Source organism: Adlercreutzia sp. ZJ141, assembly GCF_011038965.1.
Classification (GTDB): domain Bacteria; phylum Actinomycetota; class Coriobacteriia; order Coriobacteriales; family Eggerthellaceae; genus ZJ141.
The window spans coordinates 1-109,654 of record NZ_JAAKEB010000009.1; the positions used below are offsets into that span (position 1 = coordinate 1).

The window sequence follows — 109,654 nt, forward strand, 5'->3', positions numbered from 1 at the left end:
CGGCTCGCGAGAGTCAAGGGCGGTACGACTTGAACGAAGTGAAAGGCAGCGCCTTTAGACGCCGCCGGTCGCCCTCGGCCTTATAGGCCTAGAGCAAACCACCCCTTTGAGGGGTGGTTCATGATTGGGTGCGCCGAGCATGCCCGCCGGATGATCCGAACCAAACTGATTCTTCTCTATAAGCTGCCATACTCTTCTTCACAAGGAGCACTGACGCTTCTCCGCAAGCTGCCAAGCGCAGATGTAAGCATCGAGTGTGAACGAAATGAGCAGCGCTTGTGAAGCTCGTTTGGCGCGTGGGATGCTGTGTTAAACTTGCGCCCGATATTTTGCCAGAACGCGCGGTTGCGGGAGTCTTCCGTGGTCGCGCTGCAGCAGAAGGCGCCCGGTTCGAACTTCGTTCCGGGCGCCTTCGCGCAAAGTAAAAGGAGCAGACTATGACGGCACCCGTCTTGGTAGTGGGGCACAAGAATCCCGATAACGACTCGATTAGTTCGGCGGTGGGCTATGCCTATCTGAAAAACGAGCTTGCGAAGCGGGCATGCGCCGAAGGGGAGACGCCCGAGTTCGAGTACGTTCCCGTGCGCTTGGGGCCTCTGCCGAAAGAAAGCGAGTGGGTGCTTGGTCAAGCGGGCATCACCGCGCCCGAGGCCATCGGTCATGTGCATGTGCGTGTTGGCGATGTAATGACGCAGAATCCGTATTCCATCTCGCGCGATGCGACGCTGCTCGAGGCGGGTCGCATGCTGCGCCAGTGTAATGTGCGCTCGCTGGTTGCCACGAAGGAAGACGGCAGCTACCGCGGTCTTATTACCACGCGTATGATCGCCGAGCGCTACATAGCCGCCACCGACAAGATGAACGCCGACGGGTCGAACAGCATGGCAGTTGCTGGTGACTTGATCTCGTCGCTTGGTCAGATCGTGTCCGATGTGCTTGAAGGCGAAGAAGACGTGCTGGTGTTCGATAAGGAATGCCTGTTGAAAGACGCAGTGGACGATCTGATGGAAAGCTCGCTGCGCGAAGCGGTGGTGCTCGATGACGACAGTCATTGCATCGGTGTTATCACTCGTAGCGACGTGGCTCGCGGCTACCGTCGCAAGGTTATCTTGGTGGATCATAACGAGCGTCGTCAGGCGGCACCCGGCATTGACGAAGCCGAGGTGCTCGAGATCGTCGATCATCATCGCATCGCCGATGTTTCCACCGCCAACCCCATTCTGTTTTTGAACATGCCCGTCGGCTCCACGGCCACCATTGTGTCGCTGGAATACCAGCGCTACAGTGTGAGCATTCCTGCCGGCATCGCCAAGGTGCTGCTGTCGGCACTACTTACCGATACGGTCATTTTGAAGTCGCCTACTACGACCGACATCGATCGTGAGCAAGCAAACTTCTTGGCCGATGTTGCCGGAGTCGAGGTGGTACCGTTCGGTCTTGACCTGTTCCGTGCGCGCAATGGGGAAGAAAGCCTTACGGTTGAGCGCATTGTGGGGGCTGATGCTAAGGAGTTCCAATTCGGCGACGCAACGGTGCTTATTGCTCAGCACGAAACGGTTGACCTCGCTTCGGTCATGGAGCGCGAAGACGAGATTCGCGAGCATATGCGTACGCTCAAAGACCAGCATGGCTACGAGTTCGTGCTGCTTATGGTTACCGATATCTTGGCGGAAGGCAGCCAGTTCATGTGCGAAGGCAACCGCCGTGTAGTGAACCGCGTATTCGGTATCGACTGCAAGGGTCAGGGCGGCACGTGGATGCCGGGCATCTTATCGCGCAAGAAGCAGGTTGCGGCGAAGATTCTCGGAGCGTAGGGGAGCACCGCGCCGTGCGGTGCCGCGTTTCGTTCCGCACTCGTTTTACGCCGTACGAAAAAAGAAAGGAAGCGTCTCATGAAACCCGACCGTCTGCTCGACTTGTTCTGCGAGCTTGTGCGCATCGAAAGCCCATCGCGCCATGAAGGTGCTTTTGCGGCGCGCTGCAAGCGAGAGCTGGAAGAGTTGGGGTTTGTGGTGCGATTCGACGATTCCGCCCAAAAAACTGGCTCTGATGTGGGCAATCTCATCGCCGAGTTGCCGGGTACGGCTGCGGGCTCTATCGTGTTGTCGGCTCACATGGACACAGTGGTTCCCTGTGCTGGCATCGAGCCGCTGGTGGGTGACGATGGTGTTATCCGCTCTGCGGGCGACACCATTCTATCGGCCGATGACAAGTCGGGCGTTGCGGGCATTTTCGAGGCGCTGCGCAGTGTGCTCGAATCTGGCGTTCCTCGGCCACATATCATGGTACTGCTGTCAACATGTGAAGAACTCAGCTTGCTCGGTTCAGGCGCGCTCGATGCTGACGTGCTGCCAAAGGGTGCTCCGGTGTACGTGCTCGATGCCGATGGTGCGCCGGGCACTATTATCGCTGCGGCACCGAGCCATCATACGTTGCGTGCAACGTTTACGGGCAGGGCGGCCCATGCGGGCGTCGAACCCGAAGCCGGCGTGTCTGCCATTCAGATGGCCGCAGCCGCCATTGCTGCTATGCCGCTTGGTCGCATTGACGAATGCACCACAGCCAACATGGGGCTTATTGAAGGCGGCCGCGAGGTGAATATCGTGGCCGACCAGTGCTGGCTGTCGGGTGAATGCCGCTCCTACTACGCCGATCGCGCGCTTCGCCTTCGCAATGACATCACCCAAGCGTGCAAGCACGCTGCGGCTTCGTTTGGTGGGCAGGTTGATGTGCAGTGGAAAGACGACTACGAGGCGGTGCTCTACAACGAGGATGATCCCTTGGTTCGTGACATAACAAACGCCGCGCGCGCTGCGGGCCTCACTCCGCGCATCCATCGGTCGGGTGGCGGGGCCGATGCGAACAAGTACGCTTCATACGGTGCTCGTGCAATCACGCTCGGCACCGGTATGACGAACTTCCACACCACCGACGAGCACATTTCCGTTGCCGACCTGCAAGGCGTTGCCCTTCTCGTTGAGGCGCTCATCGCCGAGGCGGTGCAGGATAAGAAAGAATAGGGAAGCACGGCCAGTTCGCTCGCTTATCTGGCGGCGCCTGCCAGCTCGGTTGCGTACTTCCAGACATCAGCCTGCTTATCTGGCGGCGCCTGCCAGCTCGGTTGTGGACTGTCAGTTCGCCAGCTTTTGCCTGCACAGCACCTGCACACCTGCTTTGGTGTCGATTTTGAAGAAATGGTGAACACGTGCGCGTCGCATTTATCCGGTTCATTCTCCACCTGCGAAAACGCATTCCTGTCGGCATAGATACGCCCGGATGCGTGGCGTTTGACAAGCCTGGTGGGGCAGAGTAAAGTACCGCCTTGCGCCTTGAAGGAGGCGTGTGTTTTCGTGTGCGCAATGAAAAAGCTTACATGAAATGCGTTGGGAAACCAGCGAAAAGGTCGTCAGGTAGAAGAAGGAGTGAGTTTTGCCTACCATTAACCAGTTGGTCCGCAAGGGCCGCCAAAAGCAGGTTGATAAGAAGAAGACACCTGCTCTGAAGGGCAACCCGCAGAAGCGTGGCGTGTGCACCCGCGTGTACACCACCACCCCGAAAAAGCCGAACTCGGCTCTGCGTAAGGTTTGCCGTGTTCGTCTCGTGAACGGCATGGAGGTCACCGCCTATATCCCCGGTATCGGCCACAACCTGCAGGAGCACTCCATGGTGCTCATCCGCGGCGGCCGTGTGAAGGACCTCCCCGGCGTTCGCTACAAGGTTATTCGCGCCGCGCTCGACTGCGCTGCCGTGAACAACCGCAAGCAGGCTCGCAGCCGCTATGGCGCCAAGCGCCCCAAGTAAGTAAGCCGTTAAGCCGCGCGGGCTGCGGAAACGTTTGACCGGAAGGGCCGGATCAAGCGGCAGCCTAATGGATGGAAATACATCCCGAAGCGCGCAGGAATGTAAGGAGAAAGCATGCCGCGTCGTGCAGCAGCAGTCCGTCGCGAAACCCAGCCGGACGCAAAGTACAACAACCGTCTTGTCACTCAGCTGATCAATAAGATCCTGCTGGATGGCAAGAAATCCGTCGCCGAGAACATCGTCTACGGTGCCTTCGACATCGTTGCCGAGAAGACCGGTGAGGATCCCTTGGCCATGTTCAAGAAGGCCATGGACAATGTTCGTCCCACGCTTGAGGTCAAGCCCAAGCGCGTTGGCGGCGCAACCTATCAGGTGCCGATGGAGGTCAACTCTCGTCGCGCCACCACACTGGCCATCCGTTGGATCGTTGACTTCTCGCGCAAGCGCAAGGAGCACACCATGAAGCAGCGTCTTGCAGCCGAAATCATGGACGCCGCCAACAACACCGGCGCTTCCGTGAAGCGTCGCGAAGACCTGTACAAGATGGCTGAGTCCAACCGCGCCTTCTCGCATTATCGCTTCTAGGGGGAACGGAATGGCTAAAATTAACCTCCAGGACACGCGCAACATCGGCATCATGGCCCACATCGATGCGGGCAAGACGACCACGACCGAGCGCATCCTGTACTATACAGGCAAAACTCACAAGATTGGTGAAGTACACGACGGCGCTGCCACCATGGACTGGATGGTTCAGGAGCAAGAGCGCGGCGTGACCATCACCTCTGCTGCCACCACGTGCTTCTGGAAGTATCCCGGCGGTGCTAAGGATGGCAAGGAATACCGTTTCCAGATTATCGACACCCCCGGCCACGTAGACTTCACGGCCGAGGTTGAGCGTTCGCTGCGCGTGCTCGACGGCACCGTGGCTGTGTTCGATGCGGTGGCTGGCGTGCAGCCGCAGTCCGAAACCGTGTGGCGTCAGGCCGAGCGCTACGGCGTTCCGCGCATCGCCTTCATCAACAAGTACGACCGCGTCGGCGCCGACTTCTTCCATGCCATCCAAACCATGCGCGACCGCTTGGGCTCCAACGCCATTGCCGCGCAGATTCCCATGGGTGCAGAAGATCAGTTCTGGGGCATCATCGACCTGGTTACCATGACTGCATGGGACTTCAAGGCCGACGACAAGGGCATGACTTACCCCGAGCCGATGGACGCTATCCCGGCCGAGTTCGCCGAGGATGCTGAACTCTATCACCAGGAACTGCTCGAGGCTGCCGCCGACTGCGACGACGACCTCATGGAAAAAGTTCTCATGGAGGAAGAGGTCACGGTCGAGGAAATTAAGGCCGCGCTGCGCAAGGGCGTCATCGAGTGCAAGGTCAACCCTGTGTTCGTGGGTTCTGCCTACAAGAACAAGGGTGTGCAGGAGCTGCTCGACGCCGTTGTTGATTACCTGCCCAGCCCCCTCGACGTTCCTGCCATCAAGGGAACCAACCCCGACACCGGAGAGGAAGAGGATCGTCCGGCCGATCCGAAGGCGCCGTTTGCGGCTTTGGCCTTCAAGATCATGACTGACCCCTACGTGGGTAAGCTCACCTACCTGCGCGTATACTCCGGTTCGCTTGATGCGGGCAGCTACGTTATTAACGCCTGCAAGGACAAGAAGGAACGTATCGGCCGTCTGCTGCAGATGCATTCCAACCAGCGTGTCGATATTGATACCTGCTCTGCGGGTGACATTGTTGCTGTTGTGGGCCTGAAGGACACGTCGACTGGTGACACGTTGTGTGCCGATGGTGCTCCGGTTATCTTGGAGTCCATGGAGTTCGCCGATCCGGTTATCGACATCGCCGTCGAGCCGAAGACAAAGGCCGAGCAGGACAAGATGGCTGTCGCGTTGCAGAAGCTTGCCGAAGAGGACCCGACGTTCCGCGTGTCCACCAACCAAGAAACCGGCCAGACCATTATTGCCGGCATGGGCGAGCTGCATCTCGAAATCATCGTCGACCGTCTGCTGCGTGAGTTCAAGGTCGAAGCGAACGTGGGCAAACCGCAGGTTGCTTACCGCGAGCGTCCAGGTCACGAAGTACTCAGCGCCGAAGGCAAGTTTGTCCGCCAGTCCGGTGGTCGTGGTCAGTACGGCCATGCGGTTATCAACATGTATCCGCAGGAGCCGGGCAAGGGCTACGAGTTCGAGAACAAGATCGTCGGCGGCGTGGTTCCGAAGGAATATATCCCTTCCATCGACAAGGGTATCCAGGAAGCGCTGAACTCTGGCGTTTTGGCAGGATATCCGGTCGAGGACGTTCGCGTCGAATTGATCGATGGCTCCTATCACGATGTCGACTCTTCCGAGGCGGCGTTCAAGGTGGCCGGCTCTATGGCCATCAAGGACGCGCTGCGTAAGTCCGATCCGGTCATTCTCGAGCCGATGATGGCTGTCGAGATCGAGACACCAGAAGAGTACACGGGGTTTGTCATGGGAGACATTCCGTCTCGCCGTGGCCTGATTCAGGGTCAGGAGCAGCGAAGCAACACGGTTGTCATCAGCGCCAAGGTTCCGCTGGGCAACATGTTTGGCTACGCAACCGACCTTCGCAGCGGTACGCAGGGCCGAGCCATGTACACCATGCAGTTCGATTCCTACGAGCCGGTACCCAAGAGCGTGATGGAAGAGATTATCAGCAAGGCTGGCGGCAAGGCCTAAGGGCGCCGCAAAAAGCTTAATTGGAGGTAAGTTAAGTGGCTAATCAGAAGATTCGCATCCGCCTGAAGGGCTACGATCATGAAATCGTGGACCAGTCCACGAAACTCATCGTCGACACCGCTCAGAAGACGGGCGCAAAGGTTTCCGGCCCCATTCCGTTGCCGACCGAGCGCAACCTGTATTGCGTGGTCAGGGGCCCGCATGTGAACAAAGACTCGCGTGAGCAGTTCGAGATGCGCACCCATAAGCGTCTCATCGACATCCTGGAGCCGACGCCGAACACGGTTGACTCCCTGATGCGTCTCGACCTCCCCGCGGGCGTCGATATCGAGATCAAGCTGTAAGGGAGGTGTGCACGCATATGATTAACGCCATCTATGGTAAGAAAATCGGCATGACCCAGTTGTTCAGCGAGGACGACCGCGTCATTCCCGTTACGGTTATCCAGGCTGAGCCGAATACGGTTTGCCAGGTCAAGACGACCGAAACCGATGGTTACGAAGCCGTGCAGCTGGGCTTTGGAGCCATTAAGCCGAAGAAGGTCAACAAGCCCATGGCGGGTCACTTCGCCAAGCAGGGCGTCGAGCCGAAGCGCTATCTACGCGAGGTTCGCACCGAAAACGCTGGCGAGTACAAGGTTGGCGACGAGCAGACGGTTGCTGCGTTTGCTGACTGCAAGAAGGTTGACGTTACTGGTACGTCGAAGGGCAAAGGCTTTGCCGGCGTCATGAAGCGTTGGGGCTTCGGTGGCGGCCCGGGCGGACACGGTGCCCACTTCCACCGCGCTCCCGGTTCCATCGGCCAGTGCGCGAGTCCGTCCCGTGTTTTCAAGGGCGTCAAGCTCCCGGGTCAGATGGGCTGCGACACCGTTACCGTTCGCAACCTCGAACTCGTGCGCATTGACGAGGACCAGAACCTCATTCTGGTCAAGGGTGCGGTTCCCGGTGCCAAGAACGGCATCGTGCGCGTCCGCATGGCTTAGAGAACTGACCTTATAAGGAGCTTATCAACATGACGACTATCGATATCAAAGACGTGAGCGGGAAGAAGGCCGGTCAGGCCGAGCTTGCCGACTCCGTGTTCGGCATTGAGCCGAATGTGCCCGTCATGCACCGGGTTGTCCGCGCACAGCGCGCATCCTGGCGTCAGGGCACGCATGACACGCGTACGCGCGGCGAAGTGCGTGGCGGCGGCAAGAAGCCGTGGCGTCAGAAGGGCACCGGCCGTGCCCGTCAGGGTAGCATTCGTTCGCCCCAGTGGGTTGGCGGCGGCACCGTGTTCGGTCCTCATCCGCGTTCATACGAGATGAAGGTGAACCGCAAAGAGGTCAAGCTGGCCATGCGCAGCGCGCTTTCTGCCAAGCTGGCCGATGGTGAGTTGGTAGTGGTTGACGGCTTCAACTTCGAGAAGCCCCGCACCAAAGACGCCGTTGCCGCTTTGAACGCGCTCGGTCTCGAGCGTCGTATCACCATCGTGATTAGCGACGACGATGTGAATACGTTTTTGTCGTTCCGCAACATTCCGACGGTGAACGTTCTGCCTGTTGGTGTAGCTAACACCTACGAACTCATCGACAACAAGGCGCTCGTGTTTACGGCCGACGCCCTGAAGCGCATCGAGGAGGTGCTGAGCTAATGAAGGATCCCCGCGAGGTTATCATTCGCCCCATCATCACGGAGCATAGCTACGACATGATGGAGAAGAACGTGTACACGTTCGAGGTGGCGAAGAATTCCAACAAGGTTGAGATTCGCCAGGCCATCGAGGCTATTTTCGACGTGACCGTCGTTAACGTGAACACCCTCAACGTGAAGTCCAAGCCGAAGCGCGTTCGCCAGCAGCCGGGTCGTACCCGTACCTGGAAGAAGGCTATGGTCACGCTGAAGGAAGGCGACACCATCGAGCTGTTCGCGTAAGCGATTCCAAACGGTTCGGCGCGCAAACTGCTAACAAGCAAGCTTTAAGCGCCGCATAAAGCCCTCCGGTGTCTTTGGGTGCCGGAGGGCTGATCTTTGCAGTTCTTGTCAAGTTCGCCTCGTAATAGCGACGGCGGCGGGTCTTTTCTCGGAAAACGCTTAGTCATTGGTATGATAGCTACGTATTTCGAATTGTGTGAGGGAGACTATGCCATCGAAACCCGATAAAGCGAATCGCGGTCGTCATGCCGCCAAAGGAAACACACCACCTGCTAGGGCAGCAACCACGAAGATTCCAGCTATGCCGCCGCAGTCCACAACTGCAATGAGGTCTGTGAGTGGCGTGCGGCAGCAGCCGCGCATTCCGCAGTTGAAAAAGAAGCGTTTTGTCGCGAAGGTGGTTGCCATCACGCTAGCTGTTGTGGTTGCACTTGCGGCTGTTGTCTATTCTGGTGTAGCACTCTACTTCAGCAGCCATTTCATGCCCGATACTACGCTTGGGAACTTTGACATGTCGCTCATGTCGTCAAAGCAAGCCGAGGACTTTATTGCCGAGCAAGTTGCCGACTATGAGCTTACGGTTACTGGCAAAGACTTTTCTGTCGCCTACACGTCAAGCGACATCGGATTGGCACTCAACGAGTCGGAAGTGGTTTCCACTGCGCTTCGCATGACGAACCCGTGGGCATGGCCGCTTGAATTACGACGCGCGCACGATGTGTCTGAAGCGTTGGTTACGACGCACGATAGGTCGCAACTTAACGACAAGGTGACGGCGGCGGTTGAGACATACAACGTCGAAGCCGAGCAGCCGGTCGATGCTACGATCGCTTATGAAGAAGACCTCGATCGTTTCGTTATCTCATCTGAGAAGGTGGGCACTGCGCTCGATCCCAAGGCGGTACTGTCGGCTGTTGATCAGGCAATCGTGACGTTTAGTAACAAACTAGAGCTAACCGAGAGCGAGCTGCTGCAGCCTGCGGTGTTCTCCGACGACGAGGCGCTGGCCGCTGCCGAAGGCGCAGCGAATGCCATGGTTGCCACGAGTTTCGATGTGACAGCAGGTGGTGAGCTAGTATTCGAAAGCGATCCAGACATGGTGGCGACATGGATCAAGCTCGATGAGAATCTGCAGGTCAGCTTTGATGACGAGGCGCTTGCTGCATGGGCGGGCGAAATCTCATCCGGATTCAGCACTATTGGCAGCACGCGCACCTACACACGTCCCGATGGCAAACAATGCACCGTTACAGGCGGTATCTACGGATGGGATGTTGATGCCGGCAGCTTGGTCGAACAGGTGAAAGCCATCGTCACTAGCGGCGAGGGCGGCACGGTTAACCTACCATACAAGCAGACTGCCGATAAGTTTGCACCGCAGGGCGAGCAAGATTGGGGCGACCGCTACGTCGACGTCGATTTGGCCGAACAGCACGTACGCTTCTTCGACGGCGGCAATCTCATTTGGGAATCCGACTGCGTGTCGGGAGCACCCGATGGCAAGAATGACACGCCCACTGGTGTGTATGTTCTCAATGCTAAGGAAAGCCCTTCGGTTTTGATTGGCTACGAGAACGGCAAGAAAACCTACGAGTCAAAGGTGCAGTACTGGATGCCGTGGGTGGGCAACCTGGTTGGCTTTCATGATGCCGACTGGCAAGCGGCCTTTGGTGGCACGCGTTACGCAGATGGCTTCGGCAGTCATGGTTGTATCAACTTGCCGGTTGACAAAGCGGCAAACTTGTACGGACTCATTCAACCGGGGGACACGGTCGTCTGTCATTGGTAGGGTGAAACTGCAACGCTTTTGCCAGTAATCTCGAACCTATGCTATGCTCATTTTTCAAGCAAACGGTAAGAGGGGTGGGTCTATGGCGTTCGTTGAATTCCGCGATGTGCGGAAGATCTACCATATGGGCGAGGTGGACGTGGCCGCCGTTGATGGCATGTCCTTCGACATCGAGCAAGGTGAGCTCGTGGTTGTGGTCGGGCCTTCCGGCTCAGGCAAAACAACGCTTCTCAACATGCTTGGGGGAATGGATTCATGTACGTCGGGTTCTATCGTACTCGATGGAAGAGAGATCGGTTCATTCTCGGAGAAGCAGCTTACTGAATATCGCCGCTACGACATCGGCTTCGTGTTTCAGTTCTACAACCTTGTGCAGAACCTGACGGCGCGGGAAAACGTAGAACTTGCCAGTCAAATCTGTGAGCATCCACTTTCTGCCGACGATGTGCTTGCGCAGGTGGGGCTGGCGCACCGTTTAGATAACTTCCCCGCGCAGCTTTCGGGTGGCGAGCAGCAACGTGTTGCCATTGCCCGCGCGCTTGCGAAGAACCCGAAGCTTTTGCTTTGCGACGAACCAACGGGTGCGCTTGACTACAAAACCGGCAAGGCTATCTTAAAGCTGCTGCAAGACACTTCTCGCAACACGGGTCGCACCGTCGTGCTTATCACACACAACTCGGCGTTTACTGCTATTGCCGATCGAGTTATCCGCATTCGTGAGGGGCGGGTTGCCGAAGTTTTGCTCAACGACCGTCCCGCATCTGCTGACGAGTTGGAATGGTAGGTGTGCATGGCGAGCTCGTTTGACAAGGAGATCGTACGCTCGATTACCGGCACGCTTGGGCGTTTCGTAGCCATCGCGGCCATTGTAGCACTGGGCTGCGGCTTCTACGCGGGCTTGCGCATGACCGCACCCGATATGGATGCATCGGCCGATCGCTACTACGATGGCACGGCGCTCATGGACGTGCGTGTGGTATCAACCTTAGGGCTCACCGACGACGATGTTGAGGCGCTGCGCCAGGTAGAGGGCGTAGATGCTGTCATGCCCGCACGGGAAACTGACGTTATGGCGACAATCGACGGCGAGCAGTACGCCGTGCGAGTGCATTCGCTGCCAGATGCTGCCGAAAGCAGCGCACAGGAAAACAACGCCACAATTGCTTCTGATGATGCGAATTATCTGAATCGTTTGACGCTCGTGGAGGGAAGCTGGCCTACGTCGGCAGGGGAGTGTGTCATTTCGTATGACCGCGTGATGAATGTGCCCACGAAGGTGGGCGACGTCGTTACTGTGACCGAAGGGGTAACAGACCTCGATGACACGCTGGTCACGCGCACGTATACCATTGTCGGCTATGTGCGTTCGCCATATTACGTGTGTTCTACGGCTATGGGAACCACGTCGCTCGGGTCGGGAACGGTGCAACAGTTCATGTACGTGCCAAACGACAGCTTTGTAGACAGCATGCCCTATACCGAAGCGTTCTGTACGGTTGAGGGTGCTGCCGACCTGAAGGATGGCAGTGCGGAATATGACGAACTCATTGGCGAGGTTATCGGCCGCATTGAGGTCATAGCGCCCGAGAGAGAACAAGCGCGACTCGACGGCTTGCGTGCTGAAGCCCAAGCCGAACTCGACAACGCGCGGGCTGACTTTGAGGCCGAGCGCGCTGACGCTACCTCGCAGCTTGACGACGCCGCCAACGAGCTTGCTCGTGCGCGTGAGCAGTTGGATGCAGCGCAGCAGCAGCTCGCTGTGTCGGCTTTGCAAATCGAACAAACCGAGCGGCAGCTTGCGCAGGGCCGTCTGCTCTACGAGCAGGGTGTGTCGCAGCTCGCTTCCCAAGAGGTGGCAGCAAAGCGCCAGCTTGCCGAAGCGGAAGATCAGCTTGGCCAGGCGCAGACAAGCTATGATGCTGCCATGGCGCAGCGCGCCAGCCTGCAGGGCGCCCTCGATCAGGTAAACGCAGCCATCGCCGCCATCGACAAGCAAATGGCCGACATGCATATGTCAAGTGTCGACGAAGCGCTCGACCAGGCGCTTGAGGCACTTGCCACGACACAGGGAATGCTTGAAGAAGCGCAGGCGGCGCTTGCTGCGGTCGATCCGGATGACCCTGGATACGCTGCTTTGAAAGCGCGAGTTGAAACGCTCCAGATTGAGGTTGACAAGCTTACCCTCGCTGTTGCCGACTTGCAGGCGCTGCAAGTACAGCGCGCCGCGCTCGTGGAGCAGGCGGCGCAACTTGAGCAGAGCATTGCCGCCATTGATGAACGCACTGCCGGTGTACCAGAGCAGCTCGCCGCTGCCCGCGCAAAGCTGTACGCCCAGCGCAATCAGGTAAACGTGCAGCTTGCTGCCGCTCAAGCGCAGCTGGCGGCTAGCAAGGTGCAGCTCGACAGTGGCACCTCTCAGCTCGAAGATGGCAAGCAACGCTACGAACAGGGTCGCTCCGACTACGAAAGCGGTCGTGCCGACTACGAAAGCGGGCGAGCCGACTATGAGAATGCCCTCGCCGAAGCCGAGTCGAAATTCGCCGATGCTGAAGCCGAGCTTGCCAGCGCACAGCGTGCTATTGATGACCTCGAGGCTCCCACCTGGCTTGTCATGGACCGCTCGAAGAACTACGGCGCGGTCAGTTTTGCCTCCGATGCCGAGCGCGTTGACCATATTGCGCGGGTGTTTCCCTTCATCTTCTTCTTAGTTGCGGCATTGGTGTCGCTCACTACTATGACGCGCATGGTGGAAGAAGAGCGCGTGCTTATTGGCACGTACAAGGCGCTCGGTTACTCGCGGGCGCGCATCACTTCGAAATACGTCATCTACGCTGCCATTGCCGCCATTGTTGGTGCCGTTGTGGGTATCGTGGTACTCTCGCTCGTGCTGCCGGCGGTGATTATGGAAGCTTACGCCATTATCTATTCGGTACCGAAGGCGCCGCCTTGCGTCGATCTGCCCATTGCGCTGCTGTCGGCGGGGCTTGGTGTCGGCGTGACGCTGGGGGCTACCTGGGCTGCGGTTACCGCTACGCTGCGCGAGCAGCCGGCCCATCTCATGCTGCCGCGCGCGCCGAAGGCCGGCAAACGTATTTTGCTCGAGCGTGTAACACCGTTGTGGCGTCGGGTGTCGTTTAGTTGGAAAGTAACATTTCGTAACCTCTTCCGGTATAAGAAGCGCCTGTTCATGACGGTAATCGGCATTGCGGGCTGCACGGCGCTGCTGCTCACGGGGCTCGGGCTACAGAACTCGATTAACGATATCATTGATAAGCAGTATGGTGAACTGGTTAGCTACAATGCGGTGGTCGTTTTCGATGAGCAGCCGGATGATGCAGTGCGCAGCGAAACGGAAGATCTCGCGCAAAAGAGCGCTTGGGCGCAGGAGTTGTCCTACATTGCCCAAGGTCCGAATCGTTCTGACATAATGGTGTCGTTGGCGGTACCGCAAGACCCCGAAGCATTCCAGGAATTGTGGACCATGCGTGAGCGTGCGGGGCACGAACCGGTGAACCTTGGCAGTGACGGAGTTGTTGTCACTGAAAAGCTTGCAAACGAACTCGGGCTGAAGCCTGGCGACGAGCTGAGGCTCGCAGAGCAAGACCAGATGGGCAACGCCACATCGCAGGTGTATGAGGCTACCATTACTGGCATCATGGAAAACTATGTGGACAACTGGGTGTTTATGGGTCCCGAAGTCTACAAGCGCACGTTCGGTGTAGCTCCCGAATATACGTCGTGTTTCGCGCACATCGATGACAGCGACGAAGCGCACGAGACCTTTGGCAGTCAGGCGTCGGCGCTTCCCGGCGTGCGTACGGTGTCGTTCAACGACGAGGTCATCGACTCGTACAAAACCATGCTGCGCAGCGTAAACATGGTTGTGGTGGTGCTGGTGGTTGCCGCTGCAGCGCTTGCGTTTATCGTGCTGTACAACCTTACGAACATCAACATTACCGAACGTGTGCGCGAGATCGCCACGTTGAAAGTGCTTGGTTTTATGTCAGGCGAAGTGAACGCCTACATCTTCCGCGAAATTACCATTCTGTCTATTGTGGGTGCGGCCGTCGGATTGGTGCTCGGCGTGTTCCTTGAAGGGTTTGTCATCGTAACCGCCGAGGTCGATCAGGTCATGTTTGGCCGCGACATCCATGCGACAAGTTTTGTTCTCGCCTTTGCGCTCACCATGGTCTTTACGGTCATTGTCATGACGTTCATGCGTCGCAAGCTGGCGAAGGTAAGCATGGTGGAGAGCTTGAAATCCAACGAGTAGAAGGTTTCGGCGGGTGGTGCGTTGCCGATCCTTCGCAGTGCGTTACAATGGCATCTTCGTTGGAACATGCAAGGAGAACTGCCCATGAAGGTTACGGAACAAAAGCTTACCGACGGCCGCATCCGGCTCGATGCCGTCGCTTCGCCCGCCGAGGTCAATCATGCATTTACGGTTGCACAGTACTTGTCATTACAAGATCTGGGCATTCGGGTGCCGCAAGGTAAGACGGCCCAGCAGGTTGCCGCAGATGAACTTCACATCAAAGATCTCGACGCTTTGGCTGCGCCGAAGGCCGCCCAGTACTTGGTGCCGTTTGCTATCGACAAGCGCAACCTTACGCCAGCGTTCATGCCTGCAGAGGTTCCTACGGGAACCATCAAGCGCGGCGAGCCGTTTGAGTTTTCGGTCACCATTACGCCGAAACCCACCTACGAGCTTGATGATTATAGTCCGGTGTCTGTTACGGTGCCCCCGTCCGATATTCCCGAAAGCGAGATCGACAAGCAGCTAGTAAACCTCGCTGAAAGCTATGCGACGTTCGTGTCTGCTGACCCACACCCCATCGAAGAAACCGATTGCGCACTTATAGCCATGGATGCCGAACAAGATGGCAAGCCGCTTCCTGCTTTACACACCGAAGGGCGCACCTACGCCATGGGAATGAACCTCATGCCTGAAGAATTCGAGCGCAACTTGCTCGGCATGCAGCCGGGTGAGACAAAAACGTTTACGGTTGCTATGCCGGGTGAGGGAGGAAAGCCGGGCGACGCAATCGAGTTCACCGTTACGGTAAAAGAGGTGCAGGACCGCAAGATTCCCGTCATCGATGATGCGTGGGTGAAAGAGAACTTTCCCATGCTGCCAGGCGTTGAAGGTGTACGCGAAAGCCTGCGCGCAACCATGAAGCAGCAGGTTGAGCAGCAGATCGATCAGATGAAGATGCAGGCCGCTGCCTCCGAAATCGCGCGGCGTTTCAAGGGCGGCATACCCGATGTGATTCACGACGCCACGCAGCGCGCGCTTGTTGACGATCTGCGTCTGCGAACGAAGGCCCAGGGTATGACCTTTGAGCAGTATATGGAACAGATGGGTGGGCAGCAAAACTTTTCGCTCATGCTGGCGCTGCAGGCGCGCGAAACTCTCGCACAGGGCTACGCGCTCGATGCGGTGTTCCGCCACGAGCGCCTGAAGGTCACCGACGCCGACGTTGCTGCAACGTGCCGCGCTATGAATCCGCAGAACCCGCAAATCGTATGTCGCGACATGGAAGATAACGGCCGCGGCTTTGCGCTGCGCGAGGCGTGCGAGCGCTACGTTGCCAACAAATGGCTCGCCGACCACGCCACCGTCACTGTCATGCAGCCAGATGCTGCGCCGGTTGCGGCAGCAGCTGCGGCTCAGGGCGAAGGTGGCGAAGGTGAGTCTGCTGTCAAATCCGAAGAGGTACCGGCTCCTGAAGAATAACCACTCAGAAGTTTCTGAGGAAACGCAGGATTGGCGGAATGAATCAGCGTTTCCTTAAAGCTCATTGCCGGGTAACCGATGTTGGTCAGTGTATTTCCAAGACCCCGGAAGAGCGCTCTTCGCTCTTCCGGGGTCTGGTTGTGTGCAGGTTATGGGCACAAAATACATTCTTGAAGTGCGCCTTCAAGCTGCGTATAATGTTCGTTTGTGTCTGGTGTGTCATGGATACACCCGGATGCGTGGACCTTCGGCGTCAGGGCGTTTGGCCTCAAACAGGCGCACGTGGCTATCGAAGCGTCCGCAAAGGCAAGGTGGGTCCTCGGGGTGCGGTTGAGGCGCGCGAGCGGGGGTCCAAGCGTAAAGGGTTTTTAGGGTTCGCTCCGTCAACGAACTCACAAGAACCCAGGAAAGGTTAGAAATGGGAGTAAAGCAGTACAAGCCGACAAGTCCCGGCCGTCGCTTCCAGTCGGTTTCGGATTTCGCCGAAATCACGTGTTCGACGCCGGAAAAGTCTCTGCTTGCGCCCCTGCCTAAGAAGGCGGGCCGCAACAACAATGGCCGCATCACCACCCGTCATCAGGGTGGCGGCAACAAGCGCCGGTATCGCATCATCGACTTCAAGCGCACGAAAGACGGCGTTCCCGCAAAGGTTGCCACGGTCGAGTACGATCCGAATCGCTCCGCTCGTATCGCTCTTCTGCATTACGCTGATGGCGAGAAGCGCTACATCCTTCACCCGAAGGGCCTGAAGGTGGGCGACGTGGTGGTCAGCGGTGTGGGTGCCGACATCAAGCCCGGCAACGCCATGCCCCTCTCTGAGATTCCCGTTGGTACGCTCATCCATGCTGTTGAGCTGCAGCCTGGCAGGGGTGCGGCACTTGCTCGCTCTGCTGGCACCAGCATTCAGCTCATGGGTAAGGAAGGAAAGTACGCCATTCTGCGCATGCCTTCTTCCGAGATGCGTCGCGTGTTGGTTACCTGCCGCGCAACGATCGGTGAGGTTGGCAACGCCGAGCACTCCAACATCCGCATTGGCAAGGCTGGCCGCAACCGCTGGAAGGGCATCCGCCCGACCGTTCGCGGTACGGTTATGAACCCGGTCGACCATCCGCACGGTGGTGGCGAGGGCAAGAACAAGTCCGCAGGTCGTCACCCGGTTACTCCGTGGGGCGTTCCCACGAAGGGTCACCGCACTCGCAATCCCAAGAAGGCTTCGAGCCGCTTGATCATCCGCCGTCGCAAGAAGTAGCGCAAAGCGTTAAGGAGTAATAGTGAGTAGAAGTTTGAAAAAAGGTCCTTTCGTTGAGCCGCGTCTTCTTGGTCGCATCGAGGCGATGAACGCTGCAGGCGAAAAGAACGTCATCAAAACCTGGTCACGTTCGAGCACCATCTTCCCGGAAATGGTGGGTCACACCATCGCCGTTCACGATGGCCGCAAGCACGTGCCGGTGTACGTTACCGAATCCATGGTCGGCCACAAGCTGGGCGAGTTCGCCCCGACCCGCACGTTCAAGGGTCACTCTGCCGACAAGGGCAAGAAGCGATAAGAAGGGGGTAAACGATGGAAGCTAAAGCTATTGCACGTTTCGTGCGCGTTTCTCCCCGCAAGGCGCGCATTGTCGTCGACCTGATTCGCGGCAAGTCCGTTCCGGCAGCGCAGGATATACTCGCGTTCACGGACCGCGCCATTGCGGAAACCGTATTGAAGACGCTGAACTCTGCGGTTGCCAACGCTGAGAACCTGCATCACGTCCGTCCGGACTCGCTCATCGTGAAGACTGCCTTCGTTGACGAGGGTCCCACGATGAAGCGCATCCGCCCGCGTGCGAAGGGTTCCGCATCCCGTATCCGTAAGCGCACAAGCCACATTACTATTGTCGTTGGAACTCGAGAGGAGGCATAAGCGCATGGGTCAGAAGGTAAGCCCCACCGGGTTCCGTCTCGGCATCACTGAGGATTGGCGCAGCCGCTGGTACGCCGACAAGGATTACGCCAAGAACCTTGAGAACGATCTCGCCATCAGGAAGTTTTTGAACAAGCAACTCGAGCGCGCAGCCGTCTCGAAGGTTGAAATCGAGCGTGCCGGTGACAAGGTGAAAATTGTCATCACCACTGCTCGCCCGGGTGTGGTTATCGGCAAGAAGGGCGCCGAAATCGACGCGCTTCGCAAGAAGCTCGAAACCATTGCCGATGGCACGGTTTCGGTCGAGGTCGTTGAGATCAAGCGTCCCGAGCTCGACGCCGTACTCGTTGCGCAGTCTATCGCCGAGCAGCTTGAGGGACGCGTGGCCTTCCGCCGCGCGATGCGCAAGGCCGTGCAGTCTGCTCGCAAGAGTGGCGCGAAGGGTATCCGTATTCAGTGCTCCGGCCGTTTGGGTGGCGCTGAGATGAGCCGTCGCGAGTGGTACGGCGAGGGTCGTGTTCCGCGTCATACCCTGCGTGCCAAGATCGACTACGGCTTCGCCACGGCTCGCACCACGATGGGCGCTATTGGCGTTCAGGTGTGGGTGTACCATGGCGATGTTCTGCCGGGCCAGAAAGCTCCGCAGCCCGCGCTCGAAGGCGGTTCCCGCCCGAGTCGCCGTCGCAACGATCGTAACGAGAGGGGGCGCAAGTAATGCTCGTACCTAAGCGTGTAAAGCACCGCAAGGTGCAGCGTGGCTCCATGAAGGGCAAGGCCAAGGGCGGCACCCGTCTGAACCATGGCTCTTATGGCATCCAGGCTCTGGAGGCCGCATGGATCACCAACCGGCAAATCGAGGCAGCTCGTATCGCCATGACCCGTCACATGAAGCGTGGCGGCAAGGTGTGGATCACCATCTTCCCCGATAAGCCCATCACTAAGAAGCCGGCTGAAACCCGCATGGGTTCCGGCAAGGGCAACCCGGAGGCATGGGTGGCTGTGGTTAAGCCGGGCCGCATCATGTTCGAGATTGATGGCGTCGAAGACGAAGTCGCTCGTGAGGCTCTCCGTCTGGCTATCAACAAGCTGCCCATCAAGTGCAAGATTGTGACCCGTGAAACGGAGGGGCAGGAGTAAATGAAACCAGCAGAGATTCGTGAGCTGTCTGCCGACGATTTGCAGGCCAAGCTCAAGGAGGCGCGTGCAGAGCTATTCAACCTGCGCTTCCAGATGGCAACGAGCCAGCTTGACAATACCGCCCGCGTAAAGCAGGTTAAGAAGGACATCGCGCGTATCCAGACCGAGATGCGTGCTCGTGAGCTGAGCGCTTAAGGCTTGGAAGGTTGGATACAATGAGCGAAGAACGCAATAACCGAAAGGTACGTCAGGGTGTCGTAGTCAGTGCTGTCAACGACAAGACCATCGTCGTGCAGGTGAAGGAACGTAAACCCCATCCCGTCTACAAGAAGATGATGACCTTCACGAAGAAGTTCCATGCCCATGATGAGAAGAACGAGGCCGGTGTAGGCGATACCGTTCGCATCATGGAGACTCGCCCGCTGTCCAAGATGAAGCGCTGGCGTCTCATGGAGATTGTCGAGAAGGCAAAGTAATCGGGCTTCATGCCGTTACGATTACCGATTCGAAAGTTAGGTTGAAGCAATGATTCAGATGCAATCCATGCTCGCAGTTGCCGACAACTCCGGCGCGCGCAAGGTGCAGTGCATCAAGGTTCTGGGCGGCTCGAAGCGCCGTTACGCAGGCCTCGGCGATGTCATCATCTGCAGCGTTAAGGAAGCGATGCCGAACGGCAACGTGAAGAAGGGCGATGTCGTGCGCTGCGTCATCGTTCGCGTGAAGAAGGAAGTTCGCCGCACCGACGGCAGCTACATCAAGTTCGATCAGAACGCCGCAGTTCTCATCGACAACAATGGCGCTCCGCGCGGCACCCGCATCTTTGGGCCCGTTGCCCGTGAGCTGCGTGAGAAGAAGTATATGAAGATCGTGTCTCTGGCACCGGAAACGCTGTAGAGGGGGTGCGCAATGAATAGCATGCATGTCAAGAAGGGCGACACGGTACGGATCATCGCTGGCAAGGACAAGGGCAAGGAAGGCGAGGTCATCCGTGCCATTCCGCAGCGTCAGCGCGTTGTCGTCGAGAAGGCAAACATGGTCAAGAAGGCCATGCATCCCACTCAGCAGAACCCGCAGGGGGGCATCATTTCCATCGAGGCTCCGTTGCACGTGTCGAACGTGAAGCTTATTTGCCCCGAATGCAAGGAGGCCACTCGCGTCTCCAAGCGCATCAACGAGAACGGCAAGAAAGTTCGCGTTTGCAAGAAATGCGGGAAAGACATCGACAAATAGTCGGAATCAAGATACAATATCGAGCCTGCGCGCCTTATCGGTGCGCAGGCTGATGTTATGACCCCGGTATGTTCGGGGACGCAGGGTCGGAAATCCTGCGTTTAATTCATCGAAAGGTAGGAAATAACATGGCTATGCCTCGTCTCAAGGAGAAGTACAGAAACGAGCTGGTTGCCAAGCTGAAAGACGAGCTTGGCATCGCAAATGTGAACGACGTTCCGCGTCTTGAGAAGATCGTGGTGAACATGGGCGTCGGTGCTGCTGCGTCCGACCACAAGCTGCTCGATGCCGCTATGAACGATATGCGCATCATCACTGGCCAGCAGCCCATGATCACCCGTGCTCGCAAGTCTATTGCTGGCTTCCATGTACGCGAGGGTATGGCAATTGGTTGCAAGGTTACGCTGCGTGGCGATCGCATGTGGGAGTTCCTCGATCGCCTGCTGGCAACCGCTTTGCCCCGCGTTCGCGACTTCCGTGGCATTTCTCCGACCAGCTTCGACGGTCGCGGCAACTACACGCTCGGCATTACCGAGCAGCTGATCTTCCCTGAGATCGACTACGACAAGGTTGATCGCACCCGCGGTATGGACATCACGTTTGTTACCACCGCGAAGAACAACGACGACGCATTCGCGTTGCTGTCTGCGCTCGGCTTCCCGTTCAAGGCGAAGTAACCACCACCGTCTTTTCGGGGTGTGGGGGAAAGTGATCTTCCCCTTTAGTAAATCTGCATTCGAGCCCGCTTCATAGGGAAGCGGGCTGGATATGAGAAAGAAGGAAATGCATGGCTAAGAAATCGATGGTCGCCAAGGCCAAGCGTGAGCCGAAGTTCTCCACGCGTCAGCATAATCGCTGCACGCGTTGCGGACGTCCTCGCGCGTACTACCGCAAGTTCGGTCTGTGCCGCATCTGCTTGCGCGAGTTGGCTAACAAAGGCGAACTGCCCGGCGTGACCAAGGCTTCGTGGTAAGCGAAAACAAGGCAACGTACGGGTGGGCCGCGGTTAAGGCGGAGGCGCTATGGGTGCCGACGAACCGATTCGCGTAGCCCATCACGAACCAAAGGAGAAAACAACAATGACCATGACCGACCCCATTGCAGATATGCTTACGCGCGTGCGTAACGCAAACTCTGCCGGCAAGCAGACGGTAGCAATGCCGTCCAGCAAGAAGCTTGTCGAAATCGCCCGCATCATGCAGGAAGAGGGCTACATTCAAGGCTATGACGTCATCCCTGGCGAGCCGCGTGCTACGCTTGAGATCACGTTGAAGTACGGTGCCAAGAAAACCAAGACCATTCGCGGTATTAAGCGCATCTCTAAGCCGGGCCTGCGTATTTATGCCGGCAAGGACGAGCTGCCCCGCGTACTCGGCGGCCTGGGCACCGCAATTGTATCCACGTCCAAAGGCGTGATGGCTGACCGTGATGCTCGCAAGCTGGGCATCGGCGGTGAGGTCATCGCCTATATCTGGTAGGAAGGGGAGGATAGATATGTCTCGTATCGGCAAACAGCCTATCGCCATTCCTGCCGGCGTTGACGTGACCATCGAGGGCGCGACTGTTTCGGTCAAGGGCCCGAAAGGCGAGCTTTCCCGCACGCTTCCCGGAATCATGATCATCGAGCGCGAAGGTGACGAGATCATCGTTAAGCGCCCGGATGACACCCGTGAAGCTCGCAGTTTTCACGGTCTGACCCGTACGCTGATCGCCAACATGATCGAGGGCGTTACCAACGGTTATACCAAGAAGCTTCAGATGGTCGGCGTTGGCTACCGTGCCGCTCTGAAAGGTGCCGACCTTGAGATGCAGCTCGGTTTTTCCCATCCTGTTCACGTCGAGTGCCCCGAAGGCATCACCTTCACGGTGCCCAGCCCCACGGAGATCATCGTGAGCGGCCCCTCGAAAGAGCAGGTCGGCCAAGTTGCAGCAAACATCCGCAAGTGGCGCAAGCCGGAGCCTTACAAGGGCAAGGGTATTCGTTACGAGGGCGAGCATGTCCGTCGCAAGGTGGGCAAGTCCGGCAAGGGCGACAAGTAGTAGCCACGTGCGTTTGATAGTGAAGGGATAATCATGAACAAGCTTCAGAAAAAGCAAGCTGCGCTGGCCCGTCGCCATCGTCGTGTTCGCGGCAGGATTTCTGGCACCGTGGCGCGTCCGCGTCTGTGTGTGACCCGCAGCAATTCCAATATGTACGTCCAGCTGATTGATGACAAAGCTGGTAATACGATCTACGGCGTGTCTACGCTCGGCCCCGAGTTCAAGGCAACGGGCAAGAACGGTGCGACCGTTGAAGGCGCTGCCGCTCTGGGCAGCATCGTTGGCAAGAACGCTTTGGACAAAGGCATTACTGAGGTCGTGTTCGACCGTGGTGGCCACCTGTATCACGGTCGTGTCAAGGCTCTGGCCGAGGCAGCCCGCGAAGCAGGCTTGAAATTCTAGAAGGGGTTTAGGTCTATGGCTCGTAACAAGCAAGACAATAACGCCGCAGTTCCCGAGCTCGAGGAACGCGTCGTCTACATCAATCGCGTCTCCAAGACCGTCAAGGGTGGTCGTCGCATGGCGTTGACCGCGCTGGTGGTTGTCGGCGATCGCAATGGTCGCGTGGGTGTTGGCATGGGTAAATCCGCCGAAGTGCCTATCGCCATCCGTAAGGGCACTGAAGATGCCAAGAAGAACATGTTCACCGTTCCGCTCACCGAAGCCAAGACGCTTCCCCATGACATCCTGGGCGAGTTCGGTGCGGGCCGCGTGCTCATCAAGCCGGCTACTCCTGGTACCGGTGTTATCGCTGGTAGCGCCGCTCGTGCCGTCATGGAGCTGGCGGGCGTGGAGAACGTGTTCGCCAAGTCGCTGGGCACCGACAACGTGCTGAACGTCGTGAAGGCCGCTGCTGAGGGCTTGAAGAACATGCAGAGCCCGCAGCAGGTTGCCGAGCGCCGTGGCATCTCCGTCGCCCAGATCTATGGCTGGAAGGAGACGAAGTAATGGCAGAGGAAAAGAGGACCCTGCGTGTCACGCAGGTAAAGAGCGCCATCGGTCGCCCCGCTGACCAGGGCCAGACCCTGCGTGCGCTTGGTTTGGGTAAGATCGGCCGCACGGTTGATCAGGTTGACAACGAGAGCGTTCGCGGTATGATCTTTAAGGTTAAGCACCTCGTGGAGGTCGAAGAGCTGTAAGCTCTTCAGAGTATGTAGTGCACATTCGGCGCGCCTTCAGCGAAGGTGCGCCGAATGTGTAGTTTTGGAAGTTTGCTGGCGGCGAGCTGCCAGCACGGATCTTTAAGATTCGAAGCGAACAGAGGAGATGTATTCATGGAAATCAAGGATCTGAAACCTGCTGAGGGCTCTCGTAAGAACCGCAAGCGCGTTGGCCGTGGCCCTGCTTCTGGTTATGGCAAAACGTCCGGCCGTGGTATGAATGGCCAGAAATCCCGTGCTGGCGGTGGCAAGGGTGCTGGCTTTGAGGGTGGTCAGACTCCGCTTGCGCGTCGTCTGCCGAAGCTCCCTGGTTTTAATAACATCAATCGCGTTGAGTATCTACCGGTTAACGTGAAGCGTCTCGAGGAAAAGTTCGAGGCCGGCGATGTGGTTGATGGTGCCAGCCTGAAGGCGAAGGGTATTATCAAGCATGAGGATGCATTGGTGAAGGTTCTGGGCGACGGTGAAATCACCAAGGCCCTCACCGTAAAAGTCGACAAGGTGTCCGCTTCCGCCAAGGCAAAGATCGAGGCGGCTGGAGGAAAGGTCGAAGAGCCTTGCTAAGCTCTATTATCGATGCGTTCAAGGTGCCTGAGCTGAGGAAGAAAATCCTCTTTACGCTCAGCATCCTTGCGCTGTACCGTTTGGGGTCCTATATTCCAGTACCGGGCGTGCCCTTTAAGGCGTTTGCTGCGGCATTCCAGGATTCCGGCGTGTCAATGACCATGCTCGACTTATTCTCGGGTGGTGCGCTGTCGAACTTCTCGGTGTTTTCACTGGGTATCATGCCCTACATCACCGCGTCGATCATCATGCAGCTCATGCAAGGGGTCATTCCTGCCGTGGGTCGCTGGGCACGCGAAGGCGAGACGGGTCGCAGGAAGATCACCCAGATCACGCGTTATCTGACGCTGGTTCTTGGCCTGATCAATGCGATTGGCTACTTGCTGCTGTTTAAGTCGTCTGCGTACGGCGTCGTGTTCACCGATCAGATTCCCGAAATTGTAACCGATATCATTGTTGTGTTTACGTTGGTTGCGGGTACGGCTTTCATCATGTGGATGGGCGAGCTTATCACGCAGCGCGGCATCGGTAACGGCATGTCGCTCATCATTTTCGTGAGTATTGTGAGCCGTGTGCCTTCCGCGATCTTCCAGTCGATAAACCTCACGGCTGACAAAGGTATGGGCGTTGCGATCACGCTGCTCATCATTGCGGTGGTATTGGTGTGCGTACCGCTGATCATCTTTGTTGAGCGTGCTCAGCGCCGCATTCCGGTGAACTACGCGAAGCGCGTGCAGGGACGCAAGATGATGGGCGGTCAGTCAACGTACATTCCGCTGAAGGTGAATGCTGCAGGCGTTATCCCCATCATTTTCGCGAGCTGCCTGATTTACTTCCCGGCTCAGTTGGCGGCGTTGTTTAACGTGAGTTGGCTGACGTCATTCGCAAACGCTGTGTCGACTGGTTGGGTGAACTGGATCCTGACCGTGCTGCTCATCGTGTTCTTTGCGTACTTCTACACCTCAATGGTGTTCAATCCGGAAGAAACGGCTGACAACATTCGCAAGCAGGGCGGCTTTATTCCGGGCATCCGTCCGGGTTCTGCGACGGTCACCTACATCAAGAACGTGTTGCGTTATGTAACGCTGCCGGGTGGCTTGTTCATTGCGGCTATTGCCGTGCTGCCGACCATTATCTTCTACTTTACCGGCAATCAGCTGATTCAGTCGTTTGGCGGCACGTCGATTCTCATCATGATCGGCGTTGCGCTCGACACCATGAACAAGGTGGAAAGCCAGCTGAAGATGCATAACTACGACGGCTTCTTCAAGTAGGGGAGAAAGGAAACCGCTCATGAACATCGTTTTGCTGGGAGCACCGGGCGCTGGCAAGGGAACGCAAGCTGCGAAGTTGGTAGAGGACTGCGGATTGTGCCACATTTCCACGGGCGACATTCTGCGTGCTGCCGTGAAGAACCAGACTGAGCTGGGCATAAAAGCGAAAGGCTACATGGACGCCGGCGAATTGGTGCCCGATGACCTGATTATCGATCTCATGAAGGAGCGCATCCAGCAGCCTGATGCGGCTAAAGGAGCGATCCTCGACGGTTTTCCGCGCACCACGACCCAGGCGGTTGCACTCGACACGATGCTTGCTGAGCTTGAACGTCCACTGGGTGCGGCATTGCTCATTGATGTCGATGCTGAGGTAATCGTCGGCCGTCTTACGTCTCGCCGTATGTGCAAAGCGTGCGGGTTCATTGGCTCGAAAGCCGATGCGGTATGTCCGAAGTGCGGTGGTGAAATGTACCAACGCGATGACGATAACGAAACCACCGTTCGTAACCGCTTGGATGTGTACGAGAAGTCTACATCTCCGCTTGTTGACTACTATCGGGGATGTGATCTGCTTGTGTCCATTGATGGCGATCGCGATCCCAATGAAGTGTACGCCGACGTAAAGAAGGCGTTGAATCTGTAATCTGTAGATTGCACGTGTCGTACGAACGTGTACGTTGCATGACGCGCGACAAGCTATTACTTCACGCTACAGGTTGTGCTGCCACAAAATCATACGCCAACAAAGAAACCGGGTGCTCAGGCAGTCCGGTTTCTTTGTTGTGGAAACACTGATTATTTCCGTCAATTCTACGAACGCAGGGCTGACGGAGTTAATCAGTGTTTCCCTCAATATCGGCAGCGGGGATGCTAGGTTCGCTATAATGCACCAACAATGCCAACCGTAAGACAGAACATATCGTATTATGCTGAAGAGTACGCCGACCGCTATGGGGCTGGCACGTCACGCGTGCTGAAGCATCTCGCTATCGTAGTGCTTGCGGCTCTTTTGCTTGAGGTGTTCGTCTTTAATATGAACTACTTCATTTCCGCACAGTACAACACGATATCCTTACATGATCGCATTTCACTCGATACAGCAAGTGACGGAACCTTCAAGCTGACCGAAGCAGACAACGTTATGGAGTTCTCTGGTCTGAATACCGAGGTTCACAACGTTAAAGTCGATTTCTATGCGCCGCAGTCCGCTAAAGTGGTGAACTTGAAAATCCAGTTCACTGATGAAGCACACAAGACGTACTTCGATTCAACGGAGTATACGGTAGGCATTCCTATTGCGCAGGTTTCCACGAAATCGGACGAAAGTGAATACATCAACATCCAGGCAAGCGGGTTGGTTGATTCCTTACGCATCGAAGTGGTTGGCGAGGATGTGAGCTATCCTATCAAGGTTGAGGATGTGTCCATCAACGCACATTGTCCGTTCCGCTTCAACGTGCTGCGATTCTTCGCGGCCGCAGGTATATTGCTTTTAGCGGGGTTGTTCAGGCCTCGAGGTGCGATCTACCGTATCGGTATCGTTGAACATGCGCGGCTCTCGAAGGCGGTCATAACTGCGGTGGCGGCAGTGGAGATCGTGCTCGGCGCGGCGTTTTTGCTGTTTGGCTCGAACTTGGTTGGTGTGGCAACCTCGTCGTATAACTACGGGTCGTGGGATGGCGTAAGTATTGTTAACACGTTTGAGGTGGGGGGCGATAACGCGCAGCAGTACGCTGAGCTAGCGAAATCATTCGCTAATGGAAAGCTCTATCTCGAAGAAGAACCGCCACAGTGGCTGCAAGACATGGACGAGCCGTACGATCGCGGTGCACGTGCTGAATTGGAAAAGCAAACCGGCGAGCAGTACCTATTCGACGTTGCGTACTACGAGGGCAAGTACTACGTGTATTTCGGCGTGGTGCCGGTTTTACTGTTCTACTTGCCGTTCTACCTTCTGACAGGTGCGAACTTCCCTACGGCTATCGGCGTGTTGATAACGTTCATCGCGTTCGTGCTGGGGTGCACAGCGCTGCTCGATCGGTTTGCGCGGTACCATTTCAAGCACGTGAGCTTAGGGTTGTATTTACTGCTTCAAATCCCGCTCGTTGCCTGTTGCGGTTTTTTGTACCTGCTGAAGTTCCCTACGTTTTATTCGCTGCCCATCGCGGTGGGCTTGGCGTTTTCTGTGTGGGGTCTGTATTGCTGGATGCGCGGGCGTGCTCATGAGTGCCCAGGTGGGTGGTACTTTGCGGGCAGCTTGTGTATGGCGCTTGTCGCGGGATGCCGCCCGCAATTGCTCGTGTTGTCGTTTCTGGCGTTTCCGCTGTTCTGGCGACGCTACATTACCAAAGGGCGGTTGTTCACGCGTCGCGGCTTCTTCGAGTTCATGTGTCTCATAGCGCCTTATTTTATCGTTGGCGTTGGCATCATGTGGTACAACTGGGCACGCTTCGGCTCGGTAACTGACTTCGGGGCGAATTACAACCTCACAGTAAACGACATGACGAAGCGCGGATGGAACATGGGTAGGTTTCTGCCGGCGGCGTTCGCGTATTTCCTGCAACCTCCCTGTGCAACGGGTGTGTTTCCCTTCTTGCAGCCAGTGGTGTTTGAAACCACGTATATGGGGCAGACCATCAAGGAAGTAACATTCGGTGGCATCTTTGCGTGCTTGCCTATTCTGTGGGTATTGCTGTTCTCGCGCAGCATCCTGCGTATGCGCTTCGCGCAGCGCGCCACACGCACCGTCGCTGGCGTCATCATAGCGCTTATTGTGGGCGGTGTGGTGGTGGCGCTCGCTGATGCCCAGATGGCAGGCATTCTGCAGCGTTATTACGCCGATTTCAGCTTCATGTTCCTTGCTGCTGCAGTTCTACTCGTCTTTGTTGCGAACGAGGGCATGAAACCGGGCTCGCAGTTGCATAATCAACTGATGAAGGGCTTGTTGTTACTGGTGGCATTGTCGGTTACCTACGTGATACTCATGTGCTTCGTTGCAGAAACGGGATGGTATTCAAGTGTGTATGCGTGGGCGTACCAGGATATTCTGGAAGCCATCATGTTCTGGACGTAACGGCAAGCTATGGCAAGCTCGATCGAATAGCCAAGCTCGTTTCTCGAGCGTTTTCGGTCCCAAGACACAGCCCATTTACCGAGTCGAGCGATCGTTTTTCACGGTGTGCTCGCGCACGTTTCGCCTGCGCGTTACCATAGGTCGGCAACCCCTTTTGCAAAGGAGAGACAATGACGAGGGAATTTAAGTCGATGGATGGAAACAACGCAGCAGCGTATGTTTCCTACGCCTTTACGGAAGTGGCGGGAATCTATCCCATCACGCCTTCGAGCCCTATGGCTGACTACGTTGACCAGTGGTCGGCGCAGGGAAAGAAGAACATCTTCGGCACCACCGTGAAAGTGTGCGAAATGCAATCTGAGGGCGGCGCTGCGGGTGCTGTGCACGGATCACTTGCCGCTGGCGCGCTGACCACCACGTATACGGCGTCTCAGGGTCTGCTGCTCATGATTCCGAACATGTACAAGATTGCGGCCGAGCAGCTGCCGAGCGTCTTCCATGTGAGTGCCCGCACCGTTGCCACGCACGCGCTGAACATCTTCGGCGATCATTCCGATGTTATGGCGTGTCGTCAGACCGGTTTTGCGATGCTCGCCGAAAGCAACGTACAGGAGGTCATGGACCTCGCTGCCGTCGCGCACCTGTCGGCCATCAAGGGCCGGGTGCCGTTCATCAACTTCTTCGATGGTTTCCGCACTTCTCATGAGATTCAGAAGATCTCCGTGTGGGATTACGACGATCTTGCAGATATGTGCGATATGGACGCCGTCGCCGCATTCCGTAAGCATTCGCTGAACCCCGAACGTCCTGCCATGCGTGGTAGCCATGAGAACGACGACATCTTCTTCCAGCATCGTGAGGCGTGCAACAGCGCCTACGATCAGTTGCCCGCCGTGGTGGAAGCGTGCATGGCTCAGGTGAACGCAAAGATCGGTACGAACTATCAGCTGTTCAACTACTATGGTGCTGACGATGCCGACCGCGTAATCGTTGCTATGGGCTCGTTCTGCGATGTTGCCGAAGAGGTTATCGACTACCTGAACGCTCATGGCGAAAAGGTGGGCTTGGTGAAGGTTCGCCTGTACCGCCCGTTTGTCACCGAGAAGTTCGTGGCTGCGCTGCCGTCTACGGTGAAGAAGATTGCCGTCATGGACCGCACCAAAGAGCCTGGCTCCATTGGCGAGCCGCTGTACATGGACGTTGTGAGCGCACTTGCCGAGCATGGTGTGACTGGCATCACTGTGTGCGGTGGCCGTTATGGTCTTGGTTCCAAAGATACCCCGCCGTCGAGCGTATTTGCTATCTACACAGAGCTTGCGAAGGATGCGCCGCGCCGCGAGTTCACCGTGGGTATCGTTGACGATGTGACCAATTTATCGCTGCCTGAAGATCGCAACTGCCCGAACACGGCTGCGGAAGGCACCATCGAGTGCATGTTCTGGGGCCTTGGCGGTGACGGTACGGTTGGTGCAAACAAGAACTCCATCAAGATCATCGGCGACCACACCGATAAATACGTGCAGGCTTATTTCCAGTACGACTCGAAGAAGACCGGCGGCGTGACCATCAGCCACCTGCGCTTCGGCGGATCTCCCATCCGCAGCCCGTATTACGTGAATAAAGCCGACTTTGTTGCCTGTCACAACCCGTCGTATCTGATGCGTGGCATTAAAATCGTGAAGGACGTGAAGCCTGGCGGCATCTTCCTCGTTAATTGCCAGTGGACGCCTGAAGAGCTCGACACGCATCTTGATGCCGAAACGAAGCGCTACATCGCTCAAAACAACGTGCAGCTCTACATCATCGACGCTATTGACCTGGCTATCGAGATCGGCATGGGTAAGCGCACCAACACGATTCTGCAGTCGGCATTCTTCGCGTTGACGGGTGTTATGCCGCAGAAAGATGCCATCCAGTACATGAAAGACGCTGCCACGAAGTCTTACCTGAAGAAAGGCCAGGACATCGTGGACATGAATCACAAGGCTATCGACGCTGGTGCCACTGCGTATCGCAAGGTGGAAGTTCCCGCCGAATGGGCCAATGCAACCGACGATCGCAAGCAGGCCGAACTTGAGGGACGTCCCGAGCTGACGCAGATGGTGTCGGGTATCATGCAGCCGGTTGGCTTGATGGCGGGCAATTCCCTGCCGGTTTCCGCGTTCGCTCATCACATTGATGGTCAGTTCGAACAAGGTGCCGCTGCCTTCGAGAAGCGTGGCGTTGCCGTGAATGTTCCGCTGTGGGACGAGCAGAAGTGCATCCAGTGTAACAGCTGTTCGTTCGTATGCCCCCATGCCACCATCCGTCCCTATGTGCTTACCGCCGAAGAGGTGGCTGCGGCTCCGCAGGCTATGGTGGTTATTCCCGGCAAGGGAGGTAAAGCGAAGGGTTACGAGTATACGCTGGCTATTTCTCCGCTCGACTGCATGGGCTGCGGTGTGTGCATTGGCGCGTGCCCCATGGGCGCGCTATCCATGGTTCCGCAGGAAAGCGAGATGGATCAGCAAGAGGTGTTCGACTATTGCGTTGCCCACGTAAGCGAGAAGTCCGAAGTGTTCAGCCCCACCGTGAAGGGTAGTCAGTTTAAGCAGCCGTTGCTCGAGTTCTCCGGAGCGTGCGCTGGTTGTGCCGAAACGTCGTACGCGCGTCTGGTTACGCAGCTATTCGGCGAGCGTATGTACATTGCCAACGCCACGGGCTGCTCGTCAATCTGGGGTGGTCCTGCTGCCACATCGCCGTACACGGTGAACAAGGAAGGACACGGCCCTGCGTGGAGCAACTCGCTGTTTGAGGATAACGCCGAGCACGGTTTGGGTATGCTGCTTGGCCACGAAGCGGTGCGTAATCGCCTGATTGGCAAGCTGGAAAGCATGGCGGCCAACGAAAAAACCCCTGCTGACACCCGCTCACTCATTGAGACGTATCTGTCAACGACAGCCGACGGCAATGCGAACGCCGCGGCGGCTCGTGCGCTTGTTCCGGCACTCGAAGATGCCGCTTCGAGCGGTTGCCCGGTGGCAGCCGAAGTGCTGGCCGACAAGGAATACCTGACCAAGAAGTCCATCTGGATCTTCGGTGGCGACGGTTGGGCATATGACATCGGCTACGGCGGCCTCGATCACGTACTAGCGTCGGGTGAGGACGTGAACGTGTTCGTGTTTGACACCGAGGTATACTCCAACACCGGTGGCCAGGCATCCAAGGCATCCAATATCGGCCAGGTTGCGCAGTTTGCCGCAGCTGGCAAGGAAGTCAAGAAGAAGAGCCTTGCCGAAATCGCCATGGCGTACGGTTATGTGTACGTGGCACAGGTTGCCATGGGCGCAAACGAGCAGCAAACGGTGAAGGCTATCGCCGAAGCCGAGGCGTATCCGGGTCCGTCGCTGATCATCGGCTACTCTCCCTGTGAGATGCACTCCATCAAGGGAGGCATGATGAACTGCCAGCAGGAGATGAAAAAGGCTGTTGAATGCGGTTACTGGAACCTGTTCCGTTTCAACCCCAATGGTGCGCCGGGCAAGAAGTTCGTGCTCGATTCGAAGGAGCCTGCGGGCGGTTACCGTGACTTCCTTATGAACGAGGCGCGCTATAGCCGCTTAACGCGCGAGTTCCCCGACCGCGCACAAGAGCTGTTCGAGCGCAACGAGAAAGCTGCCATCGATCGTTACGATCACTTGGTGAAGCTGAAGGAGATGTACGCCGAAGCGTAAGCGCTCGTAGAGAGCAGCATCAGCGTGCTTGGTTTCGCTGTAACAAAAGCCTCCCTTGAGTAAGAGTAAGGGAGGCTTCTTCTTTGTGTCGGCGCTCGATGCGGTACACATACACAACCCCCCTCTTCCTCAGTGCTTTCATACGGATTCATGAGTGTGTAAAGCCCATTTACCGAGCAGGGGCGTCCGTGTGTACCCGATGGCCGTACGCTCACTCGCTTCACTGCTATCATCAATTCTTTCACGACGATGCGAACGCGCACCGCGATGCTTCGATGCATTGCTGTTTGGTGTGCCTGCGCAGGTGAAGACGAGAACATGCCGCAGAGGAAAGAGAGGAGAGCCATGTCCCAGTTGACTGAGATCCGCTGGCATGCGCGTGCGGGACAGGGCGCCGTTACGGCGGCGAAGCTTGTAGCCGACACTGCGCTCATGCAGGGCGCTTATATTCAGGCGATGCCCGAGTATGGACCGGAGCGCAACGGCGCCCCGCTGAAGGCGTACACGCGAGTGTGCAGTGAACCTATCGAGGTTCACAATACCATTACGAATCCGGCCATCGTTATCGTGCTCGATGAGACGCTGCTCGACACCGTCGATGTGACTGAAGGTCTCCTACCGGGCGGTACCGTCATTCTTAATTCCGAAATGTCGCTTGCCTGTGCGCGCGAGCGCTTAGGTGTTGCCAACGACGTCACCGTCGCGGTGGTTGACGCATCGAAGATTGCTCTGGAAACCATCGGGCGCAACGTTCCCAACACACCCATTGTTGGCGCACTTTCCAAGGTGACGGGCTTGGTTCCTGTTGATGCGGTGAAGCAACGTCTGACCATCATGTTTGGCAAAAAATTCTCACAGGAGATGATTGACGCTAACCTGGCAAGCGTCGATCGCGCGTACAAGGAGGTGGAGCTCGCATGAAGCTGATCACGCCCAACATCGAGGACTTCAACAGCTGGACGGTCGATCAGATGCCCACTGGCTTTGTCATGCCCGGCGGGTTGTCCGAGCACTACATCACGGGCGGGTGGCGCTCGATGCGTCCCGTGTGGAATGCCGAAGCATGCACGAACTGCATGCTCTGTTGGATATCGTGCCCCGACTCATCCATCATCGTCCAGGATGGAAAGATGGTCGGCATCGACTACGATCACTGCAAGGGATGCGGCGTATGCGTGCACGAATGCCGCTTCGGATGCTTGGAACTCATTCGTGAGGATCAAGCCGACGCTGCGAAGGAGGCGTAAAGCTACTATGAGCACCGAGATCAAAGCCTTTTCCGCAACGGGAAATCAGATGGTGGCCGAGGCGATGCGCCAGGCTGAGCCCGACGTCATGGCTGCGTACCCCATTACGCCTCAAACTACGATTGTCGAAAGCTTCGCGAAGTTCGTGGCCGACGGCCGCGTGCATACCGAATATGTAACGGTGGAGTCCGAGCATTCGGCGCTGTCCGCCTGTGTAGGAGCATCTGCTGCCGGCGCGCGTGTGGCCACAGCCACGGCATCGCAGGGTTTGGCGCTCATGTGGGAGGAACTGCACATCACTGCCGGTATGCGTCTGCCCATCGTCATGGCAAACGCCAACCGCGCGCTCGCAGCTCCTATCAACATCCACTGCGACCACTCCGACATCATGGGTGCGCGCGACACCGGTTGGATCATCATGTTTGCCGAAACCGCGCAGGAAGCCTATGACAACACGGTGGTATCGTTCAAGGTTGCCGAAGATGCACGTGTTCAGCTTCCTGTGCTTACCACACTCGACGGTTTCACCACCAGTCACGCCATGGAGCGCTGCGAAATGGAAGATGACGACACAGTTCGCGCATTCGTGGGCGACTACGTTGCAGCGCATCCACTGCTCGACACCGACAATCCGGTGGGGTGTGGTTCGTATGCGCTCGGCGATTGCTACATGAAGACGCATCTGGCGTGTCGTCGTGCGAATACCGGGGCGCTTTCCGTCATTGAAGAGTACGGCAAGGCATGGGAAGCCATCTGTGGCCGACCATTTAACGTGGTTGATACATGGGGAACCGAAGACGCCGACTACGTGGTGGTCGTGCTGGGTTCGGCGGCCGGCAACGCGCGCCATATTGCGCGCGAGCTGTGCGCACAGGGAAGGCGCGTGGGTGTCGTTCGTCCGAAGGTGTTCCGCCCGTTCCCGGCTGCTGCGGTTGCTGCGGCGTGCAAGACAGCAAAGGCCGTGGCTGTTATGGATCGTTCCGACTCCATCGGTGCTGCGCATGGACCGTTAGGTGCCGAGGTTATATCCGCCCTGCATGAGGCGGGTCTTACCATGCCAGTTAAAAACTACATCTTCGGCTTAGGTGGGCAGGATCTCACCAATGAGCTGATGACCAGCATATTCGATACGCTCGAGGACGTGGCTGCGGGCACGGCATCGCCGGCACTCAGCTACCTCGGGTTCGAGGAATAACAAGGGAGGTAAGCATCTATGGCAAACATCAAAGAGCTTTCCCGCCGTCCCGAGTGTCTGGCTGCCGGTCATCGCCTGTGCGGTGGCTGCGGTGCTTCCATCTGCGTCCGTCAAGTGCTGATGGGCGTGCCCGACGACGTTTATCCTATCGTAGGCAGTGCAACCGGCTGCTTAGAGGTGTCCACCACTATTGCGCCGTATAACTCGTGGAAGGTTCCCTTCATCCATAACGCATTCGAGAATGCGGCAGCAACCATGTCCGGCGTTGAAGCTGCGTTTAAGGGTTTGCGTCGCGCGGGCAAAATACCCGCCGACAAGAAGATGAAGTTCATCGCATTCGGCGGCGATGGTGGCACGTACGATATCGGCTTGCAGTCGCTCTCCGGCGCCATGGAGCGCGGCCACGACATCGTGTACGTGTGCTACGACAATGGCGCTTACATGAACACGGGCATTCAGCGCTCATCGGCAACGCCAAAGGGTGCGTGGGCTACTACGTCGGAAGTTGGCGTGGCTCAGCAGGGCAAACCGCAGGTTCGCAAAGACCTCGCTTCCATCATTGCGGCGCATGGTGTGCCCTATGTTGCCCAGTCGACGGTTGGTCACTGGAAAGATCTTGTGGCTAAGGCTGAGAAAGCTATTGCCGTCGATGGTCCGGCATTCATCAACGTTATGGCGCCCTGCCCGCGTGGTTGGCGTATCGGCAGCGATGAGACCCTCGACATCTGCCGTCTGGCGGTCAACACCAAGTTCTGGCCGTTGTTCGAGGTGGAAAACGGCGTATGGAAGCTCACGCCCGTGAAGGAGAAGAACCTGCGTCCGCTCGAGGACTTCCTTCGTCCTCAGGGTCGTTTCAAGCACTTGTTCCGTTCGGGAAATGAGGCGCTTCTCGACGAGATGAAGGCCGATGTTGCGGCGTACTGGGCTTATCTCGAAGGCCGCGTTGAGGGATCGAAGGGTCTCTAGACGGTATCTACTTTGCATATTCGAAAACGGCTGCCTGCGGTACAATGCAGACAGCCGTTTTTCACATTAACGTTCATGTAACGATAGGAGATCGCATGGCTGACGAGCAAGGGGGCATCGAAAGCGTACCGCCTTTGACCGCATACGAAATCGCGCGCGCAAAGAAGGAGGCGGAACTTAAACGGGCTCAAAAGCAAAAGAGGAAGCTTATCATTTACTCCACGTTGGCGTGCATCGCCGTCATCGTCGGCTTGGCGGTTGTTTTAGGGTATTCGTACTCGTAGGAACCGATAAACCTGTCGGCTCAAGGTCCGGCACAGCACTACTCAAGGCTGCTTGGTGTCGGCTCATGCTAAACGCCCAGCAGCCTTTCTGCGTATGCGAGCTTCACGCAGCAGCAGAACACGTCCATAGCCTCTTTCAGCTCGTCAAGGGGCGGCAGCGACGGGGCGATGCGAATGTTCGAGTCGGCGGGATCGTTGCCATACGGCCAAGTTGCTCCGGCTCCGGTTAGGCACACGCCTGCCTGTCGCGCAAGCTCCACCGTGCGTTTTGCGCAACCGTGCGGTGCATTAAACGAAACGAAATAGCCGCCGCGGGGACGCTCCCAGAAGCACTCACCAATGCTTTCAAGCTCGCGATCAAGCGCTTGCAGCACTAACTCGAATTTTGGCCGCATGATAGCTGCGTGCTTACTCATGTGCAGCGCAATTCCAGAAGCATCGCGCAAGAAGCGCACATGTCGTAGCTGATTGAGCTTATCGTGGCCGATCATTTGCACACTTATGTGCTGCTTGATATCGGCGATATTTGCGGGGCTTGCTGCCATCGCCGCAACCCCTGCTCCAGGAAACGTCACCTTCGACGTCGATGCGAACTTGAAGGCACGGTCGGCATGTCCTGCCTCTTTACAAGTGCGGCCGATGTCGAGCAGATGATCCTGCTCGTTTGCTTCGTCGTAAAGATGATGCACGCAGTACGCATTGTCCCAGAAGATGCGGAAGTCATCGGCGGCGCATTCCATGAAGGCCAACCGGCGCACCGTATCGTCGGAATAGGTAATGCCGCTTGGGTTCGAATACTTCGGCACGCACCACATTCCCTTTACGCGTTCGTCGCTTGCTGCGATGCGTTCTACCTCGTCCATATCTGGCCCGGTTGCGGTCAGACGAACTGGTATCATCTGTGCGCCGAACGCTTCGGTGATAGCGAAATGACGGTCGTATCCAGGAACGGGACAGATCCATTTCACAACGTCATAGTCGTTCCAAGGGCGTGATCCGCAGGTGCCAAACTGAAAGCAGCGTGCCATGGTGTCATACATAATAGTAAGGCTTGCGTTGCCGAATACGATAACGTTGTCCGCATTGTCATCAAGCATTGTGGCCATGAGTCGTTTAGCTTCAGGCAGACCATCGAGCACACCATAGTTGCGACAGTCGGTGCCATCTTCGGCAATGGCACGTACATCAGCACGCAGTTCGTCAAGCATCGGCATGCTTAGGTCGAGTTGCGCTGCGGAGGGCTTTCCGCGTGCCATATTCAGCGAAAGCCCCTTTGCTTGGAACGTCGCATGTTCGGCGCGTAAGCGGGTGAGTTCTTCTTCGAGTTGCTGAGTCGACATCGTGGCATAGGCGGTCATGGTGAGAAGCCTCTTTCGAGATAGCTTTTGCTTTGTCATTGTTGTGGGAGCCATTACGTCGCAAAGCTCACGTATTCCCGGTGAAGGTTTCAGGCAAGCTGTGCTTTGTAGATGCTGGCATGCACGCATTCTAGTATAGTTGCTTCGAGCCAGACGACGTGTGAAAGTAGTTCGATTTTCCGGCGTATTGCAGGCGCTGAAAGCGAGTTTCCGCAGGTACTTTCGAAAAAGGACCAGCGGAGTGCCCGCGCTTGTCATTGGTCCGGCGCTCGCTCTGGTGTGGGAATGATGGAGACACTCCCGGGGGCGTGTTGATAGTTGACAGCTCGGAAAACCGAGTGTATTATTCTCCTGCTCGCGCGTTCGGAGGTGTGAAAGTGCGAGTGGCAGCTTGAAAAGTACACATGAATTGAGCGACGAACAGGGGCGTGTGCCCGAGTGGTTAAAGGGGACGGGCTGTAAACCCGTTAGCTATGCTTACCTAGGTTCGAATCCTAGCGCGCCCACCATCTTGCCTGTGTAGCTCAGTCGGTAGAGCACTTCGTTGGTAACGAAGAGGTCACCGGTTCAAGTCCGGTCGCAGGCTCCATTACGGCGGTGTAGCTCAGTTGGTCAGAGCACACGGTTCATACCCGTGGCGTCACTGGTTCAAATCCAGTCACCGCTACCATTGTATATTCCGCGTCCGCATTGTCGGACGCGTCGTTTTATTCAGGTTTCGTTTTCGCATAAAGCGAATTCAAAAAGGAGGATGACTCATGGCTAAAGAGAAGTTTGAGCGCTCCAAGCCGCATGTTAACATCGGCACCATCGGTCACGTTGACCATGGCAAGACGACCCTGACTGCCGCTATTTCCAAGACTCTGTCTGAGAACGACGGCTCTCACGGCACCGCTCATGCTGACTTCACTGCCTTCGATCAGATCGACAAGGCTCCCGAAGAGCGCGAGCGCGGCATCACCATCTCCATCGCTCACATCGAGTACGAGACGGATCAGCGTCACTACGCTCACGTTGACTGCCCCGGCCATGCTGACTACGTCAAGAACATGATCACCGGTGCTGCTCAGATGGACGGCGCTATTCTGGTTATCGCCGCTACCGACGGCCCCATGGCTCAGACCCGCGAGCACATCCTGCTCGCCCGTCAGGTCGGCGTTCCCTACATCGTCGTGTTCCTGAACAAGTGTGACATGGTTGATGACGAGGAACTCATCGAGCTCGTTGAGATGGAAGTTACCGAACTGCTCGATTCCTACGGCTTCGAGGATTGCCCGATCGTCCGCGGCTCCGCTCTGAAGGCTCTGGAGGGCGACAAGGATTGGCAGGAGAAGATCTGGGAGCTCATGGACCTCGTTGACGAGCACATCCCGACCCCGGAGCGTGACGTTGACAAGCCGTTCCTGATGGCCGTTGAGGACACCATGACCATTACCGGTCGTGGTACCGTTGCTACCGGTCGTGTTGAGCGTGGCGTTCTGCATGTGAACGACCCGCTGGAGATGGTTGGTATCAAGGAGACTTCCAGCACCGTCTGCACCGGCATCGAGATGTTCCGCAAGCTGCTCGACGAGGCTCAGGCCGGCGACAACATCGGCTGCCTGCTGCGTGGCGTTAAGCGCGAAGACATCGTTCGTGGCCAGGTTCTCTGCAAGCCCGGCAGCGTGACCCCGCACACCGAGTTTGAGGGCCAGGTTTACATCCTGACCAAGGAAGAGGGCGGCCGTCACACTCCGTTCTTCGATGGCTATCGTCCGCAGTTCTACTTCCGCACCACTGACGTTACCGGCGTTGCACATCTGCCCGAGGGCACCGAGATGGTTATGCCTGGCGACAATGTTACGCTGCGTGGCGAGCTGATTCACCCGATCGCTATGGAAGAGGGCCTGAAGTTCGCTATCCGCGAAGGTGGCCGCACCGTTGGTTCGGGTCGCGTTACCAAGATCCTCAAGTAGTAATTCTCAAAGATACGTCGATGCAGAGCCCGTTGAAAAGACGGGCTCTGCATTCTTCGAGTTCATGTGTAGACATTCAAGCTTGTTTGGAATACAGTAAAAGGAGAGTTCATGCGTACATTGGTCACTTTGGCATGCACTGAGTGCAAGCGCCGTAACTATACGACCAAGAAGAACAAGCAGAATAATCCTGACCGTATCGAGTTCAAGAAATACTGCAAGTGGTGTGGTCATCATACCCTGCATAAGGAAACCCGATAGCAGATCAGTGATTTTAGCGAGCATAGGCCAGTAGCTCCAATTGGTAGAGCGGCGGTCTCCAAAACCGCATGTTGGGGGTTCGAGTCCCTCCTGGCCTGCCAGCTCGACTGCATGAGCAGCTTGCATTCAGGTTGCTTGGAAGGAGCAGCTTGGAGTCAGGCTGCTTGTTTGGCGTTTAGAAGGAAATCAATTTCCGCTTAAGGACACAGATGGCTAAGAAATCAAAGACACAGCGAGCAAAAGCTTCTGCGGCGCGCGCCAAGCGAAAGGCGGAGGCGAAGCGTGCCGAGGAGTTGGGCCTGGAGGTAAAGCAGGAAGAACCTGCCGCTAAGCCGGAGGCCCCTAAGAAAGGCTTGTTCAAGAAGTCCGAGACCGCCGGATCGTCCTCGAACAGCGGCAAGCAGGCGGATGCCAATAAAGTTGTCAAGAAGGAGAAGAAGCCCGGTCGCATCCGGACGTTCTTCAAGGGTGTGCGTTCCGAGATGCGCAGGGTTACATGGCCCACGCGTCAGGACGTTCTTCGTTGGAGTGGCGTCGTTGTGGCTGCGTTGGTGTTCTTCGGTGTATTCGTCGCCGTGCTGGACAACGTTATCGTTACGCCGTTGCTGGTTGCGATATCCAGCTTGTCCGGGCTTGTTGCGTAAGGAGCAAGGTACATGGCGAAAAAATGGTATGTTCTGCATACGTACTCTGGTTACGAGAACAAAGTGAAAGCGAGCCTTCAGACCCGTGTTGAGACAATGGGGCTGGAAGACAACGTTTTTGCTATTGAGATACCCACGGAAACGGTTACCGAGATCAAAGACGGCGGTCGTCGTGTGGAGAGCGAAAAAAAAGTGTTTCCCGGCTACGTGCTCGTTCGTATGGAGCTCGATGATCGCAGTTGGGCAGCCGTTCGCAACACTCCAGGCGTTACGGGTTTCGTAGGGGCCGACAACAAACCCGCTCCGCTTACGCGTGCTGAGTACAACAAGATTATGAAGCGTACAAGCCCCGAGACTCCGAAGAAAACATCTTCGAGTTTGGAAGTTGGCCAGTCCGTGAAGGTTGTGTCTGGCCCGCTCGCCGAGTTCGATGGCATTGTTTCAGAGGTTGCTCCCGAGGCTGGCAAGGTGAAGGTTATGGTCTCCATCTTTGGTCGCGAGACACCGGTGGAGCTTTCCTTCGATCAGGTGGCGAAAATATAACTGGTAAGCAAACAAGCTGCTGCGCATGCCCGAGTGGACCGGGGCTTCTCATGTAAGGCGCTTAGTTGATAGCAAAACGAAACGAATGTTGTTCAGCTGAAAGGAACGTTCACAATGGCTGAAAAAAAGAAAACCGGCTTTGTTAAGCTGCAGATTCCGGCAGGCGCTGCAAATCCTGCCCCTCCGGTCGGTCCGGCGTTGGGTGCTCAGGGTGTTAACATCATGCAGTTCTGCCAGGCGTTCAACGCCCAGACGCAGGATCAGTCCGGTACCATCATCCCTGTTGAGATTACCGTTTACGAAGACAAGAGCTTCACGTTTGTCTGCAAAACCCCGCCTGCTGCGGTGCTCATTAAGGAGAAGCTGGGCATTAAGAGTGGTTCGGGCATTCCTCAGATCAAGGTTGCTGGTACGTTGACCGAAGATCAGCTTCGTGAGATTGCCGAGATCAAACTGCCCGATCTGAATGCCAACGATATCGATGCTGCCATGAATATCATTGCAGGCACCGCTCGTAGCATGGGTGTGCGCATTGAGGGTCGTCCCATGAAGAAGAAGTATGTACCCTCCCGTAAGGTTGCGGCCATCCTCAGGGGTGAAGCGTAAGCTTTAAGCAATGCACTGCTGCATGCGCATAGAGCAGTGTATGAAGTTAGGTCGATGGTACACAGGTGCCATTACCATAGATAAGTGGAAGGGCGCTTAAGGCGCTCGCCATTACCACGAAAGGAAGCAAGTATGAAGTTATCCAAGAATTATCGCGCCGCGCAGGAGAAGATCACTGAGTCGGCGTACGCGCCGATCGATGCCATGGCGCTGCTGAAGGAGATCGCGACTGCAAAGTTCGACGAGACGGTTGAAGTCCACTTCCGTCTTGGCATCGATACTCGTCAGGCCGATCAGCAGCTCCGTGGTACGGTGAGCCTGCCCAACGGCTCTGGTAAGACGGTTCGCGTGGCGGTGTTCGCTGAAGGCGAAGCTGCTCGCGCTGCTGAAGAGGCTGGTGCCGACATTGTTGGTACCGACGAGTTGGTCGCTCAGATTCAGGCTGGCGAATTTAACTTCGATGCTGCTGTCGCCACGCCCGATCAGATGGGTAAAGTTGGTCGCTTAGGTAAGATTCTCGGCCCCCGTGGCCTGATGCCGAATCCGAAGCTCGGTACCGTGACCACCGACGTAGCCAAGGCTATCAAGGAGCTCAAGGGTGGTCGTGTGGAGTACCGTGCCGACCGTTACGGCAATGCTCACGTTATCCTGGGTAAGGTTTCCTTCACTCCCGAGCAGCTCGCCCAGAACTACGGTGCTGTGTACGACGAAATCCTTCGCATGAAGCCCGCTGCAGCCAAGGGCCGTTACGTGAAGTCTATCACCGTTGCGTCCACTATGAGCCCCGGTGTGCCGGTTGACTCGTCTGTGACGCGTGCTTACACGGAGAAGGTTGCCGAGTAAGCAGCAAACCAAAACACATTCGTTTTTGGGCCCCGCATACCGGGGCCTTTTTGCTGTTCAGAATGCGCCACTGGCGCATTTTGCCCTCTCGGGGTTCGATCCATGTCAGGTTACCAAAAAAGGCCGCTGACCTGGGCCAACGACCTTTCTAGATATTGGTGGAGCATAGGGGGATCGACACGTATTCGCTTCGCGAATCCGTGAATTCCTCAAGCCTTCGGCTTTCGGACCAAAATGCGCCACTGGCGCATTTTGCCCTCTCGGGGTTCGATCCATGTCAGGTTACCAAAAAAGGCCGCTGACCTGGGCCAACGACCTTTCTAAATATTGGTGGAGCATAGGGGGATCGAACCCCTGACCTCGGCATTGCGAACGCCGCGCTCTCCCAGCTGAGCTAATGCCCCGAAATTTCGCCATGCGCAAACCGTGCGATTCCGTCCGTTGTTTGCGTCCTGGCTCATTCACGCAAGTTGACATTGTGGCAGTGCGAATGGGCTTTGTCAATCGTGGATGAGCGAAGTTGCAAAACTTCTTCTTTCTTTTTTTGTTCAAACAGTTCAGAATGAATATAGGGGATGATTTGCGATGTGCAATGTAGGAGGGGCCACGTATGAGAGACGTCATTAAACTTGCAGGTGCGATTACGGCAATGCTGGTCTTGCTGATGTTGTGCGGATGCGCGACGCTACATGACGGCGATACGTTTGTGGGTTCGTGGGAGCTCGTTGAAACGTCGGGCGACGAAAGTGCCTTATCGCCCGATTACGTGAGAGAGATGCGAGATCTTGGGATGATCATCCAGCTTACGCTTGAAGAAGATGGCACGTTAATTATCGATCAGTACGGTGAGATATCAACAGGAACATGGCAAGCTACATCAACCGATGAGGGGTTGGCTACACTCGACAACAACGTGGCATTGATGCGCCTTGATGGTGATCGGTTGATCATGGGAGACGAAGCGTCGTCGATGGCGTTTAAACGCCAGGGAAACACTGATTAAGGTTGTCTTGTCCTGCGTTTGCAGGGTGGATGGCTGGGAGCCGAAAACCAAATGCGTGTGTACGTGCGTAAATGAGATTTGAGATCTCCAGGCACCGCACTACAAATGTAGGACTGGCGGAAGTAATCAGTGTTTCTCTGGGCCAGTTAGCACATCTGTATTGTGTGCAGCTAAAGAGTATCTTCGAAAACTGCGTCAATTGGAAAATCCCCCAAAACGGGTGAATACTGAACTGATTATTTTGCGCTATTATGCACGGGCATTAAAGTTTGCGCTACACTTCTGCGGGTAAACGCGCATGGAAGGTATGCGCCTGATGAAAACCTGAAAGGAGGTTGAAGAGGAATGAGTGAAGAGGTAACCAAAGCGGAAGCCGCCGCCGAGGCAACCGTAGTCGAGGACTCTCCAACCAAGGAGGCTGCGCCAAAGAAGGGAAAGAAGAAACTCCCCATCATCCTTGGCGTAGTTGCGGTTGTCGTGATTGCAGCCGGTGCCGGCTTCTGGGTTTGGCATGAGCAGCCAAGCTTCTGCAACGCCATTTGCCACACGCCGATGGATCCCTATCTGCCGACCTATGAGGCAGAGGTTGGTGCTGCGGCCACCGACAAGTGGGGCAATGAAGTTGCGAACTCCAGCTCGATGCTCGCGTGCGTGCACCGTGACTGGGGCGAGAAGATGAACGACGAGATCACCTGCATGGGCTGCCATGTTCCGACGCTGAGCGAACAGATCGGCGAGGGCATGAAGTGGGTATCTGGTAGCTACGAAGTGGTTGACAACTCCGCGTTCGGTGTGGTTCTTCCCGAGAAGAGCCTGGAGGATCTGGTTGCGGCTCGTGGGTTGACGCCTGATGAGTTCTGCCTGAACGAGGGTTGCCATAACCTGACGCGCGACCAACTTGCGTCTGCTACCGACGACATGAAGCGCAATCCGCATTCTGCGCAGCATGGTGAGGTTGCATGCAGCGAGTGCCACAAGGCTCATCGTGCATCCGTTGTGCAGTGCTCGCAGTGCCACAGCGATGCCGAGATTCCTGAAGGCTGGCTGAGCGCCTCTGACGCCAAGGCACTGGCGAACACCGCCGCCTAAGCGTCGCAACGTCCGACGGTAGATCGGGCAAACAAGCAAGAGAGAGGGCTTGTCGTGAGCACACGTGCTCACGACAAGCCCTTTTCTGTCTCATGATCAAGAATCGCAGCACACGTACGGGTGAAAGGCAAGAGATGTGCCCTCATGGTGAATTTTTAGTTTCACGGGCGGTGCGATTCGGGCTCATAGTGAAGTGCGGGAAAATTATTCGGTTATAACGCATGCATAAGCGCCGCATGAATACGGCGCGATAAAAAGGGAGACGCATGAATAAGAAGATGAAGCGGCGCATGGTGGTCGTCACTGGTGTGATTGTCATTGTTTTGATTATCGTGCTCGCGGTGGTTGGCGGATCGAGTTCGGCGAAATCGGTAACGGTTGCTGACGTGGTAAGCGGAGCGTATCAGGATCAGAAGGTGCAGGTTACCGGCACGGTTGTCGACAATTCCTTCGAAACAAAGGATGGCGTGCTCACATTTAGAATCTATGATCCCGAGGGCGATCCTTCCCAAGAGCTTGATGTTCGCTTCGACGGAGGTGTGTCGGCGACGTTCGGTAACGGTGTTGTTGCTATTTGTACGGGCAAGATGGGCGCTGACGGTGTGTTGTCGTGTACTGAGCTGGTGACGAAGTGTCCGTCGAAATACGAGAACGCCACTGATGCTTTGACGGTTGAGCAGCTGCTCGATTACGGCGATAGCGTCATTGGTAAACCGGTGAAAGTTGCCGGTGTTGCGAAATCGGTGGCGGCGGTCGGAGAGGGCGATCGCATTGTTCTCACGTCGGAAGACGGTTCGGTCGAGCTTGGTGTTGCCTATGATGGAGCTATTCCCGATGGCGTTGCCGAGGGTAGTGCGCTTGTGGTTACAGGTTCGCTGAGTGAGGACGGCACGTTTGCGGCAACTGATGTGGCACTGAAGGCGTAAAGCCCGGTTGCCACTGAAAGGGATGATGAAGGTATGTCAATAGTTGGTTTGCTCGGTTTGCTTGTTGCATTCGCGGGCATTGGCGTGACGGTGGTATGCCTGATCACCGGTTCTCTTCTGCAGAAAAAGCGAACGGGCGGCACCGGCGAAACGCTCACCTGGGCGGGGCATCTGGGCGTGCTTATCACGTTCATCGCGCTCACGGTGTGTTGTGGTGTGTTGGTGTACTGCTTTATGGTGGGCGATTACTCGATTGAGTACGTACTCATGCAGCACAGCGACTCTTCGAGCAGCATTGCTTGGTTCTACAAGCTCTCGGGGCTTTGGGCAGGCCGCGAAGGGTCGCTCTTGTTCTGGGCGTGGCTTATTGCAGCATTTGCTTCGCTTATGGCTGTCCGAAATATGAAAGGTTTGGCGAAGCTCGACAGTATGGCTCTGCTCGTGCTGACCATCGTGCTTGCGGCGTTTGTGGGTGTGTTGTTGTTCTCGGAAAGCAATATGCCATTCACAGTGACGCCTGAGAATCTGTACGGTGCGGACGGTACGCTGACCGCTGCAGCGTCAATGTACGGTATGAATGCGCTGCTCGAGCACTGGGCCATGGCGATTCATCCGCCCACGCTGTTTGTGGGTTACGCTGGCCTGACGGTGCCGTTTGCATACGCCATTGCGGCGTTGATTGTGAACGACCCGTCGCGCGAATGGGTGATCCGTTCGCAGCGTTACACCCTGTTCTCGTGGCTGTTTTTAGGAATAGGCATTGGTTTAGGTGCTGTGTGGGCGTACGTGGTGCTCGGTTGGGGCGGTTACTGGGGCTGGGATCCGGTCGAGAACGCCAGCTTGTTGTCGTGGTTAGTGGGTGTGGCGCTCATCCATAGCTTCACGGTGTACCACCAGCGTGGCGCATTCAAACGTTGGAGTGTCATGTGTGCATGTCTGACGTTTGCGTTTGTGATCGTGGGTACGTTCATTTCTCGCTCCGGACTGGTGCAATCAGTACACGCATTCGAGGGTGATCCGGTGTCGTTGGCGCTGTTCGGTGCGCTGATTGTGGTGTCGGTGCTCGCTGGTGTTGTGGGTCTTGTTGTTCGCTGGAAGAGTTTTGGGCCGTCGTCTGATGGCACTGACGATGTGGAAAACATGTTGTCCAAGGATGCCGCCTACTATTTCAACAACGTGATCATGGTGGTGTTCGCGTTCTTGCTCGCGTATCTGACCATTTCGTCAGCGCTACCGTCGTTTCTGCCATTCGGTGGCCAGAGCGTTTCTGCGGGAACCTACAACGCCATCGCTCGTCCGCTCGGTGTGGTGTATTTGGCCATTCTTGCGGTGTGTCCGCTGTTGTCGTGGGGTAAGACCGATGGCGCACGTTTTTGGAAGCGTGCGAAGGTGCCGGGATTGTGCGCATTGGCGTTGTTTGTCGTGCTCATGGTGTATTTCGCCACGTACCTGTTCCCTGGCTACAACGACGTGATTGCCGCTGGGGGCGCCGAGGCGGCGGGATTGCAGGAGGAAGGCCCCTGGTGGTACTACAACGGGCTTGCCGTGGTTGGTTTTGCGGTTGCGAGCGTATTGTTCTTCAACTCGCTGTTCATGCTGGGGCGCGCGGTGCGCGGTTATGCGAAGGGTCACGGCTGCGGCACGCTTGTGGCACTTGGCGGCATGCTCACGCATCGTGCCTCCTCGTTTGGCGGTTTTGTTGCCCACTTTGGCATGGCAGTTATTCTAGTGGGGCTTATCGGCTCATCGATGTACGTAACGAACGTGGTAGGATACGTGCCCTACGATTCTGAAACTGACACCGTGGCCGAGGATTTCACTATCAAGGATTACACGCTCACGTACACGGGCAATAGTATCGAACAGCAGAAAAACGGTGATGACATCCTGTACACGCTATATTACGACGTGTACAAAAACGGCGAGTTTGTTGGTTCGGTTGATCCGACGGTGCAGCTGGTTCAATCCACTCAGCAGCAAAAACTCATCGCAAGCGTTATATCGTTTCCGACCGAAGACTTGTTCGTGGTGTACCGCGGTGTGAACGAAGACGGCGACTTTGCTATGGATGTGCGCGTAAACCCGTTGATCTCTGTGGTGTGGGTAGGGTTTGTGTTGCTGATGGTAGGCGTGGTAATAGCCACGTGCGGCGGGCGCGGCGCGAAACGGGGATCGCGCGCCGAAGGGGAAGATGTGCTGCTCGCTGCTGAGACGGAAGGCACTGGCTTGGCCGATGTGGCTCCTGAAGCTGCAAACGACGACCATGACTCCGCCAAGGCCACCAACAGCGATACTGCCAGTGTTGCCAAGGTGGCGGTAGACGCCGATACAGACAAGGACTAGCCGGTCATGGAAGCTGCGATAAGGGCACAGAAGCTGACGAAGGCGTTTGGCACGCGCAAAGCGGTTGATAGGGTAACCTTTGAAGTGCCCTGCGGCGCGTTTCTGTCGATATTCGGCCCGAACGGTGCGGGTAAGACCACGTTGCTCAGGATGCTTTCCACACTTGTTCGTCCAACCAAGGGTGAGGCGTGGCTTATGGGAATCGACATGAGAGAAGAGCCCGACTGCGCGCGCGAGCACATTGGGCTTATCTCGCACAACTCCATGTTGTATCCCGATTTGACTGCCGAAGAGAACCTAATGGTGTACGCGCGTTTGTATGGCGTGCATAACCCCGAACAACGTGTGCTCGACATGCTTGAGGCGGTCGAGCTTAAGCACCGTCGTCACGATGTGGTGCGCACGTTCTCCCGTGGCATGACACAGCGGCTCTCTATTGCTCGTGCGCTCATCCACAATCCCGACGTAGTATTTCTTGATGAGCCGTATTCTGGTCTCGACCCGCATGCGGTTGAGATATTCGACGAGCTCATTGACGCGCAGCGTGCCGGGCGAACGTTTGTCATGGTCAGCCATGATCTGCGAAAAGGTTTCGACATGTGCACGCATGCGCTCGTGATGGCGAAAGGTCACATTGTGACGTTTGATGAGAAGGGAAACCTCGATTTCGGGGAGTTTGCGGACTTATACCGCGCAACGGTTGGCATGGGGGTGTCGTAAATGGCAGAACGCATGCAGACCGCGCGGGCGCAGCGTACGGTCGAAGTGAGCCGACCGTCGACGTTTTCCCAGTACAAGGCATTGCTCCGAAAAGACCTCGAGCAGGAATTTCGTACAAAGGAAATGCTCACATCTATGGGCATCTATGCGCTGTTGGTGCTCGTTGTGTACGGAGCGGCACTTGGTCAAACGTCGAAGGACCTCGACATCCTTCAAATGTGCGGCGGCTTGTTGTGGGCGCTCATCGTGTTTACGTCGCTGCTGGGCTTGAACCGTTCCTTCTCGCACGAAAAGGAACAAGGTTGTCTCGAGGGTATTCTGCTTGTCCCACTCGACCGTTCTGTGGTTTTTCTGGCGAAGGCAACGTCAAACTTGTTGTTTCTGTTGGCGGTTGAGGTTGTGGCTGTGCCCTTGTTCTTCTTTTTCTTTTTGCAGGGGACAAGCGTGGCTTCGTCATTTTGGCTGATGGTTGTGCCGTTGCTTGTGGGAACGGTGGGCGTTGCTGGCATTGGTACGTTGCTTTCGACTATCACCATTAACACGCGCGGCAAAGATGTGATGCTAGCGGTGCTGTTTATTCCGCTGGTGTTCCCGTTGCTGTACGCATGTGTGTCGTCGACTACGGCGGTGATCGTTGGTGCTGAAGGGTTCATGGATGTGTTTGTTCCTGCCATTGCGCTGGCTGCTGGCTACGACGTAGTTATGGTGCTGGTCAGCTGGGTTCTGTACGATTACGTCGTGTCCGCGTAGTGCGCGCAGGTGGTACTGCTGAAGTGTTACGACGTTGCAGCGCCGCGGTGCCGCTTGTACGGTAGTTGCCTGCGTGAGTGAGCCGCCTGTGCACATGCGTTTTGTGCCACCATGAAAGCAGGTCGCGCGAGCCGCTGGGTGGCGGCGCGGTGCGGGTGGCAGCGGTTCGGCTATAATGCAGTAAGACCGCATTTGAGAGAAAGGTCGTTATGGCTGGGGAAAAAACCAGTAAACTTCCCGAGGCGGGACAATGGCCCGACCGTCTGGCGGCGGTGCTGCTGCCGTTAGGTGCTGTGGTGTCTGTCATCGGGTTTCTCATGGCGTTTCTGTACGCCGCGCCGGTGAATGGCGCAAGCGTCGAAGGCGTTGAGCTCATTGGTGGGCAGATGATCAACACGAAGCTGCTCATTTCTCAGAAAATCTTCTACTTCCATATGCCGGTTGCGCTGGTGTCGTTTATTGCTTTGGCGTTCGGTGCGTACTATGGCGCACGCTTTCTGGCAACGAAGCAGCAGCGTTTCGACACGTGTTCCAAGATAGCGATGGAAATTGCACTTGTGTTCGTGGTGGCTACGATGGCAACCGGCGAAATGTGGACGCGCTTTGAGTGGGGCGTGTGGTGGTATTGGGAACCTCGGTTGACTACGTACTTGGTGCTTATGTTGATTGTCATCGCGTATTTTATCTTGCGCAACGCGATTGACGACTTCGAGCGGCGCGGCGTATATGCGGCCGTTATCTCCATTGTCTCGCTTGTCGATGTGCCCATCTGCTTTATGGTTACGCGCATGATTCCGTCGAGTGTGCATCCGGTGGTATTGCGTGCAGGGGGTATGTCGGGCGACATGGGCATGACCGTTGCTGTGTGCATGGTGGGGCTGCTCATGGTGGCGTTTGGCTTGTACCGTGCGCGCTTCCGTCAAGTTCGTATGGCTGAGCGCGTTGAAGCATTAAAAGAGCTACTAGACGAATAGTCCTCGGCTGCTGCGTTTGTGGTTGAGGTTTCAGCTTCCGCTCACTGAAGGGGCTGCGGCGCATTCGCATTGAGCATCTGCGCAAAGAAAGGAAAGGTTGTATCATGAACCCTGTTCTCATAGAGATATACAGCACCATTCTGCCGTCCGCTCCGTATGTGATTGCGGCGTACGCGTTGATTTGGCTCATACTGCTGGTGTATGTGGCTATTGTGGTATCCGGCATGAAGAAGACCGAGAAGCAGATCGCCGTGCTGGAAGAGGCGTTGCGTGATGCTGCTGTGTCGTCGAAGGGGGAGTGAGGTCGTCGCGTATTGCGAACGCCACAGGTACTGCGGCTTTCGTAGGTGCGAAACGTATCGCTGCCTGAAATGAGCTTGGTGCGTTGCCGAGTAAGGCACTTTGCGAAGGGCCGTGCTCGCTGTTGATGTCCGTTTGCGAAAGGAAAGACGAATGAAGGCTTTGATTCCCGCTGCTGGCTTAGGCTCCCGTTTTTTGCCCGCCACGAAGGCACAGCCGAAGGAGATGTTACTCGTTGTCGATCGGCCTGCCATTCAGTACGTTGTGGAGGAAGGCTTGGCCTCGGCGGCCGACGAGGTGGTTATCATCAACAGTCGCGAGAAGAAATCTATTGAGGAACATTTCTCGCCAGCACCCGAGCTGGTCGCCATGTTGCGCGAGCGCGGTAAGGACAAATACGCCGACGCGGTGGAACATGCCGGAAGCTTGAACGTAAGCTACGTGTACCAAGATGAGCCTCTGGGGTTGGGGCATGCCATCTACTGCGCGCATGAGAAAACGGCGGACGAGCCGTTCTATGTGCTGTTGGGAGACGTACTTGTTCCCGATAACAAGATGCTGCCGCGCATGCAGGATGTGTCGGATGCTCATGGAGGTGCGAGCGTCATCGCTGTTATGCCGGTGCCTGCCGATCAGGTGAGCCGTTTTGGTGTCATTGCTGGGGAAGCGGTAGCTGACGACGTGTGGAAGGTGTCATCGCTCGTTGAGAAGCCAGCGGTTGATGAGGCTCCGTCGAACCTGGCTGTGTTTGGCCGCTACCTGCTGTCTGCGCGCGTGATGGAGCTGCTTGCCGAGGGGAAGCCCACGGTTGGTGGCGAGATTCAGCTGACTGACGCACTCGATGCTGTGCTGCGCGAGGAAGAGATGTATGCGTTGGTGATTGATCCTGCGGATGGCTTTGATACGGGCACCGTGGAAAGTTGGCTTGAAACGAACAACGTACTGTTCCAGCGAGCGGCGCAGCAGTAAGGATAGGAACGCTTGTGTCGTGCCGCTTGCCGGCAAAAGCGCTGCGAGGCGGCGGCACGAAAAGCGTGTATCAGGGAAACGCATGCCAAGACGACCTTAGTCAGCGTTTCCTTGGGGAAAATGATCGGCCCGGCGGAGGGGAACCGCCGGGCCACAAGGAGGGGATGATCGGCGCTTTATGCGCCGTTCTGCTTTCTTATGAAGCAGAGACAAGGAAAGGAGGGGAGCCTCTCGCTTGCTGATGCTATTATAGAAAGCAGAATTGAAGAACGTTTGCACGGCCAGTGCGCGTTTTGTGAAGGGGAGGTTTCATATGCCTGACATTCAACTTCGCTTCCATAAGGACATGCTCGTCTTGTCGGCTCCGATTGCACCCGTGTTGGAGCGTCAAGGGTTCGACCCTGATCAGAGCCTAGAATTTGCTGGATTGGTTGAACCGGAGGCTGTTCGTGATGCACTGCGGCTCAATAAGGTTGCCGGTGCTCAGTGTTTGGTTACCAACACCGAATCGGCGCTGCCGGCGAGGTTGGCTCATGTGGGGCTGGAAGACCGTGTGCAGGACGTCATCGACCAGGGTATTGCCACCGCGGTATCGCTTACTCCGCAGCATCTGCTGGTTCATGTGGGCCCGAGTGGGTTGCCGCTCGATCCGTCCAGTAAAGCGTCATTGAACGAGAGCCGCAGCCAATATGCTCGCGTTGCCCGCATGATGAGCGCCAAGGCGTTCGATGCGGTACTACTCGGAGGATTTGCCGATGCGGTCGATCTGAAATGCGCGCTCATGGGCATGCGGCAAGTGCTCGACTGCCCGGTGTTCGCAAGCGTTGATGTTCGTGCCGATGGAATGCTTGCAAACGGCCGTCACACGTTGGAAGACGCATGCGCCGTTATGGACGAGTTTGGGGCGTCAGTTGCCGGCATTCGTTCGGAGCTGAGTATCGAAGGGGTACTTGCACTGGTTGGGCGTCTTCGTGCTGCAACGTCGCTTCCGGCAATGGTGTCGCTTACGGTAGCACGCAATGATCCCAAACAGGGCCAGGCAACTGCTGAGAACCCGTACTTCTGTCCGGACACTATGATCGAGGTTGCCACACGCCTACGCGGCGGTGGGGTGCAATTTTTGCGCGCCGACGGCGCAGCAACGCCGGCATACACGGGCGCTTTAGTCGCCGCATCTGAAGGGTTTGACGTTATGCGCCCCGACGTGCAGGAGAACGAGTGATGACCAACCACAATTCTGGATCTGATCGTCGCCCGTTTGCTGTTATTCCCCCGTGCGTATACGAACAAGCGGCTCGTCGTATGCCAGCGGATGACGTCACTGAGCGTGCCTTGGGCGACGTGTGCGAAAAGCGTGCGGATGATATGTGTGATGCCTTTAATGATGCGACGTTCGACGAGCAGCTCGCGTACGTGCAGCGGGTTTTGCTGCAGGAGCGCGCCGCACGTCCGTTCCCACGCCGGGCGCAGGAACGAAGCCCGTTTTACGGCGTGTTGCAGGATTTCGTCGACTCGCTCTTTGAAGGCGATTGTGACGCGGTGCTCCGTCGGCTCGATGTGGTAGTGGCGGCCGAGTCAGCCGAGTTGCCTGCCGACTTGCTGGAAGTGGTCGAGCTGCTTCCGCCGGGAAGCTACACACGGCAGCGGTTGTGCGGTCAGCTGAACTCCGCCATCGGTGCTCACGCGTGGTCGAGAACGTATGGGACGGTCAGTTGACGGAGTGTTTGTGTGCCCGAAAGGCGCTGTGCTGCGCTTGCTGGGAAGCAGGGCCGGCGATCGGTAGGTGTGTGCCGGGCTTGTGAATATACTATGAACGGGAGCGCTCGCGAAGCGCTCCTTTTCTGTGTGGAGCCTGCATTTTCGAATAACGGTTCAATGTCAAGCCTTGCGTGCCTGCATTCCTCAAAGTACTATATGTTTGCTTTAAATCCAGCCAATACCACAATATGTTGTGGAAAACTATGCGAATTTTCAGTGGAAAACTTGTGCATAGCAGCGCGAGTGAGCAGATGAGCGAGCGATGCAAGCGAAAGAGAAAGGGCTTCTGGCATGGTCGGAACCATCATTAAACGAGACGGGCGCACAGCTGAATTCAATAAAGACAAAATCACCGACGCGGTCGAAAAAGCCTTCCAGGCATGCGCTGCCATGCAAGATCGCTCCGTCGCCGAGGAAATAGCGGACAAGGTTGTTGAGAAGCTGGAAAACGGCGCCATCGAGGGCACTCCTACGGTTGAGGGCGTGCAGGACTTGGTGGAGGAAACCCTTATTGAGTCGGGTTTTGTTCAAACGTCGAAGTCCTACATTCTGTACCGCGCCGAACGTAGCCGCGCACGCGATGTGAACAGCCGTCTCATTCAAACACTGAAGGACATCACGTTCTCCAAGGCGTCTGAGTCCGATATGAAGCGCGAGAACGCCAATATCGACGCCGACACCGCCATGGGCACTATGCTGAAGTATGGGTCGGAGTCGGCCAAGCAGTTCTACGAGATGTGCGTCATCGACCCGAAATTCGCGCGCGCTCATCGCGAAGGCGACATTCATATTCACGACATGGACTTCTACACGCTCACCACCACGTGCTGCCAGATTGAGTTGAAAAAGCTCTTCAAGGGCGGCTTCTCCACTGGTCACGGTGTGCTGCGTGAGCCCAACGACATTTCCAGCTACGCAGCGCTGGCCTGCATTGCCATTCAGTCGAACCAAAATGACCAGCATGGTGGTCAGAGTGTATGTGACTTCGATTACGGCTTGGCTGAAGGCGTGCGTAAAACCTACCGTCGCCTATTCAAGAAGCACTTGGCTGAAGCGGTCGACCTGCTTACCGACATCGAGGATGACCGTGCCTTCGCCGAAGGCGCGCTGGCGCGCGTTGAAGAAGTGACCGGCGTTGTGGCGAGCATTGATATCGACGAAGGGTTCCGCGCCGCCGTGCTCGCCGAGCTTGATGCTGCAGGCGTTGATGCTCGTACCGCTGGGCGCGTAGTTGCCTACGCCGAAAAGAATGCTGAGCGCGATACCGACCGCTCAACGTTCCAGGCTATGGAAGCACTTGTGCACAACCTGAACACTATGCATTCTCGCGCGGGTGCGCAGACGCCGTTCTCTTCAGTGAACTACGGCATGGACACCAGCCCCGAAGGGCGCATGGTTATTAAGAACATGTTGCTGGCCACCGAAGAGGGCTTAGGGTCTGGCGAGACACCTATCTTCCCCGTGCAGATTTTCCGCGTGAAGGAAGGTGTGAACTACAACCCCGAAGATCCGAACTACGATCTGTTCAAGCTGGCCATGCATTGCTCGGCCAAGCGGCTGTTTCCGAACTTTAGCTTCCTTGATGCGCCGTTTAATGCGCAGTACTACAAGGGCACGCCAGAAACCGAGATTGCCTACATGGGCTGCCGCACGCGAGTCATAGGCAATAGGTATGACCCCAACCGCGAGGTCACGCCTGGCCGTGGCAACCTGTCGTTTACGTCCATCAATCTGCCGCGTCTGGCTATTCGCGCTCGTGGCGATATCGATTTGTTCTTCGATTTGTTGGATGCGAAACTGGCGCTGGTCATCGGACAGCTCGATGAGCGCTTCGAGATTCAGGCGCGCAAGCACGTGTACAATGCGCCATTCCTTATGGGGCAGGGCGTGTGGATCGATTCCGAGAATCTGAAAGCCACTGACACACAGCGCGAAGTGCTCAAGCATGGCACGCTGACCACAGGCTTTATCGGCTTGGCTGAATGCCTGGTGGCGCTTACGGGCCACCATCACGGCGAGAGCCCCGAGGCACAGCGTCTGGGCTTGGAGATCGTAGGCCATATGCGCAGCTACGTCGATCGTATCTCCCGCGAGCGGAACATGAATTACACGCTCATCGCTACGCCTGCCGAGGGGCTGTCGGGCCGTTTTGTGCGCATGGACCGCGCCCGCTACGGCAGCATTCCCGGCGTCACCGACCGCGACTACTACACCAATGGCTTCCATGTGCCGGTGTACTACGACATCAGCGCGTTCGATAAGATCGCCATCGAGGCACCCTATCACGCGCTTACCAACGGCGGGCATATCAGCTACATCGAGCTCGACGGTGACCCCACCGAAAACTTGGAGGCCTTTGAGAGTGTTATCCGCTACATGAAGGAATGCGGTATGGGGTATGGCAGTGTGAACCATCCGGTCGATCGCGACCCAGTGTGCGGCTACAACGGCATCATTGAAGACGTGTGTCCTAAGTGCGGCAGGCGCGAGGAAGAGCACGGCGTGCAGTTCGAGCGCATTCGTCGTATCACGGGGTATCTGGTGGGTACGCTCGATCGCTTCAATGACGCAAAGCGTGCCGAAGAGCATGACCGTGTGAAGCACGTTGTTCCGGTGGAGCACGCAGAACAGGCGTAAGAGGAACAGGCGGAATAAGGGCATGAATGTCAACCTGTATGGCGCAGTTCCCGACTCCATTGTTGATGGGCCGGGGCTGCGCTATGCCGTGTTTGTGCAGGGTTGTAGCCATGGGTGCCCCGGGTGTCACAATCCCGAAAGCCAGCCCGCCCATGCCGGTATGCTTACCACCACCGATGCGGTGCTTGCCGACATCCGCGCGAATGGGCTCGTACACGACGTCACGTTTTCGGGCGGCGAGCCGTTTGAGCAGGCGGCAGCGTGCGCGCACATGGCGCGCCAGCTGAAGGAGTACGGCTACGGCGTGTGGACTTACACGGGCTATCTGTATGAAGACTTGTTGCGTCGTGCCGAAGAAGACGAACCCACGCGCGAGCTACTTAACAACACTGACGTGCTGGTAGATGGGCCGTTCATTGAGTCGCTCAAGTCGCTCGGACTCAGCTGGCGCGGCTCATCGAACCAGCGGCTTATCGACCTTCCCGCCACGCGCGCAGCGGGGTGCATTGTTGAATGGCGTGCACCCAGCTTCGTTTTGCACAAGCCGGCATCGTGGTAGTGCTCGGTGCGGGTGATTGAAATCGAGGTAGGTGTTTCGTGAATCCTGAAGAACAAACAGATGGCTTACAATCTTTCTTCCAGAACATCCTTCATGTGGAATGGTTGAGCACAGCACTTACGGTTATTGTTGTACTTGCGCTTACGGCGCTGCTGGTGCGTGTGTTTACGAAATTGTTACGGCGCGTACTCAGCCACGACAGCTCGCCTTTGCCTTCGTCAAGTATTTTCGTCAATATCGGGCGCGTGGCGGTGTGGGCCATTGGTATAAGTATAGTGCTGTCAAGTTGCTTTAATGTTGACGTGAGTGCTGCGGTGGCGGCGCTCGGTATTGGTGGTATTGCCATCTCGCTGGGTTTTCAGGACACACTTGCCAACCTGATCGGTGGGCTACAAGTGAGCATTACCGGATTGGTTGAGCCGGGTGATAACATCGAAGTGGGCGGACAACGTGGTGTGGTGCGCGACGTCACCTGGCGCCATACGACCATCGTGAATGCCGTGGGCGAGCAGGTGGTGGTGCCGAACTCCGTTATCAACACCTCGTCGCTTACGAAGCTGCGCCCGCTAAAGGTGGTGTCCATTCCGGTGGTGGTTACGGCGGCAGGCGATGCGCTGTCGAGCACAGCCTGCGCCATGGAGCAGGCTGCAAATGAGGCGGTTGGTGCGGTGTGCGGAGTCGAGGTTCCCGCCGTGGCGTTGTTCTCAGAGGTAACCGACTATGGCTACCGAGGTTCACTAACACTTACGATAACTGATGGGTCAAAAGTTGCGGCTGCGCGCGATGCTGCCCTGCGCTCCATCGCGCCGTTTGTTCACGCGGAGTAAGTGCCAGAACAGCTTTTCGGCAGCTTTTGCGACCGCTTCATGCGGGATTTGCGGTTCTCGCGGTTCTCGGACTAATGCTCAGGCGATTCTCCCCATGGGAGTTTGGTGTTTGCGGCCGCATGGGCGTACGGCTGTCGTAAAATGATCAGGTTTGAGATACGTTTCCGCCAACGTTTATCGTTGACGGGGTGAACAGGAAAAAACGCAAGGAGAATCGGATCGTCATGACAGACTTCAAGAATGAATACTGCATGCATACCGCCACCTGCGGCGAGCTGCGCAGAAGCGACGTGGGCCGCGAAGTCGTGCTCACGGGTTGGGCGTGGCACAATCGCGACCATGGCGGACTTATTTTCTGTGACCTTCGCGATCGCGACGGCTATACCCAGGTGGTTGTCGACCCCGATTGTGTGAGCGCCGCCGATTTCAAGACAGCCGAACACTTAGGCCGCGAATACGTGCTGAAAGTTGCCGGCACGGTGCGCGAACGCGGTGCCGACGCCGTGAATCCGAACATGGCAACCGGTGAGATCGAAGTGCTCGCTTCCGCAGTCGAGGTGCTGAACACTTCTGTCACGCCGCCGTTTTCTATCGAAGACGGCATCGAGACTGACGAAACCATGCGTATGAAATGGCGTTACATGGACATCCGTCGTCCCGAAATGTACGCCGCGTTAAAGCTGCGCCACACGGTTGCCCAGGCTATGCGCGCGGCGCTGAATGCCCGTGGCTTCTTGGAAATCGAAACGCCTATTCTGGCGAACTCCACACCTGAGGGTGCGCGCGACTACATTGTTCCCAGCCGTCCGAATCCCGGCAAGTTTTACGCGCTGCCGCAAAGCCCCCAGCAATTCAAGCAGATGCTCATGTGTGCGGGTGTGGAGCGCTATTACCAAATTGCCCGGTGCTTCCGCGACGAAGACCTTCGCGCCGATCGTCAGCCCGAGTTCACGCAGGTGGACATCGAGATGTCGTTCGTCGAGGGTTACGACGTGGTGGACATGATGGAAGGAGTGATGGCCGAGGTGCTCACGGCTGCTGGTGTTGAACAGCAATTCCCGCTGTTGCGCATGCCGTATGCCGAGGCTATGGATCGCTTCGGGTGCGATCGCCCCGACATCCGCTTTGGCATGGAGCTGGTAAACATTACCGACATTGTGAAGAACACCGGCTTTAAAGTGTTTGCGAGTGTGGCGCAGTCCGGCGGCGTGGTGAAGGCGATCAATGCCAAGGGTGCGGGCGACTGGAGCCGCGGTGACGTTGAGAAGCTGGCCAGCATTGCCGAGGAAAATGGCGCGAAGGGCATGGCGTGGGTCGCGTTTACTACCGATGGTCAGGAGAAGAGCCCCATCAAGAAGTTCTTCACCGACGAGGAATGGGCGGCGCTCAAGGCTGCCATGGCTGTTGAGCCGGGCGATTTGCTGCTGTTCGCTGCTGACAAGCCCGCTGTGGCCAATGCTGTTCTATCGGCGCTGCGCCTGACCATGGCTGATCGTCTGAATATTCCGCGTGAGGGCCATGCGTTACTATGGGTTGTTGACTTCCCTATGTTCAAGTACGACGAGGAAGAGAAGAAGTACGCCGCCGAGCACCATCCGTTCACTCATATGTACGAACGCGACCTTGACAAGATCGAAAATGCTCCGCTTGAGTGCCTAAGCTATGCCTACGACCTGGTTATGGACGGGTTTGAGGTTGGTGGCGGCTCGATCCGTATCCATGATGCTGCCGAGCAGCGCCGTGTGTTGCGTCGCTGTGGTGTGTCCGATGAGGAAATCGACGTGAAGTTTGCTCATCTGCTGCACGCGCTTGAACTGGGTGCACCGCCGCATGGCGGCATCGCGCTGGGGCTCGACCGTTTGGTCATGCTGCTTGCGGGTAAGCAGTCCATCCGCGACGTTATAGCCTTCCCGAAGACCAGTAGCGCGAGCGACCCCATGACGGGCGCTCCCAACCAGGTGACTGCACGTCAGCTGAAGGAAGTGTCACTGCGTACGCTGTAGGCGCTGTTGGCGCACGCGGCAGCGCGCATGGAGTTTTGGAGAACCTGCCGATTTCGGCAGGTTCACTTTACGTTCGCCTATACTGATTTGAAGTAGAGAGCGAGTGTGTCGAACGGGCTTGGGCGGCGCCATGTTTCGAACCTGGTCAGGTCCGGGAGGAAGCAGCCATAAGGGACCGCTGACGAGCGCCCATGCCTGTTCGGCACACTCTACATTTCGTGAACGCGCTATGCCAGCCTAAGGGAAGCACAGATTAAAGCCGTCTTGCAAATGCAGGGCTGGTGGAATTGATCAGTATTTCCTCAAAGGTTGGCATTATCGTATAAGGGGGTTTTGTGGGGATCGTCGACTTTTTCGTCAACTTACTGAAAGATCCGCGTGCTGCCATTGCGGGGTGGATCATTGCGCTTGGGCCGCTCTGGGTATATACGCCGCTGTTTTTGATTGTGTTCGTTGAAACAGGTTTGGTGTTTTTTCCCTTCCTTCCTGGCGATTCGCTGCTGTTTGCCGCAGGCGTGTTTTCGGCGCCAGGTGGCGGACTTCATCTGTTGCCGACGCTACTCGTGTTCTACGCTGCCGCTATTCTGGGCAACACGTCGAACTACTGGATTGCTCGCTTCTTCGGTTCCCGCATCATCGATTCTGGCAAGGTGAAAGCGCTCACGCCTGAGCGTATGGCAAAACTCGACGACTTCTTCGCGAAATACGGTGGTCTAACCATTATCATTACGCGCTTTATGCCATTCTTCCGCACGTTTGCTCCTTTCATTGCAGGTACGGGGCATATGAACTTTGGTAAGTTCACCTTTTTCAACGTGATCGGCGGCGTGTCGTGGGTGAGCCTGTTCGTGCTGGTAGGGTACTTCTTCGGGGGTGTACCGTTTGTTCAGGAGCACTTCGAAGTCATCGTGTTGGGCATCGTTGCTGTGTCGGTGGCACCGGCGTTTGTGGGGGCGGTAAAAGGTGCGCTTGCTGCGCGCAAGAAGAAGGCACGCCAAGAATAGAGTTCGCGGGAAGCTGTCAGCATTTCCCAAGTAACTTGTCGCGCTGCATAGTTTCGTGAGGCTCGGCGTACGCGAACATGCCAGCTCTCGTTTTGTACATTTGGAGAATATCCGCTCTTTAGGCAATCACGGCTAGGAAGCTACTCGTTTTGATAGACGATGTGGCACAATATCATATTATGTCACCCCCCCCTCTTTTATGATTATGAAATTGAGGACGGCCGTAGAGAAGCGAGAGATGGTGGAATATATGGGCGACAAAGGTGCTAAGAGTTCTATGGAGCGTGTTGATCGGCGGGTACTGCGCACAAGACGGGCTATCAGGGAGGCGTTGCTGCGCCTGCTGGCCGAACGTGATTATCGAAAGATAACAGTCACGGATCTGACGCGCGAAGCCGGTATTGACCGCAAGACGTTCTATCTGCATTACCGTACGATTGACGATGTAATCAGTGAGGCACTTGAGGAAGAGACGAGTCATATCGTAGCGGAGTTGCATGAAGAGCTGAAGCGAGGAGGAAGCCCATCAGACGTCGCACGGTTGTTCATGCGCATGGAGCGCGCGTTTGTGCCCGATGTTGAGCAGCAGCGTCGTGTCTTGGCAAATGTGTCACCCGATGGATTTTTGACGTATCTGGAAACTCCGCTTCGCAACGCGCTCGTTGATCTGGATTTTCTTGGTCTAACGGGTATTGATGAGACGCATCGTGACTACTGTGCGACATTTTTCGCAGCGGGTTTGACAGCGATGTATCGTCGATGGTTATTGGATGATTCTGATCTTCCCATAGAAGACCTCGCCGAATTGGCGTCGCGTGCGATGATGGGAGGAATCGGCTCGCTGGTGCACAGCGGTGGCAGTTACCGGTACGACGGACGCGACGGCGGAACTGGCAGCGATGCATAACAGCAGGTAGGCGGTTGCTGCCCACTGGCTGACCTGTGTACAGCAACGGTAGGCGACGGGGGTAACGTGCTTTCGGTCGCCGGCCGTTCGTTTCGCGGTTGGTGACGGCTATAATGATGTGCGGTTGTGATTCGTAAGAGCAACGGAGGCAAGCGCGATCTATGGCAGAAGCACTGTATAGAAAATACCGTCCGCAAGTGTTCGGTGACGTGGTAGGTCAAGAGCATATCGAAACCACGCTCAAGAACGCCATCGAGCAGAACAAGGTGAGCCATGCCTACCTCTTCTGCGGGCCGCGTGGTACGGGCAAAACCACTATGGCGCGCTTGCTGGCAAAGGCACTTCTGTGCTCGAAAGGGCAAGATGGCCCCACGCCTGATCCCGACGGCACGTGTGATGACTGCCAAATGATTGCCGCAGGTGAGCATCCGGACGTGTATGAGCTCGATGCCGCAAGCCGCACGGGTGTAGAAAATGTGCGTGAGGAAATTATCGGGCGCGTTCAATTTGCGCCAACGCGCGGGCGCTGCAAGGTATACATCATCGACGAGGTTCACATGCTGTCGTCGGCTGCGTTTAATGCGTTGCTGAAAACCTTGGAGGAACCGCCCGATCACGTGGTGTTTATTCTAGCTACCACCGATCCGCAGAAAGTGCCGGAAACCATTCATTCGCGTTGCCAGCGCTTCGACTTCCATCGCGTCGGAACCGATGGCATGGTGGCACGCTTGGGGGCAGTGTGTACGGCCGAGGGCGTGGAATTCGAAGGTGAAGCACTCGAACTAATTGCACATCGCGCTGAAGGTGGTATGCGCAACGCGCTGACGGCACTCGAGCAGCTGATCGCGTACGGCGGCGGAAAGGTGACGCTTGATGTTGCCGAGCGCATGCTGGGGGGAATCAGTTCGAGTGACTTGGCGAATATCATGCGCGCGATTGGCGAACATGATGCGGCAGCATGCTTTCGTTGGGTTGCCGCTTACGTGGAAACCGGGGCCGATTTGGCTCAGTTTGCTCGCGACATGGCAGCGCACGTGCGCGATCTCTACGTGATGTCGCTCGCTGGCGCCGATGTTGCCCTTGAAGTGGGGGCAACCGAGCGCGCACAGCTTGTTTCTGAGCTGCCGTTATTTGGCTCCGATCGTCTGTCCCGTTTGCTGTGCGTGTTAGGTGATGTGCTCGCCGAGTTGAAGACCTCAACGAATCCGCGGCTGTCATTCGAGATCGCGCTCACGCGCATGGTTCGGCCTGACTCCGACCTCACGCTCGCCTCGCTTGCCGAGCGAATCGAAGCACTCGAGCTTTCTGGTTCTGTCCGTTCGCTCGCGCGGCCGGAACTTCCCGATTCCGTCCGTTCTGACGAATGGCCGGAACGTGCCGACGCTGCGGCCGCGCAACGCACGCCATCTTGCGGCTCTTTTGGTTCCGTCCGTTCTGACGAATGGCCGGAACGTGCCGACGCTGCGGCCGCGCAACGCACGCCATCTTACGCCTGCGAGCCCTCGTCTTTTGGTTCCGTCCGTTCTGACGAACGGCCGGAACGTGTCGACGCTGCGGCCGCCCAGCGCACGCCATCTTGCGCCTGCGAGCCCTCGTCGCGGCCCGAAGGCCGCTTCCTCGGGCTCTCACCGCAATCTGGCGCACCCTGCGCACCCTCGCTGACCGATGTGGACCAGGGATATGTCGCTCAACCTGCTGGTGCTGCTCAACCTGTGGGTGCAACTCGGGCGGTGCCGTCTGAGTTGGCGGAAAGCTATCGAAATCCTGCGGCCTTACAGCGCATGTGGCAGGCGGCGCTGACGGCGCTCAAGCGTAACAAAGCAGCGTACGGCGTGCTGTTCCTCAACACGAAAGCCGTATTCAATCAGGAAAACGCAACGTTGAATATCGAGTTTCCTGCCGAAAACACCTTCGCGTTCAAAGCGTCCCAAAAGCCCGAAGTGCAAGCAGCCGTTGCTGCCGCGCTGCAGCAGGCGACAGGTGTCGCGCTGCCGTTTTCCTACACGCAGCGCGGATCGGGTCAAGGGTTGGGTAAAGACACCTTTGCACCCGCAGCGCCCGTGGCGTCAACAACGTCTTCTCGTTCGACAGCACCTGCAGCTTTCACATCGCACACCAGCATCGAAGCTCCCGAGCCTGAGGTCGTCCCGCTCGATGCGTACGACTCGGCACCGTATGAAGAACCTGTTCCTACTGGCGATGCAGGTGTTGATCCGCTGCGTTCTCGAGAGCTCGAAGAGCCGCTCTCGCCAGCAGCATCTGCGCCGACACGTTCCGTATCGGCAATACCTGCACCAGCGCCTGTGCCTTCCGCACCTGCACCAGCACCGGCACCTTCCGCACCTGCACCAGCACCGGCACCTTCCGCACCGGCATCTCCCGCACTCGCAGTACCTGCACCAGCACCGGCACCTTCCGCCTTACAGTCGCCCGCCAAGGTTGACCTGCCCGCCGAGCCGCCGGTTGATGCTCGCTCGTCGGCGTCCATTGACGCGAGCGGCCCGACCATCCTCGAGCAAAAAGATGCCCTTATGTCCGTGTTTGGTGATGGAGTTGTTTTCGACACGGTGGATTAACTGCGCATCGGCGGTAAAATAGCACGACTGACAAAACCCGCCCGCATAAGGCGTGGGCGTTGCTTTCCTCGTATTGCGGTTTAAGCGGGGAAGCGCACGATAAGCGAACACAAGCGCAAGGAGGACCATATGGCACGACGTGGAGGATTCCCAGGTGGCGGTGGTATGGGTAACATGAACGCCATCATGAAGCAAGCGCAGAAGATGCAGGCCGAAATGGCCAAGGCGCAAGAAGAAATCAAGGACATGACGTTTGAGGCAACAGCGGGCGGCGGCATGGTGAAGGCGGTTGCGCTGGGTAACGCCACCATTGAAAGCATCACTATTGACCCCGATGCGGTTGATCCCGAGGACGTCGAAATGCTGCAAGATATGGTAACCGCTGCGGTGAACGAGGCGCTTCGTGGCGTGTCTGAGCTAGGCGCGCAGCGCATGAATGCCGCTACGGGTGGCATGAACATTCCGGGCCTCATGTAGGTTTGCGCATCGAATGAACGCGGCACCGGCAATACAGAAGCTGCTCGATGAGCTGGAACGTCTTCCGGGCATTGGCCCGAAGTCGGCCCAGCGCATCGCTTATTGGATCCTTAACACCGATGCAGCAACAGCGCTGCGACTGGCGGAAGCTATTGTCGAAGTGAAGGAAACCGTACATTTCTGCAGCCGGTGCTTTAACTACGCGCAGGACGATGTGTGTGAAATCTGCGCATCGGATCGGCGCGACGCAAGCATTATCTGCGTGGTTAGTGAGCCGCGCGACATCCCACCTATTGAGCGCACCATGGTATTCAAGGGTGTGTATCACGTGCTTGGTGGAGCGTTGTCACCTATGGAAAACATCGGTCCCGACGATCTGCACATCGCCGAGCTGTTGCGTCGGCTTGTCACTGAAGACGTACAAGAAGTGGTGCTTGCCACCAACCCGAACGTCGAGGGCGAAACCACGGCGGCGTATCTGGCCCGCATCATTAAGCCGTTGGGCGTTACGGTAACGCGTTTGGCAAGCGGCTTGCCCGTTGGTGGCGATTTGGAGTTCGCCGATGAAGTGACGCTGGGCCGCGCAATCGAAAGCCGCCTCCCCTTATAGCGCGTGTATTCAAGCATCCAAATTGGACTTACGGGCAAAGAAGAAGGGTTCCGCCCCCTCCAAAAACGGAACCCTTTTCTTACCGAAGCTCAACGCCTCCGTAAGCCGAAACTATACCACGCTCTTCACAAAATCACAACATTTTGCGCGATAAAAGTATCGCCACCTGCGATAACGCGCTTGTGGGACTGCGTTTAATGTTGCGCTGAGTATGAGAATTTAGGATTAGAAAAGCTTTCCGGCAGTAGAGCGGGGCAGTACAGCATCAGAGTGAATCGACAATGGCGACTCTGCTTCGTTTGGTCGGGACGAGAAGCAAGGGAGGTCGAGTTCTGTGATTACCACTGAATATATCTCAACACCAGGCGAAATTCTGAAAGAAGAGTTTCTGGAGCCGCTCGGTATCAGCCAGTATCGGCTTGCCAAGGCGATAGGTAAGCCCGATTCTGCGGTGTCCGAAATCGTCAATGGACGACGTTCCGTGTCTGTTGAAATGGCATGGCTGCTATCGCGCGCTCTTGGGACAACGCCTGATTTCTGGCTCAACCTGGAGGCGACGTATCAATTGAAAACGCTCGACACATCAAGGCTGCCAAACGTCGTCGCGCTCGCATAGCGTGTCGAAGGGCACGCTGGTTGCTCATGGTGACAGAGGGGCACACAGCATCGAATCCTATCGCCCTTAACACCGAACTTGCTCGCTTGCAGCATCCTATGATTGGTGGGTCTTGTCAATCTTGCTCCGTTGTCGGTAAATGCGTGTTCTGGTGTCAAATCCTAAAGACGTCGTGTGCTGTCTGTCGCTGGTTGACTCGTGGGGTAGTGATGTCGATTGTCGCCTATGCTGTTGCTTATGCCAACCGAATTCGATTCGTAAGCGCGTGCAAGCTGTGCTATACTACGATCGCTTTAGTGCTTTAGAGCAGTAGCGTAATTGTGTAAGAGAGCAGATGGCGGACGGAGAGTTCATTGCGGCATCTGCACCGTAGAAAGGGAAGGCAACTTCATGAAGAAGAAGATTCTGGCATGTGCGGCGGCTGTTGCCGCGCTCGCGCTTTCCGCCGTCATGCTGACTGGCTGCGGCGGTAGCAATGCGACAGGCGATGAGTTCGTAGTCGGCTTCGACTCTGGTTATCCGCCGTATGGCTACGTGGGCGACGATGGCGAATACACGGGCTTTGACCTGGAACTTGCTCAGGAAGTGTGCAACCGCAACGGATGGACGTTCAAGGCCGAGCCGATCGACTGGGACGCGAAGGACGCCATGCTCGAGCAGGGAAGCATCACCTGCATCTGGAACGGCTTTACCTATGAAGGTCGCGAAGATGGCTACGCATGGTCCGACAAGTACATGAAGAACGGCCAGGTTGTTGTTGTGAAGTCTGATTCCGACATCAAGACACTCGATGACCTTGCTGACAAAGCCGTTTTGACTCAGGTTGAATCCGCTGGTCTTGAAATCCTCGAGTCCGACTACGCCGATCTGAACGCATCGTTTGCTGGCGGTGCCGTGCAAACGGTTGACACGTTCAACACGGCGTTCATGCAGCTTGAATCTGGCCAGGTTGACGCTGTAGTGTGCGACCTGTCTATTGCCGCATTCCAGATGTCTGCTAAGCCCGATGCGTATGTAACCCTTGATGAGCTGTCGTCTGAGCACTACGCGGTAGGCTTTGCGAAGGGCAATGAGGACATGGCTGCCACCGTCACCGAAACGCTGAAGGCCATGGACGAAGATGGCTTTGTGAAAGAGCTGTGCGATAAGTACGCCGACCAGGGCATTTCGTACGAGAACTGGTGCCTGTAGGGAAAACCTGTAGGCAAATAGAAGCGCGCCCAGCTTACTGTTAGGGGGCAGACGCGCTTTGCCGAACAGAGCAGATACATGAGTGAAAAGGCGGCTGTCTGCGACATGTGGGCAGCCGTTTTCGTGTGATGATGCGTTCGTGGGAGCGTGTATGTCCGCTGATGCGCCGGGCTGTGCTATACTTTTGCCCGTTTCTTTAGTGCAATAAAGCAGTAGCGTGCTCGAGCGATGCGAATGAGGAGATGCTTGTGGAACTGGCAACGATGATGAACCTGTTGCTGTCGGGTTTGGTGTTCACCGCCCAGATTTTTCTGGTGACCCTGGTGGGTGCCTTGCCGCTTGGTGTGGTGGTGGCGCTGTGTCGCATGAGTCGGCTCAAGCCGGTTGCGTGGATCGCGCGCATCTACATATCTATTATGCGCGGTACGCCGCTCATGTTGCAGCTGATGTTCTGGATGTTTGGCCCCTACTACATTTTCGGACTCAGCATGGGAACCAGCTGGAAATTTGTCGCCTGTAGTATCGGCTTCATCTTAAACTACGCAGCATACTTCGGTGAAATCTACCGAAGCGGCATCCAGTCGATCCCGCGCGGGCAGTACGAAGCGGCCAGTGTGCTTGGTTATACAAAGGCCCAAACGTTCATGATCATCGTGTTGCCGCAGGTAATCAAGCGTATTCTGCCTGCCATGGGAAACGAGATTATCACGTTGGTGAAGGATACATCGCTGGCGTTTGTGCTGGGTATCATGGAAATGTTTAGCCAGGCGAAGGCGCTCGCTGCGTCGCAAGTAAGCATGGTGCCCTATATTATTGCTGCCGCGATTTACTGGGTGTTCAACTTCGTGGTAGAGATGGCGCTCACGCACATCGAGAAGAGGCTCAGCTACTATCACGATTAAGGCCGCTTGGTATCCGTTGCCCGGCGTGTTGTGTTGTGTGGCATAGGGTGAGGTTATCGCGCCCCCCAAGCCACTCTCGGCAACCGAGTTGGGCGTTGGATATGAGCGAACTTGCACCACCTGATAACGCAACGATGACGAACCTGCAGAAAAGGAGTTCGCTGTGAGTGAAAAACCGCTGTTGTCGCTTAAGCATGCGCAGAAGAGCTTCGGGGATACTCCCGTGCTGAAGGATATAACGCTTGAAGTTGCAGAAGGCGAAGTAGTCGCCATCATTGGGGCGTCGGGCGGCGGCAAGTCGACGTTGCTTCGTTGTGCTACGCTGCTTGAAACGCTCGACGGTGGATCGCTCGCATACGGCGACTTGGTGGTTGCTGAAGACAACGGGGCGGCGCATGCGGTGTACGCCGGTAAGGAAACGCAGCGTCAGGCGAAATCGCGTTTCGGGCTCGTGTTCCAGAACTTCAATCTATTCCCGCATTTCACCGTGTTGCAAAACATTACCGATGCGCAGGTACGCGTGCAGAAACGCTCGAAGAAGGAAGCGGAGGCGCGTGCGCGCGAGCTGCTCGCGAAGATGAACCTGTCGGGTAAGGAAAACATGGTGCCGTGTGAGCTGTCTGGTGGTCAGCAGCAGCGCGTGGCCATCGCCCGAGCGCTGGCAACCGACCCCGACATTCTGTTCTTTGACGAGCCTACGAGCGCGCTTGATCCCGAGCTTACGCAAGGGGTGCTAAAGGTTATTCGCAACTTGGCCGATGAACACATGACCATGGTGGTAGTCACGCACGAGATGAGCTTTGCGCGCGACGTGGCCGACCGCATCATCTTTATGGATGGTGGCGTTATCGTTGAGGAAGGCCCTGCAACCGAGGTCATCAACAATCCTAAACACGAGCGAACCCGCGCCTTCCTAAAGAACTACGGCGAAGAATAGGCACTTCAGGCACGCACTCTGTGCGTGCCGAGGGTTGAAGTATGCACGTATAAGCAGAACCATTCTGGGGGTGTGGACATTTGCAACCAGTCCTGAGCCGCACCATTCAGGAGAACTGGAGCAGGAGTGCGCTGCAAAACGTCGTATCAGCGAGCTATGTCGATAGGTTGGAAGCGTTTCCCCGATAGGGTTACGTTGTGCTGAGTAGCAGAGCAGAGAGCTGTTATGCGTGGTATGAGCCGCGATGCGAGTTCGTCGATACATGCTTCGTCTTCGAAATCATTCACAGCATGTTCAATGTTGTCCTTGATAGTTTCCGCTAACTGTTCGGTTCTTTGAACAAGGGTGTTTGCGTCAAGCTGGTGGAGTGTGGCGAATCGTTCCAAAGAAGACTTTCTTAACCAACCAATGCGGTTTTCTCCGCCGATAGACATAGCTGTACGATATGTGCGATTCGGCTCCATATAAGGGGCCATGCTTGCTACGTCATAGAGAGGAGCCAAGGTGAAGTGACTGCCATCAGGATGCAAAACGGAGTAATTCTTTGCGTGGGCATCGGTTGAGGCAGTGAGGTAGTTAAAAAGCAAAGCATCAATAAATCTCTCAAGACTTTTGTCACCAGCTGTTTTGAGCAAAGAAACAACGTCGGCTGATGTAGGTCCTCCGTCCATGGCGTATTTCTTAGAGGAAACCGTGCCTGTTGCTTGACAGAGATCTTCTTGATGGATGCGCACTACTTCGCCGCTTTTGGGCAACGTGAAGCGGTCGTAGCGTTTGACAGCTATAGCTTCTTGCTCGCCGAAGTGTACGATTCTTGTTTCGGCGACGGGTAGCCCGCAGTATTTTGCTAGGCGCATTGTCACGCACTCGTCTACAGCTTGGCTTTTCAGGCGCGTGATGCCAGGCTTAACGATGACATTGGATGCAGCGGAACCAAGGCATTCGAACCAGTTTCCGTTAAACTCACGCAAAGCAAGCTTGGTTTGCATTCCTCCCAGTGACCAATGCTCGCTTTCGGCAGTCCAAGACCAAGCGCGGTTTGCTTCTTCTGCCTCGGCGATGCGATGCAGGCGTTCTTCTATCTGGTTGGGAGTGAGCTGTGAGTAGCTTGACTCCTGAAACGTTCTCGCTTGAGCTTCAGGTGATATCACCTGAACTGCACCCGGGAGATCGAGACCAAAATGAGCGAGAAGAAAAAACACCGCTGTGTCTACGCCTGCTTTCGAAGCCATGCCGCGTCTGATCCGCTCGTCATCGGGCAGAAGGTTTTCGAACCACGCAAAAACTCCCTTGCCTTCGTGCTTTCGCTGGGATGAAGGGAAGCAAATGGACAAGTCGGGACCTGCGTAATCGGGGCGGTACGTGAACGAAAACAGTCCTTCATTGTTCATGAACAGCTCGCCGGCGGGGTTTCCTGCAATACGCACTTCGAGAGCGCGGAATTTTTCCCCGTTCATCGGTTTTCCCCGAAAAGAGTGTCGAGATAGGCATCGACATCGAAAGTACTTGAAGAAGCGGGAACCGCCACACCTCGGTCAAGGCGAAAATCCCAATTCGTGGCATTGAGTACGCGCTGCAAGGTACCGAACGAGACACTATTGGCCTCGCCGCGCTCAATGCGTACAATGGTGGGCCGACTCACTCCCGTTTTCCGGGCGAGCTCATTTTGAGTTAAGCCTAACTCATTGCGTCCCATACGTACGCGCTCGGCTATGTCGGGCGCTGTAACCATGAATTCCTCCTGAGTAATATTTAATACATAGTACCATCAGCTCGTACATATTCGCAGCAGATCGCTGGTAGGTATATATCAAATATTTTACAAATGTTATAGATTGCGGTGTGTTCATGAGATATGTCGTTAGCGAGTGTCGTTATGAATGGGGTACTCTGCGAACCATTGTGGACGCATGGGCACAAGTAAGGGGTGAGGGTGGCGCAGCGTGGATCAGACTACACCAGTTTTGGATTGGCGGTGCACTTGCGGGCGAAGCTGTAGGTGCAGCTGCGCTGTGCGCTTTTCTACATCTGATGTGCTTTGCCGCGAAAAGACTTTAAACGTGCTACGATAAAACGGTTTTGCTACGAGTGCAGGCTTTGATGCCTATGCTTGAGGCACGAAAAGCACCTCATTGGAGCATGGCGTAATTGCGCGTTGATGCGCTGCGGTGCTTGCGATTATGTAGGACTTGAGAAAGGATGCCGGTGATTAGGGCGATCGACGCAAAGACAAAAGCGTGTGGAACCAGGCTGCTTGCTGCGGTTATGGCGTTCTCGCTTGCAGTGGCGTTGCTGGCCGTTGGCTGTTGTCTCCCGTATGAATGCGCGCATGCCGACGAAGTTGACGATGCGCAAGCGGTGCTCGATGAGGCTGAAGCGAGCATGGCCGAGATATCTGCCGAATACGATGAACTGGCCGCCAAAATAGCCGAACTCCAAAGCCAGATAGACGAATCAATTACGCAGGTTATGGCTGCTCAGGAAGAGATGCTGGAAGGGCGCGCGAAACTAGGAGAAACCGCGCGCTATGAATATCGAAGCAATACAGTTTCCGTGCTGCTTTCAGTTCTGCTCGATTCAGACAACTTCGGGGAACTTTTGAATAATGTAAGTTGCTTAGACCAGATTATGGATTACCATGCCGACGAGGTTGCCGAGCAACAGGCGCGCAAGGTGGAGTTTGAAGAAGTGTCAGCGACGCTCACGTTCCAGAAAAACGAGCAGGAACGCGCGCTGGCCGAGCTGGAAGAAAAGCGCGCCGAAGCGCAGCAGGTAGTTGATGACGCCAGCGCGAAACTGGCCGATGCGAAAGAAAGCCAGGCGTCTCGCTTAGAAGCATTGCGCGCGCAAGCTGCGGCATTTGCGCAGAGCTCGGCAGAAGGCGGTGCCGAAATCGTTGAGAACGCCAATACGGTCGACCGCACCGACGCAGTGCCTGAAGGCACACCAGTTGCGCCCAATCCTGCAGCGGGTGGTACGAACTCTGGCAACACGGGCGGCTCCGGTAACGTGGCTGCGCCGCCGTCGGGCGGTGGAGGAGGTGCCGCGGCGGGTGGCGCTTCCTCGGGTGGTTCTGCGTCGGCGGGCTGGATGACCGGCGTTGCTTCGGCGTACGGTGGCTCGAGCGATCCGTATACGCCCAACCCGGGCATTACCGCTACAGGTGCGGTATGCGACGACAACTCTATGGGCGTGGCGGTGCCTATGTCTCTGCCTGGCTACCGGTCGTATTTCGGTCGAACGGTGGAGATCAGCTACAACGGCATGACAGTGTATGCGGTGGTCAACGATTGCGGCTACATGGGCGGTGGCAGCCGCGTGCTCGACTTGCAGCCGGGCGTATTTAAGGCATTCGGCTTCGGCGACTGCTACGCTTGGGGCTTGCGCACGGTGAGTTATCGGTTCCTGTAAAGGGTTCCTGAAGGGCGGTTCCTTGCAGGGCGAAGCTGACGTATGGCGGAGGGCGAGGCCAAGAAAAGGTCACCCCGCAGCTTGCCTTTTCTTTCCAAAACCTTGTATACTTGTGAAACAAGTATACAAGGGGGTATATGATGCCACAGCTATCTCTTTACTTAGACGATTCTGCCATGGAATTGCTGCGTGAGCGTGCGGTAGGTTCTGGTCAATCGTTGTCGAAATATGTAGTTAACCTTATTCGTCATGACGAAGATAATCCCGCATGGCCACGTGGCTACTGGGAAGACGTGTACGGTTCCTTGAATGACCTTACGTTTGTGGCGCCCGACGAAGTTGACGTGCCGCTCGACGACATTGCCCTTTTTGAATAAAGGGGGAGGACATGTATCTTTTCGACTCCGATACCTGCATCGAAATCATGCGAGGGCGTCTCCCTTATGCATATAAAGTCATGAAAAGCAGAAGTCCCAGCGACTTTGGCGTACCGAGTATTGTGGAAGCAGAGCTTCGCTTTGGTGCAGAAAAAAGCGGCAACCCGCGTGAAGGCAGGTTTCTTATTGATCGTTTTCTTGCTCCGTTGCAGGTTGTTCCCTTTGATTCGCGATGTGCTGTTCAGTATGCAGCCGTGCGCCATGATCTTCAAAAGCGAGGCTGCATGATTGGCCCGAATGACCTACTCATCGCTGCAACCGCTTTGGCCCACGGTGCAACGCTTGTCAGCAACAACATTCGAGAATTCAGCCGCGTGAAGGGCCTTCTCTTGGAATGCTGGGACGAAGTGGAGCTGTAGTGAAGTGAAGGAAGACGGGGTGTCGACAAGTTGCAAATCGCACGAGAAAGCCTGTGATGGGAAGGTCGCAGTAAAAAACCTTAACAGTGAGGTTGCGGTTTGACTATCGTAACCTCACTGTTATCGGTTGTTGGCTATGCTTGCAACTTCAAACGCCGTTTTATACTGAGCATAAGGGCTGATAGGCTTGCGATAATGCCGGTTCCTGCCAAACCAACAAGGCCCATGTTGTGGTCGCCTGTTTGTGGAAGTGATTTGGCGGATTCTGCTGAATCGGTAGACAGCTCGACAGCGCTATTGTCTGCGGTCATCGGCGCAGTAGCGGAGTTCTGTTCTGTAGGAGCCTGAGCGTTTTCGTTGATCACGCTGTAGGTTGCCTGCGCTTCGAGCATGCGTTGCTTGGCTGTCTCCAGCGATAGTGCCGTTTCTTCTTCTCGCTGCTCGGCGGCTCTAAGCGAATCCTCTGCGGCTTTTGCGTTTTCCTCGCTTGACGTTGCAAAGTGCTGTGCTTCTTCAAGCGTTTGAATTTTGTTGTTGAGTGCGGAAAGAGCGCTTTGGGCATCGTCGTGCAGCGCCTGCTTTTCAGCATAGATACGCTGCTTTTCATCCCGTGTGCTTTGGGCGGTGGCAAGCTTGTCGGATACATCCTGCTCGGCGTCGTACGCGTTTTTAGCCTGCTCGGCAGCAGCGTCGGTCTTGCTTTGCGCAGCTTGTCTGTTGACTGTAGCGTTGTCAAGCGTAGTTTTTGCATCGCTCATTGCGGCCTGCGCTTGCGCGAGTGTGGCATCAACCTGCTCAAGATTCGCTATCGCTTCAGTTTCTGCCTGTCGCTTTTCTTCTACCAGGGAATTTGCTGAGTCAAGGGTGCTTTCGGCGGCGTTAAGGGCGTTTTGCTTGGCCGACACTCCTGCTTCCTTTTCGGCAAGATCGGTCGCTGCTTCTGCGAGCTGTTCCTTCGTGTGGTTAAGTGCAGCATGTGCGGCTTCGGTTACTCGTGCGGCTTCTTCGAGTGCGGCGGTCTTTTCCTCAACGTTTGCGTCGGAGGTTGCTAGAGCTTGTTCTGCGCGGGAAAGCGCGTCGGCTGCTTGAGCGAGGGCTTCATTTGCTGCCACGTTGCTGGCCGTCGTAGCGGTGATATTTAATTCTGCTTCGGATTGCGCAGTACGAGCGGAATCCAGAGTTGCTTGCGCTTGTTCGACGGCTCCTTGCGCATCTTGGAGGGATTGTTGATATTCCTTAAAGAGGTTTTCGAACTCGTCGACAGAATAGACATACTCATAGTTTGATGCTTTTGAGGCGCTGTATCCCGAAGTGATGCCATACTGCGTGAATCCAGCTCCCATAACTTGGTTTGCGTTCCAGAAGAGGTTTGTGTAATGCCCGATGGTGACATCGCGTTGCTCCGCTTCGCTTTCGATGCGCTTTACATCGTCAGCTGTCAGCGGTGCGTTGATTCCCAGGTCGTCGCGGATTTTGTTGAACCGCGCCTTTTCCTGGTCGTACCAGCCGCGTGTGGGATCGGGATATCCGAAGGCTAGGTTTTCGCATGACACCAAGAGCAAAGAATGACGCCGTAATCCTGCTCCGCGGTCGGTTGCTGCTTGTGTAACCGCCATCAGATAGAAGTTCGTTGAGGCAGTGCCCCCGTCGATGATGTTGCAGAAGTTTTCGTCGGTTGCACGGAGCTCGATGATCTTCTTCATGATGTCGATGCCTTTTTGCGTGTTTTTCAGCGAGATAGCATCCTTTACGTCGCCCGTTACCACAATCTTGCCATTGCGGTTTTCGCCGAAGTTGACGTTTTCGCCACCATACCAACGGGAAAAATCCTCTTTCTGGGCATCTTCGAGAACCTTGAGTGCCTGGTTCAGATCGTTGATTTGATCCTCTGTGAGATCGTCTTTCTGCAGCATCCACTCGATAAGACCAATAGAGCCTTTGGAGATGGCTTCATCGACTCCTTCCGCGCGGGCTTTGGCATCTGCGAGGTCGATTTCGGCGCGGGAAACCGCAGCGTCGGCCACTTCCTTTGCCTGCAAGGCTGCTTGTTCGGCGGCTTCAGCGTCGGCACATGCTTGCTCCTTGGCACTCACGTCGGCCAACACCGCGTTCTTGGCCGCAGCGTTAGTATCGCGTTGTTGCCGCGCGGCATCGAGTGCTGTTTGCGCTTGGGTTTGCTGCTCTTCTGCGGCTGTAGCCGATGCTTGCGCTTCGTCTGTGACAGCTTGGGCTGCTTGTACGGTTTGCCCTGCCTGATCCACGGCTATTTGGGCTTGGGAAAGCTCTGTCTGCGCGCGAGATGCTTCTTCTTGAGCGGCGGCTCGTGCGTCGTTCGCCACAGTTAGTTCCGTCTGCGCGGCAGCAATCTCTCCCTGCAGCTGTGCGCGGCCTTCGTCTGTGGCATTCGCTTCCGCTTGCTCGAAGGCTGCAGCGGCGTTGTCGTAGGCTGCCTGCGCGCTCGCTTCTGCTTGTTCGGCCTCTGATAACGCAGCTTGGGCTACCGAAAGCTGTGCCTGCGCCTCTTCGAGGGCAACCTGCGCAATGCGGTGGAACTCCTGCGCGCCTTCAAGTGTTGTTTCTGCTTCTGCGAGCTCACATTGAGCTGCGGTGAGCTCGGCTGCTGCGGCATTTGCTGCTGTTTGTGCATGTTCAACTGCTTCGGGAGTGATGCCTGCGGCGGCGTCCTGTGCTTCTGCCAACACCTGCTTGGCTGCTTCTTGCTTGCTGACTGCTTGTTCGTATGCCGTGCGTGCCGCTTCTGCTTCAGCAACTGCTTCACTGTGGTTTTTTTCGGCGTCTGTTAGGTTTGTCTGCGCTTCGTTTAAGGCGTCGGTTGCTTCTTGAAGCGTCATAGCAGCAAGGGCTTCTTCTTTCGAGATGGTGGCACGGGCGACTGAGCTATCGGTATCGTTGTTGTTCGTCTGCGGTGATGCGTTTTCTGTCGCAAATGCCGATAAGGGTTGCGGGCTTGAGAAGGCAACGGCAGCTGCGAGAGCGACACATGTTCCCTTGCTGACAATCGAACAAATAGATGTCTTTTCGTGCTTGGTGTTCGAAGGTACGGAAGCCATATTCTCTCCTTTTTCGTTGGGTTTTCTAACAGTGATAGAGTAGAATTCTAAATATCCTGAAAAAAGAGATTTTGAACGAGTAAAAAAATGGCCTAAGGCCGCGAACGTGCGTGTTGCAACGTTTGGGTAGTTTGTTGGAGTGTCAACAGTGCGTACCGTTAGGTGCGCTTCCTCCATGGAGATGCTTGGCGGGGAAGAAGGTGCGTTGTGCGAATTCACGATCAAATCAAAACGTCCCAAGGGAGACTTCCCTCGCGTGGGGCGCGGTACGTTACATATGACAACACTCCTGCAAGCATTGTGTTTGAGCTGCTGACGCCTCAGCAAGTTGCATCGCGTGAAGGTGAGGACGCGCGATCGGATGCCACTTTAGGCCTCGAAGACCTGTCTGTCATCAAGTTGATTTCGGAAGCGGTTGCGTTTGCTGGAACAAGCGGCCCGCTTTTCGGGCGTTCCGACTGCGAAAGCATCGTCGATTGGCAGAGCGCCATTGCACTTGCGCACGAGATGGTGTCGCTGCAGGAAATGCTCAACGGAGCCAAGCCGTTTGTTCCCGCAGCTCTAAACATCGAGAAGATGACAGCATGCGTTTCGGGTACGGGGGCTGAGTTTTCCGTCTACACGGCATCGTTTGATATCGGTTGCTCGGATGAGTCAGCCTACGCTGCTATCATGCCGACGTTGCCATGGCTTAAAAAGTTTCGTCAACAGCAGGGATTCGACTATTCGTTCATGTCGGCCGAAGTGGATGAGGGACACATCATCTTGTCGGCGTTTCTTCTATCGTTTGAGCGTGAGATATCGGCGCTTGACTTCGCGGCGGCATTTTCGTATTTCGCGAACGACGCGGCAGTCGTTGAGCAAGCGCTGCACGGCCTTGTGGGCGACGCGACTTTGATCTCGCAAGATTGGACGGTGGAAGGCGTGTTAGGTTTGCTTTCCACTGAACCGAACTTGCTGGTGAACGAGCTGCCGCTCGATGAAACCGATTATCCGCATTTGCAGAAGCTGGTGTACGCAATCATATCGTTGCACTTGCAAGGCGTACGCATCGACGTGTTTAGTTCCACCGAAGGCGATGACTTCATGGCGTTCGACTGCTTCTTGAGTTATCTGTGGTATGGGTTCGCGCGCAAGCTCGGTCAGGTGAAGATTGGCTATTGCGAGCAATGTGGGCGAGGGTTTTCGCTCACGGGGCATCGGGGTATCAAGCGGCGTTTCTGTAGTGCTGAGTGCAAGACGAAAGCGAAAAATGCGCGTTCGAAAGAACAGCGAGACGAAGTGCGTCGGCGTTTTGCGGAGGGGGAATCGGTGGCTCACATTGCAAAGGCGTGCTTCCCGGGAGAATCGGCGCGTGAGGCTCGTTGTCGTGTAGTATCTAGCTTAAAAGGATGGAAGACTCTGCAGCACGAACTGGACGCCGCCATTGTTGTGCGTGGCGATCAGCGTGCCTTCATGTATCGTCTTATCGACGAAGGGGTGATTACTGCCGCCGACGTGGCGAGCCGTGCACAATACCTCAAGGATAACCCAAGAACAGCAAAAGCCGCCCTCAAGTACGCACAAGGGGACCGGTAAGAGCAGGGGCGCGCTTCGTAGTGTGCTCGCCTGGTTGGTTAGCTTATCCCTATGTTTTTGTGAGTACGTATCTTCGCTCTTTCTCGGGTACTTATCGGCGTGTTGCTGCAACACCTGCGAAAACGGCAGCAGTGATTGCCGCATCTTTCGCCGCTTTGGATTCTTCGAGTATTTGCCCTTGCATGTTCAACATGGCGGACTGATAGTTGGACATTTCAAGAACGTTGATCGCTTCTTTCACGCTGTCTGCCTTGCCAAGTCGCAGGATTTCGTACAACGCACGCAAGGTGTAAGGATCGCTGTATTCGAACGCAAAGGGGTTATTCGGAACGGTAAGGTAGTGTTTGTATATTCCTTGGTAGATTTCTGATATACGCGATCTGACTAAGGGAATTCTTTTCTTTCGCTTCAAACGTTGTATAACGACGATGACCGAAGTGAGTACGCCCGGAAGAGCTACAAGAATTGTTATTGCTAGGTAATCTGGTTTGATGATCATGATGTCAGCGGGAATACTGGTGACGATGGCGAACAGGGGAATAAAAAGCAAGATGATTGCAATGGTCGGCCAAGCTTGTCGCTGGAGCCTTTGTAAGCTGGTAAGCTCGTTTTGAAGCATCCTGAGTTCGCTGTAGGCATCGCATTGCGTATCGAACTGAGAGCAGAGCCAGGCAACGCCATTAAGGATTTCGGTGCGTCGTCGTACGGCTACCTGCTCGTTTTCCCATACCGACAGACCGGCGAATGGCGCACCGCATTTTAAACAGAATCGGGCGTCGCCTGTATTCCTCGACCCGCATTTTACGCAGTACATTTTGAACCCCTTTATTCCAAGCTTATCCAGTTAAACGATTCAGTGTCGGTTCTTATGGGATGCTGCTCTTCGAGAGCACTCATGAAGCTGAAATCTTCGTAATCCGATGATGACTCCGTTACTTTCGTACCGTCGGGAAGTGTATGGATGATGGTGGAAGAGCCGGCATGAGCGTCCCCATCCCAGAAATACGATTCAACGAGAACAAGCTGGCCTTTCTCTATCACGTAATAGGAGACTTCGCCAGTCCAGGCACCGCCGCTGGCTTTGTTGATAATGCCCCCGTCTTTACAGAGGATGTAATGGTACCTATCCCATCCTTGCGCGAGAGGTTTCACCTCGTTATTGTAATAGGTGAAAATACACATGCCATCGGCAGAATCTAAATCACTATCTGTCGAATCGCACATGACAATAAGTTCGGGTATACCGTCAGAGTCGATGTCTTCGATGCAGTACCAAAATGCCGGATTGGATGCAAAAAGAGGGAAGAAGATGGTCGGAACATACTGAAAGCCTTTAAGATCGCTTCCGACTACAGCAACGCCATTCATTTCTACGTTGCTGTAGTCTGAATTAAAATCGGTATCGTCAAAGCTTTCGCCTCTCGTGTGCCACAGATCGATCACCTGTCGGAACTCGTCAACAACATCAGCGTAAGCCGTTTCGGCCTGTTGCGCAAGATCAGGCTCTTCCGGTTCCGTTGGCTCTTTGGCCTCCTGCGGCTGCGCAGGTTCTGCCTGTTCTATGGGATCGGCCTGCTGTTCTTGTTGTTGTGGGGCTATGACGTCGGTGTATACGCGGTATGCGGCGTAGGCGATGCCGGAAAGCGCCAGCGTGACCAGTGCGACCAGTACCAGTGTGGGAATACGCCTGCGGCTTTTGCCTTTCTGGCGATCCATGGCTTGGGCAAAGGTGGTGCGTACGGGCGCTGCCGAGGTGGTATCGGCAGCGCCTTCGGAGGTGCTAGCTTCCGTACCTGCCATGGCTGCAGCTTCGGGGGCTTCCATTTCCGCTCCTGCTGCGTTGGCCGGTGAGGCCACTATGCTAGTAGGTGCGCCACAGCTCGTGCAGAACTTTGCTTGGTCGGATAGTACGCTTCCGCATTTCGTGCAGTACATGTTGTTCTCCCGGTTAACCTACATTGCTCTTGAACGTGTCGTCATATAAGATACGCCACGTGCCCCGCTCCAAAACGAGGTTAAATGCGAAGGGTTCTTCCTGAATGATTGTCTTGTTGTCAGAAATAAGCTCAAAACGCCAAGTCCCCGATACGAATGCGGAGTTTCCATCGATGCTTTGACTGCTGTCCGCTATGCTCACGTGGTAGTCGATGTTCTCTCCTGCAAATGAAGACAAGTTGGGAAAGAGGTCTTTCACAAGACTTTCGAACACCGCGCGGCTTGCGCCGTCGGGAACAGCGAGTCCGATACTGTTCGCTGCGCTGTCTATCAGCGAAAACGTTGAATCGTATTTATTGCGCGTGTTCTCGTCCATGCAGGCGATGGCACGGTTCGCATCTTTTTCATCAAACGCGGCTGTGAGCTCCTCTACGGTGGTGATAGGTGGGTTTACCTCTTCCACGTAGTAGCGATAAATGGTGTGTGCGGCATAAGCGACAGCGGAAAGCGCCAATGCCACAAGCGCAGCGAGTACGAGCACGTGAATGCGGATGTGGCTTCGGTGCTTCTGTCTATCCATGGCTTCGGGAAAGGTGAGTTGTTCCGATGTTGTGGTAGAGTTGTCGGCCGGCTTAACGGAATCGGGGTTGCCAACGTATTCGGTAAAGCGGGCTGGTTCGTCGGAATCGGCCTGTTCGTCAGCGGAGGCGTTCGGGATGCATGGTGCAGGCGAGCCGCAGCTCGTGCAAAACTTTGCATGATTGCTTATCTCGCTTCCGCATACCATGCAGAACATCCTAAACGCCTCCTTTTGAAATCACATCGCGCCAGCTGCGTGACTAGGCTTTTTCGATAAAATTGCCACCAAATGATAGATAGGAATCATTTCCGCTATCCATACTAACGAGGTACGAGGTCATATAGGAGCTCTCGGTTTCTACAGAGGTATTGAGTGCGTATGAAACCGCTGATCCATTTGAATCAGAAACGGTATTGCTGCGGCAATCGAAAGCCACGGAGTTGTTTGTATCCTTAAACGACACAGCGAAATTGGGCTGGCCAAACTCATGCGTGGGTTCGTTGGTTACCGCGCCAGTGAGATCTACGTTGTGATACTTATAGTAAGTCTTATCCTCTCGCTTGTTGTCGTAATCGATAACATAGTCCGCGTCGAGAGTCTCGCTGGTAGCATTCGAGAAGGAAAGAGAGGCTGTGACTTTGCCGTAATTCGATTCATCGGTGAGTTCGAACGTCTTGCCGGCCAGCTTCCACTCAGTTGCCTGGCCGGACAGCTGAGCCTCGCCCTGCATCTGCCAACCGTCTGTCTCGCTGAACGCGAAAGTGGCGGTGCTGGTGGCGGTGTCGGTGGCAAACCACATGTCGTAGCTCACCTTCTGCGTGGCGGTGCTGGTGTAGGAACCCTCGCCACCATCAAGAGTTGATGCGAAATCGGAAGTCGAGTATACGACGGCGCTATCTGAGGATTCCGTATTCTCGTCAATGAAGTCAACACCTTTCAAAGGTGTGGTGGTTGATGAGGTGATGCTGGGGTCTGAGAACAATACCCATTCGCCATTTTCCTTCATGTAGCTCACTTCACCCGTGAAGTCGGTTTCGAAGTTGGCGTTTGACATCGTGCCCGTAAATGTCGCCGTCACACATTCGAGTTCCGCGCCAAAGAGGTTTTGCTTGCTCTTCTGCTGATCGTCTACCTTGAAGTCGGTTATCTCGTAGGGTGATTCGTTAACGTAGTTCGAAGGCACCACGCCTGTGGTGGCGAAATTGCTTGCGTTGACGTCATCTCGCAGGCGGTCGTTTGAAATGGGGTTTGCGCCCATCACAGCGAATGCGACGATCGCGATGACGACTATGGCTGCCGCACATGCTCCCGCGATGATGGCGGTTTTCTTATTCTTGGGCGAAAGGGCCTTGGGTGCCGTGGCGCTCGCAGCGTTTGATGCGCTCTTTGTATTTGCGGTTGCTTTTGCGCTGGTGCCAGCGGCGTTACCTGCCGAGTGCATACCGGCGACAGGTTGTTTTCCAGAAGCACCTTCCGAAGGTTTTCCGGGTGATAAGGCTCCTACCTTGTGGCCGCATTCTGCGCAGAAAGCAGCGTTGTTCTCGAGTTGCTTGCCGCAGTTTTCGCAGTAGATCATGTTCCTTCCTTTCGTTAGTTCCTATGGTGATGCTAGAGAGGCTTCTAGCGAGTGAACAGGTGCTTCTCGTGCTTACTGTCGTATACAAGACACCCTGCGAGCGCTGCACATATGACGAGCGCCACCCAGGTGAAGGCACTTGGAGAGCCAAGAGAGAAGCCGATTCCGAAAACGTAGCTCTTCGGGAAAAACACAACAATGAGGTTATGAATAAGCAAGACGCCTGCAAGCCCTGCAAAGCCTATCGTGCCATTGAGTGCTGTATTCGCCTTGCGTGCGAGCGCAGCGTAAGCGAATCGTACAAGGAAGATAAAGCTTGCTACCATGATCGCGACAAGCAGCAGCATGCCCGCTACGCAGGCATAGGAGCTTAAATCAACTGCATGTTGTGCGAGCGCGATGGTTTCATCAATGAGCGTGAGCGACGATCCGATTCCATTCCACGAGGCGGCAAACGACATTGCTTGGGTCAGGTTAAGCCACGGGGCGAATATAGCAATGAGGATAACGATGGGCGATGCCGCAATGCTCACGAGTTCAAAAGCGCTTAGGTGCTGGATGCTCAAACCAGCGCTTGCTGCTTGGGAGCTCTTCTTAGCGCTTGCGCTCATGCGTGCGTTTACATTGGGTTGGGGCATTGTCTTGCCGCAGTTTCGGCAAAAGTGTGCGTTGTCGGAAAGCGCGGTTCCGCAAAACGGGCAGTACATTTCGATCCTTTCTCACGGATGGGTTGGAAGCGCGAGTTGCAACCCATCTTGTTCGGTGTACGTTTCGTCCAATCATATACTTCTTGAGTCCGATAGGACTCAAGAAGTATAGCTCAAGCATGTACTCTTTCTTCATGACACCATCAACGAGAAAAGCCATCGGTGCGAAGATTCGCAAGTTGCGGGAGGAAAGTAACCTCACGCAGGATAAGCTTGCCCTTATGGTGGGCGTTGAGCGTTCCTATCTCGCGAAGGTGGAGGCGGGAACGCGCAACGCTAGCATTGACGTGCTTGAGAAAATTGCTGGCGGGTTCGGTTTGTCACTCTCGGAGTTTTTCTCCGGAATTTGATACGCTGCAGCCTGGTACCGTCCACACATCAGGGTTGTCAACTGTTGGCTCATAGCCGAACGGTTCTAAGTAGTTGTCGAGGAAGTAGCGTGCCGATTTAAGCGTGAATCCCTCGAGTTCCCACAAAACTATTTCATCTGTTTGATGAGCTGCGTACCTGACGGCTCGCGGTGTTTCCCCAGTGCCGCCCCTCAGGGTGATTGGCTCATGTGCGGCTGCGGCTGTGCGCATACCATCGGGAACATTCACGGTAGTTCTCCTTCCTTCCGGTGGCTTGGCGGATCGCTGAAGCTTTTCGGTATGGTGTCACCATAGATTTTTCGGCGGTCCTAAAAAAGAGATTTTGAAGGGGTAAAAGTTAATAATATGCGGCAGCTCAAGCGGGCAAAAAGAGGGATTATCATCTTGATCAGGTATTAGTACGTAATAGCCTTCTCTAGTGCAGCGTTTTATAATAAGAGCATTGTCTTGTGTACGACTTGAACAACAAACAAATGTTCGCTATAATGTCGTCATGGTTGGACAGCCGATCCTAACCTTAAGCAAATTAAGGGACAGCCTTTTGCGAAGCATTGCGATGTGGTGTTTAGCCGAAGGGAAGGGACCGGATGCGATTCTTGACTTATGAGATCCCTTCTAAAATTTTTAACTTAAGTGTATAATTACAAGGAGCTTGTATGGTTAAAAGAAGGGACCTTGTGCGAGAGCTCATTGAAGCGGGGTTTGTCAGCAGGGGTGGGAAGAGTCATGAAGTATTTGCAAAACCCGGTTTTCGAACCGTTGTTCCTCGGCATCGTGAGCTTAAAGAAACCACAGCACGAGAAATCAGGAAACAATCTGGTCTCGAATGACTAGGAGCAGAACTTGCGTTTAGCGAGCAAGAACGAAGGGGTGGGTCATGGTATACGTGTTTGAGTTTGAGATTGTCGAAGAAGAAGGCTGGTTTGTGGCTATTCCTTTCGATTTTAGTGGTGCGACACAAGGGGAAAGCGTTGCTGAAGCTTGTGAAATGGCGGCGGACTGGCTTAGGACTGAAATCGAATATCGCCTGATGAACAATGAGGTAATACCAGAGGCAACATTGGAGCACAAGCCACAAAGAGGCGGACGAGTGTTGCTTGTAGCGGTTGATGTGAGTCTCGATTCGGTGGAAAAGGTGAGCGCTAAAGACGCTGCGGTGCTTCTGGGGGTAACGAGGTCACGTATTTCTCAAATGGTAAAAGAGGGGCTTCTTACGGGTTTTCGCGTTGGCCGCGATGTGTATGTGACGCTTGATAGCATACGGGCTCGCATTGCAGAAAAGCCGAAGGTCGGTAGGCCGAAGAAAGACAAAGCATGCGCTTGATGTTGAATGTTGAATGGTTCGGGTTAAGGCGTGAGTGAGTTACGCGTTCTTCGCCATTGAGTTCGTGAAATTCCGCTGCACTGTGTAGGTGTGCGCTATACTACATGGTTACATGCGCTGACGAAGACAGTGGCATGCGTGGGCTTGCGCCGTCAGAGACGAACCTCACCGGCTGAAAGGGTTCGGGCGGCAAGTGCGTGCCAATTCCCTTCCGAGCAGCATGCCTGAAATCAGACGCGCCAAGCGTATGGCCGCTTCGCAACGGTGTAAGCACCGGTGAAGAACGCGAAGAACGCCACAGTGCGAGATGCAGCGCGAGATGCAAGTAGGGCATGACGGGTGCTTCCGTTATCAAGCGAAACGAGCGGGCGCAGCAACATGGCGCTTTGGCTTTCCGCACAGGCGTGTTCTTCGCGAACGTCCTGAATAAGTAGGTGAAGCCGCAAGGAGCCAGTGTGCATGCGTCAACCGAGGTGGTACCGCGAGAGCTCATCTCTCGTCCTTGGACCTGCGAAACTCTTCGTTTCGGGCATCCTAGGACGCGAGAGGGCTCTTTTTTGTTGCAGTTGTTGCGAGAGGAAGAAAGGCGAAGCATGGCACTTACAGATGAACTGGCGGCGCTGCGCGCGCGAACGCTCGAGTCTATCGAGGCGGCCGACACGTCGGCTGCGCTCGAGCAAGTGCGCGTGGCGGTTTTGGGCAAGTCGGGTACGCTTACCGGCTACCTGCGTTCTATGGGGCAGGTTCCGAAAGAAGAACGCGCTGTTGTGGGCAAAACGGTAAACGAAGTTCGCGCAGCGGTGGAAGCGGCGCTGTCCGCGCGCAAGGCGGCGCTTGCAGCGGCCGAACTTTCGGCCGCTATCGACGCGGCCGCTGTAGATGTGACGCTGCCGGGCCGCGCTCAACAGATGGGCACACGGCATCTCATTAACCGCATCGCCGATGAAGTATCCGACATCTTCTTAGGGCTCGGCTACTGCGTTGTCGAAGGTCCTGAAGTCGAAACCGACTACTACAACTTCACGGCCTTAAACGCGCCGGCCGACCATCCCAGTCGCAGCATGCAGGACACGTTCTATGTGCACGACCTGTCAGGCGACACTTCCAGGGTTCGTGGCGAGTCCGACGTGCTGCTGCGCACGCAAACGTCAGGCGTGCAGGTGCACTGCATGGAGGATCAGCCATTGCCCATCTACATGATTGCGCCGGGCAAGGTGTATCGCCGCGACGTGGCCGACCCCTCGCATCTGCCCCAGTTCCATCAAATCGAAGGCCTGGTCATCGACAAGGGTATTACCTTTGGTGATCTGAAGGGCACGCTCGATTACCTGTGCAAGCAGGTGTTTGGCCCCGAGCGCAAAACGCGCTTCCGTGCTCATTACTTCCCGTTCACCGAGCCGTCAGCCGAAGTAGATGTAAGCTGCGGCATTTGCCATGGCGAAGGTTGCCGCATGTGCAAGGGCACCGGCTGGCTGGAAATTCTCGGCTGCGGCATGGTGGATCCCAACGTGCTTGAAATGAGCGGTATCGACCCCGAGGTGTACTCGGGCTTCGCGTTCGGCATGGGGGTGGAGCGCATCGCTTGCCTGAAGTACAACGTCCCCGACCTGCGTATGCTGCTAGAAGGCGACATGCGGTTCCTACGTCAGTTTTAGGTTTCGTTGTTCTAACGAACAACGAAACGGTCGACGCTGCGGCCGGTTGAGGCACTCGATCTTCGCGCGATACCGAAGGCTCACGTACCGAAGTACGCTTCGCCTTCGCCATCCCACGAATCTCGAGCACCGCAACCGCCCTCGCTGACACTACGAACGACCGGTGATAGAAGAGAAAAACTCTCGTAGAGGCGATCACCTGATCGCGTTTCCGGCGAAACCGGGAAATGCGAATGAAGAGAAAGATAATCCAATGAAAGTATCTCTGAAATGGCTGTCCGAGTATGTGGACGTGCCTGCTGATATAAAGGCGTTCTGCGATAAGCTCGATCTTACGGGCACGGGTGTGGAAGGTGTCGAAACGCTTGGTGCCACGTTCGACGGCGTGGTTGTGGGCTTTGTGGAAACCTGTGATCCGCATCCCGACAGCGACCACATGCACGTGGTTACGGTGAACGTAGGCGGGGCTGAACCCGTGCAGATCGTGTGCGGCGCGCCGAACATTGCTGCGGGAATTAAGGTGCCGGTGGCTACGGTGGGCGCGGTTTTGCCCGGCGACTTCAAGATCAAGAAGAGCAAGCTGCGTGGACAGGTAAGCTGCGGCATGTGCTGCAGCAAGCGCGAGCTGGGGCTTGGCACCGACCATGAAGGCATCTGGGTGCTGCCCGATGACGCACCGGTGGGAACGCCGCTTGCCGACTACCTGAAGCTCACCGATACGGTGCTCGATCTGGAAATCACGCCAAACCGTCCGGACTGCTTGAGCATGGTTGGCTTCGCGCGCGAAGTGGGCGCCATGTACCAGTGTGCATGGAAGAGCCCGCTTGCCGAAATGATGGGCGAAGGTGACGCAGGTGGCTTAGGGCTTGATGCGAACGCTGTGCCGGTCGACGTCGATGCGAGCGTGACTATCGAAGACCCTGTTCGCTGCCCGCGCTATGCTGGCCGCATCATCCGCGGTTGTAAGGTTGGTCCGAGTCCCGACTGGATGGTCGAGCGCCTGGCGGCCATTGGGCAGCGTTCCATCAACAACATCGTCGACGTGACGAACTACATTCTGTTCCTGTTCGGGCAGCCGCTGCACGCATTCGACCTTAATGCGCTCAAAGGTGCCGACGGCCATGCACACGTGGTGGTGCGTGCTGCGCGTGACGGCGAGGTGCTCACCACGCTCGATGGCGAGAAGCGCACGCTGACCTCCGACATGACTGTCATCGCTACGCCGGAGCACGGTGCGGTGGCGTTGGCGGGCGTTATGGGTGGTTTGGACACCGAGGTTACCGACGAAACGTGCGACATCTTCCTTGAAGCTGCAACCTTCGAGGCGGGTCGCACCAGCCGCACCAGCCGCAACCTCGGGCTTATTTCTGAAAGCTCCATGCGCTACGAGCGCGGTGTTGACGATCATGGCATTGATGCTCGTTCGGCTGCTGCAGCGCGTCTCATTGCCGAGGTGTCGGGTGGCACCATCAGCTGTGCGAGCGGAAACGATGCAGGCATCATCGACGAATGGCCTGCGCCTTCGCCCGTACGCGAGCTTGTTTTCCGCATTCCGCGTTTCCAGGACATGATGGGTGCCGCTATTCCTCGCGACTTTATTGTTGACATTCTGCAGCGTTTGGGATGCGAGGTTTCCGACACCGCAGACGCCGACGTGCTTGCAGTTGTGGCCCCCACGTTCCGCCCCGACCTCGAGCGCGAGATCGACCTCTACGAAGAGGTACTGCGACTCTACGGCATGGATCGCATTCCGCCTACGCTGCCGGGTGGCCGCGAGCGCGTGGGAGTGCGCACCGACGAACAGCAGAAACTGGCGGTTGTGGGCAACGTGCTGCGGGCGAGTGGCATGAATGAAACAATGACCTATTCGTTCGCCGAGCCGGGTGACATCGCCCGCTTGCGCATGAGCGAGCAGGGGCTGGGGTTGCCTGTTGAGCTACTGAATCCGCTGAATGCCGATCAGTCCGTCATGCGTCAGAGCATTGTTCCGGGCCTTTTGCGCAGTGTTGCGTACAATCAGAGTCACGGCGTGAAGAACGTGCAGCTCTACGAGATTGGCCTGGTGTTTTCTGCCACCGACGGCAAGAAGAAGCCGAAGGAGCGCAAGAAGCTTGCAGGCGTGTTGGCAGGTGCTATGGGTGACGCATCGTGGAACAACACTCCAGCTGCGTTTGACTTCTTCGACGGCAAGGGCGTTGTGGAAAACCTCGCGCGCGAGTTGGCACTGCCGAAACTGCGTTTCAAGGCGATGTCGTCCGATGACGCTCCACATTTGCAGCCGGGACGCGCCGCCGAGGTGCTTTCGGGTGGCACGTCGCTTGGGTGGGTTGGCGAAATCCATCCGCTTGCCGTTGCTAACTTCGAAGCGCAGGCGCCGGTGGTCGCTTTCGAGCTTGATGTTCATGCGCTTGTGAAGGCTTCTTGCCCTGCGCGTCCGTATGTCGACGTGCCCACGTTCCCCGCGGTTGCCATCGACCAGGCATTCGTGGTGGACGAATCGGTTACGCATGAGCGAATGACGCAGGTTATGACCAGCGCCGGCGGCAAGCTGCTGGAAAGCGTTCAGTTGTTCGACGTGTATCGCGACGCCGAACGCGTGGGCGCGGGCAAAAAGTCCATGGCCTACGCGCTTACGTATCGCGCGGCCGATCGCACGCTCACGAGTGAGGAAGTGGAGCGCGCGCACGCTAAGCTGGTGCAAAAGGTGTGTGGCGCGACGAAGGCCGAGGTCCGCGGCTAGCAACGGGTGACAAGCGATGAATGCGCACGTGGGTGCTGAAGGGGCTGTTTGCAACAGCCCCGCTTCACCGAGTGTCGAAACGTCGCGTGAAAGAAAACAACCCAAAGGGGGAAAGCATGAAGGTTTTGATGTTTAACGGTAGCCCGCGTCCGAAATCGAACACGGGTGTGGCGCTTGCCGAGATCGCGGGCGTACTGAACGCTCAGGGAATCGAGACGGAAGTCATAAACGTGGGTGTAAAGCCGGTGCGTGGCTGCATTGCGTGTGGCAAGTGTGCAAGCAGCGGTCGCTGTGTGTTCGACGATGTGGTAAACGATGCGCTTGCGAAGCTCGAGGATGCCGACGGCTATGTGTTCGGCACGCCGGTGTACTACGCATCCCCGAATGGCAACATGGTTTCGTTTATGGATCGGCTGTTTTTTGCAGGTGGTGCCAAGATGGCATACAAACCGGCCGCTTGCGTTGCGGTGGCACGCCGCGCAGGATGCACGACCAGCTACGATATGATGAACAAGTACATTGGTATCAATAATATGATCATGGTGCCCTCTTCGTACTGGAACGATTGCTTTGGTCGCTTGCCTGGTGAAGCCGCACAGGACGAAGAGGGCCTAAGCGTCATGCGGGGTATTGGTGTGAACATGGCGTGGTTGCTGAAGCTGCTCGAGTTGGGTCGCGAAAACGGCCTTCCTGCGCCAACGCCCGAGCCGAAAGCGTTGTTTAGCTTCATTCGATAGCTTATGAAAGTATGCTTAGCCTAACTGTGCGCGCGTATGAAAGGCGGTACAATGAGGCAAACCGAACCCACGCGCCCGGGAAGTCCTAGGCGCGATCGGGTTGCGCTTCGCAACGTAGCCCGAGCAGCGATCAGAAGGGTGATTCCCATGTACGATAGGTTGCCGGTTCCCGGTCGCAACGACGAATGCTGGTGCGGTAGCGGGAAAAAGTACAAAAAGTGCCACCACGATTTCGATGAGCGACTGCAAGACCTCTACAGCCGCGGTTTCGAAGTCCCCAGCCGCGATTTGCTGAAGATGCCCGCCGATATCGAAGCGCTCAAGCGCAGTGCGGAAATCAACCGCGGTGTGCTTGACCTGGTGGGCGAACGCATCAAGGCGGGGGTTTCCACCGAGGAAATCGACCAGTGGATTTACGACTACACCGTTGAACATGGTGGCACGCCGGCTGACCTGAACTACGAGGGCTATCCGAAAAGCGTGTGTACGTCCATCAACGAAGTGGTGTGTCACGGAATTCCCTGCAAAGAAGACGTGTTGCAAGAGGGCGACATCGTTAACGTCGACTGCTCTACCATCCTTAACGGCTACTACAGTGATTCGTCGCGCATGTTTTGTATCGGCGAGGTGTCCGACGAGGCTCGCCGTCTCGTTGAGGAAACCAAGCGCGCTATGGAGGCGGGTATCGCCGCCGTGAAACCCTGGGGCTTCTTAGGCGACGTGAGCGAGGCTGTGCAGAAGCACGCTGAAAAGTGCGGCTTCTCGGTGGTGCGCGAGTTTGGTGGGCACGGGATTGGTTTCGAGTTCCACGAAGACCCGTTCGTCAGTCACGTGGGTCGCTCTGGTACGGGCATGGTGCTTGTGCCGGGCATGGTGTTTACCATCGAACCCATGATCAATGCTGGCAAGCACGATATCGATATGTCCGATCCGAACGGCTGGACTGTGCGAACGAAGGATCGCAGCTTGTCGGCGCAATGGGAGGTTCAGCTGGTGGTGACCGAAGACGGCTGTGAGCTTATATCCTGGTAGCACGCGCCATCGGCGGTGCGCGCCGCCGATGGCGCGTGCCGTGCGCTCTGTTGATTGCGCACCGCGCGTACGAAAACGACGAAGGGGGAAGCTATGAAAACGAGGGCTGATAAGGCCGAAGAGCTATTCAAACAGGGATATAACTGCTGTCAGTCGGTGTTTGGTGCGTTTTGTGACGTGGCGGGAATGAACCTTAATCAGGCGGTGCGCTTTGCAAGCGCGTTTGGTGCAGGGTTTGGCAAGCTGCGGGAAGTGTGCGGGGCCGTATCGGGTATGACGCTCGTCATCGGGTGCATGGATGGCTACGACAACCCTGCCGAAAAGGAAGGTAAGGTTGCCTTATACGGAACCACCCAACAGTTGATCGGCGAGTTTACCGCACGGCAAGGCTCATACGTGTGTCGCGAGATGCTGGGGCTTGAGCCAGGTGAAGACCTTGCCGAACCGGCGGTGCGCACGGATGACTACTACGCCAGCAGGCCGTGTTTGTCCGCTGTGCGCGATGCGGCCGACATCGTGCAGCGCCACTACGGCATAGCCGACATCGAATAGCGCGAATCGGCTGGACAATCAGTTGCGCTTGGATTGCGGCTTGATCACCGTCTTTTGCTGTTTTGCTATCCTATCGTCTTCGCTTCGGCATAAACGTTAGACAAATACGAGGAAGGCGAACTTAGCTTTCGCTAAGTTCGCCTTCCTCGATTAAAGGAGCACTCGTGTTCGGTGCTTCCTTAGTCGGCAACCTCTACAAGGGTGATCTCGAAGTTGAGGTCTTTGCCGGCAAGTTCGTGGTTCAAATCAACCGTGATAATGCCATCTTTAAGCGTTGCCGCGATCGGCTGTCCCATGGGTCCGCTCAAGAAGAAGCGCTGCCCATCCTGCAGCTGATCGGCTCCTTGTACCTGTGCGGCGGGAATGTGCTGAACTTTTGCTGGGTCGTATTCGCCGTACGCATCAGCTGCGGCAATGTGCACGGTTTTCGTCTCGCCGACAGTCATGTCTTTAACAGCTGCGTCGAATCCCTTAATCATCTGTCCTGCCATGCAGGTAAACTCGATGGGTTCGCCGCGGTCGAGCGACGAATCGAACTTCGTCCCATCGTCAAGCGTGCCGGTGTAGTGCGCCTTGACCTTCTTGCCCTCATTGCTCATGAACGGCTCCTTCTGCGCGGTGATCGCGTTCGTTTCGCACGCGACAATGCGCAACGTGTGATTGATGCGCACCCAGTCTAGCGCAGATTTCGCACTTCAAGCAGCGTGGCATCGAAATTCAGCGCTTTCGCCACGGCTCCTTAATTTGTTCGCTGCTCAACTTCGTGCACCGAGCTGTCGGCGCGCAGAAAGCCTGTTCGCTCGGTAATGTCGGCAAGTGTTGTGCGCGCTTCGACAAGGGTCTCCAACGGTTCGATGACCTCACGTTCGTCGTCAGGTAAGCCGGCGTGTGCGATAGCGAGCAAGTCGTCGCAGATATCGGCCACGCAGCTTCCGTACACACGCGCTTTATAGCCGTGTGTCATTAGCTCGTGCTTTGCACACACGACGTCTTCCTCGGTTGGTTCTCCTATAAGCTGCTCAAGTGCGCGAAGGCTGTGCTCGTTGTAGAATAGCCCCTTAATCAGGGCGGCGTATGCTATTGCGTAGGGCACAGGCATGGTGTCCGCAGGCCTGATCTCGATGTAGGTTTTCAGGCGCACGTCGGTGAAAAACATCGACAGCGCATGCTCCACATCGGCGCGCTCCATGGTTCGTGTTGCGTAGATATCACCGAACGTGCGCGCGTCGGCTACCCATTCGTGTGTGGCAGGGTCTTGTACGAGGATGGCTGGCGTGTCTAGGATGTAGGCGGCGTATGCTTCAAGCGTGAACGACGTTGATAGCGCGCCGGGTACAATGCCGCAGCGGTCGGCGTCCATGTGGTTCCAAATGTGTGTGCGTACAAGCTTTTTCGTGCGCGGAACACCTTCAAATACCGGTGAGTTGTCGCAGATAAGCGACAGCACCGGCACAATTGTACACGCGAGTCGCAGTTTGCGCAGGCAGTCATCAACGCTTATGTAATCGATAGATACTTGGGTCGATGCGCTGCCGCGCATCATGCATGGGCCGCATGTGTCGGTGGCACTCAAGTACGTGTTCATCAGCTCATAGCGGCGTTTGGGAATGAGCTCTAAGTCAAGCGCGCGTGCCGTGGGATGATATCCCGTTGCCAGCGCTTGTGCGCCAATGCGCGTAAGTTCACGGTCAAGCGTCGCTTCGAAGTTGTCGAAAACGTCGCGCGCCCGATGCAGATCAGCAAATGGTCCCGCGGACAACTCAATCTGCGCCGCCGGCTCGATGGTGATACTTTCGCCTGCGCGCGCGACGCCTAAAATGTCACCCGCATCGTCGCGAGTGATGCTGGGGTAGTCTTTCGACAGGGCTTCGAGTACGCTTGCCACACCGGCATCACCGCTGTACGGCACGGGGGACAGGTCGTGCCGCACGATGGTGTGCTCAAGCTCAATACCGACGTTTCCCAGCGTTTCATGCGGCTTGATGCCGCTTTCAAAGTAGCTGACGATGGCGCGAATGTTGTCCTCGCGCGCGGGTTGGCTCGTCGCGTTGGCCGGTTGGTTCGGCGTGTTCGGTGCCGTGCTACGTTGCGATATCATGCCGTCTCTTTCCATGCGCAGGTGCGCATTCGGTGCGCGATAGTTGTTTTGGCACATGGTACTGCAATAGCGTCTCAAACCGCATTGCCGTGCGCTCGTTTTTTCTTGAAGGTTACGCTATCGTAACCAAGCGCGCCCGCTTTCGGTTTCGTGCGGGTGCGCAGCTCGTGCGGCGCGGGCGAGGGGCATTGCGGATGCAGCTGGTATGTGGCTGATGTGACATTCACGGCGAAATGAAAGCAATTCCGCTGTTTATTTCGCTTCAACTTCTTGTGAACCTGCATATTCAGCCGTAAGATATACGAGTCTTGCGTCGCGTTTGTTTTTGTGCAATCGCCCAAAATCAAACGAAGCGCACGTTGAAAGAAGCGTGTGGCGATGCAGTTGGGCGCGCTTGGCGTGCGCGCCATGAGAGACAGGAGAGCCATTATGTCCATTACCACGGGTATTGTGGGGGCTGCCGGTTTTGCAGGGGTTGAGCTAACGCGCGTGGCGCTTCGGCACCCCGACTTGCAGCTTACTGTCGTTACGTCGAATGAGCTTGCGGGCGTGCGCGTCGCCGACGAGTACCCGGCGTTTCTCGGGGTAACCGATCTTGCGTATACCACGCATGACGACCCAAAGCTCGATGAATGCGAGCTTGTGTTTCTTGCCGTTCCTCATACGGCGGCGCTTGCCATGGCACCCCGCTTGGTTGCCCGCGGGGCAGTGGTTATCGATCTTTCCGCCGACTTCCGACTGAAAGACCCTGCAGTCTACGAGCAGTGGTACAAGACCCCTCACACCGCAACGGATCTGCTCGCTCAGGCGGCCTTTGGTCTGCCCGAACTGTTCCCTGATGACTTGGCGCGCGTTGCGGCGCGCAGGGCACAGGGCGAAGGTGTGCTGGTGGGGTGCGCGGGATGCTATCCGACAGCCACGTCGCTTGCGGCCGCACCGGCTATTCGTGCGGGCATGCTGGCGGATGCTGGCGCTGTGGTGGTTGACGCCATTTCAGGTGTCACCGGTGCGGGCAAGAAGGCAACCGCGCGCACCCATTACTGCTTTGCCGACGAAAACCTCGAAGCGTACGGTGTTGCAACGCACAGGCACACCCCCGAGATCGAGCAGATTTTAGGGATCGAGGGCAGGCTTGTGTTCACACCGCATTTGGCCCCGCTCAATCGCGGGCTGCTGTCTACGGTGAACATTCCGCTGGCGTCGGGCGCCCCCCGAACCACCGAGGAAGCGGTCGAGGTGTATAGCGAGTTCTACCGCAACAGTGCGTTCGTGCGTGTGTTACCGGCGGGGAAGATGCCGAAAACCTCTTCGGTGGCGGGGTCGAACTACGCGCACATTGGTGTGGCCGTAAACGATCGCGCTGGCGTGCTCATTGCAGTCGGGGCTATCGACAATATCGGGAAAGGCGCTGCCGATCAGGCGATGCAGTGCGCAAACATCGTTTTGGGCCTTCCCGAAACGTGCGCGCTCGCGCCAGTTGCCGTGCCGGTTGGGTAGCACTTGGAAATGATGCGTGTCGAGAAATCGGGCGCACGCGGTTTATGGCGGATGTCGTAAATCGCAGTAAGGAGAGGATTGCATGGCCGAACAAAACGCGAATCAGACAACGGAGCAGGTTGCCCCGCTTCGCCTTGGCCGTAGCGTCAAAGCCGATTCCGCCATCGAGTATATCGAAGGAGGAGCAACCTCAGCGCAGGGCTTTCGGGCATGCGGCGTGCATGCCGGCTTCCGTAAAGACCCGCAGCGTCTTGACATGGCCTTGCTGGTTGCCGACGAGCCATGCGCGTGTGCGGGCGTGTTCACTACAAACGTGTTCTGTTCCGCACCTGTTATCGTTTGCCGCGAGCAACTTGGAAACGTAGGGTATGGAACCGCTCGCGCTTTGGTGGTAAATTCCGGCAACGCGAATGCAGCTACCGGTGAGCCCGGGTTGCAAGCCGCGCGCGAATCCGCGCGCATCGTGGGAGATGCGGTTGGGTGCCCAGCGTCCGAGGTCATGGTGGCTTCCACTGGCGTCATTGGCGTGCATTTGCCGCTCGAGCCGTTCCGTGTGGCCGTGCCCGATGCTGTGCGTGTGCTTTCTACCGAGGGCGGCGCTCAGGCGGCGCGTGCCATTATGACCACCGACACCGTTGCGAAAGAGGCAGCGGTGCGCTTTTCCGGTGATGACATTGGTTACGAGAGTTGCACGTTCACTGTGGGCGGCATGGCGAAGGGCTCGGGCATGATCATGCCCAACATGGCCACCATGATATCGGCCATCACTACCGACGCACCTGTGTCTCCCGATGCACTGCATGAAGCGCTCGTTGAAGCGGCGAATGTGAGCTTTAACAAGGTGACGGTTGACTCCGACACCTCCACCAACGATTCGTGCTACGTGCTGGCAAGTGGCGCCGCTGCTCCCGCCGGTGCTGCCCCTATCACCATTGGTTCACCGGCGCTTTGCCGCTTCAAGCAAGCCCTTATTGCCGTATGCGAGAGCCTGGCGCGCCAAATGGCTGCCGACGGCGAGGGCGCAACCAAGCTTGTTACCGTGAACCTAGCGGGTGCGGCAACCCCAGCAGATGCCGATCTGGCTGCTCGTGCCGTTGCAAATTCCCCGCTGGTGAAAACCGCCATTTGTGGGCACGACGCCAACTGGGGGCGCATTGCTGCCGCCATCGGCAAGTCGGGTGCGGTCTTCCGCCAGGAAAACGCTTCCATCGACATCATGGGCATGCCCGTGTGTAGACGCGGTTTGACCGTCGCCTTCGACGAAGACGAAGCGCTTCGCCGATTCGAAGACCCCGAAATCGTACTAGACGTCGACCTGGGCGAAGGTTCGTGCGAAACCACCATCTGGACGTGCGATTTCACGCATGAGTACATTACGATCAATGGAGATTACCGTTCATGAAGTACGCAAAGCACACGCGCCCGCTGGGCGTATCCAACGACGCAGCCGAGGTTTTGGTTGAGGCGATGCCGTGGATCAAAAACATCACGGGCAAAACCGTTGTCATCAAGTATGGCGGGTCGGCCATGGTCGACAAAGAGCTGCGCCAGAAGGTTATGGCCGACATCGTACTCATGAAGATCATCGGCATCAATCCGGTTATCGTGCATGGCGGCGGCAAGGCCATCAGCGCAGCTATGGAGCGCATGCAGTTACCGGTTGAGTTCAAGGACGGTCAGCGCGTTACCACGCCCGAGGCTATGGATTTGGTGCGCACGGTACTCATGGGCGAGGTCAATCAAGATTTGGTTGCCGATTTGAATGCCCACGGCAACTTTGCGGTAGGACTTTCCGGTGCCGACGGTGGCACGATCATTGCCAAGCAGATGAGCCCCGAGTTACAGCGCGTCGGTCAGATCACCCGCATCAATTCCTACCTGGTAGAAGATCTCATCGAGGGCGATTACATTCCGGTCATTGCTTCTGTTGCACTCGGCGAGGACGGTGGCTTCTACAACGTAAACGCCGACATGGCAGCGGGATACGTGGCTGCGGCCATCGGCGCGCACAAAATCATTTTCCTTACCGACGTCGACGGCCTGTATGAGAACTTCGAAGACAAAGACTCACTCATTTCAAACCTCACGTTGTTCGAAACGCAGTACCTTGTTGAGAACAACGTGGTGTCGGCGGGCATGATTCCGAAGTTGCGTTCGTGTATCCATGCGCTGGAAAACGGCGTGTTCCGTGCTCACATCATCAACGGTATCACGCCTCACTCGTTGCTGCTCGAGATCATGACTTCTACGGGTGCTGGCACGACTATCCATGCCACCGATGAAGCATGCAAGAATGATGCACATCCACTGGGGAGTTTTGCAGCGAAGTTGTCGGAGAACTCGATCGCATCCGAAGGGTAGGAGTGTTTCGGCGATGCGCGCCGAAACACGTTGAGGAATTCGCCATAAGCGCCGTTTGAGGTGCCGGTATTGATAGGAGAGAACATGGGTTTCGCAGAACAACGCGCATTGGAATCCGAATATGTCATGGGCACGTTCGCCCGCAAGCCGGTGCAACTGGTCGAGGGCGCAGGCATGCGTGTCGTCGATTCCGAGGGCAACCAGCTACTCGATTTCATTGCGGGTATCGGCGTGTGCAGCTTAGGGCATTGCCATCCTTCATTAGTCAATGCTTTATGTGAACAAGCGCACAAGCTCGTCCATGTGAGTAACTACTACTACATCGAGAACCGTGGCGAAGTCGCCAAGATGGTTTCCGACCTGATGAACGTTGGTGTCGAAGAAGCTGATCAGGAGGTGTGGCAAAGCTTCTTCAGTAATTCCGGCGCAGAGTCGAATGAATGCGCTATCAAACTTTCTCGTCTGTATGCGCGCAAACGCGCCGCAGCACAGGCGGAACCAGGCAAGCAGGCACAGGCGTTTGCTGCAGCGCCGCGTACGATCGTTGTGATGGAGCGCAGCTTCCACGGTCGCACGTTGGCTACGCTTGCTGCTACCGCACAGCCGGTCAAGCAGGAAGCGTTCATGCCTCTGCCCGACGGGTTTGTTGCCACGCCGCTCAACGACATTGCGGCGCTCGAGCAGTTGTTCGAGCAGCAGGGCGACTCCATCTGCGCTATTATGCTTGAACCGATTCAGGGCGAAAGCGGCGTACACCCCGCCACGCCCGAGTTTATGCAGGCAGCCCGTCGTCTTACTGCTGAGCGCGGCGCGCTGCTTGTGTGTGATGAGGTACAGTGCGGCATCTTCCGTACTGGCAAGCCGTTTGGGTTCCAGAACTTCGGTGTGGTGCCCGATATTGTGACCATCGCGAAGGGTGTCGCCTCGGGGTTCCCCATGGGTATGTGCGCCGCACGAGCCAGCGTGGCTGCGGCGTTCGAGCCGGGCGATCATGGAACCACGTTTGGCGGCAGCAATTTGGCGGTCAGCTCGGCGTTGGCGGTGCTGCGCACCATTCGCGATGAAGCCATTGCCGAAAACGTGCTGCGTGTGGGCGCGTACATGCGCGAGCGTTTGGCGTCGCTTCCCGGCGTGGTTGAGGTTCGTGGTTTCGGCCTGATGAACGCCGCCGATCTGCGCGAGGGGGTTTCTGCTCCCGACGTGGTAAGCAGGGCGCTTGGTAAAGGACTGCTGCTGAACGCAACCGGTCCGAGCACGCTTCGGTTCCTACCGCCGCTCATTTGTACGGAAGCCGATGTCGATGCGCTGGTTGAAGCGTTGGGAGAATTGCTGGGATAGATTGTCGGAGGGAACAAGCGCAAAGGGGTAGACGCTATGAGGAAACGCCAGCAACGTCACGATGTCATTCGTGACATCATTCGGGTGAATAACGTCAAGACGCAGCGCGATCTTGCCGACCACCTGCAAAAAGCAGGATACGACTGTACACAAGCGACCATTTCTCGCGACATCATGGACATGGGTCTGGTGAAGTCGCGTGAAGGATACTACGTGCTACCAGAGGAAATGCGGCTACAGCGCATGGTGTCGGAATTGGTTGAGGAAGTGCACGTCGCTGGGAACTTGGTTGTGGTGAAAACCTTCTCGGGCGGCGCGGCGGGCGTGTCGGCGGCACTTGATAAGGCCGACCTGCATGGTGCGCTCGGCACGGTGGCTGGTGACAACACCATTCTCATCGTGGCGGAGTCGCCCGAGGCATCCGCTCGTATCGAAGCCGCTATCAATCGCTTACGGTGCCGCTAGAAGCGCAGTCGCAGGGCGTTTGAAACCTGTGTGATGCTGCTCATCGTTTGGCTCGGCATGCCGTTTTAACGAGCTTCCGTAAGGAGATCCGCCACAAAAGGGATGGGTCTCCTTACTGTTTTTCAACGAACTCGTGTTGTTTGAGGTGACTGCACGCCCCGATGATACAATGGTGGTTGCTACCTAAAGGGAGGTGTGCATGGCATCACGGGCAATCAAGAACAGATGCGGCGTCAAGAAGAAACATGCGTCTCCTGGCGTTCTTTCGGTTATCGCAGTTATTTTCGGTGTTATTGTGGCGCTGAGTGTCGGCGTGTATGCACTGGGGTCTTCGTGGCTGACTGATCTTCCCGATTACGAAGATGCGAGCGCGTACAACGCAGCGCTTCCTACCGAGGTGTACGCGAGCGACGGAGCAACGCTGCTTGCGAAATTTCAGCTTGAATGGCGCGAGCCGGTCAGTATCGACCAGGTGAGTCCGTATGTCCTCGAAGGCACGGTGGCTACCGAGGACGAACGTTTCTATGATCATGCCGGGTTTGACCTAGCAGGCATTGCGCGCGCTGCGGTGAACAACCTCACCGGCGGCGAGCGCGAGGGTGCATCGACTATCACGCAGCAGTTTGTGCGCAACACTATTCTGTCGAGCGAGATGGACGAAATCTCCTACAAGCGTAAGGTACGCGAAATCTATCTGGCGATGAAGCTCGAGCAGGTGTACTCGAAAGAAGACATCTTGCTCATGTACTTAAACACCATCAACTACGGTTCGGGTGCGTATGGAATCGAGGCGGCATCGAAGCGCTACTTCTCGAAAAGCGCTAGCGACCTCACGCTTGCCGAGGCCGCCACGCTCGTTGGTATTCCTCAGTCGCCCACGTATAACAATCCCATCGACAACCCTGAGCAGTGTGTTGCGCGCCGCAATCTGGTGCTCGATCGCATGCTGAGCAATGGTTATATCACGCAGGAAGAACACGATGCGGCGGTAGCAGAGCCGCTTGTGCTTAATCCTACGGAGCAGTCCGACGACGGGCTTATTGCTTACCCGTACTTCACGAGCTATGTGCGCAATCTGCTCATGGACGAAAATGGGTCGTACAAGTATTCCACTGCCGAAATCTTTAAGGGTGGTCTCAAGGTTATCACCACGCTTGATGTGAATGTGCAGCAGCAGGCCGAGCGTGCCGCTGCCAAGAAGCGGACGACGCTCGATGACAGCATGGAAGTTGCCATCGCTGCCGTTGAGCCGGGTACGGGCTACGTGAAAGCGCTGGTGGGTGGCTCGAACTACGACGAAGAAGAGTTGAATCTCGCAACGGGTGAAGGTACCGACGGGGGCAGGCCCTGCGGTTCTGCCTTTAAGACGTTCACGCTGGTTTCCGCTATTGAGCGTGGCATCGATCCCGACACCACCAACGTCGATTGCTCATCGCCGGCCACCGTTGATGGGTACACTCTGCGAAACATCGACAACATCAACTACGGCACGCGTAGTATAACCAGGGCGTTTGCCGTGTCATCGAACACGGGTTTCGTTCGTCTTATCTCGAGCTTGGGTACCAACAGTGTTATCGATGTTGCAGAGCGTATGGGTATCACGAGCGATTTGCGCTCGTCGGGTGCAGGAGCTTCGCTCACACTTGGCGTGGCCAACGTTACACCGCTTGATATGGCGAACTCGTTTGCAACTATTTCTAGCGGCGGCAAGCATTACGACCCGCAGCCGGTGCTGCAAATCTACGATCGCAAGGGTGCGGTAGTCATCGACAACACAAATCCCGAAGGCGATCAGGCACTTACTCCCGAGGTTGCATATGCTGCCGCTACCGCCATGCAATCGGTACTGTCGTACGAGGGCACGGGTGCGGGGTACAGCTTGCCGAACGGGCAGCCGGTGGCGTGCAAAACAGGTACCAGCGAAAACTCCCGGGACATTACGTTTACGGGCACCATTCCGCAAATCGCCGTAAGTGTATGGGTGGGTGACCCCAGCAACCAAAATGTCATGCCACATCACAGCATGTGCGTCGACGTGTTCATGGATTTCGTGGGTGCGGTGTGGGGTGGCGACCCTGTGCGCGCGTTCCCTACGGCGGACGATCCTCCGTATAAACCATACAATGATGCCAAGTACCACATTGGCAGTGGGTATTGGTCGGGTTCTCAGGGTGAGGACAAAAAAGACGACGAAGCGGATGACGAAAAGAAGGACGGCGAGAACAATCCTTCCACTACCGATGATCCTACGGTTGCTCCGGTTGATCCTGCCACTCCGGTCGATCCCGTCACTCCAGTTGATCCTGCCACTCCGGTTGATCCCGTCACTCCGGTTGAACCCACGAACCCTGATCCGGGAAGCCCAGCAGCGCTTACCGAGCCGGACGATGGACCGCAGGCGGCAAGCAACAGGTCAGTATCGACGGCTGCTCGTATGGCGTGGCGCTTGGTAAACATATTCTCGCCAACGAGTGAGGTATGGCACCCATCACGTGATGTTGTGGGTGGTATGTTAGCGTATAGGTAACGGAATGTATAAAACGCACAGCAGTGCGCAGGGCCCAAACATCGAAGGGGATCGCCTGTCAGCTGCAAAGGAGGAAAGGTTCATGAGAACGATGCTCTTGCGAAAGAACGTGATCGCCTTCGCTTGTGCAGGCGTGCTGTTGCTTGCTGCATTGTCTGGCTGCACAACGGGGCCGAGCGAAAGCGAGCAAGCGCAGCAGGCGAATCGCGACTATATGGCCCAGGTAAATCAGAGCATGGAAAGCCTGGAGGCGAAACTCGGTAGCTTCATCGATGCCGTGTCGCGTGGCGATGTCGTGAACATGCGTACGCAGGCCGATAACGCCTACGCCGCGCTTGACGCTTTGGCGAAAATCGAAGCGCCTGAAGGATTGGAAGATATTCAGACTTCCTATGTTGACGGAACGAACGCATTAAAAGAGGCACTTGACGATTACATTGCTCTGTATACCGAAATAGAATCGGCAACTGCGGACAATCCGTTCGATTGGGCTTCGTACGACAACCGAATCTCCCAGATCAAGAGCAAGTATGACGAGGGAATCGGCCTGCTTCAGTCAGGTGACAACGCAGCTGCAGCGAAGAAATAGTGCGTTTCAGCTAGGGAATGAATCAGTACTCCCTTCTGTAAGTGGCAGAAAAGAGGGTCGGCAAATTGCCGACCCTCTTTGCGATGGTGCGCCGAGCATGCGCACGATTCTGGCGCTGCTTCGATCAGGTGCGTTACGTGCTTGCTGGTTGCGCTGACTCTCCAGAGGTGTTCGGGTCTCCCGATTCTGTATCGTTGCCCTCATCGTCGGGTGCGTTCGGGTCATCCGTTCCTTGCGCATCGGGGTTGGGTCCCTTCGATACCACCACTACGATTTTCCCGTCTTGCACGGACTGGCTGATCACCGTGCCAGCAGGCACCGAATCGGAGTATTCTTCGACATACGACGTCTTGTACGAGTTCAGGAGCTCCTTAGCCTCATCAAGCGTTTTTCCACTCGTATTTGGTGCATTCTCAGCTGCCTTTGAGGTAAGCTCTTTCTGTTTCTCATTGAAGTTGTTGTTGTATTTCGGGTCTTCCACGTCGGGGAAGTTGGTGATCTCGGTTCCTTCGAGTGCACGGCTCATGAACGTACTCCACAGCCAGTTGCAGGTAAGGTTTTCATCGGTGGGGCTGTAGTCGCGCGCGCCGATCCACACCGAACAGCACAGGGTGGGGGTGTAGCCCACCAGCGTGTGATCGCGCCAGTCGGTACCGGTACCGGTCTTGCCGGCCACGGGCTGCCCACTTGCCAAGCCGAAGCCGTATGCTGTCCCTTCCGGTGACTCGAACACGCCGCGCAGCACCTTGGTCACCGCGCCGGCTACCTTTTCGTCAAGCACGCGCTCGCTGGTGTCGGGCGCTTCGTAGAGTACCTCGCCGTCGCTGTTCTCGATGCGTGTGATAGCGATGGCTTTGCGATGTGTGCCGCCGGTTGCGAACGACGAGTACGCCTCGGCCATCTCCAGCGGCGTGGTGTTTTCGGTTCCCAGCGTAATGATGGGAAGGTTGCTCAACGGAGAGGTTACACCCAGCCGGTGAGCCATGTTCACTACCTGCGACGAGCCGACTTCTTGGATGAGACGGTAGTAGCCAGTGTTTGATGACACGGCTGTTGCGCTGGCGATGGACCGAATACCCTGGTCCTGTTTGCCGTAGTTGTACAGCTCATCACCTGTTTCCATCTTCAGTGGGTTTGTGCAGTCGATAAGCGTGTCGGGATCAATGCCTTCTTCGATGGCGGTTGCCAGTGTGAACGCCTTAAATGATGAACCGGCAGGGCGTCCGCCCTGTGTCGCGATGTTGAACTGGTTGGCGTCAAAATCCTTGCCGCCTACCAGTGCCAGAATGTGCCCGGTCGCAGGGTCGATCGCTACCAACGCCGCTTCTAGGTTGTCGGCCATCTGCGCGCACTGCTCTGCGCAGGTTTGCTCGGCTTTTTCCTGCATAACAGGATCAAGTGTGGTGTGGATAGTGAGGCCGCCTGCGAACAGGTCCTCGTATGACACGTCGAAGCCATTGTTTTCGTCAAGCAGCAAATCGCGCACGTAACTGGTGAAGTACGGGAACGCGGTTATGCCGTCGATACGCGCGTCGGGCGCAGGGTTCAAATTCAGCTCTTCGGCAACTGCCGCATCGTGTTCCTCTTGTGTGATGTCACCAACGCTCAGCATTCGGTCGAGCACGATATTGCGTCGTTCAAGGCATGCGTCGGGGTTTTCCTTGGGGTTGAGGTACGTCGGTGACTGTGGGATACCGGCAAGCGTTGCTGCTTGCGTCAACGTTAGGTCGCTTGCGTTTACCTGAAAGTAGTTTTGTGCTGCTGCCTGAATGCCGTAACAGCCATCGCCGTAGTTGATGGTGTTTAGGTACATGAGTAGGATATCGTCTTTGGAAAAGCGTTTTTCCATTTCCAGCGCCAGCGTCGCTTCGCGAATCTTGCGCTTGAGCGAGATGTCGTCCATCTCGTCGAATAGGATCGTGTTGCGCACGAGCTGCTGTGTGATCGTTGATGCACCCTGCATATCGCCGCCGCGCAGGTTGTTCAGCACAGCGCGCGCGATACCCATGATGTCCACGCCGTCGTGCTCGTAGAAGCGGGAATCTTCGGTGGCAATAGTTGCTTGCGTTACGTAAGTATTCACCTGGTCAAGCGTTACCGGATCGCGTTTCTCAAGTTGGAATTGCGCGAGTTTTGTGGTGCCATCCGCTGCCCACATGGTCGATTCCTCAGCGTGGCTGGCAAAATCGAACGACGAGACGTCAGGCAGGTCGTCGGCCCAACCCTCCATGATGCGCAGCACCCCGTGTACGCCGGAATAGGCGATAAGGCTGACTGACAGCACTGCTACAAGAAGACCCCATTGCACGGCATGGGAGCGCTTTTCGCGCTGTTTTCTGCGTACCTTCATGCTCCGTTATACTACCATTTCTGAAGTTGACCGCATTACCGTTGTGCACGCGCGCGAAACGCGTGCCGATTCGATAAGAATAAAGCATGAAAGACGCAGTTCTCGGGCATTTTTGGGGAATTGCACGGGAAAACGATGGGGGAACGATACATGACAAGCAAGGTGGTTGACGGCGTTGAACGGCGCGTCGAACTGCTCGCACCGGCTGGCGGGCCAAGCGCTCTTCATGCCGCAGTGGCCGCTGGGGCCGATGCGGTGTATCTTGGACTCGATGCTTTCAACGCACGGCGAAACGCCGAGAACTTCACACTCGATACGTTGGCTCAAGCGTGTGACTATGCGCATCTGCGTAACGTGCGGGTGTACGTGACACTGAACACACTCGTGCTACCCTCCGAGATTGACCGCGCCATCGAAGTTGCGCGCCGTGCGGCAGACGCTGGGGCCGATGCGTTTATCGTGCAAGATATTGGCGTGGCCTCCCGCTTGAAAGAGCAGGTGCCCGAGGCGAACTTGCATATTTCAACCCAGATGAACACTCACAGTATTGCCGGTTTGGAAGCGGCCGCTCTGTTGGGGGCTCGTCGCGTCACGCTGGCTCGCGAGCTGTCGATGGCCGAGATTGAGCAACTCGCCGACGTTGCGGCTCAATTGGGAATGCAGGTGGAAACCTTTGCCCACGGGGCGCTGTGTGTGTGCTATTCAGGACAGTGTCTTATGTCGTCGCTTATTGGTGGGCGTTCGGCGAATCGGGGCTTGTGTGCGCAGGCGTGTCGGCTGTCCTATGATCTACATGCCGAAAGCAATCCCGACCCGCTTCCCGCCCCAGGCGAGCACTTGCTGTCGCCGCAGGATCTCTGCACCATCGATGTGCTGCCGCAGTTGGTGCGCGCAGGTGTATCGTCGCTGAAGATCGAGGGCCGCATGAAGTCGCCCGAATACGTTTTCGCGGTGGTGGGCGTTTACCGTCGCGTGCTCGATCGTGTGTTGGCGGGTGAGGTGAGTGCGAAGGCAACCGATCAGGAACGTCGTACGCTGTCCGAGGCGTTCTCGCGCGGCTTCACCACGGCATATCTGGAAGGGCATCGTGGTAACGACATCATGAGCTACGGCAGGCCCAACAACCGGGGTGTGTTCGCGGGGCGCGTGTCGCGTGTTGGAGACGGTTGGGTTGCTATTGCCTCTGAAGTGCGACTCGTCCCAGGCGACGTCATCGAATTCTGGACCAACAAGGGGCATTTCGCACACGTGCTTGACCAAACGGCGCGGTTCGAGAAGAATACCGTGTTCGTGCAGCCCGAGCGCGCGGTGGGGAAGGGCGACCGGGTGTTTCGCGTTCGCAGTGCCGAAGCGCGCTTCGTTGACGATCCGTTTTCGCCTCGCGTTGCGGTTGTGGGCAAGGTTCAGTTGCGTCTCGGCGAGCCCGCGCGTGTCGAGTTCAGCCCGTGTGAGCCGCGCGTTGCGGGCAAGGTTGTCGGACGTGCTGAGGGGAGCGTTGTCGAAGTGGCGCGCACGAAGGCGCTTACCGAAGACGAGGTTCGCGAGCATGTTGATCGCTTGGGTCAGACGCCCTTCTGCCTGGAATCGCTCGAAATTGATCTTGACGACGGTGTGGGTATGGGCTTCTCGCAGCTACACCGGCTGCGCACTGCCGCACTTGATGCGCTATCCGATTTGCTGATCACCGCCAATCGGGCCGATTCTCGCGCCACCCACGCCACTCACACCGCCTATCCGCTCCAACCCGCGTGTTCAGCCGACAACGAAGCGCCATTCGTTGCCGTATGGGCGACAAATCCTGCGTGCGCTCGTGCGGCGAAGCGTGCTGGAGCCCAGGCGGTGTACGTGCCTGCTCTCAACTACAAGCGGGGCGAGGCAAGCTGCCAAGGCGTTCGCTTATCGCAGGCAGGTCAGGCGGGCTATCCGAAGCGAGCCATCATCGCGTTGCCGGTCGTCAACCATGACCCGGTGCCAGGAACGCGCGAGGAACGACTCGGGTTCGATGCATGGCGCTACGTAAAACCCGACAAACCTGTGTTCGCCGATTCGCTGGGCGACCTCGTTCGGGCGCATGACGAAGGTGCGCTTCCCGAACTTGGCTTCCATGTGCCGGTAACGAATCGTGCCGCATTGCAGGCTGCTGCAACACTGGGGGCGCATCGCGTCTGGCTGTCGCCGGAGCTTACGCTCGGTCAGCTTGACGACATGGCCCGCGGCGCGACAGTTCCTTTAGGTATCGTTGTTGTTGGGGCGCAAGAACTCATGATCACCGAGCACTGCCCGCTTATGAGTCAGGGGCCGTGTAATGAACGCTGCAATGAATGCCCCCGCCGTGAAGTGCGCCATCACCTGATCGACCGCAAGGGGTTCGATTTTCCGGTGGTGTCAGACGCACTTGGCCGCGGGCACCTGTACAACGGCGTGTCGCTCGACATCGTACATACGCTTCCCGACCTCATCGACATGGGTATCAGTGCGTTCATGGTCGATTCGACACTCATGACGCCCGAAGAAACCGCAAAGGCCACCTCGCGCGCAGTTCGTGCGCTGGATGCCGCGCTGCATGGCGGGGCGGCGTTTCCGAAACCACGAGGGGCAACCACAGGGCATTTGTTCCGAGGGGTGATGTAGGACATTCGGCTTTGACTACGTGCGGCGTGGCAGGAAATCCGAATACCGCAAGTCGAACGGCGAACACCACAAACTGAAAGTCGAATGCCGCAAGCCGAACGGCGAAAGCGGAATACGGCCGTGCGCAGATGTTCGGCGCGATTTGGTGTCGGTCGCAGCGGCGAGTTGGTATATGATGGTTCGCGCACAGTAAACGGAAGAGGGAAAAACAACCATGCTTTCACCGGAAGAACAACTTCACATCATTGCTTCGGGCGCGGCTCAGATCGTGCCCGAGTCCGCCCTGCTCGAAAAGCTGAAGCGCGGCACGCCGCTCAACATCAAGCTGGGTGTCGACCCTACGGCCCCCGATATCCACCTGGGGCACGCGGTGCCGCTGCGTAAGCTACGTCAATTCCAGGACCTCGGGCATCGGGTTACGCTCATTATTGGTGACGGTACAGCACTCATTGGTGATCCGTCAGGGCGCAACACCACGCGTCCGCAGCTCACGCGCGAGCAGATTAAAGCGAATGCTCAAACCTACGTTGACCAGGCGTTTAAGGTGCTTGATCCCGAAAAGACCACGCTGCGTTTCAACTCCGATTGGATCCTTGCTCTTGGCATGGAAGACCTATTGAAGATCACCTCGAACTTCACAGTGGCGCGCATCCTCGAGCGCGATGATTTCCACAACCGCTATACGTCAAACCAGTCCATTGGCTTGCACGAGTTCCTCTATCCCACCATGCAAGCATACGATTCGGTAGTCATTAAAGCCGACGTTGAACTTGGCGGCACCGATCAGCTGTTCAACTTGCTCGCCGGCCGCGAGCTCATGGAAAAAATGGGTCTCGAACCGCAGGTGTGCCTCACGCTGCCGCTGCTCGAAGGCACCGATGGCGTGAAGAAGATGTCGAAGAGCTACGGTAATTACGTCGGCCTCACCGACGAGCCTGCCGACATGTTCGGCAAGCTGATGTCGGTACCCGACGAGGTTATGGTGAAGTACTTCCGGTTGGCATCGACAGTTCCCGTTGATGAGATCGACGAAATTGAGCGCGGGCTTGCCGCCGATGAACTGCACCCCAATAAGGTGAAGCGCTCACTTGCGCGCAACATTGTGGCTGCGTACTACGACGAGGCAGCTGCCGCTGCAGCTGAGGCCGACTTCGATCTCAAGTTCAAGGAGCATGGTTTTCCGGAGGACGCGCCTGTATGCGAGGCCGATCTGACTCCGTTGCCGGACGGAACGGTGTACTTCGCGAAATTGCTTGTCAGCGCGGGCGTGGCACCGAGCGCTTCTGAGGCTCGTCGGCTCATCGATGCGGGTGCCGTGAAGCTGAACGGGCAACCCGTTGCCGCGAAGTCTTACAACTTGCCTCCTGACGCGCTTGTCGGCGCGCAGATTCAGGTAGGAAAGAAGAAGTTCGTCCGTTTCGCGTAACACTCAAGCGCTTTGTGGGCATCATGTGAGCAACTGGAAAATAGTCAAAATCGTTGCAAGGATGTGCCGTCCTCATTCGTGTTGTTCATGAGAGGATAAAATCAGCGTCCCAAGGTACGCGGGCATGCTCTTGAGTGAGACGATTGTAAGGATGCATCGAAACAGATGTGCCTTTTGCGTCGTCCCGCGCGACTGTTTTCCCGCGTTCGCTACGGGGCACGTGCGCGAAAGGATGATAAGACGATGAAAAAGACGATAATCGCTGGTATTGCCGCAGTGGGGCTAGCAGTTGCTGTCATGGTGCCAATGGTTGCGTCGGCGGCAGCGAATTGGACGTGTGCCCCTGCCAGTGCCGCATGTGTCGCAGCTTGCCCGGCAGGGGCACCAGGCGCGTTTGTTGACGAGAATAACAACGGTGTTTGTGATCGCGCGGAAGCTGCCAGCTCCGATCGTCCTACTGACTCAGGATTCGTTGACGAAGACGGCAACGGCGTCTGCGACCGTGCAGAAGCTGTCAACCCTGATCGTCCTGCCTACGGTAGACACTATGCCGGACATCATGGTGGTCACGGTTGTCGCCGCTAATCTGGACTCTTTACAAGTAAGGACGCGCTGAGCTAGCCAATGAGGGAGTCGCGCGACATAGAGAAAACGATGCAGCGCCACGCCGATGAGGTGTGGCGCGTGTGCGTGCTGTACTTTCATGCACACGCCGACGCGCAAGATGCATTCCAAGACACGTTTCTCAAGTATGCGCTTGCCGACGACGTAGCGTTTGAGGGAGACGAGCATCGCAAGGCGTGGCTTATCCGTGTAGCAGCAAACGTGTGCAAGGACATGCTGAAGGCGGCCGCACGGCGCACTGTGGCACTTGATAACAGTCGAAGCCAGAGTATCCCGGCACCAGTTGACCCGTTGGCTCAGCCTGCTTCGTTTGAGAGTGAAGTTGTCAATGTGATGCGGAGTCTCGATGACCCGCCGCGCACCCCACTGTACCTGTCGATATGCGAAGGCTACACCGCGCCGGAAATTGCCACAATGGTTGATGCCCCGGTGAATACCGTGTATTCGTGGCTTGCTCGCGGCAAGCGCCAATTGAGGGAGGCGTTACGATGACCGATGTCGACCAGCAGGTTCGGGATGCGTTCGCTAAGGTTTGCGCCCCCGAATCCGTGAAAAGTACCACGCTTGCCTTTATAGAGAGTCAGCGAAAGAGCGAAAGCTCGCTTTCAAATTTGGAACAAGAGCCGGTTGTGTTGAAGCGTGCTCACCGCGTCGTTGCGGCTCGCCGCATACGTTTCGCCGCCCCCATTGCTGCATGTATGTTGCTGGTTGTGCTGTGCTTTGGAGGCGTGACGGCGTACTGCACGCCCGCTGCGTATGTTGACATTGATGTGAATCCTTCGCTGGAGCTGTCGGTCAACTGCTTTGGCGTCGTCGTAAGCGCGCGGGGCTTAAATGAGGAAGGGTGCGAAATCGTTGACGAGGTCGACCTTACCCACTGCTCCTACACAACAGCAATTGACCGCCTTGCCGAAAGCCAGGCGCTTTCCTCCTACGTTACAGAAGATGCCATGGTGGATGTAGTCGTTTCCGCACGAAATAGCAAGCAAGCCGACCGCCTTGAGCGCGAAAGCGAAGCAGGCTTTTCGGAGATCCCGTGTCAAACGGCGTGCTCGCGTGCTGATAGGCAAACGCACGAAAGCGCGCATGCGTGCGGGATGAGTATGGGGCGCTATGAGATAGCCCAACAGCTTGTGGAAGCAGACGACTCGCTGAGTATGGACGAATGCGCAGCAATGAGCATGCGGGAACTACGCGACCTCGCTGCCGCACAGGGCTTGTCATACAGTGAGGAACAAGAAGAGACAGCCGGGAACAGTCACGGAGCTGGTAACGGTCATGGAGAAGGCAATGGCCACGGTCATGGAGCCCGCCGCGAGCATTCAGAGTAGAAATAAACGGGAGCAAAACCTTCCATATTGAGCGGCAATAATAACCTTCACATTTCCTCCAACATTTCAAAGAGCAGCGTATCCCCAGGTAGTACGGCCGTACAACGCTCAAATCAAGACAAAGTGTGCGAGTGGTAGCGTTCTTTCAAAACTTTTCCTTGACGGGGAGGTGCAGGGAGGGTAAAGTTCTATCTTGCGCTTCGGGGGAGACCTCGAAAGCAAACACAAGCCCTGATAAGACCAAAGAGAGCAGGTCTTATGCAGGTTAGGGACCTTGAGAACCGGATACTGTGAGGCAGACATTTCGAAGACGATAAAT

At 56.4% G+C, this 109,654-nt stretch carries 107 protein-coding genes, 5 tRNA genes, 1 other RNA gene and 1 pseudogene; 100 read left to right on the forward strand and 14 right to left on the reverse strand.

Annotated elements, in window-relative coordinates; genetic code table 11:
• Positions 1 to 437: 437 nt before the first annotated feature.
• The 39 genes from G7Y44_RS05595 to G7Y44_RS05785 all read left to right on the forward strand — a co-directional run bounded on the left by G7Y44_RS05595 (position 438) and on the right by G7Y44_RS05785 (position 35,745).
• Positions 438 to 1,814: a putative manganese-dependent inorganic diphosphatase gene (locus tag G7Y44_RS05595; protein ID WP_165044647.1), complete on the forward strand. Its 1,377-nt coding sequence runs from the start codon at positions 438 to 440 to the stop codon at positions 1,812 to 1,814.
• Between the two features lie 78 nt (positions 1,815 to 1,892).
• The gene (locus G7Y44_RS05600; protein ID WP_165248264.1) at positions 1,893 to 3,020 is read left to right on the forward strand and encodes a M20/M25/M40 family metallo-hydrolase; all 1,128 of its coding nucleotides are present in this window, start codon (positions 1,893 to 1,895) and stop codon (positions 3,018 to 3,020) included.
• A 409-nt stretch (positions 3,021 to 3,429) separates the two neighbouring features.
• Complete coding sequence (gene rpsL / locus G7Y44_RS05605; protein WP_165044651.1) at positions 3,430 to 3,801, forward strand: 30S ribosomal protein S12; 372 nt, start codon at positions 3,430 to 3,432, stop codon at positions 3,799 to 3,801.
• A gap of 114 nt (positions 3,802 to 3,915) precedes the next feature.
• Complete coding sequence (gene rpsG / locus G7Y44_RS05610) at positions 3,916 to 4,386, forward strand: 30S ribosomal protein S7 (protein WP_165044653.1); 471 nt, start codon at positions 3,916 to 3,918, stop codon at positions 4,384 to 4,386.
• 10 nt (positions 4,387 to 4,396) lie between these two features.
• Positions 4,397 to 6,514: an elongation factor G gene (fusA, locus tag G7Y44_RS05615; protein WP_165044655.1), complete on the forward strand. Its 2,118-nt coding sequence runs from the start codon at positions 4,397 to 4,399 to the stop codon at positions 6,512 to 6,514.
• Positions 6,515 to 6,549: 35 nt separating this feature from the next.
• Positions 6,550 to 6,858 carry a 30S ribosomal protein S10 gene (rpsJ, locus tag G7Y44_RS05620; RefSeq protein WP_009138625.1) on the forward strand — a complete coding sequence of 103 codons (309 nt, stop codon included), beginning with the start codon at positions 6,550 to 6,552 and terminating at the stop codon, positions 6,856 to 6,858.
• Positions 6,859 to 6,875: 17 nt separating this feature from the next.
• The gene (gene rplC, locus G7Y44_RS05625) at positions 6,876 to 7,496 is read left to right on the forward strand and encodes a 50S ribosomal protein L3 (protein ID WP_165044657.1); all 621 of its coding nucleotides are present in this window, start codon (positions 6,876 to 6,878) and stop codon (positions 7,494 to 7,496) included.
• 29 nt (positions 7,497 to 7,525) lie between these two features.
• On the forward strand, positions 7,526 to 8,149 hold the full coding sequence (rplD, locus tag G7Y44_RS05630; protein WP_165044659.1) for a 50S ribosomal protein L4: 624 nt from the start codon (positions 7,526 to 7,528) through the stop codon (positions 8,147 to 8,149).
• Entirely contained in the window at positions 8,149 to 8,430 is a 282-nt protein-coding gene (rplW, locus tag G7Y44_RS05635; RefSeq protein WP_165044661.1) for a 50S ribosomal protein L23, read from the forward strand. Before rplD ends, rplW begins: the two co-directional genes overlap by 1 nt.
• A 208-nt stretch (positions 8,431 to 8,638) precedes the next feature.
• The gene (locus tag G7Y44_RS05640) at positions 8,639 to 10,219 is read left to right on the forward strand and encodes a L,D-transpeptidase family protein (protein WP_165248266.1); all 1,581 of its coding nucleotides are present in this window, start codon (positions 8,639 to 8,641) and stop codon (positions 10,217 to 10,219) included.
• A gap of 82 nt (positions 10,220 to 10,301) precedes the next feature.
• Complete coding sequence (locus G7Y44_RS05645; protein ID WP_165044665.1) at positions 10,302 to 11,003, forward strand: ABC transporter ATP-binding protein; 702 nt, start codon at positions 10,302 to 10,304, stop codon at positions 11,001 to 11,003.
• 6 nt (positions 11,004 to 11,009) lie between these two features.
• Positions 11,010 to 14,492, forward strand: coding sequence for an FtsX-like permease family protein (locus tag G7Y44_RS05650; RefSeq protein ID WP_165248268.1), 3,483 nt, complete (start codon positions 11,010 to 11,012; stop codon positions 14,490 to 14,492).
• A gap of 84 nt (positions 14,493 to 14,576) precedes the next feature.
• Entirely contained in the window at positions 14,577 to 15,956 is a 1,380-nt protein-coding gene (locus G7Y44_RS05655) for a trigger factor (protein ID WP_165248270.1), read from the forward strand.
• 418 nt (positions 15,957 to 16,374) lie between these two features.
• Positions 16,375 to 17,205 carry a 50S ribosomal protein L2 gene (rplB, locus tag G7Y44_RS05660; protein ID WP_165044671.1) on the forward strand — a complete coding sequence of 277 codons (831 nt, stop codon included), beginning with the start codon at positions 16,375 to 16,377 and terminating at the stop codon, positions 17,203 to 17,205.
• 22 nt (positions 17,206 to 17,227) lie between these two features.
• Positions 17,228 to 17,503: a 30S ribosomal protein S19 gene (gene rpsS / locus G7Y44_RS05665; RefSeq protein ID WP_165044673.1), complete on the forward strand. Its 276-nt coding sequence runs from the start codon at positions 17,228 to 17,230 to the stop codon at positions 17,501 to 17,503.
• A gap of 14 nt (positions 17,504 to 17,517) precedes the next feature.
• Positions 17,518 to 17,859, forward strand: a complete 342-nt coding sequence (gene rplV / locus G7Y44_RS05670; RefSeq protein ID WP_165044674.1) for a 50S ribosomal protein L22 — start codon at positions 17,518 to 17,520, stop codon at positions 17,857 to 17,859.
• Positions 17,860 to 17,863: 4 nt separating this feature from the next.
• The gene (gene rpsC, locus G7Y44_RS05675) at positions 17,864 to 18,574 is read left to right on the forward strand and encodes a 30S ribosomal protein S3 (RefSeq protein WP_165044675.1); all 711 of its coding nucleotides are present in this window, start codon (positions 17,864 to 17,866) and stop codon (positions 18,572 to 18,574) included.
• The gene (gene rplP, locus G7Y44_RS05680; protein WP_165044676.1) at positions 18,574 to 18,996 is read left to right on the forward strand and encodes a 50S ribosomal protein L16; all 423 of its coding nucleotides are present in this window, start codon (positions 18,574 to 18,576) and stop codon (positions 18,994 to 18,996) included. The genes rpsC and rplP overlap by 1 nt, the downstream gene beginning before the upstream one ends.
• The gene (rpmC, locus tag G7Y44_RS05685; RefSeq protein ID WP_165044677.1) at positions 18,997 to 19,191 is read left to right on the forward strand and encodes a 50S ribosomal protein L29; all 195 of its coding nucleotides are present in this window, start codon (positions 18,997 to 18,999) and stop codon (positions 19,189 to 19,191) included.
• 20 nt (positions 19,192 to 19,211) lie between these two features.
• On the forward strand, positions 19,212 to 19,472 hold the full coding sequence (rpsQ, locus tag G7Y44_RS05690; RefSeq protein ID WP_165044678.1) for a 30S ribosomal protein S17: 261 nt from the start codon (positions 19,212 to 19,214) through the stop codon (positions 19,470 to 19,472).
• 49 nt (positions 19,473 to 19,521) lie between these two features.
• The gene (rplN, locus tag G7Y44_RS05695; RefSeq protein WP_165044679.1) at positions 19,522 to 19,890 is read left to right on the forward strand and encodes a 50S ribosomal protein L14; all 369 of its coding nucleotides are present in this window, start codon (positions 19,522 to 19,524) and stop codon (positions 19,888 to 19,890) included.
• Positions 19,891 to 19,902: 12 nt separating this feature from the next.
• Complete coding sequence (rplX, locus tag G7Y44_RS05700; protein WP_165248272.1) at positions 19,903 to 20,226, forward strand: 50S ribosomal protein L24; 324 nt, start codon at positions 19,903 to 19,905, stop codon at positions 20,224 to 20,226.
• Positions 20,227 to 20,354: 128 nt separating this feature from the next.
• Positions 20,355 to 20,903, forward strand: coding sequence for a 50S ribosomal protein L5 (gene rplE / locus G7Y44_RS05705; RefSeq protein ID WP_165044682.1), 549 nt, complete (start codon positions 20,355 to 20,357; stop codon positions 20,901 to 20,903).
• A gap of 110 nt (positions 20,904 to 21,013) precedes the next feature.
• Positions 21,014 to 21,199 (forward strand): type Z 30S ribosomal protein S14, encoded by a 186-nt coding sequence (locus G7Y44_RS05710; protein WP_101723122.1) that lies wholly within the window; start codon positions 21,014 to 21,016, stop codon positions 21,197 to 21,199.
• A 106-nt stretch (positions 21,200 to 21,305) separates the two neighbouring features.
• The gene (gene rpsH, locus G7Y44_RS05715) at positions 21,306 to 21,704 is read left to right on the forward strand and encodes a 30S ribosomal protein S8 (RefSeq protein ID WP_165248361.1); all 399 of its coding nucleotides are present in this window, start codon (positions 21,306 to 21,308) and stop codon (positions 21,702 to 21,704) included.
• Positions 21,705 to 21,720: 16 nt separating this feature from the next.
• Positions 21,721 to 22,266 (forward strand): 50S ribosomal protein L6, encoded by a 546-nt coding sequence (rplF, locus tag G7Y44_RS05720; RefSeq protein WP_165248274.1) that lies wholly within the window; start codon positions 21,721 to 21,723, stop codon positions 22,264 to 22,266.
• Between the two features lie 33 nt (positions 22,267 to 22,299).
• A complete protein-coding gene (gene rplR, locus G7Y44_RS05725) occupies positions 22,300 to 22,668 on the forward strand; it encodes a 50S ribosomal protein L18 (RefSeq protein WP_165044686.1) in 369 nt (122 codons plus the stop codon).
• 15 nt (positions 22,669 to 22,683) lie between these two features.
• The gene (gene rpsE, locus G7Y44_RS05730) at positions 22,684 to 23,214 is read left to right on the forward strand and encodes a 30S ribosomal protein S5 (protein WP_165044688.1); all 531 of its coding nucleotides are present in this window, start codon (positions 22,684 to 22,686) and stop codon (positions 23,212 to 23,214) included.
• The gene (gene rpmD, locus G7Y44_RS05735; RefSeq protein ID WP_165044690.1) at positions 23,214 to 23,405 is read left to right on the forward strand and encodes a 50S ribosomal protein L30; all 192 of its coding nucleotides are present in this window, start codon (positions 23,214 to 23,216) and stop codon (positions 23,403 to 23,405) included. The genes rpsE and rpmD overlap by 1 nt, the downstream gene beginning before the upstream one ends.
• A 135-nt stretch (positions 23,406 to 23,540) precedes the next feature.
• Positions 23,541 to 23,990, forward strand: a complete 450-nt coding sequence (gene rplO, locus G7Y44_RS05740) for a 50S ribosomal protein L15 (RefSeq protein ID WP_165044692.1) — start codon at positions 23,541 to 23,543, stop codon at positions 23,988 to 23,990.
• The gene (gene secY / locus G7Y44_RS05745) at positions 23,984 to 25,264 is read left to right on the forward strand and encodes a preprotein translocase subunit SecY (RefSeq protein WP_165248276.1); all 1,281 of its coding nucleotides are present in this window, start codon (positions 23,984 to 23,986) and stop codon (positions 25,262 to 25,264) included. Before rplO ends, secY begins: the two co-directional genes overlap by 7 nt.
• Positions 25,265 to 25,283: 19 nt before the next feature.
• The gene (locus tag G7Y44_RS05750) at positions 25,284 to 25,910 is read left to right on the forward strand and encodes an adenylate kinase (protein WP_165044696.1); all 627 of its coding nucleotides are present in this window, start codon (positions 25,284 to 25,286) and stop codon (positions 25,908 to 25,910) included.
• A gap of 252 nt (positions 25,911 to 26,162) precedes the next feature.
• Positions 26,163 to 28,340, forward strand: coding sequence for a cytochrome C oxidase Cbb3 (locus G7Y44_RS05755; protein ID WP_165248278.1), 2,178 nt, complete (start codon positions 26,163 to 26,165; stop codon positions 28,338 to 28,340).
• A 170-nt stretch (positions 28,341 to 28,510) separates the two neighbouring features.
• Complete coding sequence (nifJ, locus tag G7Y44_RS05760; protein WP_165248280.1) at positions 28,511 to 32,053, forward strand: pyruvate:ferredoxin (flavodoxin) oxidoreductase; 3,543 nt, start codon at positions 28,511 to 28,513, stop codon at positions 32,051 to 32,053.
• Positions 32,054 to 32,398: 345 nt separating this feature from the next.
• Entirely contained in the window at positions 32,399 to 32,974 is a 576-nt protein-coding gene (locus tag G7Y44_RS05765) for a 2-oxoacid:acceptor oxidoreductase family protein (RefSeq protein WP_165044702.1), read from the forward strand.
• Positions 32,971 to 33,300, forward strand: coding sequence for a 4Fe-4S binding protein (locus G7Y44_RS05770; protein ID WP_165044704.1), 330 nt, complete (start codon positions 32,971 to 32,973; stop codon positions 33,298 to 33,300). Before G7Y44_RS05765 ends, G7Y44_RS05770 begins: the two co-directional genes overlap by 4 nt.
• A gap of 7 nt (positions 33,301 to 33,307) precedes the next feature.
• Positions 33,308 to 34,495 carry a pyruvate ferredoxin oxidoreductase gene (gene porA, locus G7Y44_RS05775; protein WP_165248282.1) on the forward strand — a complete coding sequence of 396 codons (1,188 nt, stop codon included), beginning with the start codon at positions 33,308 to 33,310 and terminating at the stop codon, positions 34,493 to 34,495.
• Positions 34,496 to 34,513: 18 nt separating this feature from the next.
• Positions 34,514 to 35,461: a thiamine pyrophosphate-dependent enzyme gene (locus G7Y44_RS05780; RefSeq protein ID WP_165044708.1), complete on the forward strand. Its 948-nt coding sequence runs from the start codon at positions 34,514 to 34,516 to the stop codon at positions 35,459 to 35,461.
• Positions 35,462 to 35,556: 95 nt separating this feature from the next.
• Positions 35,557 to 35,745: a hypothetical protein gene (locus tag G7Y44_RS05785; protein WP_165248284.1), complete on the forward strand. Its 189-nt coding sequence runs from the start codon at positions 35,557 to 35,559 to the stop codon at positions 35,743 to 35,745.
• Between the two features lie 68 nt (positions 35,746 to 35,813).
• On the opposite strand, the gene G7Y44_RS05790 is transcribed toward G7Y44_RS05785, so the two are convergent.
• A complete protein-coding gene (locus G7Y44_RS05790) occupies positions 35,814 to 37,103 on the reverse strand; it encodes an aminotransferase class I/II-fold pyridoxal phosphate-dependent enzyme (protein ID WP_165248286.1) in 1,290 nt (429 codons plus the stop codon).
• A 424-nt stretch (positions 37,104 to 37,527) separates the two neighbouring features.
• Here G7Y44_RS05790 and G7Y44_RS05795 point away from each other — a divergent pair.
• From G7Y44_RS05795 to rplA, 10 genes are all read left to right on the forward strand, one after another.
• Positions 37,528 to 37,612 (forward strand) — tRNA-Tyr (locus G7Y44_RS05795).
• A 4-nt stretch (positions 37,613 to 37,616) separates the two neighbouring features.
• A tRNA-Thr gene (locus G7Y44_RS05800) sits at positions 37,617 to 37,692 on the forward strand.
• Between the two features lie 4 nt (positions 37,693 to 37,696).
• Positions 37,697 to 37,773 (forward strand) — tRNA-Met (locus G7Y44_RS05805).
• An 88-nt stretch (positions 37,774 to 37,861) separates the two neighbouring features.
• Positions 37,862 to 39,058 (forward strand): elongation factor Tu, encoded by a 1,197-nt coding sequence (gene tuf, locus G7Y44_RS05810; protein ID WP_165044714.1) that lies wholly within the window; start codon positions 37,862 to 37,864, stop codon positions 39,056 to 39,058.
• A gap of 111 nt (positions 39,059 to 39,169) precedes the next feature.
• Positions 39,170 to 39,319, forward strand: coding sequence for a 50S ribosomal protein L33 (gene rpmG / locus G7Y44_RS05815; protein ID WP_021900606.1), 150 nt, complete (start codon positions 39,170 to 39,172; stop codon positions 39,317 to 39,319).
• 24 nt (positions 39,320 to 39,343) lie between these two features.
• Positions 39,344 to 39,420, forward strand: a tRNA-Trp gene (locus tag G7Y44_RS05820).
• A 108-nt stretch (positions 39,421 to 39,528) separates the two neighbouring features.
• Positions 39,529 to 39,963 carry a preprotein translocase subunit SecE gene (gene secE, locus G7Y44_RS05825; protein WP_165044716.1) on the forward strand — a complete coding sequence of 145 codons (435 nt, stop codon included), beginning with the start codon at positions 39,529 to 39,531 and terminating at the stop codon, positions 39,961 to 39,963.
• Between the two features lie 12 nt (positions 39,964 to 39,975).
• Positions 39,976 to 40,506, forward strand: coding sequence for a transcription termination/antitermination protein NusG (nusG, locus tag G7Y44_RS05830; RefSeq protein ID WP_165044718.1), 531 nt, complete (start codon positions 39,976 to 39,978; stop codon positions 40,504 to 40,506).
• A gap of 114 nt (positions 40,507 to 40,620) precedes the next feature.
• The gene (gene rplK, locus G7Y44_RS05835) at positions 40,621 to 41,112 is read left to right on the forward strand and encodes a 50S ribosomal protein L11 (RefSeq protein ID WP_165044720.1); all 492 of its coding nucleotides are present in this window, start codon (positions 40,621 to 40,623) and stop codon (positions 41,110 to 41,112) included.
• Positions 41,113 to 41,244: 132 nt separating this feature from the next.
• Positions 41,245 to 41,955: a 50S ribosomal protein L1 gene (gene rplA / locus G7Y44_RS05840; RefSeq protein ID WP_165248288.1), complete on the forward strand. Its 711-nt coding sequence runs from the start codon at positions 41,245 to 41,247 to the stop codon at positions 41,953 to 41,955.
• A 328-nt stretch (positions 41,956 to 42,283) separates the two neighbouring features.
• Here rplA and G7Y44_RS05845 read toward each other — a convergent pair.
• Positions 42,284 to 42,359 (reverse strand) — tRNA-Ala (locus G7Y44_RS05845).
• Between the two features lie 206 nt (positions 42,360 to 42,565).
• Here G7Y44_RS05845 and G7Y44_RS05850 point away from each other — a divergent pair.
• The 26 genes from G7Y44_RS05850 (at position 42,566) to G7Y44_RS05975 (ending at position 68,033) form a co-directional block, all read left to right on the forward strand.
• A complete protein-coding gene (locus G7Y44_RS05850; RefSeq protein WP_165248290.1) occupies positions 42,566 to 42,958 on the forward strand; it encodes a hypothetical protein in 393 nt (130 codons plus the stop codon).
• A 345-nt stretch (positions 42,959 to 43,303) separates the two neighbouring features.
• A complete protein-coding gene (gene cgr1 / locus G7Y44_RS05855; protein WP_165248291.1) occupies positions 43,304 to 44,047 on the forward strand; it encodes a cytochrome c-type protein Cgr1 in 744 nt (247 codons plus the stop codon).
• Between the two features lie 266 nt (positions 44,048 to 44,313).
• The gene (locus G7Y44_RS05860; protein ID WP_165248293.1) at positions 44,314 to 44,973 is read left to right on the forward strand and encodes a cytochrome c maturation protein CcmE domain-containing protein; all 660 of its coding nucleotides are present in this window, start codon (positions 44,314 to 44,316) and stop codon (positions 44,971 to 44,973) included.
• A gap of 33 nt (positions 44,974 to 45,006) precedes the next feature.
• Complete coding sequence (locus tag G7Y44_RS05865) at positions 45,007 to 47,316, forward strand: heme lyase CcmF/NrfE family subunit (protein ID WP_165248295.1); 2,310 nt, start codon at positions 45,007 to 45,009, stop codon at positions 47,314 to 47,316.
• 6 nt (positions 47,317 to 47,322) lie between these two features.
• Complete coding sequence (locus G7Y44_RS05870) at positions 47,323 to 48,036, forward strand: ABC transporter ATP-binding protein (protein WP_165248297.1); 714 nt, start codon at positions 47,323 to 47,325, stop codon at positions 48,034 to 48,036.
• Positions 48,037 to 48,786, forward strand: coding sequence for a heme exporter protein CcmB (locus G7Y44_RS05875; protein WP_206214415.1), 750 nt, complete (start codon positions 48,037 to 48,039; stop codon positions 48,784 to 48,786).
• A gap of 209 nt (positions 48,787 to 48,995) precedes the next feature.
• Positions 48,996 to 49,760, forward strand: a complete 765-nt coding sequence (gene ccsA / locus G7Y44_RS05880) for a cytochrome c biogenesis protein CcsA (RefSeq protein ID WP_165248299.1) — start codon at positions 48,996 to 48,998, stop codon at positions 49,758 to 49,760.
• Positions 49,761 to 49,864: 104 nt separating this feature from the next.
• On the forward strand, positions 49,865 to 50,062 hold the full coding sequence (locus G7Y44_RS05885; RefSeq protein WP_165044735.1) for a CcmD family protein: 198 nt from the start codon (positions 49,865 to 49,867) through the stop codon (positions 50,060 to 50,062).
• Between the two features lie 151 nt (positions 50,063 to 50,213).
• The gene (locus tag G7Y44_RS05890) at positions 50,214 to 51,029 is read left to right on the forward strand and encodes a UTP--glucose-1-phosphate uridylyltransferase (RefSeq protein WP_165044737.1); all 816 of its coding nucleotides are present in this window, start codon (positions 50,214 to 50,216) and stop codon (positions 51,027 to 51,029) included.
• A 313-nt stretch (positions 51,030 to 51,342) separates the two neighbouring features.
• Positions 51,343 to 52,251, forward strand: a complete 909-nt coding sequence (locus tag G7Y44_RS05895) for a homocysteine S-methyltransferase family protein (RefSeq protein WP_165248301.1) — start codon at positions 51,343 to 51,345, stop codon at positions 52,249 to 52,251.
• Positions 52,251 to 52,745: a hypothetical protein gene (locus G7Y44_RS10565; RefSeq protein WP_371807464.1), complete on the forward strand. Its 495-nt coding sequence runs from the start codon at positions 52,251 to 52,253 to the stop codon at positions 52,743 to 52,745. The genes G7Y44_RS05895 and G7Y44_RS10565 overlap by 1 nt, the downstream gene beginning before the upstream one ends.
• Before the next feature lie 333 nt (positions 52,746 to 53,078).
• Positions 53,079 to 55,424, forward strand: a complete 2,346-nt coding sequence (locus tag G7Y44_RS05905) for an anaerobic ribonucleoside triphosphate reductase (RefSeq protein WP_165248303.1) — start codon at positions 53,079 to 53,081, stop codon at positions 55,422 to 55,424.
• 22 nt (positions 55,425 to 55,446) lie between these two features.
• A complete protein-coding gene (gene nrdG / locus G7Y44_RS05910) occupies positions 55,447 to 55,983 on the forward strand; it encodes an anaerobic ribonucleoside-triphosphate reductase activating protein (protein ID WP_165248305.1) in 537 nt (178 codons plus the stop codon).
• A 38-nt stretch (positions 55,984 to 56,021) separates the two neighbouring features.
• On the forward strand, positions 56,022 to 56,810 hold the full coding sequence (locus tag G7Y44_RS05915) for a mechanosensitive ion channel family protein (RefSeq protein WP_241159204.1): 789 nt from the start codon (positions 56,022 to 56,024) through the stop codon (positions 56,808 to 56,810).
• Between the two features lie 224 nt (positions 56,811 to 57,034).
• Entirely contained in the window at positions 57,035 to 58,813 is a 1,779-nt protein-coding gene (aspS, locus tag G7Y44_RS05920; RefSeq protein WP_165248307.1) for an aspartate--tRNA ligase, read from the forward strand.
• Between the two features lie 110 nt (positions 58,814 to 58,923).
• Positions 58,924 to 59,017, forward strand: an RNA gene (gene ffs, locus G7Y44_RS05925) — signal recognition particle sRNA small type.
• Positions 59,018 to 59,148: 131 nt separating this feature from the next.
• Positions 59,149 to 59,817 (forward strand): VTT domain-containing protein, encoded by a 669-nt coding sequence (locus tag G7Y44_RS05930; protein ID WP_165044746.1) that lies wholly within the window; start codon positions 59,149 to 59,151, stop codon positions 59,815 to 59,817.
• 250 nt (positions 59,818 to 60,067) lie between these two features.
• Complete coding sequence (locus G7Y44_RS05935; protein WP_165248309.1) at positions 60,068 to 60,724, forward strand: TetR/AcrR family transcriptional regulator; 657 nt, start codon at positions 60,068 to 60,070, stop codon at positions 60,722 to 60,724.
• A gap of 161 nt (positions 60,725 to 60,885) precedes the next feature.
• Positions 60,886 to 63,300: a DNA polymerase III subunit gamma/tau gene (gene dnaX / locus G7Y44_RS05940; protein ID WP_165248311.1), complete on the forward strand. Its 2,415-nt coding sequence runs from the start codon at positions 60,886 to 60,888 to the stop codon at positions 63,298 to 63,300.
• A 129-nt stretch (positions 63,301 to 63,429) separates the two neighbouring features.
• Positions 63,430 to 63,777: a YbaB/EbfC family nucleoid-associated protein gene (locus G7Y44_RS05945; protein WP_165044751.1), complete on the forward strand. Its 348-nt coding sequence runs from the start codon at positions 63,430 to 63,432 to the stop codon at positions 63,775 to 63,777.
• A gap of 13 nt (positions 63,778 to 63,790) precedes the next feature.
• Positions 63,791 to 64,387 carry a recombination mediator RecR gene (recR, locus tag G7Y44_RS05950; RefSeq protein ID WP_165248313.1) on the forward strand — a complete coding sequence of 199 codons (597 nt, stop codon included), beginning with the start codon at positions 63,791 to 63,793 and terminating at the stop codon, positions 64,385 to 64,387.
• Positions 64,388 to 64,657: 270 nt separating this feature from the next.
• Positions 64,658 to 64,735: a hypothetical protein gene (locus tag G7Y44_RS10500; RefSeq protein WP_305793582.1), complete on the forward strand. Its 78-nt coding sequence runs from the start codon at positions 64,658 to 64,660 to the stop codon at positions 64,733 to 64,735.
• The gene (locus G7Y44_RS05960) at positions 64,722 to 65,003 is read left to right on the forward strand and encodes a HigA family addiction module antitoxin (RefSeq protein WP_165044757.1); all 282 of its coding nucleotides are present in this window, start codon (positions 64,722 to 64,724) and stop codon (positions 65,001 to 65,003) included. The genes G7Y44_RS10500 and G7Y44_RS05960 overlap by 14 nt, the downstream gene beginning before the upstream one ends.
• A gap of 390 nt (positions 65,004 to 65,393) precedes the next feature.
• Positions 65,394 to 66,194, forward strand: coding sequence for a transporter substrate-binding domain-containing protein (locus G7Y44_RS05965; RefSeq protein ID WP_165248315.1), 801 nt, complete (start codon positions 65,394 to 65,396; stop codon positions 66,192 to 66,194).
• Between the two features lie 248 nt (positions 66,195 to 66,442).
• A complete protein-coding gene (locus G7Y44_RS05970) occupies positions 66,443 to 67,096 on the forward strand; it encodes an amino acid ABC transporter permease (protein ID WP_165044773.1) in 654 nt (217 codons plus the stop codon).
• Positions 67,097 to 67,259: 163 nt separating this feature from the next.
• Positions 67,260 to 68,033 (forward strand): amino acid ABC transporter ATP-binding protein, encoded by a 774-nt coding sequence (locus G7Y44_RS05975; RefSeq protein WP_305793581.1) that lies wholly within the window; start codon positions 67,260 to 67,262, stop codon positions 68,031 to 68,033.
• 146 nt (positions 68,034 to 68,179) lie between these two features.
• On the opposite strand, the gene G7Y44_RS05980 is transcribed toward G7Y44_RS05975, so the two are convergent.
• Both G7Y44_RS05980 and G7Y44_RS05985 read right to left on the reverse strand, forming a co-directional pair.
• Entirely contained in the window at positions 68,180 to 69,490 is a 1,311-nt protein-coding gene (locus G7Y44_RS05980; protein ID WP_165248317.1) for a HipA domain-containing protein, read from the reverse strand.
• Entirely contained in the window at positions 69,487 to 69,765 is a 279-nt protein-coding gene (locus G7Y44_RS05985) for a helix-turn-helix domain-containing protein (RefSeq protein ID WP_165044777.1), read from the reverse strand. Before G7Y44_RS05985 ends, G7Y44_RS05980 begins: the two co-directional genes overlap by 4 nt.
• Positions 69,766 to 70,238: 473 nt before the next feature.
• Between G7Y44_RS05985 and G7Y44_RS05990 the strand changes: the two genes are divergently transcribed.
• From G7Y44_RS05990 to G7Y44_RS06000, 3 genes are all read left to right on the forward strand, one after another.
• Complete coding sequence (locus G7Y44_RS05990) at positions 70,239 to 71,444, forward strand: coiled-coil domain-containing protein (protein ID WP_241159205.1); 1,206 nt, start codon at positions 70,239 to 70,241, stop codon at positions 71,442 to 71,444.
• Between the two features lie 137 nt (positions 71,445 to 71,581).
• A complete protein-coding gene (locus tag G7Y44_RS05995; protein WP_165248321.1) occupies positions 71,582 to 71,821 on the forward strand; it encodes an antitoxin in 240 nt (79 codons plus the stop codon).
• A gap of 11 nt (positions 71,822 to 71,832) precedes the next feature.
• Positions 71,833 to 72,240 (forward strand): type II toxin-antitoxin system VapC family toxin, encoded by a 408-nt coding sequence (locus tag G7Y44_RS06000; RefSeq protein ID WP_165248323.1) that lies wholly within the window; start codon positions 71,833 to 71,835, stop codon positions 72,238 to 72,240.
• A 134-nt stretch (positions 72,241 to 72,374) separates the two neighbouring features.
• On the opposite strand, the gene G7Y44_RS06005 is transcribed toward G7Y44_RS06000, so the two are convergent.
• Entirely contained in the window at positions 72,375 to 75,311 is a 2,937-nt protein-coding gene (locus G7Y44_RS06005) for an LPXTG cell wall anchor domain-containing protein (protein ID WP_165248325.1), read from the reverse strand.
• A gap of 207 nt (positions 75,312 to 75,518) precedes the next feature.
• Here G7Y44_RS06005 and G7Y44_RS06010 point away from each other — a divergent pair, with 207 nt between their 5' ends.
• Positions 75,519 to 76,889 carry a hypothetical protein gene (locus tag G7Y44_RS06010; protein ID WP_165248327.1) on the forward strand — a complete coding sequence of 457 codons (1,371 nt, stop codon included), beginning with the start codon at positions 75,519 to 75,521 and terminating at the stop codon, positions 76,887 to 76,889.
• 91 nt (positions 76,890 to 76,980) lie between these two features.
• Here the strand turns inward: G7Y44_RS06010 and G7Y44_RS06015 are convergent, their stop codons facing one another.
• Positions 76,981 to 77,508 carry a hypothetical protein gene (locus G7Y44_RS06015; RefSeq protein ID WP_165044789.1) on the reverse strand — a complete coding sequence of 176 codons (528 nt, stop codon included), beginning with the start codon at positions 77,506 to 77,508 and terminating at the stop codon, positions 76,981 to 76,983.
• On the opposite strand from G7Y44_RS06015, the gene G7Y44_RS06020 reads away from it, so the two are divergent.
• Entirely contained in the window at positions 77,500 to 77,652 is a 153-nt protein-coding gene (locus G7Y44_RS06020; protein ID WP_165044791.1) for a hypothetical protein, read from the forward strand. The two genes, G7Y44_RS06015 and G7Y44_RS06020, sit on opposite strands and share 9 nt — an antisense overlap.
• 62 nt (positions 77,653 to 77,714) lie before the next feature.
• On the opposite strand, the gene G7Y44_RS06025 is transcribed toward G7Y44_RS06020, so the two are convergent.
• The 5 genes and pseudogenes from G7Y44_RS06025 to G7Y44_RS06040 all read right to left on the reverse strand — a co-directional run bounded on the left by G7Y44_RS06025 (position 77,715) and on the right by G7Y44_RS06040 (position 81,687).
• Positions 77,715 to 78,713: a hypothetical protein gene (locus tag G7Y44_RS06025; RefSeq protein ID WP_241159206.1), complete on the reverse strand. Its 999-nt coding sequence runs from the start codon at positions 78,711 to 78,713 to the stop codon at positions 77,715 to 77,717.
• 48 nt (positions 78,714 to 78,761) lie between these two features.
• Positions 78,762 to 78,824, reverse strand: a pseudogene (locus G7Y44_RS10570) (zinc-ribbon domain-containing protein); the annotation flags it as partial.
• Positions 78,825 to 78,837: 13 nt separating this feature from the next.
• Positions 78,838 to 79,620: a zinc ribbon domain-containing protein gene (locus G7Y44_RS06030; protein WP_165248331.1), complete on the reverse strand. Its 783-nt coding sequence runs from the start codon at positions 79,618 to 79,620 to the stop codon at positions 78,838 to 78,840.
• A gap of 43 nt (positions 79,621 to 79,663) precedes the next feature.
• A complete protein-coding gene (locus G7Y44_RS06035; RefSeq protein WP_165044797.1) occupies positions 79,664 to 80,980 on the reverse strand; it encodes a zinc ribbon domain-containing protein in 1,317 nt (438 codons plus the stop codon).
• 44 nt (positions 80,981 to 81,024) lie between these two features.
• Positions 81,025 to 81,687 (reverse strand): zinc ribbon domain-containing protein, encoded by a 663-nt coding sequence (locus G7Y44_RS06040; protein ID WP_165248333.1) that lies wholly within the window; start codon positions 81,685 to 81,687, stop codon positions 81,025 to 81,027.
• A gap of 119 nt (positions 81,688 to 81,806) precedes the next feature.
• Between G7Y44_RS06040 and G7Y44_RS06045 the strand changes: the two genes are divergently transcribed.
• The 8 genes from G7Y44_RS06045 to G7Y44_RS06080 all read left to right on the forward strand — a co-directional run bounded on the left by G7Y44_RS06045 (position 81,807) and on the right by G7Y44_RS06080 (position 90,098).
• A complete protein-coding gene (locus G7Y44_RS06045; RefSeq protein WP_241158238.1) occupies positions 81,807 to 82,037 on the forward strand; it encodes a helix-turn-helix domain-containing protein in 231 nt (76 codons plus the stop codon).
• A gap of 677 nt (positions 82,038 to 82,714) precedes the next feature.
• Positions 82,715 to 82,888 (forward strand): type II toxin-antitoxin system HicA family toxin, encoded by a 174-nt coding sequence (locus G7Y44_RS10575; RefSeq protein ID WP_370514689.1) that lies wholly within the window; start codon positions 82,715 to 82,717, stop codon positions 82,886 to 82,888.
• 47 nt (positions 82,889 to 82,935) lie between these two features.
• Positions 82,936 to 83,382: a type II toxin-antitoxin system HicB family antitoxin gene (locus G7Y44_RS06055; protein WP_165046206.1), complete on the forward strand. Its 447-nt coding sequence runs from the start codon at positions 82,936 to 82,938 to the stop codon at positions 83,380 to 83,382.
• Positions 83,383 to 83,975: 593 nt separating this feature from the next.
• Entirely contained in the window at positions 83,976 to 85,037 is a 1,062-nt protein-coding gene (gene pheS, locus G7Y44_RS06060) for a phenylalanine--tRNA ligase subunit alpha (protein WP_165248335.1), read from the forward strand.
• Between the two features lie 253 nt (positions 85,038 to 85,290).
• The gene (gene pheT, locus G7Y44_RS06065) at positions 85,291 to 87,777 is read left to right on the forward strand and encodes a phenylalanine--tRNA ligase subunit beta (protein WP_165248337.1); all 2,487 of its coding nucleotides are present in this window, start codon (positions 85,291 to 85,293) and stop codon (positions 87,775 to 87,777) included.
• Positions 87,778 to 87,893: 116 nt separating this feature from the next.
• Positions 87,894 to 88,514 carry a flavodoxin family protein gene (locus G7Y44_RS06070; RefSeq protein ID WP_165046203.1) on the forward strand — a complete coding sequence of 207 codons (621 nt, stop codon included), beginning with the start codon at positions 87,894 to 87,896 and terminating at the stop codon, positions 88,512 to 88,514.
• Positions 88,515 to 88,661: 147 nt separating this feature from the next.
• Positions 88,662 to 89,546: a methionyl aminopeptidase gene (locus tag G7Y44_RS06075; protein WP_165046202.1), complete on the forward strand. Its 885-nt coding sequence runs from the start codon at positions 88,662 to 88,664 to the stop codon at positions 89,544 to 89,546.
• A gap of 93 nt (positions 89,547 to 89,639) precedes the next feature.
• On the forward strand, positions 89,640 to 90,098 hold the full coding sequence (locus G7Y44_RS06080) for a C-GCAxxG-C-C family protein (protein ID WP_165248339.1): 459 nt from the start codon (positions 89,640 to 89,642) through the stop codon (positions 90,096 to 90,098).
• A 179-nt stretch (positions 90,099 to 90,277) separates the two neighbouring features.
• Here G7Y44_RS06080 and G7Y44_RS06085 read toward each other — a convergent pair whose 3' ends face one another.
• Positions 90,278 to 90,697: an FKBP-type peptidyl-prolyl cis-trans isomerase gene (locus G7Y44_RS06085; protein ID WP_165248341.1), complete on the reverse strand. Its 420-nt coding sequence runs from the start codon at positions 90,695 to 90,697 to the stop codon at positions 90,278 to 90,280.
• Positions 90,698 to 90,837: 140 nt separating this feature from the next.
• A complete protein-coding gene (locus tag G7Y44_RS06090) occupies positions 90,838 to 92,196 on the reverse strand; it encodes a glutamate-cysteine ligase family protein (RefSeq protein ID WP_165248343.1) in 1,359 nt (452 codons plus the stop codon).
• 378 nt (positions 92,197 to 92,574) lie between these two features.
• Between G7Y44_RS06090 and argC the strand changes: the two genes are divergently transcribed.
• The 7 genes from argC to G7Y44_RS06125 all read left to right on the forward strand — a co-directional run bounded on the left by argC (position 92,575) and on the right by G7Y44_RS06125 (position 100,973).
• Positions 92,575 to 93,693 (forward strand): N-acetyl-gamma-glutamyl-phosphate reductase, encoded by a 1,119-nt coding sequence (argC, locus tag G7Y44_RS06095; protein WP_241159209.1) that lies wholly within the window; start codon positions 92,575 to 92,577, stop codon positions 93,691 to 93,693.
• Between the two features lie 82 nt (positions 93,694 to 93,775).
• Positions 93,776 to 95,095, forward strand: coding sequence for a bifunctional glutamate N-acetyltransferase/amino-acid acetyltransferase ArgJ (gene argJ / locus G7Y44_RS06100; protein ID WP_165248345.1), 1,320 nt, complete (start codon positions 93,776 to 93,778; stop codon positions 95,093 to 95,095).
• Positions 95,092 to 96,054: an acetylglutamate kinase gene (gene argB / locus G7Y44_RS06105; RefSeq protein ID WP_165046197.1), complete on the forward strand. Its 963-nt coding sequence runs from the start codon at positions 95,092 to 95,094 to the stop codon at positions 96,052 to 96,054. Before argJ ends, argB begins: the two co-directional genes overlap by 4 nt.
• 84 nt (positions 96,055 to 96,138) lie before the next feature.
• Positions 96,139 to 97,392 carry an aspartate aminotransferase family protein gene (locus G7Y44_RS06110; protein WP_165248347.1) on the forward strand — a complete coding sequence of 418 codons (1,254 nt, stop codon included), beginning with the start codon at positions 96,139 to 96,141 and terminating at the stop codon, positions 97,390 to 97,392.
• A 36-nt stretch (positions 97,393 to 97,428) separates the two neighbouring features.
• The gene (locus G7Y44_RS06115) at positions 97,429 to 97,857 is read left to right on the forward strand and encodes an arginine repressor (protein WP_165046195.1); all 429 of its coding nucleotides are present in this window, start codon (positions 97,429 to 97,431) and stop codon (positions 97,855 to 97,857) included.
• Between the two features lie 199 nt (positions 97,858 to 98,056).
• Complete coding sequence (locus G7Y44_RS06120) at positions 98,057 to 100,384, forward strand: transglycosylase domain-containing protein (RefSeq protein ID WP_165248349.1); 2,328 nt, start codon at positions 98,057 to 98,059, stop codon at positions 100,382 to 100,384.
• An 82-nt stretch (positions 100,385 to 100,466) separates the two neighbouring features.
• Positions 100,467 to 100,973, forward strand: coding sequence for a hypothetical protein (locus tag G7Y44_RS06125; protein ID WP_241159207.1), 507 nt, complete (start codon positions 100,467 to 100,469; stop codon positions 100,971 to 100,973).
• Positions 100,974 to 101,106: 133 nt separating this feature from the next.
• On the opposite strand, the gene G7Y44_RS06130 is transcribed toward G7Y44_RS06125, so the two are convergent.
• On the reverse strand, positions 101,107 to 103,323 hold the full coding sequence (locus G7Y44_RS06130) for a penicillin-binding protein (RefSeq protein ID WP_165046193.1): 2,217 nt from the start codon (positions 103,321 to 103,323) through the stop codon (positions 101,107 to 101,109).
• Between the two features lie 150 nt (positions 103,324 to 103,473).
• On the opposite strand from G7Y44_RS06130, the gene G7Y44_RS06135 reads away from it, so the two are divergent.
• The 5 genes from G7Y44_RS06135 (at position 103,474) to G7Y44_RS06155 (ending at position 109,335) form a co-directional block, all read left to right on the forward strand.
• Complete coding sequence (locus G7Y44_RS06135; RefSeq protein WP_165248351.1) at positions 103,474 to 105,954, forward strand: DUF3656 domain-containing U32 family peptidase; 2,481 nt, start codon at positions 103,474 to 103,476, stop codon at positions 105,952 to 105,954.
• Positions 105,955 to 106,168: 214 nt separating this feature from the next.
• Positions 106,169 to 107,380 carry a tyrosine--tRNA ligase gene (gene tyrS / locus G7Y44_RS06140; protein ID WP_165248353.1) on the forward strand — a complete coding sequence of 404 codons (1,212 nt, stop codon included), beginning with the start codon at positions 106,169 to 106,171 and terminating at the stop codon, positions 107,378 to 107,380.
• A 243-nt stretch (positions 107,381 to 107,623) separates the two neighbouring features.
• Complete coding sequence (locus G7Y44_RS06145; RefSeq protein ID WP_165248355.1) at positions 107,624 to 107,965, forward strand: hypothetical protein; 342 nt, start codon at positions 107,624 to 107,626, stop codon at positions 107,963 to 107,965.
• Between the two features lie 39 nt (positions 107,966 to 108,004).
• Positions 108,005 to 108,496 (forward strand): RNA polymerase sigma factor, encoded by a 492-nt coding sequence (locus G7Y44_RS06150; RefSeq protein WP_165248357.1) that lies wholly within the window; start codon positions 108,005 to 108,007, stop codon positions 108,494 to 108,496.
• Positions 108,493 to 109,335, forward strand: a complete 843-nt coding sequence (locus tag G7Y44_RS06155; RefSeq protein WP_165248359.1) for an anti-sigma-I factor RsgI family protein — start codon at positions 108,493 to 108,495, stop codon at positions 109,333 to 109,335. The genes G7Y44_RS06150 and G7Y44_RS06155 overlap by 4 nt, the downstream gene beginning before the upstream one ends.
• Positions 109,336 to 109,654 lie beyond the last annotated feature (319 nt).

Excerpts from the sequence above, each read along its gene's own strand:
- G7Y44_RS05965 (WP_165248315.1), top strand. The coding sequence starts at position 65,394 with ATGAAGAAGAAGATTCTGGCATGTGCGGCGGCTGTTGCCGCGCTCGCG.
- G7Y44_RS05785 (WP_165248284.1), top strand. The coding sequence starts at position 35,557 with ATGGCTGACGAGCAAGGGGGCATCGAAAGCGTACCGCCTTTGACCGCA.
- rplW (WP_165044661.1), top strand. The coding sequence starts at position 8,149 with ATGAAGGATCCCCGCGAGGTTATCATTCGCCCCATCATCACGGAGCAT.
- G7Y44_RS06115 (WP_165046195.1), top strand. The coding sequence starts at position 97,429 with ATGAGGAAACGCCAGCAACGTCACGATGTCATTCGTGACATCATTCGG.
- G7Y44_RS05850 (WP_165248290.1), top strand. The coding sequence starts at position 42,566 with ATGAGAGACGTCATTAAACTTGCAGGTGCGATTACGGCAATGCTGGTC.
- G7Y44_RS05895 (WP_165248301.1), top strand. The coding sequence starts at position 51,343 with ATGCCTGACATTCAACTTCGCTTCCATAAGGACATGCTCGTCTTGTCG.
- G7Y44_RS06130 (WP_165046193.1), bottom strand. The coding sequence starts at position 103,323 with ATGAAGGTACGCAGAAAACAGCGCGAAAAGCGCTCCCATGCCGTGCAA.
- rplD (WP_165044659.1), top strand. The coding sequence starts at position 7,526 with ATGACGACTATCGATATCAAAGACGTGAGCGGGAAGAAGGCCGGTCAG.
- G7Y44_RS06025 (WP_241159206.1), bottom strand. The coding sequence starts at position 78,713 with ATGGAAGCCCCCGAAGCTGCAGCCATGGCAGGTACGGAAGCTAGCACC.
- G7Y44_RS06135 (WP_165248351.1), top strand. The coding sequence starts at position 103,474 with ATGACAAGCAAGGTGGTTGACGGCGTTGAACGGCGCGTCGAACTGCTC.
- rplA (WP_165248288.1), top strand. The coding sequence starts at position 41,245 with ATGAAGTTATCCAAGAATTATCGCGCCGCGCAGGAGAAGATCACTGAG.
- G7Y44_RS05945 (WP_165044751.1), top strand. The coding sequence starts at position 63,430 with ATGGCACGACGTGGAGGATTCCCAGGTGGCGGTGGTATGGGTAACATG.
- argC (WP_241159209.1), top strand. The coding sequence starts at position 92,575 with ATGCAGTTGGGCGCGCTTGGCGTGCGCGCCATGAGAGACAGGAGAGCC.
- G7Y44_RS05750 (WP_165044696.1), top strand. The coding sequence starts at position 25,284 with ATGAACATCGTTTTGCTGGGAGCACCGGGCGCTGGCAAGGGAACGCAA.
- rplP (WP_165044676.1), top strand. The coding sequence starts at position 18,574 with ATGCTCGTACCTAAGCGTGTAAAGCACCGCAAGGTGCAGCGTGGCTCC.
- rpsQ (WP_165044678.1), top strand. The coding sequence starts at position 19,212 with ATGAGCGAAGAACGCAATAACCGAAAGGTACGTCAGGGTGTCGTAGTC.
- G7Y44_RS05995 (WP_165248321.1), top strand. The coding sequence starts at position 71,582 with ATGATGCCACAGCTATCTCTTTACTTAGACGATTCTGCCATGGAATTG.
- G7Y44_RS06155 (WP_165248359.1), top strand. The coding sequence starts at position 108,493 with ATGACCGATGTCGACCAGCAGGTTCGGGATGCGTTCGCTAAGGTTTGC.
- rplN (WP_165044679.1), top strand. The coding sequence starts at position 19,522 with ATGATTCAGATGCAATCCATGCTCGCAGTTGCCGACAACTCCGGCGCG.
- G7Y44_RS06075 (WP_165046202.1), top strand. The coding sequence starts at position 88,662 with ATGTACGATAGGTTGCCGGTTCCCGGTCGCAACGACGAATGCTGGTGC.
- rplC (WP_165044657.1), top strand. The coding sequence starts at position 6,876 with ATGATTAACGCCATCTATGGTAAGAAAATCGGCATGACCCAGTTGTTC.
- fusA (WP_165044655.1), top strand. The coding sequence starts at position 4,397 with ATGGCTAAAATTAACCTCCAGGACACGCGCAACATCGGCATCATGGCC.
- G7Y44_RS06090 (WP_165248343.1), bottom strand. The coding sequence starts at position 92,196 with ATGATATCGCAACGTAGCACGGCACCGAACACGCCGAACCAACCGGCC.
- G7Y44_RS06125 (WP_241159207.1), top strand. The coding sequence starts at position 100,467 with ATGAGAACGATGCTCTTGCGAAAGAACGTGATCGCCTTCGCTTGTGCA.
- G7Y44_RS05600 (WP_165248264.1), top strand. The coding sequence starts at position 1,893 with ATGAAACCCGACCGTCTGCTCGACTTGTTCTGCGAGCTTGTGCGCATC.
- rplR (WP_165044686.1), top strand. The coding sequence starts at position 22,300 with ATGAACAAGCTTCAGAAAAAGCAAGCTGCGCTGGCCCGTCGCCATCGT.
- rpsG (WP_165044653.1), top strand. The coding sequence starts at position 3,916 with ATGCCGCGTCGTGCAGCAGCAGTCCGTCGCGAAACCCAGCCGGACGCA.
- aspS (WP_165248307.1), top strand. The coding sequence starts at position 57,035 with ATGACAGACTTCAAGAATGAATACTGCATGCATACCGCCACCTGCGGC.
- G7Y44_RS06080 (WP_165248339.1), top strand. The coding sequence starts at position 89,640 with ATGAAAACGAGGGCTGATAAGGCCGAAGAGCTATTCAAACAGGGATAT.
- argJ (WP_165248345.1), top strand. The coding sequence starts at position 93,776 with ATGGCCGAACAAAACGCGAATCAGACAACGGAGCAGGTTGCCCCGCTT.
- G7Y44_RS05780 (WP_165044708.1), top strand. The coding sequence starts at position 34,514 with ATGGCAAACATCAAAGAGCTTTCCCGCCGTCCCGAGTGTCTGGCTGCC.
- dnaX (WP_165248311.1), top strand. The coding sequence starts at position 60,886 with ATGGCAGAAGCACTGTATAGAAAATACCGTCCGCAAGTGTTCGGTGAC.
- G7Y44_RS05985 (WP_165044777.1), bottom strand. The coding sequence starts at position 69,765 with ATGGTTACAGCGCCCGACATAGCCGAGCGCGTACGTATGGGACGCAAT.
- G7Y44_RS05790 (WP_165248286.1), bottom strand. The coding sequence starts at position 37,103 with ATGACCGCCTATGCCACGATGTCGACTCAGCAACTCGAAGAAGAACTC.
- G7Y44_RS05765 (WP_165044702.1), top strand. The coding sequence starts at position 32,399 with ATGTCCCAGTTGACTGAGATCCGCTGGCATGCGCGTGCGGGACAGGGC.
- rplF (WP_165248274.1), top strand. The coding sequence starts at position 21,721 with ATGTCTCGTATCGGCAAACAGCCTATCGCCATTCCTGCCGGCGTTGAC.
- nrdG (WP_165248305.1), top strand. The coding sequence starts at position 55,447 with ATGAATGTCAACCTGTATGGCGCAGTTCCCGACTCCATTGTTGATGGG.
- G7Y44_RS05755 (WP_165248278.1), top strand. The coding sequence starts at position 26,163 with ATGCCAACCGTAAGACAGAACATATCGTATTATGCTGAAGAGTACGCC.
- G7Y44_RS06120 (WP_165248349.1), top strand. The coding sequence starts at position 98,057 with ATGGCATCACGGGCAATCAAGAACAGATGCGGCGTCAAGAAGAAACAT.
- G7Y44_RS06045 (WP_241158238.1), top strand. The coding sequence starts at position 81,807 with ATGTACTCTTTCTTCATGACACCATCAACGAGAAAAGCCATCGGTGCG.
- G7Y44_RS06040 (WP_165248333.1), bottom strand. The coding sequence starts at position 81,687 with ATGTACTGCCCGTTTTGCGGAACCGCGCTTTCCGACAACGCACACTTT.
- pheT (WP_165248337.1), top strand. The coding sequence starts at position 85,291 with ATGAAAGTATCTCTGAAATGGCTGTCCGAGTATGTGGACGTGCCTGCT.
- G7Y44_RS06005 (WP_165248325.1), bottom strand. The coding sequence starts at position 75,311 with ATGGCTTCCGTACCTTCGAACACCAAGCACGAAAAGACATCTATTTGT.
- G7Y44_RS05865 (WP_165248295.1), top strand. The coding sequence starts at position 45,007 with ATGTCAATAGTTGGTTTGCTCGGTTTGCTTGTTGCATTCGCGGGCATT.
- rplV (WP_165044674.1), top strand. The coding sequence starts at position 17,518 with ATGGAAGCTAAAGCTATTGCACGTTTCGTGCGCGTTTCTCCCCGCAAG.
- G7Y44_RS05710 (WP_101723122.1), top strand. The coding sequence starts at position 21,014 with ATGGCTAAGAAATCGATGGTCGCCAAGGCCAAGCGTGAGCCGAAGTTC.
- G7Y44_RS05595 (WP_165044647.1), top strand. The coding sequence starts at position 438 with ATGACGGCACCCGTCTTGGTAGTGGGGCACAAGAATCCCGATAACGAC.
- rplB (WP_165044671.1), top strand. The coding sequence starts at position 16,375 with ATGGGAGTAAAGCAGTACAAGCCGACAAGTCCCGGCCGTCGCTTCCAG.
- G7Y44_RS06030 (WP_165248331.1), bottom strand. The coding sequence starts at position 79,620 with ATGTTCTGCATGGTATGCGGAAGCGAGATAAGCAATCATGCAAAGTTT.
- argB (WP_165046197.1), top strand. The coding sequence starts at position 95,092 with ATGAAGTACGCAAAGCACACGCGCCCGCTGGGCGTATCCAACGACGCA.
- G7Y44_RS05655 (WP_165248270.1), top strand. The coding sequence starts at position 14,577 with ATGAAGGTTACGGAACAAAAGCTTACCGACGGCCGCATCCGGCTCGAT.
- rplO (WP_165044692.1), top strand. The coding sequence starts at position 23,541 with ATGGAAATCAAGGATCTGAAACCTGCTGAGGGCTCTCGTAAGAACCGC.
- G7Y44_RS05885 (WP_165044735.1), top strand. The coding sequence starts at position 49,865 with ATGAACCCTGTTCTCATAGAGATATACAGCACCATTCTGCCGTCCGCT.
- G7Y44_RS05645 (WP_165044665.1), top strand. The coding sequence starts at position 10,302 with ATGGCGTTCGTTGAATTCCGCGATGTGCGGAAGATCTACCATATGGGC.
- tyrS (WP_165248353.1), top strand. The coding sequence starts at position 106,169 with ATGCTTTCACCGGAAGAACAACTTCACATCATTGCTTCGGGCGCGGCT.
- G7Y44_RS10565 (WP_371807464.1), top strand. The coding sequence starts at position 52,251 with ATGACCAACCACAATTCTGGATCTGATCGTCGCCCGTTTGCTGTTATT.
- G7Y44_RS05770 (WP_165044704.1), top strand. The coding sequence starts at position 32,971 with ATGAAGCTGATCACGCCCAACATCGAGGACTTCAACAGCTGGACGGTC.
- rplK (WP_165044720.1), top strand. The coding sequence starts at position 40,621 with ATGGCTGAAAAAAAGAAAACCGGCTTTGTTAAGCTGCAGATTCCGGCA.
- rplX (WP_165248272.1), top strand. The coding sequence starts at position 19,903 with ATGAATAGCATGCATGTCAAGAAGGGCGACACGGTACGGATCATCGCT.
- nusG (WP_165044718.1), top strand. The coding sequence starts at position 39,976 with ATGGCGAAAAAATGGTATGTTCTGCATACGTACTCTGGTTACGAGAAC.
- G7Y44_RS05650 (WP_165248268.1), top strand. The coding sequence starts at position 11,010 with ATGGCGAGCTCGTTTGACAAGGAGATCGTACGCTCGATTACCGGCACG.
- G7Y44_RS05860 (WP_165248293.1), top strand. The coding sequence starts at position 44,314 with ATGAATAAGAAGATGAAGCGGCGCATGGTGGTCGTCACTGGTGTGATT.
- G7Y44_RS06055 (WP_165046206.1), top strand. The coding sequence starts at position 82,936 with ATGGTATACGTGTTTGAGTTTGAGATTGTCGAAGAAGAAGGCTGGTTT.
- rpsH (WP_165248361.1), top strand. The coding sequence starts at position 21,306 with ATGACCATGACCGACCCCATTGCAGATATGCTTACGCGCGTGCGTAAC.
- cgr1 (WP_165248291.1), top strand. The coding sequence starts at position 43,304 with ATGAGTGAAGAGGTAACCAAAGCGGAAGCCGCCGCCGAGGCAACCGTA.
- rpsC (WP_165044675.1), top strand. The coding sequence starts at position 17,864 with ATGGGTCAGAAGGTAAGCCCCACCGGGTTCCGTCTCGGCATCACTGAG.
- ccsA (WP_165248299.1), top strand. The coding sequence starts at position 48,996 with ATGGCTGGGGAAAAAACCAGTAAACTTCCCGAGGCGGGACAATGGCCC.
- G7Y44_RS06150 (WP_165248357.1), top strand. The coding sequence starts at position 108,005 with ATGAGGGAGTCGCGCGACATAGAGAAAACGATGCAGCGCCACGCCGAT.
- G7Y44_RS05905 (WP_165248303.1), top strand. The coding sequence starts at position 53,079 with ATGGTCGGAACCATCATTAAACGAGACGGGCGCACAGCTGAATTCAAT.
- porA (WP_165248282.1), top strand. The coding sequence starts at position 33,308 with ATGAGCACCGAGATCAAAGCCTTTTCCGCAACGGGAAATCAGATGGTG.
- G7Y44_RS05875 (WP_206214415.1), top strand. The coding sequence starts at position 48,037 with ATGGCAGAACGCATGCAGACCGCGCGGGCGCAGCGTACGGTCGAAGTG.
- G7Y44_RS05870 (WP_165248297.1), top strand. The coding sequence starts at position 47,323 with ATGGAAGCTGCGATAAGGGCACAGAAGCTGACGAAGGCGTTTGGCACG.
- G7Y44_RS10575 (WP_370514689.1), top strand. The coding sequence starts at position 82,715 with ATGGTTAAAAGAAGGGACCTTGTGCGAGAGCTCATTGAAGCGGGGTTT.
- tuf (WP_165044714.1), top strand. The coding sequence starts at position 37,862 with ATGGCTAAAGAGAAGTTTGAGCGCTCCAAGCCGCATGTTAACATCGGC.
- pheS (WP_165248335.1), top strand. The coding sequence starts at position 83,976 with ATGGCACTTACAGATGAACTGGCGGCGCTGCGCGCGCGAACGCTCGAG.
- rplE (WP_165044682.1), top strand. The coding sequence starts at position 20,355 with ATGGCTATGCCTCGTCTCAAGGAGAAGTACAGAAACGAGCTGGTTGCC.
- G7Y44_RS06000 (WP_165248323.1), top strand. The coding sequence starts at position 71,833 with ATGTATCTTTTCGACTCCGATACCTGCATCGAAATCATGCGAGGGCGT.
- secE (WP_165044716.1), top strand. The coding sequence starts at position 39,529 with ATGGCTAAGAAATCAAAGACACAGCGAGCAAAAGCTTCTGCGGCGCGC.
- rpmG (WP_021900606.1), top strand. The coding sequence starts at position 39,170 with ATGCGTACATTGGTCACTTTGGCATGCACTGAGTGCAAGCGCCGTAAC.
- nifJ (WP_165248280.1), top strand. The coding sequence starts at position 28,511 with ATGACGAGGGAATTTAAGTCGATGGATGGAAACAACGCAGCAGCGTAT.
- recR (WP_165248313.1), top strand. The coding sequence starts at position 63,791 with ATGAACGCGGCACCGGCAATACAGAAGCTGCTCGATGAGCTGGAACGT.
- rpmC (WP_165044677.1), top strand. The coding sequence starts at position 18,997 with ATGAAACCAGCAGAGATTCGTGAGCTGTCTGCCGACGATTTGCAGGCC.
- G7Y44_RS05890 (WP_165044737.1), top strand. The coding sequence starts at position 50,214 with ATGAAGGCTTTGATTCCCGCTGCTGGCTTAGGCTCCCGTTTTTTGCCC.
- G7Y44_RS05640 (WP_165248266.1), top strand. The coding sequence starts at position 8,639 with ATGCCATCGAAACCCGATAAAGCGAATCGCGGTCGTCATGCCGCCAAA.
- G7Y44_RS06015 (WP_165044789.1), bottom strand. The coding sequence starts at position 77,508 with ATGCTTCAAAACGAGCTTACCAGCTTACAAAGGCTCCAGCGACAAGCT.
- G7Y44_RS05935 (WP_165248309.1), top strand. The coding sequence starts at position 60,068 with ATGGGCGACAAAGGTGCTAAGAGTTCTATGGAGCGTGTTGATCGGCGG.
- G7Y44_RS05980 (WP_165248317.1), bottom strand. The coding sequence starts at position 69,490 with ATGAACGGGGAAAAATTCCGCGCTCTCGAAGTGCGTATTGCAGGAAAC.
- G7Y44_RS06070 (WP_165046203.1), top strand. The coding sequence starts at position 87,894 with ATGAAGGTTTTGATGTTTAACGGTAGCCCGCGTCCGAAATCGAACACG.
- rpsE (WP_165044688.1), top strand. The coding sequence starts at position 22,684 with ATGGCTCGTAACAAGCAAGACAATAACGCCGCAGTTCCCGAGCTCGAG.
- rpmD (WP_165044690.1), top strand. The coding sequence starts at position 23,214 with ATGGCAGAGGAAAAGAGGACCCTGCGTGTCACGCAGGTAAAGAGCGCC.
- G7Y44_RS06145 (WP_165248355.1), top strand. The coding sequence starts at position 107,624 with ATGAAAAAGACGATAATCGCTGGTATTGCCGCAGTGGGGCTAGCAGTT.
- G7Y44_RS06035 (WP_165044797.1), bottom strand. The coding sequence starts at position 80,980 with ATGATCTACTGCGAAAACTGCGGCAAGCAACTCGAGAACAACGCTGCT.
- G7Y44_RS06085 (WP_165248341.1), bottom strand. The coding sequence starts at position 90,697 with ATGAGCAATGAGGGCAAGAAGGTCAAGGCGCACTACACCGGCACGCTT.
- G7Y44_RS06110 (WP_165248347.1), top strand. The coding sequence starts at position 96,139 with ATGGGTTTCGCAGAACAACGCGCATTGGAATCCGAATATGTCATGGGC.